The following is a 115,343-nucleotide window of genomic DNA, read 5'->3' as shown; positions in this document are numbered from 1 at the left end:
GATCATTTTTTATCGACGATTCAATAGTTGACATAATATTATTATGGTCATTAATAAGTATATTGATTTTATTACCCAGGGGAGGCAGTACATATTTTTCACCGGGTAAAACCTGGCGGAACCTGTTAACATCGGAAGATATCCTTTTTAAGCAATCTATAATGTTACCGTCAGAATCCACAAGGATTATATTACTATGTTTACCCATTATTTCAATGTATAGCCTTATTTCCACAGGTTGCATGAATTCATTGCTGTTTTCTACTGTTATTTCCAGGAAGCGCTCAAGGCTGAACTGCGATATTTTCTTTATTCGGCCGCCTGTGAGATATTTTCTTAAAAGCATGCAAAACATCGGGGGGGCCGCAGGATTTTCAACAGTGTTTTTTGTAAGGTGTATTCTGCAATTTAACGGATCTATCGAAATTATTATCTTTGATTCATCCTTTTGCCCGCGCAAACAGAACAGGACCTCATGCTTCGAGGGTTGGTATATTTTTGTTATTCTGCTGCCGGATGCCACACGCTTCAGGTCGGAAACGGCAGCGTACATGGCTATTCCATCAAAGGGCATTTCAAATCCTCCCGCTAAATTATAATTTAAGTTGGAATTTGCGACTTGCAAATCCTTCTATATGTTAGTATATCATAAAACAGCTGTGAGTTAGAAGCAACTACAAAAAGATAAATCAGTTGTTTAAAACTCAATTAGGTGGTATAATAATTTTAACGATTTTGGAAGAAAATGCGAGGGTGGTTTTGAAATATGAAGTTTACCTGAACGGATTGTCTGGAATAAAGCTTTTTAGTTAAAATATCAAATCTTTTATTTATCTTAACGGCAAGCTTCGAAGTTATTAAATAAGGTAGATTTGATGAAACTTTGTGCGGCGGGCGTCTCCCGCAAGCGGGCAAGTTTTCTGCCACAGTCGTTATAAAGGAAAGGGTTTTATCATGATAAGAAGCATGACCGGTTACGGTCGCAGTGAGAAAACAGGAAAATTTTCCTGGGTTGTTGAGATAAGGTCTGTAAACCACAGGTTTTTAGAAATTTTTGTAAAGTTGCCGAGAACATGGCTTCTGCTGGAAGAGAAAATTAAAAGTTTTGTTAAAGGGAAAATATCAAGAGGCAGAGTTGATATATTCATAAATTTATCCTGTGAGAACCTTCCCATAGATATAAAAATTGACAAATCCGCCGTCAAGAACTATTATAATAAATTGATGGAAATAAAACAGGAAACGGGATTCGAAGGACCTGTTACGCTTTCGCTTCTTTCGATGATGCCGGATCTTTTTACAATTAAAGAGGAAATGCCGCAAGAACAGGAGTTATGGGAAATGCTGGAACCGGCTCTGGATTCGGCAGTAAAAGATTTAATCAGCATGAGAGAGAGAGAAGGAGAAAACCTGTGGAATGATATCGTAAAACGGCTCGATACAATAAACGACAGGGTGGATTTCATCGGTGAAAGGGCCGATGTGGTGGTGGAAGAATACCGAAGAAGATTATTTCAGAATGTGGAACGGATTTTAAAAGATATGACACTGGAGTGCGATAAGATTGAAGCCGAGGTGGTGCTTTTCGCAGAGAGGTCCAATATAACCGAGGAACTCATAAGATTAAAAAGTCATATTTCCCAGATGAGGCAACTTGGACAGGCGGAAGAATCAATAGGTAAAAAAGCGGATTTTATTGTCCAGGAGATGTACCGTGAAGTCAACACGGTAGCTTCCAAGTCGTCAGACTATGAAATATCCAGGGAAGTAATCGAGATAAAGAGCGAATTGGAAAAAATAAGAGAACAGATACAGAATATAGAGTAAATATCAGGAGGGAATCGCGTGGAAATAAAGCTTGTAAATATAGGATTTGGGAACATTGTTTCGGCAAACCGCATAATCGCCATCGTAAGCCCGGAATCGGCCCCCATAAAACGCATAATACAGGAAGCCAGAGACAGGGGGATGCTTATCGACGCCACGTATGGCAGAAGGACCCGTGCCGTAATCATTACCGACAGCGATCATGTCATCCTGTCGGCAGTGCAGCCTGAAACTGTAGCGCACAGGCTTGATGAGGCAGATCGCGGGGAAATTGAAAGGGACGATGACGGTGAAGAGGAACTAATAGAGGAATAGGAAGGGTATCTCATGAAACATCAGGGTATGCTCATAGTCATCTCCGGGCCATCCGGTGCGGGGAAAGGAACATTGTGCGGTTTATTGCTCAAGAGGGATAAAAACCTTGCGCTGTCGGTATCTGTTACGACAAGGCTCCCCCGGGAGGGGGAAAAAGAGGGAGAAAATTACTTTTTCACCAGTGTTGAAGACTTTCAAAAAAAGATAAAAAATAATGAGTTTCTTGAATGGGCCAGAGTTTACAACAATTATTACGGCACACCCCGAGAGTTTGTAGAAAAACACCTGGAAGACGGCAGAGATGTAATTCTTGAAATAGATATTCAGGGTGCAGCCCAGGTTAAGAAAAATTACCCCAGCGCTGTCTTTATTTTTATTCTTCCTCCGGACCTTGAAGAATTAAAAAATCGTATAATAAAAAGGGGCAGCGAAACTATAGATTCCTTTAATCTTCGTATCAGTTATGCCAGGGAAGAGTTAAAGGCGATTTTTATGTATGATTATGTCGTACTCAACGATAACCTGGAAAATGCGCTCTCAAAAATACAATCCATAGTTTCCGCTGAAAGGTGTAGGGTGTCAAGAAACAAAAGCTTGATTGAGTTTGTCAATGGGAGGGATAAATTTATATGATGTATCCGTCTATAGATTCACTCAGCAGCAAATATGACAGCAGATATACAATTGCCGTAGCGGCGGCAAAAAGAGCCCGCCAACTTGTGGAAGGGGCTCAAAAACTTGTGGACGTAAAAACTACTAAACCTGTTTCTATAGCTTTATTTGAACTGGATGCGGAAAAGATAAAAATTGAAAGACCCAGAGCCGGTATCAAGTAATGAGGTGTTTTCATGTTAAAGGATAAATTTGTGGTTTTAGGGGTCACGGGAAGCATAGCCGCCTATAAATCTGCAGAACTGGTCAGATTGTTGAAGAAGCGGGGAGCACGGGTACAGGTAATAATGACAAAATCTGCGTGTGAATTTGTTAAACCATTGACATTTCAGGTCCTCTCACAAAATCCTGTGATTACCGACATGTTCCGTGAACCTTACCGCTGGGAAGTGGAACACGTGGCGCTGGCCGACAGTGCTGATATGGTTCTGGTGGCGCCTGCCACCGCCAATATTATTGCTAAAATCGCCACAGGACTTGCAGACGATATGCTGACCGCCATAATCCTGGCAACCAGGGCGAAAGTAGCGGTGGTGCCTGCCATGAATGTCCACATGTATGAAAATCCCATCACTCAAAAGAACATTAAGTATTTGAAGGAATCGGGCATTGAAATTGTGGAGCCCGCCGAAGGGCCTCTTGCATGCGGATACGTAGGACGGGGAAGATTTCCGGAACCGGCTGACATTGTAAATATTGTAGACGGATTGATGGGAAAGACACCGGATTTAAAAGGCAGGACTTTCCTTATCACAGCAGGCCCTACGAGGGAACCGCTGGATCCCGTCAGATACATATCGAACCATTCATCCGGTAAAATGGGATATGCTCTGGCACGTAGGGCCACAATTAGAGGAGCCAGGGTCATACTTGTTTCAGGACCGACTAATATAGCCCCTCCTGCCGGCCTTTATAAGTTCGTACCTGTTGAAACTGCCATCCAAATGGAAAAAGCCGTCCTGGAAAATTTCAGTCAGGCTGATGTTGTGATAAAAGCAGCAGCGGTAGCCGATTACAGGCCGAAAAAGTTTAATCCGGGAAAAATTAAGAAGAAAGACGATGAGATGATTGTTGAGCTGGTAAAAAATCCTGATATACTCCAGGAATTAGGGGAAAAAAAACAAAACCAGGTACTGGTGGGGTTTGCCGCCGAGACAGACGAACCGGAAAAAAACGCCTTGGATAAACTAAAAAGAAAAAACCTGGACTTTATTGTGTTGAATGATGTTACTCAAGAGGGAGCAGGTTTTGGTTCGGATACAAATATAGTTAAGATTATATATAAAGATGGGAGGAGGGAGGCTTTGCCCCGGATGTTAAAGGAGGATGTGGCTGATGCCATCCTTGACAGGGTTCTGCCGTTTTTGACTGAAAACGGCTGAGAGAATCCTGTTTTTGAAAGGGGGAGAAGTTTTGAAAGTTTTTGCCCGGGTGGCAGTCGATGTCAGACATCCAGATGCTAGGAAAGAATACAGTTATTTGATACCCCAGGGTTTAACGGTAAATACCGGGGATATGGTGAAGGTTCCTTTCAACAACTCCAAAGTAAGCGGTATAGTTACCGGGCTGTCCGATGGCGGTGAAATGCCCGGAAACGTAAAAATGAAATCAATTTTAAATAAGGAGTCTATTACTCTGTCTCCTGACTTTATAGTTTTTTGCAGAAAGCTGGCCGAATATTACGGTTCAGCATTAATAGATTTTTTAAAATTGATGCTTCCGCCTGAGGCAAACCAAAAACAGGAAACCCTGTACACTGCGGCGGTTGACTGTCAAAGCTTGCCTGAAAGGGCTGTGAATCAAAAAAAAGTTCTTGACCTGATAATGAATACAGGGGGAGTTTCGGCGCGGGAAATATCCCAAAAAACAGGGTTGTCAGCCTCTTCGGTACAATCCGCCCTGGCGTCGCTTTTAAAAAAAAATTTAATAAATAAAAGTTACAGAATCGTGGAACGAAAACCAGAAATAATCGAGGCTCACACGTGTATAACCCCGGTGCATCTAACTGAGCAACAGAAGACGGCCTTAAGAAAAATTTTTATAAATTTGGAAAATCAAAGGAAATCAATACTTTTATATGGCGTGACCGGCAGCGGTAAAACGGAGATATATATAAAAACCATTGAAAAGGTTATTGACAGCGGAAAAAAAGCCATCATGCTGGTCCCTGAAATTTCTCTTACACCTCAGATGCTCAGCATCTTTCAGAAAAGATTTCCGGGAAGGGTTGCCGTAATTCACAGCAGATTATCTGTCGGCGAAAGATTTGACGAATGGCACAAAATATACAACGATCAGGTGGACATAGTCATAGGAGCCCGCTCCGCCATATTTGCCCCTTTAAAAAACCTTGGTCTTATAATAGTGGATGAAGAACATGAACCGTCATATAAACAGGCCGAACATCCTTATTATGACGCCAGGACAGCAGCCGTCTTGAGGGCCCGTATTCAGAATGCGGCCCTTATTTTTGGCAGCGCCACCCCTTCGGTCGAATCCTACTACAAGGCATTTACCGGTGAATATTTGCTTGTGAAAATGACGAAGAGGGCATCCGGCCTGCCTCTTCCCGAACTGGAAGTGGTGGATATGAGGAAGGAACTGAGAGACGGAAACCGCCATATTTTTAGCCGCAAGCTTACGGAAAGTATGGAGCAAACTTTAGCCGCAGGCCGGCAAACCATACTTTTTTTAAACCGCCGAGGTCACTCTACTTTTGTAATATGCCGCGATTGTGGGTTTGCATTAAAATGCCCCCACTGTGACATATCGCTCACATACCATTTTGATGACAAAAGCGTGAAATGCCATTATTGCGGATATGGCGTAAAAGCTCCGGATATATGTCCTGCCTGTGGAAGCGGCAATATACGGTATTTCGGCGCAGGAACGGAAAAGGTGGAACAGGAGGTGTACAGGCTTTTTCCCGGTGTGAAAGCCTTGCGCATAGACGCCGATACTATTTCAAAGAAAGGGTCTTTGGAACGTATATTGTCAAACTTTGGCAAGGGAAATGCCCAGATTTTAATAGGGACTCAAACCGTAGCAAGAGGTTTGGATTTTCCCAAAGTGTCTCTTGTGGGCGTGATTACTGCCGATACGGCTCTCAACATGCCGGACTTCAGGGCATCGGAAAGAACTTTTCAGCTCATAACTCAAGTGGCGGGCAGAGCAGGAAGGGCTGATTTTCCGGGGAAGGTTATCGTTCAAACATACTGTCCTGAATCTTTTGCCATAAAAGCCGCATGTGAAAAGAGTATAACCAGTTTTTATCGTGAAGAATTGAACCACAGATATAAATCCAATTATCCGCCTTTCTGTCATCTGCTGAATATAATATTGACTGGTTCAAAAAAGGATATGTTGGAAAAATATGCAATAGAAGTTAAAAAAATGCTGCCGGAAGCCGGTGTGCACGGTGTGGAAATTTATGGCCCCTCACCGGCGCCAAGAACCAGGATAAAAGACAATTACCGATATCATATGCTTTTAAAAAGTAATAAAGTGGAAACATTAATTAGAGTGGAAAATTTATTAAAATCTATGAAAAAACAAAGGGAGATCAAAATTGCATGGGATATGGACCCACAGGATTTACTATAGAAGGGGAGAAAGATTTAATGGCAATACGAAACATCCGTAAATATGGAGATGAGATTTTAAGAAAGAAAGCCAAGGATGTGACGATTTTCAATGACAACCTGAAAACGCTTCTCGACGATATGGCTGAAACCATGAAAGATGCCAGAGGGCTTGGGCTGGCGGCACCTCAGATCGGCATACTGCGAAAAGTGGCGGTTATCGATGTGGGTGAAGGGCTGATAGAACTTATTAATCCCGAGATAGTTTTCGAAGAGGGCGAGGTTATAGAAGTTGAAGGCTGTTTGAGCATACCGGGAATTAATGGCGAAGTCGCACGGCCTCAAAAAGTTAGGGTGAAAGCTATGGATAGAAACGGGAAGGTATTCGAAATTGAAGGTGAAGATTTGCTGGCAAGGGCTTTGTGCCATGAGATAGACCACCTTAACGGCATACTGTTTGTGGATAAGGTAATAAAATTTGTGAAATCTGATAGCGAGGGATGATAATGAATGTGATTTTTATGGGTACGCCGGAATTTTCAATACCCTCGCTTAAAGTCCTTCTTGACAAGGTCAATATACCGGCGGTCGTCACGCAGCCTGACAGACCTGTAGGGAGAAAGAGAGTTGTAACTTTCCCGCCGGTTAAAAAGTTTGCTCTAGAAAACGGACTTCGGGTATATCAGCCGGAAAAAGTGAGAGACGAGCAGTTTATAAACACTCTCCTGTCATACAAACCGGACTTGATAGTGGTGGCGGCTTTTGGTCAGATACTTCCGAGAAAAATTCTTGAGATTCCATCTATAGGCTGTATAAATGTGCATGCCTCATTGTTGCCAAAATACCGGGGTGCAGCTCCGATACAGTGGGCCATTATAAATGGTGAGCAGGTGACCGGTATTACCACCATGTGGATGAATGAGGGGCTCGACACCGGAGATATTTTTCTTCAAGAGCAGCTGGAGATTAAAAAGGAATGGACTTCGGAAGACCTGTCAAAAGAATTGTCGCTTCTCGGCGGCAAAGTCTTGCAAAAATCCATAGATATGATTAAATCGGGGACCATTATACATGTACCTCAAGATCATACAAAAGCTACCTATGCCCCTATGCTCAAAAAGGATCACGGCAAAATAGACTGGAATAAAAAGGCCATGGATATATGCAATCTCATCAGAGGACTCTATCCATGGCCTGGAGCATTTACATTAAAAAACGGCCAGGAAATCAAGATATGGAAAGCCGAGGCGTTTTCAAAAGAGGGAAAGGTTCATCCGGGCAGGTTTTATGGTATGGTTCGGGGCAAGGGAATACTAATAGGTTGCTCGGATGGTTGCGTGCTTGTAAAAGAGCTGCAGGAATCTGGAAAAAAAAGAATGAGTGCCATGGAATACATGGCAGGACACGCTATGAGCGAGGGAGATAGGTTTGCAGATGTCTAAACCGGAAGAAGGAAATGTAAAAGTTAAAAAACGGATTTTTATAGGGCTGCTTACTGCGAGTATAGCCCTTATTGTTTTAATGCTTGTGGCCGGCATATTTATATATTTTAATAAATTTGGGCATTGGTACAGGTATATTTTGCTGTCGATAGTCGCAATTTTAGGCGTATTTATTTTTATTGTAAGCCTTGGACTTGCAGTCGTGGTCATGACCCTCTGGCATGTAAAGACTTTCTTCGGGCTTCAGAATTTAATGAATACGTCAATAAACATATTGTTTCCAGTGGCGCTGTCTCTTGGTAAAATGCTTCATATACCCAAAGATATAATAAAAAGCTCATATATTGAGGTCAACAACAAACTGATACAGAGCAGGGTTATCGATACTGAACCTTCCGAGATATTGATTCTGGCACCTCACTGCCTTCAAAAATGGGATTGTCCTTACAAGGTGACAGCGGATGTATCAAACTGCCGTCACTGCGGACGTTGCGATATTGACAGGCTGTGGAAGCTCAGTAGACAAAAAGGTGTAAATCTTGCGGTGGTTACGGGCGGAACTCTTGCCCGCAAAATGGTGGTTCAATATAAACCTAAGGCCATTGTAGCTATCGCGTGCGAAAGGGATTTGACCGAGGGAATACTTGATACAAACCCTCTGCCCGTTATCGGTGTTTTAAATAAAAGACCTGAGGGTCCATGCAAAAACACCTGCGTTGATATTAACATGGTTTCCGAAGCCGTGGATTTTTTCTTAAACAAAAAAGCTTGCCGGAGAGAGGAAAGGAGTCTTGACTGATTTGAAGAATGCCAGAGAAGTGGCCCTTAAAATACTTATAGAAACTGAACGAGGTTCTTATAGCAATATTGCCTTAAATAAATATCTGACGTCGGATATTTCTGTTAAAGATAGAGCTTTCATCACTGAACTGGTATACGGCGTGCTAAAATACAGATTGTTGCTGGATTATATAATATCTCAATTTTCAAAAAAGGATTTTTCAAAGATGTCTGAAGTTGTGCTGAATGCTTTGAGGATCGGTATTTACCAGATGATATTAATGGATAAGGTTCCGATTTTTGCAGCAGTCAACGAGTCAGTGGACATTGTGAAGAAACTGGAAAATCCCGGAGCGGTTCGGTTTGTAAATGCTGTCCTTAGAAATATAGACAGAAGAAAGGAAAACATAGTTTATCCGGATCCGGCATGTCAACCTCTGGATTACCTTTCTGTATATTATTCTTTCCCCCGGTGGATGGTGGAAAGATGGATGAAATTGTTCGGCTTCGATTTCACAAAAGATTTGTGCGATGCTTTTAACCGAAAGTCCCGGCTATGTATTCGGATGAATACATTAAAGACAAATAAAGAAGAACTGGAATCAATACTCGAAAACGAGGGGGTTGGAGTAAAGTCCGGTTTATGGCTTGAAGAAGCCTTTTATATTGAGGGTTTTCCTCAACTCAAGCAATTGAAAAGTTTTAGAGATGGGCTTTTTCAACCTCAGGACGAAAGTTCTATGATAGCCTCCAGAGCTCTTGGAGCAACCAGAGGAGACAGAGTTTTGGATGTGGCGGCCGCGCCGGGGGGTAAAACTACGCATATCGCCCAGATTATGGAAAATATAGGTAAAATAACTGCATGGGATATTCATCCGCATCGTGTCAAGCTTATTGAAGAAACTTGCAGCCGCCTTGGGGTTAACATTGTTGATGCAGAGGTATGGGATTCCAGGATACCTGACGGAGAAAAACTCGGGAAGTTTGACAAAGTACTGGTGGATGCTCCGTGCTCCGGTCTTGGCGTAATACGCCGGAAGCCTGATATAAAATGGTCAAAAAAACCGGAAGATATTACGTCATTGAACTTTGAGCAGCAGAAAATATTGCAGGTTTGCTCACAATATGTCAAAAAAGGCGGGATTCTGGTTTACAGCACGTGCAGTATTGAACCTGAGGAGAACCAGCGGGTTGTGGAAAAGTTTCTTGAAAACAATAGCGATTTTGTATATGATGATATAAGGCCGTATATTCCCGGCAAACTTACCGGGGATTTAAAGGCCCCTTACGGCTGGATACAGCTTTATCCCCATATCCATAATGTGGACGGTTTCTTTGTCGCCAGATTAAAGAGGGTGGGCAAGTAAATGGAGAAGAAAAATCTCAAAGGAATGACGGTGCAGGAATTGGAAGAATTTATGGTCGAACTGGGGGAACCGGGATACAGGGCAAAACAGATATTTAAATGGATTTACAAGGGAGCGACTCAATTTGAATCCATGACAGATTTGCCAAAAGAACTCATTCACAAGCTGAATGATAAATCACGCATTGGACAGATAAAAATACACAAAAAGTTTGAGTCTTCTTTAGATAATACCGTCAAATATGTTTTTTTGCTGGAAGATGGAAACATGGTGGAAGGTGTAAAAATGGAATATACATTCGGCTTGAGCGCGTGCGTTTCAAGCCAGGTGGGGTGCCGGATGGGCTGCGCCTTTTGCGCTTCCACCATAGGAGGAATGGTCAGAAACCTCACCGGTGGAGAAATGGCCGATGAAGTTCTGACAATTCAAAAAGACACGGGGAAAAAAGTGTCCAGAGTAGTAGTAATGGGAAGCGGAGAACCTCTTTTGAATTATGATGAATTAATGAGATTTTTATATTTGCTGAATTCCCCTCAGGCATTTAATATCAGTTTCAGAAGAATCACAATATCCACATGCGGCATAGTGCCGGAGATAATCCGTCTTGCCGATGAGGGAATTCCTGTGACGCTGGCGGTTTCCCTCCATGCTCCGGATGACAACCTCAGGAACATGATCATGCCCGTAAATAGAAATTACCCGATTTTACAATTGTTAGATGCGTGCAAATATTATATAATAAAGACAAAACGACGTGTTACTTTTGAGTATGCCCTGATATCGGGAGTAAATGACACCATAGAATGTGCCCAAAAGCTTTCCAGGCTTTTAAAAGGAATGTTATGCCATGTAAACCTAATACCGCTGAATCCCATAAAAGAAAAAGGATTCCAAAAAAGCGAGCCCAGGCGGGTCGCAGCATTTGAAAAAATACTTGCCGACTATGGGATTTCAACAACGGTAAGAAGGAAGATGGGTGCCGATATTGAAGCCGCCTGTGGTCAGCTTAGAAGAAGTATAATGTTAGACGAGGTGAAACAATGATATTTGCTGCAAGAACAAGTGTTGGAAGGGTAAGATCCAACAATGAGGACGCTTTCTATGTCCCTCCAGCAAGCGGAGGTTGCTGTGAACTTTTTATGGTGGCCGATGGCATGGGGGGTCACCGCGGGGGGGAAGTAGCAAGCCGGATGGCGGTAAAAGAGGTGTCTGATTATATTAATGCCCATTTTTCAAAGGACTTGAATGAAGATACGATAAGGAGCCTGATCAATGATTCAATAATAGAGGCAAATAAAAAAATATTGATGTCCGCAATGGAACACGAAGAATGGACGGGTATGGGCACTACGCTTACATTGGTTCTCTTTTTTCGTAAAAAAATATTCATTGGTCATGTGGGTGACAGCAGGGCATATTTAATCAGGGACAACAACATAATCCAATTGACAAGAGACCATTCGCTGGTGTGGCAACTCATGGAAGAGGGAAGACTTACCATGGATGAAACCAGGACTCATCCGATGAAAAATATTATCACAAGAGCCCTGGGAACTGAAAGGGTGCTGAAACCGGACTTTTTAGAATACGACCTTGAAAAGGATGATATAATCATCATTTGCAGTGACGGACTTACGAATATGCTCGAAGACTATGAGATAAAGAACATCGTTTGCGGCCGGGAGCTTGAAACCGCAGCCGATATGTTGATACAAACGGCAAATCTGCATGGTGGGATCGACAATATCACTGTAGAATTAATCAAAGCAGATTAGCATTGGAGTGGTGAAAATGATTGAAAAAATGCTGGGAAATAGATATGCAATCCTGGAAGGAATAGGCGGAGGCGGTATGGCGGTGGTGTTTAAAGCCCGCGATACCCTTCTCAACCGCATAGTGGCGATAAAGGTATTGCGCCCAGAGTTTTCGGGGGATGGCGAATTCGTCAGAAGATTCAGGAGAGAAGCGCAGGCGGCAGCCAGTCTTTCTCATCCAAATATCATAAGCATTTATGATGTTGGACAACAAGATGGGCTTTACTATATTGTAATGGAATATATCGAAGGCAAGACTTTGAAAGAGCTAATAAAATTAAAATCTGCAATGCCGCCAATGGAAGTAATTGAAATAGGAAAGCAGATATGCGATGCTCTGGAATGTGCCCATAAAAACAAAATAGTGCACCGGGATATTAAATCACATAATATAATCATCACACCCGAAGGAAGAGTTAAAGTGGCTGATTTCGGAATTGCCAGAGCCGCTGCGGATACTACAATCACAAATACGGGCAGCGTGTTTGGCTCCGTTCATTATTTTTCTCCTGAACAGGCCAGAAGTGAAATGGTCGATGAGCGATCGGATATATATTCTCTCGGTGTGGTACTTTATGAAGCACTTGCCGGAAGATTGCCTTTTGATGGACAGACTCCCGTGGCGATAGCGCTAAAACAAATACAGGACGATCCTCCGCCCATATCGGATATAGTATCGAATTTTCCCGAAGAACTGGATGCTATAATAAGTAAATGTATGGCCAAATCACCGGATGAAAGATTTCAGAGCGCTGCAGAATTAAAAAAGGAGTTGATTGAAGCTTCGCGAAAGTCCAGTGTAATTAACTTCAAGCCGTTAAACCTGGAACATACGCTTATCCTGGACAACACTCAAAAAAGACAATTTGCAAAAACCTCGGCTAAAAAGAATTCCATTTCCCGAAAAACAAAGAAACCGACCATATTTAGAAGTATAGCAATAATCTTAATGTTACTGGCCTTGTTTGGCGCATTTTCGTATCTTGGCGCTGCATGGGCCCGAAAATATTTTGATGTGCCTGAAGTTACAGTTCCGAATGTCATAGGTTCAACCGAAGAAGAAGCTGCGGCAAAACTTGCCGAAAAAAATCTTAAATATACCGCTGAAAGGGTTTTTGATAAAGCTCCCGTAGGTCAAGTAATTGATCAGGATCCGAAAGGCGATGAGATCATAAAAGTAAATCATCCACCGATAACTCTAGTTATCAGCAAAGGCCCGAAAACTGCCAAAGTACCTAACATTGTTAATTTAAGTGAACAGGATGGCATTGCCGTGCTAAACAATAATAATTTTTCTGTTGGCGATATATCCCGAGAGTATTCCGATACAGTTCCGGAAGGTGTTATAATCGAGCAAAATCCCAGAGCGGACATAATGCTTCCCGAACATACTGCCATCAATTTCACAGTAAGCAAGGGGCCTGAAATAAAGCAATCGAACGCACCAGTCCTGGTTGGCAGAACCCTGGATGATGCTGTAAAATTGCTGCAAGAACAAAACTTGAAGGTTGGAGAAATTACCAAAAAGCCCAGCGATTCGGTGCCTGAAAATACAGTGATGGAACAGAATCCCAGCCCGGGAAGTGCCATTGGCGCAGAAGGGACCGTAGACCTTGTTGTCAGCAGTGGGCCGCTTAAGATAAAAAAAATTACTTTGAATGTACTTTTGCCTTCAACGCCATCAGAGTTTACCATCAAAGTCATCGTATCGGATGATCTGGGTGAAAACAGACTCGTATACAATAAAAAACACACTCCTCAGGATAGCCCCTTAACTATTCCAATCGAAGGAGCGGGGGTTATGAATGTGGAAGTATGGCTTGATAACACGCCATATTACAAATACTCATATTAATTATACAAGATAATCTTAAAATATTGAGATAGGAAGAGGTTGTTATGGTTAAAATTGCCCCCTCTATATTGTCGGCGGATTTTGCCAATTTGTATGAAGAGATTAAGAAAGTAGAGCGTGCCGGTGCCGACCTTTTGCATATTGATGTTATGGACGGTCATTTTGTTCCGAATCTGACTATCGGACCTCCTGTAATATCGTGCCTGAAAGGTAGAACTTCCTTACCTTTTGATGTACATTTAATGATTGAAGACCCGGAAAAATACATTGATGATTATATTAAAGCCGGGGCTAAAATACTGACGGTTCATATGGAAGCCAGTATCCATATTCACAGGCTGCTCGGATATATCAAAAGCAGGGGCGTTATTCCGGGTGTCGCATTGAACCCCGGCACCCCGCTGACCAACCTGGAATATGTCCTGGATCAAGCCGGCATGGTGCTTATTATGAGTGTAAATCCAGGATTTGGAGGCCAATCTTTTATCCCCTGTATGAAAGAAAAAATCAAGGCTCTTAAGACTATGATAGACTCCAGGGGTCTGGAAATTCCGATAGAAGTAGATGGAGGCATAAATGAAAAAAACGCCGGAGAAATTATAAAAGCCGGAGCAGAGATACTGGTAGCGGGATCGGCTATATATAATGCGCCTGATCCATCAAAAGCAATAAAACAAATGAAAGAAATAAACCCCTTGTAAAAGGGGTTTTTTGGTGTGCCCGGCATGGGTAATAGCTCGGCAGTGAAAGTCTGCTATGGGGCTGGCAGCGGCGACCATTAGCCAAACAGCAAGGGTGTCTATCGTGAGATAGAATCTGAAGGAAGCTGTAAGCAAAGCCACGGCCTGAGGAACACGAACCGCATATAAGGCTATACAGTTCGGATGAGTTTGCCAAACAAAACGAAATCCAACACTGCCAAGGGGCTGTGTAGTAAATGCGGCAGGTATACGGGGCGAAGGCTATTGCTCTTACCCGGGGAGGTCTGGCGGAAACGTTAGGGAAACTAACAACCCGGGCCGAGAGACCCGGCTGAACCGTCAGAAGTCAGCAGAGGCCATAATAGTCGGCATAGACGTCATGCCGACGAAGGGCCGAACACGAAGCGAGGGATAAAACTTGGCAAGTTCGAGAAACATACAACGACAGCAGAAAACCCCGCAAGGGGCCTACCCTGGGAAAGAAGCGGTGAAGCCGCAAGGGTCCCAGGGAGGGCCGAGTATGTATCCGGCACAACCCGAGAAGATATCCCCGAAGGACCATGATATCCACCTGATGGAGAAGGTAGTATCAAGAGAGAATATGACAAAAGCACTGCGACGGGTAGAAGAAAACAAAGGAGCGCCAGGCGTAGACAGTATGCCGGTAGAATCCCTCCGGACATACCTACGAGAAAACTGGCCTCACATAAAAGAACAACTGCTTACGGGGACCTACAAGCCTCAACCAGTGCGCAGGGTCGAAATCCCGAAACCCAGTGGAGGAGTGAGACTGTTAGGAATCCCCACCGTCACAGACCGCCTAATCCAGCAGGCTCTGTTGCAAGTACTAACACCCATCTTTGACCCGGAATTCTCAGAATCAAGCTACGGATTCAGGCCCAACCGAAGAGCCCACGACGCAGTAAGGAAAGCACGCCAATACGTAAACCAAGGATATAACTGGGTAGTGGACATGGACCTTGAGAAATTCTTCGACAGAGTAAACCATGACATACTCATGGCCAGAGTAGCTCGCAAGATAAAAGACAAACGCATATTAAAGCTCATACGCAGCTATCTTGCGGCAGGAGTAATGATAAACGGAGTAATCATGATTACCGATGAAGGAACACCTCAAGGCGGGCCCCTAAGTCCACTTCTTGCAAACATAATCCTTGACGACCTAGACAAAGAACTAGAGAAAAGAGGACACAAATTCGTAAGATACGCAGACGATTGCAACATCTACGTCAAAAGCAAAAGAGCCGGGCAACGGGTAATGGAAAGCATAACAGCTTTCCTGAAGAATAAACTAAAACTCAGAGTAAACGAACAAAAGAGCGCAGTGGACAGACCATGGAAGAGGAAATTCCTTGGCTTCAGCATGTATATCGCCAAAGATGGAACAACCAAAATAAGAATCGCACCACAGAGCATAGACAAAGTCAAGAATAAAATCCGAGAAATAACCTCAAGAAGCAACGGACACGGAATAACACAGAGAATAGAAAGACTAAACACATACCTTGGCGGATGGCTGGGGTACTTCGCGCTATCAGAAACACCCAGCAAACTTGAAGAACTCGACGGATGGATAAGAAGAAGACTACGCATGTGCCTGTGGAAACAATGGAAGAAGGTTAAGACAAGATACCGGGAACTGAGGAATCTGAAACTTCCGGAATGGGCGGTCCATAAACTTGCCAACGCCCGAAAGGGATACTGGCGTATGTCGGGGGTATTAAACACAGCCCTCAACAACGCCTATTGGCAGGGTCAAGGACTCATGAGCTTAGCAAAGAGATATCATGAAATTCGCAAAGCTTGGTGAACCGCCGTATACTGAACGGTACGTACGGTGGTGTGAGAGGTCGGGGGCTAATCGCCCTCTCCTACTCGATTGTCAGAAAAACGTCTTTATGAATATAATAATATACAAGAACTTTTTGTAGCCGGGGGTGGTGAAGTGTGGAGAAGATTGGATTTTAAAAAAGTGCTGGGAATTGTTGCAGTAATCTCGGGAGCAGCGATACTTATTTTGAGCATACCTTCATGGATATGGATGATGGCTCTGGGCGGTTTTCTATTATGGTTCGGATGGACTCTGTTTACAACCAATCGGTAAAGGGGGAAGCCATATGCGCATTTATGTTTTGAGATTACCGAAAGGTATTGGCCGGATAGTTAAAAAAATACTGGGATTATTCGGGCAAAAAACCGAATAGAAAAATGAAAGCGTGCCGGGAGCACGCTGATTTTATTGGGCTCTCTGGACTTTTCCGGAGCGGAGGCATCTTGTACAGATGCTTATCCTTTTAATGGTACCATTAAAATTTACTTTTACACGGCGGACATTTGGAGCCCATACTCTTTTGGACTTTATATGGGAATGGCTGAGTTGGATGCCTTTCCTGGGAATTTTGCCGCAGATTTCGCACTTTGCCACGTTTGCACCTCCTTTACATACAAAGCTATTTTACCACATAAATAAAGGCTCTGCAATAAATGAAAAACATGTTATTAAAAAAAACTTAAAAATGTATTATAATAAATTTAAAAGTAAAAGTTTTTCTATATAGAGGTTGATATGAAGGGAGGTTCAGCATTTGAAAAACATAATAAAAAACAGCCTGGGGGAAATAGAAATATCCAAAGATGTTATAGCACTTCTAGCGGGCAATGCAGCCATGGATTGCTACGGTCTTGTCGGTATGGTTTCTCGTAAAATGAGCGATGGCATAACTGAGCTTTTGGGGCGGGAAAACCTGGGCAAGGGAGTCGAAGTCCAGATAACAGATGACATGATCGTAATCGATTTATATATAATAGTTCAATATGGTACAAAAATAAATGAAGTGGCCAGCAATGTCATTGAAAAAGTGCACTTTAATCTTAAAAACATACTGGGTTTTGATATTGACAGAGTGAATGTGGTAGTCCATGGAGTAAGGGTAAAGTAAAAACTGGGAGGTTTCGGTTTTGAATAATAACAGAATTGAGGGTCATCTATTAAAGAAAGCAATTATTCATGGGGCTTATATTTTAAGAGAGAATAAAAAAGTTGTTGATGCGCTTAACGTTTTTCCTGTTCCTGATGGGGATACCGGCACAAATATGTCCCTTACTATGGATCAGGCTGTGTCAGAGCTGGAAAAACTGCAGTCTGATGATTTGAAAAAGGTTGTGGAGGCCGTGGCCTGGGGTTCCTTAATGGGGGCTCGGGGCAACTCCGGAGTCATACTTTCCCAGCTGTTCAGAGGTATTTCCCAAAGTATTTCTTCTTTAAATAAAAAAAGCATATCACCCCTGGAATTTGCACAGGCTTTTAAATGCGGGGTGGATTCTGCATACAGGGCGGTTATGCGTCCGGTAGAAGGGACAATACTGACTGTGGCCAGGGAAATGGCCGATAAAATGCTGGCAGATTCCAGGAGAATGGATGATTTGGAAAAAGTTTTAGCCAGTGCATTGAACCATGGCGAAAAAATACTGGACAAGACTCCGGAAATGTTAAGAGTATTAAAAGAGGCAAAAGTGGTGGATGCGGGTGGAAAAGGACTTATTTTTTTTATGCGGGGATTCATGGAAGCAATTAAAAACCCTGATTCTGCAACTGTTGTTCTGGAACAAAAGACAGACAGTATATATGATTTTAAGTTAAAAGATACTGAAGAAACAATCAAATTTTCTTACTGTACCGAGCTGTTTGTAAGAGGCAGAAACATCGATTTCGATTCATTAAAGCAGGAACTTTCCGAACTCGGCGACTCGATAATTGTTACCGGTATGGACGATGTTGCAAAGATACATATTCATTCCAATCATCCGGGGAAAGTACTGGAAACGGCATTAAAGTGGGGAGAATTGTCCAATATTAAAATAGACAACATGAAAATCCAGCACCGGGAATTGATAAATGGTCAGGATGTCGATGCGGTAAATGATAAAGGGGAAGCGGACAACGTTGGAAAAATCGAAGGGAAAACAGGCGTTGTTGCGGTTTCCCAGGGTGAGGGCTTAAAAGACATATTCCTGAGCCTTGGCGCCGACGATGTGATTGAAGGCGGTCAGACCATGAACCCCAGCACTGAAAACATTCTGTCAGCCATTGAAAAAGAACCCTTTGAAAATATCATTATTCTTCCAAACAATAAAAATATCATAATGACGGCCGAACAGGTAAAACTTATCAGCAGAAAAAATATACATGTGCTTCCCACAAAGTCGGTGCCCCAGGGCATAGCCGCACTGCTGGCATTTAATCCCATGCTTTCCATTGAAGACAATTTGGCGGGTATGAGTAAAAATATTAAAAATGTAGTAACCGGTGAAGTAACCTATGCCGTAAGGGACTCCCAGTGGAACGGAACAGTTATAAGACAGGGTGATGTGATAGGCATTAAAGACGGCAAGATTTTTGTTGTTGATAAGGATAAGGAAAAAGTGTTGATAGCTCTCATAGATGAAATGATCAGGGGCAGGGAGAGCGGAATAATTACTATTTATTATGGTCGGGATATCGATTCCACTTCCATGCAAAACATATATAATAAACTTTCGGCAAAGTACACCGATTTTGACATTGAATATTATTACGGGGGTCAGAGTCTGTACTATTATATAGTCTCCGCTGAGTAAATAGAAGAGGTGGTCCTTTTTGAATTTATTATCCGAAATAAAAACAATAAAGGGAGTAGGTCCTGCAAGGGCTGCAATGTTGGAAAAATTGGGAATAAAAACTATCGAGGATGCTTTGTTTTTTTTCCCCAGAGACTATCTTGACCTGACTCCTTTAAATTTTTCTCAAGGAAGCGAGGAAAAAGCGGGCACTTTTCCCTGCATAGTTACGGATTCAGCCGTAGAGAAAAAGGCAAAGTCTGGAATCCGCATTACTCTGGTTCCGGTATTTGACGGAAAAAATAAGGGTCATGCGGTTTTTTTCAATCAGCCGTACATAAAAAATAGTTTTCGGCGGGGCGACAGGATTATATTAACAGGTAAAGTCAGGAAAAATTATGGTGAATATGAGATAATAAATCCGGAATGGCGAAGATTTGATGAGCTTCCCATTGAATTTGACAGAATCTGTCCCGTGTATTCTCTGACAAAAGGGCTTTCCCAAAAAGTTTTAAGAAAGATTATGAAAAAAATTTTAAGAGAGTGCTCCGAAATACCTGAAATTTTACCCGACGAAATTATTGAAAGGTTTGAGCTTATCTCCAGAAAAGAAGCTTTAAAGAATATTCACTTTCCACGAAGTTTTAAAATGCTGGAAAAATCCCGTGACAGGTTCATTTTTGAAGAAATTCTTTTGTTTCAACTGGCAATGGTACAAACCCGACGAGAATTAGCCGGCGATAGGAGGATAAATATATATGTGGATCTTGATATAAACCCAATTCTTTCCACTCTTCCTTTTACGCTTACGACCGGTCAGCGGAAAGTCATAGAGGAGATAATAAGTGATTTGAAAAGCGGGCAAAACATGAACAGGCTCATTCAGGGCGATGTGGGTTCCGGCAAGACAGTAGTCGCCTGTATAGCACTGTACCTGGCAGTAAAGAACGGCCTGCAGGGGGCATTTATGGTTCCCACGGAAATCCTGGCTGAACAGCATTTTATGACATTGAAAAAGTTATTGAGCCCGCATGGAATAAAAGTGGACATATTGAAGGGTGGAATGACCGGGGATGAACGGACGGGCATTCTGAAAGATTTAAAAACCGGCAGAACCGGGGTGGTTGTGGGAACCCATGCTATAATAGAGCGTGATGTAGAATTTTTCAGACTTGGAATGGTAATAACCGACGAACAGCACAGATTTGGCGTAAAACAAAGGCGAGAACTGGTCAAAAAGGGGCATCACCCCGATATTCTCGTGATGAGTGCCACACCTATTCCCAGGACTCTGGCTCTTGTATTGTACAGCGATCTTGATATTTCTATCATAGATACAATTCCTTCCGGCCGTCAAAAAGTTGATACATATGTGGTTGGAAATGATATGAGAAAAAGAGTTTATGATTTTATGATTCGGGAAATAGAGAAAAATCATCAAGCGTATGTGGTATGTCCTGCCGTGGAAGAGAACGAACTGAACGTTTCAAATGTCGAAGATCTGTGTATAAAACTTAAAAAGGAGTACCCGACTCTAAAAATTCAAATATTGCATGGGAAAATGAAAAATGAAGAAAAAGATAGAATAATAAAGGATTTTCTTTCAAAAAAAATTCAGGTCCTGATATCTACCACTGTAGTTGAAGTGGGTGTAGATGTGCCAGATGCCACATTGATGATAATAGAAAATGCCGAAAGGTTTGGCATGGCTCAGCTGCATCAGTTGAGAGGTCGGGTAGGCCGCAGCAATTTAAAATCTTACTGCATTTTGATATCCGATTCAAAGGAAGAAACCGCCAGGGCCCGATTAAATTATCTGATGAAATGTCATGACGGTTTTGAAATATCCCGGAAAGACCTTGAATTAAGAGGGCCGGGAGAATTTTTTGGGGTAAAACAGCATGGTTTTTTTGAATTAAAACTTGCAAATCATATTATGGATTTCAAACTGCTGGAAAGTATAAAAATGCTTGCTGTGGATATCGTAGAAAAAGAGAAACTGTCGTCGCCGGAATATAAACAACTGGCTGAATTATTAAAAGAGAAAATATTTAAAAAAATTTAAATGCACTGATTGGCTTGAAAGGTATATTGTTCTAGTATATAGACTTTTACTCGGGTTATATTATAAGTACGATAGTAAAGGAGGTGACAAAGATGGCATTAGGACAAAAGAGAAATAAACTGGTCATTCCCGAAGCCAACAAGGCCATGGAGCAATTTAAATCGGAAATTGCAAGAGAAGTTGGAATCACAACTCCTGCCGACGGCTACTGGGGCAACTATTCCTCAAGGGATTGTGGCGCTGTCGGAGGCCACATGGTGAGAAGAATGATTGAGGACTATGAAAGGCGTTTGAGTGGTGGAGGCACAACTCAATAAAATAGAAACAAAAAGAACAGACTCGATTTTTTTTGAGTCTGTTCTTTTTGTTTCTATTTAAAAATAATCATCACCACCCGCTTAGCGGGTGGTTTGCACTAGCCCTATAAGGGCATTTACTGGCTGAGCCTTAAGGCTCGTTGAATGGTCTGCCAACCGCGTATTTTTTCAGGCTGCCCCTAAAGGGGCATTTTTATTTTTTGCCTTTGTTTACCGGCTCACCCGTAAACGGGTCAATGTATTCTTTTAAACTTATTTGGTCATTTGCTATATCTTCCTGTAACTGGTTCTTGATATATTCTTCTATTGCCTTTTTATTGCGACCCACTGTATCTACATAGTATCCTCTGCACCAAAATTGTCGATTCCCATACTTATATTTCAAATTTGCATGTCTATCAAATATCATCAGTGAACTTTTTCCCTTCAAATATCCCATAAACTGTGCTACACTTATTTTAGGTGGAATACTTACCAACATGTGTATGTGATCTTTACAGGCATTTGCTTCTATTATTTCCACACCCTTGTATTCACATAGTTTCCTTAGTATTTTTCCTATATCAGTCTTTATTTTTCCATATATTACTTGTCTTCGATACTTCGGTGCGAATACTATGTGATATTTACAATTCCATTTGGTATGTGATAAACTTTCATTATCCATTTTGGATAACCTCCTTTGTTTTGATGCGGTTGACAGACCTGCATCTATTCTAACAAAGGAGGTTTTTTATTTCTACTTATAGCTATAAGCTTTTTGGAACCACCTGCATAGCAGGTGGTTTTCGTTATACAAAAATAAATGCCGGCAGCAATACTGCCGGCATTGGGAGAGGAGAAACCGGAGGAAGAGCTTATGGGGAAAGTTTATTACGTTAATATTATTTACAAAAATAAAGATATTATACAATGGTGACCAAAAATTTTTTATTCGTTTTAAAGAAGTGTATTATATGTTAAAATATATAAAGAAATGGTAATAGGTGGCGTATTTGATGAGAATCACAGGAGGAATACATCGCGGCAGAAAAATTAAATCACCCCGGGGGACAACAACCAGACCCACGCCGGAAATGGTCAGGGAAGCTCTTTTTAATATTTTGAACCGTAAGGTTGTGGGAAGCAGATTTCTTGATGCCTATGCGGGAACAGGCGCAGTTGGCATTGAAGCTTTGAGCAGGGGGGCCGATTTTGCGGTTTTTATAGAAAAAGACTATACCGCCTGCAAAGTGATAAATGAAAATATTACAAATCTGAATTTGATGGATAAGGCCCTGGTTTTATGTTCTGGTGTTATAGAAAGTATGAAAAAACTGGAGAAAAAAGTTGAATCTTTTGATATAATTTTTTTGGATCCGCCCTATTATAAGAACGAAATAGCTTTATGTCTCGATTTTTTACAGCATTCCAGCATTTTAAAACCTGATTCAACTGTTATTATTCAACATGCATGGGACATCTCATTCGAATATAACGGCTTTAAGAAAATAAAGCAAAAAAAATACGGCAAGACAATTATGTCTTTTCTAATGAAGGAGGAAAAATTGTGAGTGTAGCCATATATCCAGGGAGTTTTGATCCGATTACTTACGGTCATTTAGATATTATAGAAAGGAGTGCAAAATTCTTCGACGTTTTAATTGTGGCCGTTTTATCGAATCCGCAAAAACAGCCTCTATTTACTGCAGAAGAAAGGATAATAATGATCAGGGATTCCGTAAAACATATTCCCAACGTAGAAGTGGAAAGTTTCCAGGGTCTTCTTGTAGATTTCGCCAGAATAAAAAAGGCGAGGATAATAATAAAAGGTCTCAGAGCGGTTTCGGATTTTGAATATGAACTTCAAATGGCCCTTATGAATAAAAAACTCGATGATTATATTGAAACATTTTTCATGATGACCAGTGCAAAATACTCGTATCTTTCTTCCAGTGTAGTAAAAGAGGTGGCGAGATTCGGAGGGTGTGTCCGGGATCTTGTGCCGACCGCAGTGGAAACTCAACTAAAGAAAAAATTTTTACCAAAATAAATAATACTGGGGGTTATTCAATGGAGTATTTCAAAATAATTGAACAAATCCGGGAAATCATAAATTCGGCGTCCAAAATTCCTTTTTCCGGCAAGGTTGTAGTTGACCAGACGCAAATGTTGGATCTAATCGATGAAATTTTAAGAGTATTGCCAGATGATTTAAAAAAAGCTCGGCGGATAATTGAAGAACGTCAGCAGATTTTGGTAGAGGCACAGAAAGAAGGTGAAATGATAATAAAAGAAGCTAAAAACCACATTGAAAAAATGGTGAATCAGGAAGAAATAACAAAATTGGCCAGAGAAAAATCCGAACAGATTCTTTCAAATGCGAAACAGACTGCTAGGGAGATCCGGACAGGAGCCAATGAATATGCCGATGAAGTTCTGGGCCAGCTGGAACAACACCTGGAAAATGTGCTGGAAACCGTAAGAAAAGGAAGGGAAGAATTGAGACAAAAGAGATGATCATTTTTTAATTACTTTAAAACCCACGATGTCGAAACCTTTCAATAGATGAATAAAAACCGATATAAATAAAATCAGGATAAAAAGCAATACGAAAAATTGTGATGAAATCTTAAATATGAAGATCCAGTTTTGCGAAGCGGGCTGGTATGCGGCGGTAAAAACAGGCAAAACAAGTGAACTCGATTCGATTGGTAATACCATTAAAATATAAGTTACTATTCCAGCAAGAACAGCGTGTAATATTCTGGCTATTATATAAGGAGCGATTCGAATGTCCGTATCGCTTACCATGCTTATAACCTGAAAATGAACTGAAAGGCCGCTCCATGCAATTATACTGCCGGCTATAATCACTCTATGCAATAAAGGAGCGCTGGCGCTACTTGCCAGTTTGGCGCCGAGAGTAATTTCAAAGATACCGCTTAAAACGGCGGGGGAAAGATTTGCATTTAATCCCAAGAAGTTTAGAATTATGTTTATTACAGGGCATAACAGATTTATGAATCCCGCCACTGTCACTATTCTGATTATAACGGAAAAAAGTATGATGAATCCAAGAATTAGAAGCATGGAATTAATGGAGTCTTTTATACAATCTCCCAATAATCGGCCAAAAGGCCTGTTGTCTTCTTTTCGAGCTCTTAAAAGTTCCCGGGTGGCTTTTAACAAAATACTCTCCCGCATATTTTTCGATGCAACGGAAGGGGTTATTTCGGCTTTTGGAGCATAAAAACGCATGATGATGCCAAGCAAAACCGCTGAAATATAATGGGACAGAGCAATTATGGAGCCCAGCCTTACATCCTTGAACATCCCTACGGCCACCGCCCCTACCATGAACAGAGGGTCGGCCGTGTTTGTAAAAGACATGAGACGTTCCGCTTCCCGCTCATTGCATAGCTTTCGTTTTACAAGTTTACCTGTGAGCATGGCCCCCACTGGATATCCGCTGGCAAGGCCCATAGCCATAACAAAAGACCCGACTCCCGGGACATTAAAGAGCGGCCTCATAAAGGGCTCGAGGAGAACACCCATAAAATGAACCACGCCGAGGCCCATTAAAAGTTGAGAACCTATGAAAAATGGCAGTAAAGCCGGGAGAACCACGTTGAACCAGACGTCGAGTCCCTGGACCGCAGCATCGAAGGCGTCATCGGGATATCTGACAATGGATATGGTTATGATTACTGCGAGTGCTGGAAGAAATAATTGATATAATTTGGAAAAATTTTTTCTGGATATTTTTGAGCTCATATTTAGGCCTCCCAAGTGTAATTTTCTTTTATTTTTATATATAATATATATTGCTGAGGGGGACTTAATATTCTTATGAGGTGAGCATACTGATGGAAAGGCCAATCATAGGTCTGGCGCTTGGCTCCGGCGCAGCAAAAGGTTATGCCCATATCGGGGTATTGCAGGTGCTTGAGCGAGAAAAAATTCCGATTGATCTTATTGTGGGTTCAAGCATAGGGAGTTTGATAGGAGCTCTATATGCGGCAGGAATAAGTCCAATCATGCTGGAACGTCTGGCTTATCAGATCCGCAGGAGAAATTGGATAGATATTTCAGTTCCCAAAAAGGGTCTTATTGCCGGGAACAAAATTGAAGCAATCCTAAAACTGTTAACAAAAAACTTAAATTTTGACCAACTCAGGATTCCGCTTGGAGTAGTAGCTACTGATCTTTGCACAAGACAGGTCATATTGATAAAAGATGGCAATGTGGCGTCTGCGGTCAGAGCCAGTATAGCGATACCGGGTATATTCTGCCCAGTAGAGGTAAATGGAAAGGTGCTGGTAGATGGAGGGGTGCTGGAAAGAGTTCCCGCTAGCATGGCCAGGGCAATGGGAGCCGATTTTGTAATAGGTGTTGAATTGGGTTTTAGCGACTATTTGCCGGCCAAAAAACATTTATGATGTAATTATACAAACCTTTGATGTGATGGGAAGAGAAATACAGAATTTGAAACAATATGATTGCGATGTTTTGATATGTCCCAATCTTTCGGATGTGGATAGCCTTGCTTTTAATAAAGTGAGAAAATGTATTATTGAGGGTCGTAAGGCTGCTGAGGAAGCTCTGCCACAGATTTTGAATAATATAGGAAGGAAGGTCGGCACCTTTGAGAAGTAATTTTTTTAAGCGGTATTTACGCATAATTATTATAACAGTAATAGTACTTCTGGCAGCAAACTACTATTTGAGCAATAATTACAGCATAATAGCCCCGGGTATAACAGTGGATCTAAAGAATATTGTGACAGTAGAAAATGGTTCTAAAGATGAAAAGGGTTCTTTTTTTTTGACGACGGTATCCAGCAGGTCGTTGAATATACCTCTTTTACTTATAGCAGCCGTTGACCCATATATAAATATTGAAAAAAAAGAACAGATGATACCCCAGGGCTGGGATATGAAACAGTATATGGATTACATGAAAAGGTGGATGGACGAAAGTCAGAAGATAGCGGAAGTTGTGGCACTAAAAAAAGCGGGCTACAATCCCATTATCCGGGGAGACGGGGCTCAGGTGGTGGAAATAATGCCGGAAAGCCCTGCCAGAAATCAAATTTTTCCGGGAGATATAATAAAAAAAATTGATGGGGAAAAGATAAGTCTGGCGGATGAAATGGTAAAAAAGGTAACAGCGCACAAAGTGGGAGAAAAAGTAAATCTCGAGATTGAAAGAAAAGGCAAGCTTTTGGAGATATCGGTACCAACAATAGAGAGCGTCAGTGAAAAAGGCAAAGCTGTTATTGGGGTATATATAACCACTTTGAACTGGAAGCCGATTTTACCAATCAATATTCAAATCAATACGGGAGATATCGGCGGTCCTTCGGCCGGAAGCATGTTTGCTCTTGAGATATTAAATCAGCTTTTGCCTGAAGACCTTACAAAAGGTCACAGGATAGCCGGCACAGGCACCATCAGCCTTGACGGGGAAATAGGAGAGATAGGCGGAGTTCAGCAAAAAGTCGTAGCCGCTCACCGTGACGGAGCCGAGATATTTTTTGCTCCAGAAAAGAATGCGGCGGATGCTGAAAAAGCTGCCAAAAATCTGGGAATAAAAGTGGTATCCGTAAAGAAGCTGGATGATATTTTAAGTTATCTTTCGAAGTTAAATTAAAAGTATTTTCCTGTAAAAATCGGCCCCACCTTTTCTGAAGGTTTGATTTTTAAAAGCCAGGGCATATATGTCCGAGGCGAGTAAATCGATTTCAAACATTTGCAATGCACTGCAATCCAGGTCTTTATAGTCCGAAGCCCTGGTTATAATCGGAAGTGAAGACCTGGCTTTTATTTGCCTGAGAATCTTCGAACCCTTTGAATTAAATCCGAGTATCCTGAAATATAAAGGAGTTCTGGTGGAAACAATATCCTTTCTTATACCAAGCAAAATATGAATGAGCACCCTTTTGATCTTAGTTTGAGTATATCGCCGTGTTTTTGTTTGCTGTACAAGCTGTTCAATGTTTTCACTGTTTTTTGCAGCTTTTTTGAGTCTGTTTTCCAGACCTTCATTTATGTCAAAAAAAGCTGTCAAATCCTGTGCCGCCATACGGCGCAGGAGATATAGCAGGATGGTATCAAAATCCTCGGGGAACACGGGACCGCGGCCTGATTCGATTTCTTTCCGCATGATTTTCAAGCAAAAATCAGGTACGTTTTTTGCCAGAATGTTCCACAATTCCGGTTGATTGTCCTTGAGTGCTTTTCTGATGGCAGTTGCGCTGGAGTAATTTTCTTCCAGATTTTGATCGTTGTAACCTCCGCCTTTCCTTATGACGGGAAAGAAGGAAAACTCCGCGTTTATCTTCGCAGCGGCCTTTATATACTCCAGAGCAAGTATGGAGTTGGGCATTTTCAACATTTTTGATACAATCCTCACATCAGAACATCGGTCGTTTACACTAAAAAATTCTTCAATTGCCTTTTGTCTGGCTATTGGAAAGGACAAGCCGTGTTTGAGATACTTTTTTATCAATTTCTTTAAAAATGCAGGTTCCTGTGCCAAAAGTTTACCCAGTGAAAAAAACTCTTTTTCATTGAATTGTTCCACGCCGAAACTTAGAATATTTATCATACCTGTATTACAAAGGAGCCTGACGGCGCTTTCCGCAAAAATTTCAGCCGTGGATGCCGCAAAACATACGGGAAGTTCTACAACTAGGTCTGCACCGGCATGCAAAGCCATTTCAGCCCTTGCCCATTTATCAAAAATAGCGGGTTCGCCCCTCTGGACAAAATTACCGCTCATTACGCATATTATGCCGTCAGGGTTTAATTGTGACTTTATTTGACTAATATGGTACAGATGCCCATTGTGAAAGGGGTTATACTCAGCGATAATTCCAACTATTTTCATATATTGCCTCCAAACTTGAATTAAATCTATTATATAACAAAAAAAATTTTTTATTAAGAAGGAAATTTAAATTTTATATCGAAATGTTCTCTTTGTGCTATACGCAATTGTTTTTTGGAGGTGTTCTGTATCGAATAAATATATTTGTCGGGCAGAAACTAACATAAGAACTTTAAGAAAACAAGTTTTTTAAGAGAGGAGTTTAAAAATGGATTTAATAGAAAAAATCAGAAAACGTGCTAGAGGCACCAACAAGACTATTGTTCTTGCAGAAGGCATTGAAGAGCGAACACTCAAAGCTGCAGAGGTTATCAAAAAGGAGAATATAGCAAAGACCATACTGCTGGGAGATGAAAAGAAAATAAAGGAATTATCAGAAGGGAAATATGACATTTCTGGCATTGAGATAATAGATCCCCGGACATCTCCAAAAACTGAAGAATATGCAGCGCTTTTATATGAATTGAGAAAACAAAAAGGCATGACCCTTGAAAAAGCAGCCGATTTAGCCAAAGATCCCATATGGTATGGCACTTTGATGGTAAAAAGCGGGGATGTGGATGGTATGGTGGCAGGCGCTATTACAGCCACGGCAGATCTTTTCAGGCCGGCTTTTCAGATTATAAAGACTGCTCCCGGGATAGGAGTTGTATCCAGCGCGTTTATGATGATAGTACCGGACTGCGAATATGGCTCAAACGGAATATTTTTATTTGCCGACTGCGCCATTAATCCCAACCCTGATGCGAAGCAACTCGCTGAAATTGCCATATCTTCGGCAAAGACATGGAAGGCTTTGATGGACGATGAGCCACGCATTGCCATGCTGTCTTTTTCAACAAGAGGCAGTGCCCAGCATGAAATGGTGGATAAAGTGGTTGAGGCCACCAGAATCGTAAAGGAACAGGCGCCGGATCTAATGGTTGACGGCGAACTGCAGGCTGATGCGGCACTGGTTCCAAGAGTGGCTAAGACAAAAGCTCCTGACAGCAAATTGGCAGGTCATGCGAACATTTTGATATTCCCTGAACTGGAGGCCGGCAACATCGGATATAAACTGGTGCAGCGCCTGGCTAAAGCTGAAGCGGTCGGTCCCATCAGCCAGGGATTGGCAATGCCTATAAATGATCTGTCTCGCGGATGCAGCGCCGAGGACATAGTGAATGTGGTCGCAATAACAGCTTTGCAGGCCTGCAATTGAAAATGATGCGGGATGAGGAAGCGGAAATTTAAAAATTTTTTAGGGAGGTTTTCACTTGAAAGTTCTGGTTATAAATTGCGGCAGTTCATCATTGAAATATCAGCTTTTCAATATGGAAAATCAATCTGTGCTGGCAAAAGGTATTGTGGAAAGAATTGGCCTTGAAGGCGGCATGCTCAAGCATCAACCCGCTGACAAACAAAAGGTTGAAATATCTGAAAACATACCCAATCATAAAGTCGCGGTAAAAATGATGCTGGATGCCCTGCTGGACAGAAGCTACGGAGTTATTAATACTGTCTCTGAAATTACTGCAGTAGGGCACAGAGTGGTACACGGCGCGGAGAGATTTTCCGGTTCTGTAAAGATAAACGATGAAGTCATCAATGTTCTAAAAGAATGTATAGCCATCGCACCGCTTCACAATCCGCCAAACATTATAGGAATAGAGGCGGTAAGGGAACTTCTTCCGGATGTCCCAATGGTTGGCGTGTTCGATACGGCTTTTCATCAGACCATGCCGGAATATGCATATATTTATGGCGTCCCATATGATTTGTATAAGAAATATTCCATTAGAAGATACGGTTTCCATGGCACTTCTCACAGATATGTATCCATGAGAGCTGCAAAATTTCTGAACAAACCTATAGAAAATTTAAAGATTGTCACTTTGCACCTCGGCAATGGTTCAAGTATAACTGCAGTCAAAAACGGCAAATCGGTGGACAATAGCATGGGCTTTACACCTCTTGAGGGCATAGTAATGGGTACTCGCTGCGGAAGCATCGATCCTGCAATTGTGCCTTTTATCATAGAAAAGGAAGGAATAGCACCTGAAAAAATAAATGATTATTTGAACAAGAAGTGCGGAGTGCTGGGGATTTCCGGCGTCAGCAGCGATTTTAGAGATATAGAGGAGGCTGCGGCTTCAGGGAATAAAAGAGCGAAATTGGCTTTGGACATATTCGCATATCAGGCCAAAAAATATATAGGTTCTTACGCTGCGGCAATGAACGGATTGGATGTTATAGTGTTTACTGGGGGTATTGGCGAAAATTCCATCAATATGCGAAAGATGATATGTGAAAATATGGACTATTTTGGCATACGTATTGATGATATAAGAAACAATATTAGAGGAAAAGAGGCAGATATCTCTGCCGATGACAGCAAAACCCGCGTCCTGGTTATACCGACCAACGAAGAATTGATGATAGCTCTGGATACAGTTTCCCTTATTTAATACAGATGCATTCTGCAGCAGTCGTTATAAATTTTCTTGACATAAAGAATGCGCGTATATATAATAGTTGTTGATGCTTTTGAGGTGAGTTCAGGTGAGGTTGTCTTTAGCAAGGGTAAAACAATCAGAAGGAAATGTGATAGACTTTAATTTTGAAGAAAATATAAATCATATTAAAATAAAGCGGGAAAATGTACATTTTGTCGAACCCGTGAGAGTCGAAGGCAGAGTAGAAAATTTAGGAAGTCGGATTTTGGAAGTCCGGGGTTTGATAAGAACAGCTGTGGAATATCCTTGCTTTAGATGCCTTACAAAGACAAGGGTGAATTTAAACTTAAGTTTTAGTATTAAGTTCAGCGATATTCCTATCGAATCCCATGAAGATGAAACTATAGCGTTTTCGGGGGATGAGATAGAACTTACGCCATATATATTAGATGAGATATTGCTGAATTGGCCCGGTCAAATACTTTGCAGACCTGACTGCAAGGGAATTTGTCCGCACTGTGGCGCTAATTTGAACAAAACAAGTTGTAGTTGTAGGGAAGAGAATACGGATCCCCGGCTGGCAGTTTTAAAAAATTTGTTGAAAAGGGATTAGATTGAGGAGGTGCAATAATGGCAAATCCTAAGCACAGGACATCAAAGTCAAGAAGGGATATGAGAAGAAGCCATTGGAAATTGACCGTTCCGGCTTTTGCGGAGTGTCCCCAGTGCCATCAACCAAAGCTACCCCATCGGGTATGCCCGAACTGCGGTTATTATAAAAATCGCGAGGTACTGAAAGTTGAAGCTAAATAAGGTCGAAACCCCCGCTTGAAAGAAGCGGGGGTTGATTTTTCTTATATTTCTTTTAAGAAAAACTTATAAACCAATATTGATTTTGAATAAAAAATATTATATACTTTTAGTAGCTGCTCTTAAAAGCAAGTAATGTTTATTGAGGTGATTATATTGATCAAAAAAGGGTTGTCAAAAAAAGAAAGACAGGAGCGTTTAAAGCAAATCCTCGATGATGACCCTTTTTTAAACGATGAAGAACTGGCTGAAAAGCTTCAGGTCAGCATACAGACTATAAGGCTCGACAGAATGGAACTCAAACTTCCGGAACTGAGAGAAAGGATAAGGAGCGTAGCCAGGCAGAACTATTCCAAGGTCCGTTCCATTGATGTGAAAGAATTGATAGGTGAGCTGGTTGATTTGGAGTTGGATAAAAGAGGGATATCCATTCTGGAGACAACCCAGGATATGACCTTTGGGAAAACCAGGGTCGTGCGCGGAGACATCATCTTTGCTCAGGCGAATTCTCTGGCCATAGCGGTAATTGACGCAAATGTAGCGTTGACGGGTGTTGCCAATATAAAATATAAGCTGCCGGTATATGCGGGGCAGAAGCTTGTAGCCAAAGCCGAAGTGACCAGAGTCAGGGGGAACAAAAAATTTGTTTTTGTGAGGATTTCTGTGAAGCAAAAAGAAGTTTTCAGAGGAAAGTTTATACTGGTATCACTTGATGATGAGGTGAAAGAATGAAAATCATAGTTGATGCCATGGGCGGGGACAATGCCCCCCGGGAAACGGTGCTTGGAGCAGTTAAGGCTTCGAAGGAAACGGATTTGCAGATTATTGTGGTTGGGAAACATCAGGAAATTGAGCCTATCCTAAAAGAAGCAAAATGCGGTGACATTGAAGTTGTGGATGCTCAGGAAGTTATTTTAAATGATGAATCACCCGTAACCGCAATTCGAAAGAAAAAAGACTCATCTATAGTAAAGGGACTTGGTCTATTAAAAGACATGCGGGCAGATGCCATGGTATCTGCGGGCAGCACCGGGGCGTTGATGGCTGGTGGACTTTTTATCCTTGGGCGTTTCGACGGCGTCGACCGTCCTGCCATTTCCACTCTGATACCAACAAAAAAGAAGCCGGCGCTGCTTCTCGACATAGGCGCCAACAGTGAGGTAAAGCCGAAGAACCTGGTGCAGTTTGCGTTGATGGGTAGTATTTATGCCGAAGAAGTTTTGCAAAGGAAAAAGCCCCGGATAGGCTTATTAAATATCGGCGCGGAAGAGGAAAAAGGCAATCTGGTTATCAAAACGGCATATTCAATCCTGAAAGGCATAAATGAATTAAATTTCACAGGTAATGTTGAAGCGCGGGATTTTTTCGATGGGGATGTAGATGTGGTCGTATGCGACGGTTTTACAGGAAATATTTTTATAAAGACTGTGGAAGGCTTTGGAATGTATATTTTTGACAGATTAAAACAAGAGGTCAAGAAGAAGATTACATATTCGCTGGGAGCATTATTGCTCATGCCCGCTATGAAAGCTGTGAAATCCAGCCTGGACTACTCAGAATACGGAGGCGCGATGTTTTTAGGGCTCAACGGAGTTCTCATAAAGTGTCATGGCTCTTCGAATAGATTCGCAATTTATAATGGAATAAAAGCGGCAAAAACATTTGTACAGGTGGACGTCAATAACAAAATGAAAAAAAGTCTAGAAATAAACGATGGAGGAGAGATATAGTTTGAAGAAGGCAGGAATTATTGGTATCGGCTCCTATGTTCCGGATAGGGTTGTTACAAATTTTGACCTTGAAAAAATGGTGGATACGACGGACGAGTGGATCAAAACCAGGACCGGTATTTCTTTCAGGAGAATCGGACCGGAAAATGCCTGCACGTCGGATATGGGTGCCGAAGCGGCAAGAAAGGCTCTGGAAAATGCAAGACTTTCTCCGGAAGACATTGACCTGATTATAGTGGCCTCAGCCTCTCCAGACATGATTTTTCCTTCTACCGCCTGCATCATACAGAGCAAAATAGGTGCGTTCAATGCCGCCGCTTTTGACATTCAGGCGGGATGCACCGGATTTGTATATGCTTTGACCTGCGCGGTCCAGTTTATCGTTTCAGGGCTGTACAAAAAAATACTTGTAGTAGGCGCGGAAATGCTTTCCCGAATAACCGATTGGGAAGACAGAAATACATGTGTGCTATTTGGAGATGGAGCTGGAGCTGCAGTTATAAGCGAGGTTGAAGAAGGCGGCATCCTCTCGAGCCATCTGGGAGCGGACGGTACCGGTGCCGACTTATTAATATTGCCGGCCGGGGGCTCAAAGGAGCCCGCCAGCATTGATACGGTAACGAAGCGCAGGCATTTTATTCAAATGAACGGCAATGAGGTTTTCAAATTTGCCGTAAAAATTCTGGAAGAAGCAGCCAGAATAGCAGCAGAAAAAGCGAACCTCAGCATGAATGACGTAGATTATATTGTTCCGCATCAAGCCAACATTCGAATCATCGACGCCGCCGTCAAAAGGCTTAAGTTCCCCAGAGAGCAGGTAGTGATGAATCTTGACAAGTATGGAAACATGTCTTCCGCTTCCATACCCGTTGCCCTGGACGAGGCTTACAGAGATAAAAAAATAAAAAAGGGCGATAAAATTTTACTTGTGGGGTTTGGAGCCGGGCTTACCTGGGGAGCCAATCTCCTGGAATGGAGTCTTGATTAGGAGGGATATTGTGGAACGAATAAGTATCGTCACTGACAGTACTGCGGATCTTCCACGCGAACTGCTGGCGAAATATGATATCACCACAGTGCCATTAAAAATTTATTTTGGAGATGAAGAATTCCGTGAAGGAGTTGACCTTTTTCCAGATGAGTTTTATGAAAAACTCCGTTCGTCTCCCCATCATCCCAGGACTTCGCAGCCATCGCCGGCTGAATTTGCGGCGTGTTACGAAATTTTATCTCAAAAATCGGATCGCATAATTTCGATACACCTTTCGAGCAAACTGAGCGGCACATACCAATCTGCAGTTATGGCAAGGGATATGGTAAAAGTGCCGGTGGATGTAATAGATTCAAAAGGCGCATCCATGATGATCGGTTTTGCGGTTCTGGAAGCTGCAAGAGCCGCAAAAGAAGGCATGGATCGGGAGAGCATACTGAGTAAAATTTATGATGTGATAAAAAAATTAAAAGTATACTTTGTTGTGGACACTCTTGACTGGCTTCAAAGAGGAGGACGTATCGGCAGAGCTTCGGCTTTTCTGGGCGACCTTCTGAATATAAAGCCCATGCTTACAATAAGCGATGGTCTGGTGACACCGGTGGAGAAAATTCGAGGCAAGACCAGAGTACTGGATAGACTTTTGGAAAAAGTGTCAGTAGACGCAAACAGAGCTCCTTTTACAGGAACCATATTGCACGCTGGTTGTAGGGACAAGGCTGAAAAATACAAAGAAATATTTGAAAAACACTTTGATTTCAAGGAACTGACCATTTCAGCTATCGGAGCGGTCATTGGCACATATACCGGTCCGGGAACAACAGGAATTATTTATTATTAGGAGGATTCATATGTTTCATACTGAAATCTGTGACCTTCTCGGGATAAAATATCCCGTAATTCAGGGAGGAATGGCATGGGTCGCCACAGCCGAGCTTGCCGCAGCAGTATCAAACGGTGGGGGCCTCGGCATAATAGGTGCCGGGAACGCCCCAGCCGATATGGTAAGGGACCAGATAAGGAAAGCAAAATCCCTGACAGATAAACCTTTTGGAGTAAATGTTTACTTTATGTCGCCATTTGTAGATGATGTGATGAATATCGTAATTGAAGAAAAGGTTCCCGTTGTGACAACAGGCGCAGGCAATCCCGGAAAGTATATACCTCGCCTGAAAGAAGCCGGAATAAAAGTGATACCGGTAATAGCTTCCGTAGCGCTGGCTCAAAGACTCGAAAAAACAGGGGTGGACGCGCTGATAGCTGAGGGAATGGAGTGCGGCGGTCATATTGGGGAGATTACCACCATGTCTCTGGTTCCTCAGGTGGTGGATGCGGTGCGTATTCCCGTGATAGCTGCAGGAGGCATTGCCGACGGCCGCGGTTTTATTGCTGCACTTTCCCTTGGAGCCAAAGGAGTTCAAATGGGAACCAGGTTTGTATGTGCCAAAGAATGTACAGTGCATGAAAATTACAAAAATGCGATAATAAAAGCCAGAGACAGAAGCACGGTGGTAACGGGAAAACCTACGGGGCATCCTGTCAGGGTATTGAAGAACAAGTTGTCTCATCAGTTTGAAATCCTTGAAAGTCAGGGAGCGGATATTAAGGAGCTCGAAGCACTTGGAACGGGGAGGTTGAGAGCCGCAGTGGTAGAGGGTGATGTGGAGAACGGTTCCGTTATGGCGGGTCAAATTGCGGGTATGATAAACGATATTAAACCTGCGGCTGAAATAATAGAGGATTTGATAAACGAAGCAAAATTAGTTTTGGACAGAATTTCTCTTAATTGGAGGTAATGTCGTTGCCTAAGATAGCTTTTTTGTTTTCAGGGCAGGGTTCCCAGTATGTTGGTATGGGCAAAGACCTGTACGATAATTTTACAGTGGCGAGAAGAGTGTTCGAGCAGGCGGATGATTCATTGAATTTCAGCATTTCCAATGTTTGTTTTGAGGGTCCTGAAGATAAACTTAAGGAAACAATAAATACCCAACCAGCCATATTGACTCATAGTATAGCATGTTTTTCGATATTAAAAAAAGAAGGTATTTTTCCTGATGTGGTAGCAGGACTGAGCCTTGGAGAGTATTCCGCCCTGGTGGCGGCAGAATCCATAGATTTTAACCAGGCGGTTCCGCTGGTACAAAAGAGAGGAAAATATATGCAGGAGGCCGTACCGCTCGGCCGTGGCACAATGGCAGCCATACTGGGGCTTGATAAGGAGACCGTTATCCAGATATGTAAGCAGGCTTCTGAAGAAGGCAAAGTCGAGGCTGCAAACTTTAACTGTCCTGGCCAGATAGTGATAGCCGGCGAAGTTAAAGCAGTAGACAAAGCGGTGGAAATTGCGAAAATTCGGGGGGCCAAAAAGGCGATGATTCTTGCTGTGAGCGCCCCATTCCACTGCAGCCTGCTGAAACCCGCCGGGGAGAAACTGGCGAGAGAACTGGATAATATTGAAATAAAAGATACAAAGATTCCTGTAGTTTCCAATGTTAATGCCGATTTTACTCAAAGAGCTTCGGATATTAAAAAGCTTTTGATAAAACAGGTAAGTTCGCCAGTGCTGTGGGAAGACAGCATCAGAAAAATGATAGAAAGTGGAGTTGACACGTTTGTGGAACTTGGCCCCGGTAAAGCGCTGACGAGCTTTGTTAAAAAAGTGGATAAAAATCTGGTAACATTGAATGTGGAAGACACCGAATCTCTTAAAAATACGTTGAAATATTTTGGGAGGTAGGATTTGATGGAACTTGCCGGCAAAGTATGTGTTGTAACAGGGGGATCCCGGGGGATAGGACGCAGCATTTGCATCGAAATGGCCAGAGCCGGAGCTGCCGTAGTAGTGAACTACTATTCCAATGAAAATGCTGCGATGGATGTTGTATCGGAAATAGAGGGACTTGGTCAAACATCTCTAGCTTACAGAGCCGACATTGCCGACTTTGAACAGGTAAAACAGATGATGGACGAAATTCACAAAAAATTTGGGCGCATAGATATACTTGTCAACAATGCCGGCATTACTAGGGATATGCTTTTGCTTAAAATGAGCGAAAAAGACTGGGGCGATGTTATTACAACAAATTTGACGGGAATTTACAATACCACAAAAAATGCTGTAAGATATATGATCAAACAAAGGCAGGGAAGAATAATCAATATATCCTCTATTGTCGGCATATATGGGAATGTCGGCCAGGCAAATTATGCCGCTGCGAAAGCGGGAATTATAGGTTTTACTAAGGCTCTGGCGAAAGAACTGGGAAGCAGGGGTATTACCGTAAATGCAATTGCGCCAGGATTTATCAAGACTGATATGACTTCTTCTATAATCGAGAAAAGTGTTATGATAGAGGATAAAATTCCACTCAAGAGGCTGGGAACCCCTGAAGATGTGGCATATATGGCGGTGTTCCTGGCATCTGCCAGAGCGGAGTATATTACCGGTCAAATAATAGGTATTGACGGAGGATTTACTTTATAATATCTTTAAAGTGGAATAAAATATATAAAAGTAATCATAATATGCTACTGAGGAAGGGGGGTGAAGAAAGTGGAAGTGCTGGATAAAATAAAGAAAATAATAGCCGAACAGCTGGGCATTGATGAGGATGATGTGGTACCGGAAGCTTCTTTCATCGATGATCTTGGAGCCGATTCTCTTGACATTGTTGAATTGATAATGGCTTTTGAAGAGGAATTTGATCTGGAGATCCCCGATGAAGATGCTGAAAAGATAAAAACGGTTCAAAATGTAATAGATTACATAAAAAATCACACCGCATAGCCTCAAAAAGTCCCGTATATTGCTACGGGACTTTACTTTAGAAAGCCCAGGAGCATTGCTCCTTCAATCATAGATATCATATTTGCCAGGAGGAAGCTTATGGAGAAGAAACGTGTAGTCGTTACAGGAATAGGGGTTATTTCCCCGGTAGGTACAGGAAAGGAGAAATTCTGGAATTCCCTTATTCAAGGAAAGTCCGGTATTGATTTAATAACAAGGTTTGCATGTGATGATTTCCCCACAAAAATTGCCGGAGAAGTAAAGGATTTTAACCCTGAAGATTTCATTGAGAAAAAAGAACTAAAGAGGATGGACCGATTTACACAGTTTGTCATCGCCGCAACCGGCATGGCTCTGAAAGATTCAAAACTGGATCTTTTATCTATTAACAGGGACAGGGCTGGAGTTGTAATGGGCTCGGGAATAGGGGGAAGCGAGACATGGGAAGAGCAGCATTCCACCTTATTAGAAAAGGGACCAAAAAGAGTAAGCCCTTTTTTTATCCCAATGATGATTGCAAATATGGCCTCGGGTCAGGTATCAATGAATTTTAATCTCAAAGGTCCCAACTTTACTGTAGTCACGGCCTGCGCTTCCAGTACCAACGCCATAGGCGAAGCCTTCCGAATTCTTCAGAGAAATGATGCGGATATCATGGTTGCCGGGGGTACTGAAGCGCCCATTACACCGCTTTCTCTGGCCGGATTTTCGTCTATGAAAGCCCTTTCTACCCGTAACGACGAACCTTTCAGGGCAAGCCGCCCCTTTGACAGAGACCGCGATGGTTTTGTAATGGCGGAAGGCGCCGGGGTATTGATACTGGAGACATTAGAGCATGCTTTGCAAAGGAACGCCCGAATTTACGCCGAAGTCATTGGATACGGTTCCACTGCCGACGCATATCATCTGACTCAGCCTGCACCAGAAGGAGAAGGGGCCGCAAGAGCCATGAAAGCAGCTATTGCGGATGCGGGGATAAAACCCGAACAGGTTGATTATATAAATGCTCATGGGACTTCCACACCTCTAAACGATAAGTTCGAAACACTGGCGATCAAAAACACATTCGGTGAACATGCCTATAATCTTGCTATAAGCTCTACAAAATCCATGACTGGGCATCTCCTTGGAGCAGCCGGGGCAGTGGAACTTATAGCAACGGTATTGACCACCGTATATGATCAAATTCCACCTACAATAAATTATGATTGCGCTGATCCCGAATGCGATTTGAATTATGTGCCGAACAAATCCCTTGTAAAAGCTGTAAATATCGCCCTATCAAACTCCATGGGTTTTGGCGGCCACAATGCCTGTGTGGTAGTGAAAAAATATTAAAGAGGAATAGATAAAATGTATCTGGATTCAAAAAGGCTAAAAGAGTTAAATGAGTTACAGGAAAGAATAGGGATTTTTTTTAACGATGTTCAAATTTTAAACAATGCTTTTATACATCCTTCTTATACTAATGAGCAAAATTTTGCGATTCTTGAAAACAACCAGAGACTCGAATTTCTCGGAGATGCAGTACTGGAACTGGTGATCAGTCATTATCTTTATGAGAAATATCCTGGGATGAGCGAAGGTCAAATGACAAAAGTCAGAGCATTTACGGTATGCGAACAAAGTCTTGCCCAGGCCGCAAGAAATATGTCGTTAATGGACTTCATAGTGCTTGGAAAGGGCGAGGAAAATACGGGTGGTCGTGAGAAACCATCCATTCTGGCGGATACTTTTGAATCGCTTGTCGGCGCCATTTATCTTGATAAAAATTTGGATACTGCCAGGAATTTTATAATATGTAACCTTAAAGACGCCATCCTGAAAGCAGTGGAAGGAGAAGAAGCCCGGGATTATAAGACAATGCTCCAGGAAACACTGCAAAAAACTTCCCCTGACAGGGTTTGCTATGAGGTAATAAAAGAAGAAGGCCCCGATCACGCAAAAGTTTTTCATGTAGAAGTTCTATGGAAAGGTGAAGTTCTGGGCAGAGGCTCCGGAAAAAGTAAAAAGGAAGCGGAACAACTGGCTGCAAAACAAGCTCTGGACAACTTGAAAATATAATATTTAAAAAAGAAGGAATTTTGTTTCCCTCATAGAATATATAATTCAAGAACTAATTTATACTTTAAGGGGGATTTGTTGAATGGAAGTACTAAAGGTATCAGCTCAATCAAAACCCAAATCTGTGGCAGGCGCTCTGGCAGCCGTCTTAAGGGAAAAAGGCGTAGCCGAACTCCAGGCGGTAGGCGCCGGAGCCGTAAATCAAGCGGTTAAAGCGATTGCAATAACAAGAGGTTTCGTAGCTCCCAATGGTATCGATCTGGTTACTGTTCCCGCTTTTGCAGAAATTGACATCGACGGAGAAGAAAGGACAGCAATAAAATTTATTGTGGAACCCCGCTAATATTTATTTGGACTTTATACCTGCCCTCATTTATGAGAAGGCAGGTATTTTTATAACGACTGCGTCATTCATCCCGACTCCTTGTGGGAGACGCCCGCCGCACAAAGTTTCAAAAAATCGACCGATTTGATACCTCGGGCCTTATGCCCGAGGATTTAGAAAAAAAGATTTTTTATTTTGAACGATGTGTGGTAGAATTTATTAGGTGGAGGGATGTCTTTGTACCTTAAAAGAGTTGAACTGCACGGGTTCAAATCCTTCGCAGATAGGATCGAGATTGAATTTGGGCCCGGGATAAATGCCATCGTAGGACCAAATGGAAGCGGAAAAAGCAATATCACAGACGCCATCAGATGGGTACTCGGGGAACAAAGCGTTAGGAATCTGAGAGGATCCAAGCTGGAAGATGTAATTTTTGCCGGCAGCAACACAAAAAAGCCTATGGGAATGGCAGAGGTTTCAATAATACTGGATAATTCTGACAAACTATTGCCTCTGGAATATTCTGAGATTTGTTTTACCCGGCGGGTGTTTCGTTCTGGAGATAGTGAATTTTACCTAAACAAAATCCCTTGCAGGTTGAAGGATATCCAGGAAGTTTTAATGGACACCGGGATAGGAAAGGACGGTTATTCCATAATAGGTCAGGGCCAGGTAGATGAGATACTCACCGGCCATCCCGATGATAGGCGGGCTATTTTTGAAGAAACTGCTGGTATAATGAAACATAAGGCCAGAAAGAAGGAAGCTGAAAAGCGCCTGGAAGAAACTTTAAACAACATGGTGAGAATAGAGGACATTTTGACTGAAATTCAAAACCAGCTTGAGCCCTTGAAGTTACAAAAAGAAAAAGCTTTGATGTACAAGAAGTTATCGGAAGACTTAAAACAACTTGATATCAACCTGCTGCTTGCTGAAATATCAAGGATTGAAAAAAAAATATCACATCTTAGAAATTCCTTTGAAGAAAATCAGGTTTGTTTACAAAAAATTATCGATGAAAAAAAATTGCTGCAGGAAAAGATAGCGCAAGATGGAGCAAGTCTCGAGAATTATGAGAGAGATTATGTAAAATTCCAGGAGAAAGCCTATGATGCCGTTTCAAAGAAGAGAAATATGGAGAAGGATTTGCATTGGATGAAGGAAGAGGAAAAAAGGCTTTGTGTCGAACAGCAAGAATTAAGCGGAAATATGGACAATTTGCAGCGGAAGATCTCTGAAGCAAAAAATACGTTAGACCAGAAAGCAAAGCTTCTGGAACAGAAAATAAAAGAAATAAACGGTTTGGAACTTAAAATATCGGAAGATGAAAAAGAACTTGTCAGAGAGGATGAATTGATCAAGCAGAAAGAGAATCTAATTGAAAACCTGAAGGGCGACGTTATAGACCTGTTAAATTTTGCATCGGAAAAGAGGAACAGGATAACCGGCCTTTTATCCATGAAGACCAACCTGGAAAACCGCTTAAAACAGATAGAAAATGAGAGGCGCATACTGAGAGATTCAAACAAAACTACTGCGGAAGAAATATTGAAAATTAAAGACAGCATACAAAACCTGACTTTGCAGTGCGATCAGAGTCAAAAGCAAATTCAGGATACACAGGAACATATGCGGAAATTAAGTTCCATACTGGAAGAAAAAAAAGCATTTAGTATAAAAAAAGGCGAGGAATTGTCGGCTCTTGTTTCAAGGCATAAAGCTTTAAAAGAGGTTAGCGAAAACTTCGAAGGTTATCAATTTGGCGTGAGAAACCTCCTGTCATCTTTAAAAAATAAGAAGCTAAACCTGGAGGGACTCTATGGTGCGCTGGCTGATATTATTTCAGTGGAAAAAGCCTATGAGGTTGCTATAGAAACCGCCCTAGGAGGCGCTCTTCAAAACATTGTTTGCGATACGGATGAACATGCGAAACTGGCTATAGAATATTTGAAAAGATATGATCTCGGCAGGGCGACTTTTTTACCTCTCAATACTGTCAAACCCAGATTACTTGAAGATAAGGAAGCCATCTTTTTATCGATGAGAGGCTGTATAGGAACGGCCAATCATCTGGTAACCTGTGAAAAAAAGTTCCTGCCGGTGATTGCCAATCTTCTGGGAAGAGTAATAGTAGTAGATAAGATTGATAATGCTTTAACTATCGCCAGAAAATGCGGTTTTAGCCTGAAAATCGTAACTCTCGATGGAGAACTGCTAAATCCCGGCGGTTCTATCACGGGAGGGAGCCAAAAAAAATCAAATTATATCCTGTCAAGAAAAAGAGAACTTCAAGAATTTGAATACAGAATAGAAAAAGCGAAAAAAGACCTTTTCATCATCAGACAGGAATGTTCCAATATTGAGGAAAATTTCCAGGAATGTTTAAAACGGATGGATTTTTTCAAAGACAATCTTTTTAATCTTAAATCTGAACTCGCCGCACTTGAAAGAGAACTAAAGGAAAAGCAAGTGGTTTTCGAAGAAAGGGAGCGCAAAGAGAAACAGCTTGAATCGGAAATTGAAGATATAAAAATTCAAACTTCAGAGATTGATACACAGGTAATTTCTTTGCAGCAGGATATGGGGAGCATTGATTTAAAAAACAATTCCAGCCAGAACAGGGTAAAAGATTTACAGCAACAATTATTCCAGGAAAAGTTAAAAAGAGAAATGCTGATAGAAAGGATTACGCAGTTAAAGGTTAAGCTTGCTTCCCAAAAGCAGGAAGAAATAAATTTGGAACAAACCATTCAAAATATAGAGGAAAACATTCAAACATGGTCGGGAGAATTAAAAGTTTTGCAGGATAAATTCATGCAAAATGAACATTCCCTCAATAAAGCAAAACAAGAGATTTTAAGTATTGCTGAGCAGATGACGAACTTTACAAAATTTGAAGAGGATATATTGTCAAAAGTAGGTGAATTGAAACAACAAAGAGAGTTTATTAAAAAAGTAATGGAAGAAAACCAGGCAAAATTTAACCGTCTTGAAGAAGAACAAAAAAAACTCGAGAGGAAACTCCAGGACTTGAGAGTGGACGAAACAGCTTTGAATATGGAATTAGACCAGCTTGGCGAAAAATTAATGGAGAGGTATTCGCTAACCGCTGAACAGGCTCTAAATTTTAAAAAGGAGACGGGAAATATTGCGGAGATGAAAGAAAAAATTATCGACATAAAACAGGCCATTGATTCGCTAGGTAATGTGAACCTGCAGGCAATAGAAGATTATGACAACTTAAAATCCCGATATGATTTTTTGAATGCTCAGAGGGATGATCTGCAAAAAGCAAAGGATAAACTGGATAGCTTAATCAAAGAAATAACAAAAGCCATGGAAGATATGTTTCTTCATACATTCGAAAGGGTGAGAGAAGAATTTAAAAAAGTTTTTACAGAGCTTTTTGGAGGTGGAAAGGCTGATCTTGTAATTCAAGATGAAAAAAGCGTGCTGGAGACAGGGATTGAAATTATAGCCCAGCCGCCTGGAAAAAAACTTCAGAGCATTTCTTTGCTTTCCGGAGGGGAAAAGTCACTCACGGCCATAGCTCTAATTTTTGCCATATTAAACATAAAGGCGACACCTTTTTGCATACTTGATGAGATAGAGTCGGCACTGGACGACGCTAATATCGACAGGTTCGCAGCATATTTAAAAAAAGTTGCAGCTCATACCCAGTTTATCATTATTACACACCGCAAAAATACTATGACTGTAGCCGATGCTCTTTATGGCGTTGCCATGGAAGAAACCGCCGTTTCCAAGGTGCTGGCCGTAAAACTGGAATAATATAAATAATATAGAGAATATAGAGAGGTGACCGATTTGGGGTTTTTTGAAAAATTAAAGCAAGGTTTGAGCAAGACAAGAAACAATTTTACAGATAGAATCGACAACCTGTTAAAATTTTCCAGAAAGGTTGATGAGGATACCCTTGAAGAACTGGAAGAACTTTTGATTTCGGCAGATGTCGGTGTTAATGCTACAGAGAATTTAATGGAAAATTTGAGGAGGCGTATAAAATCTGAAAGGATTAAGAACGCCGACGACCTTAAGGCCGCTCTTAAAGAGGAGATAAAAGGGATTTTCCCACGAAAAAGCTTAAGCTTGAAACCTCCATGCATCCTGCTTGTCGTAGGTGTAAACGGGGTTGGAAAGACCACCTCCATTGGAAAACTTGCAAATAGTTTCAAAAGCAGAGGTTATAAAGTTGTACTGGCCGCAGGGGATACGTTCAGGGCGGCCGCGGCTGAACAACTGGATATCTGGGGTCAGAGATCGGGCGTAGATGTGATAAGGCATCAGGAAGGTTCCGATCCTGCATCGGTACTTTTTGACGCCATTCAATCTGGAAAATCCCGCCATGCGGATATAATAATCTGTGATACAGCTGGGCGGCTTCATACAAAGAAGAATCTTATGGAGGAATTGAAAAAACTTTATAGAGTATGTCAAAAAGAGTATCCTGATGCCCAGCTTTTGAGTCTTATGGTGCTTGATGCCACTACTGGACAAAATGCACTGGCTCAGGCGAAAATATTCAAAGAAGCGGTGGATATTTCCGGCATAATACTGACAAAACTGGATGGAACCGCAAAGGGCGGTATTGCAATAGCTATCGCAAAGGAATTGAACATTCCAGTATGGTTTGTGGGAGTGGGGGAAGGAATGGACGATTTGCAGGAATTTAACCCTGATGAATTTGTGGATGCCATACTGTAGTGGAGGCCGGATGTCAGAAGTCAGAGATAAGATATATTGAGTATTGATTTCGGATCTCATGAAAAAGCCGAGTTGCAAAACTATATTTGGTACAAAAAGAGAAAACATAGTTGACTTAAAAAACTAGGTGCAGTATAATATCACCTGTAAAGGTATCCACCTTTACAGGTGATATTATGGATGAACGCACGAAAATAAACTTATTATACGATTTTTATGGTGATTTTCTGACCAAAAAACAGAAAGAAATATTCGAATTACATTTTTTAAATGACCTGTCTCTGGGAGAAATAGCCGAAAATTACGGAGTGACACGTCAAGGAATCCATGATATTCTCAAGCGAGCACAGGATGTTTTGACGGGATATGAAAAAAAGCTGGGCATGGTTCAAAGGTATGCAAATCTCGAAAAAAAGGTCGAAATAATATTAAGATCACTTAAAGAGCTGGAACCGGGTCTTTCTGAAGAATATAAAAGTAAAGTACGGCAGATTCACGACAATGTAGCCTTATTATTAAAGGAAGGCGGCGAACAGGATGGCTTTTGAAGCACTTACGCAGAAATTGAACGATATTTTCAAAAAGCTGAAAGGCAAGGGAAAACTGACTGAATCCGATGTTAAACTGGCAATGAGAGAGGTAAAGCTCGCACTGCTGGAAGCTGATGTCAATTTTAAGGTTGTAAAAGATTTAATTCAGAAAATCAGCGAGCGCGCCGTAGGGCAAGAGGTTATGGAAAGCCTTACTCCGGGGCAGCAGGTCATTAAAATAGTGCATGACGAACTGATAAGGTTGATGGGTTCGAAAGAAGCAAAATTAAATTTTTCCCCGGATGGTATCACAATCATTATGCTTGTTGGGCTTCAGGGCTCAGGCAAAACTACTACTGCCGGAAAATTGGGCAAACTGCTTTCAAAGAACGGAAAAAGGCCTCTTCTTACCGCTGCCGATATCTACCGCCCTGCAGCAATAAAACAGCTGCAGGTAGTAGGTGAAAAGCTGGATCTGCCCGTTTTTACAATGGGTCAGCAAAACCCGGTCGACATCGCCAGAGCCTCCATGGATTATGCCCAAAAGCACAATAACAATGTCATAATAATCGATACGGCGGGACGATTGCATATAGATGAAGAGCTTATGGATGAACTTTCAAGAATAAAACAGGCTACAAACCCGACAGAGATACTGCTGGTGGTAGACAGTATGACAGGTCAGGATGCCGTGAATGTGGCGGAAGAGTTCAATAAGCGCCTGTCTCTTACCGGCCTCATTCTGACAAAGCTGGACGGAGATACCAGAGGAGGTGCGGCGCTGTCCGTAAAAGCGGTGACGGGATGCCCGATAAAGTTCGTAGGCATGGGAGAAAAGCTGGAAGACCTGGAAATTTTTTATCCTGAGAGAATGGCTTCAAGAATACTGGGGATGGGAGATGTGCTCACCCTTATCGAAAAAGCCACAAGGTCCTTCGATTTGAAAAAGGCTCAGGAGCTGGAACAGAAACTGAAGTCTCAATCTTTTGATCTTAACGATTTTCTAGAACAGCTGTCCCAGGTCAAAAAAATGGGTTCTCTGAGCGATATTCTGAGCATGATTCCTGGATTTTCTCCACAGAAACTTCAAGGTTTGGAACTTGACGAAAAGGAACTTGTGCATGTGGAAGCTATAATTAACTCAATGACACTCGAGGAAAGAAAAAATCCTTCCATTATAAACGGCAGCAGACGCAAACGTATTGCTGCCGGCAGCGGCACATCCATACAGGATGTAAACCGTCTTCTAAAACAATATGAACAGACTCGAAAGATGATTAAACAGATGACTGATATTGAAAAAGGCCGTAAAAAAGGCAAGTTTAAGCTGCCATTTTTAGGGTTTTAGAAGGAGGTGAAAAGGTGGCGGTTAAAATAAGATTAAGGCGAATGGGGGCTAAAAAAAAGCCCTTTTACAGAGTAGTAGTGGCCGACAGCAGGATGCCCAGAGATGGAAGATTTATCGAGGAGATAGGATATTATAATCCGCTTACGGACCCTGCTGAGATAAAAATCAATCAGGAAAAGGCGACCGATTGGTTGAAAAAGGGCGCAATTCCAACGGATACCGTAAGGTATTTGTTCAAGACAATCGGTATTTTGGAAAACCCCAAACCTAAACAATCTGCCGATACTGATGCCGTTGAAGCCTAAAACATTAATATGCTCGGGTTTCTTCGGTCATTATAATGGGCAGGGAAGGAACGAAGGAGGAAATTATTGTGGTAGAATTAGTAGAATACATTGCAAAAGCACTGGTGGATCATCCTGAAAATGTAACAGTCAATCAAGTAGAAGGTGAACAGTCCATTATTCTTGAGCTCAAAGTGGATCCCGAAGACATGGGTAAGGTTATAGGCAAACAGGGCAGGATTGCAAAAGCAATCCGCACTGTGGTAAAAGCAGCCGCTGCTAAAGACGGTAAAAGAGTGGTAGTGGAAATTATATAATTTTTTGAGTGTAAGACTTAAGTTAGTACACTAAGCGGCGGTACTGCGCTGATTTTGTTTACCCAAAATGCCGCCGCTCCTCTTGATTATGCGCCAGTGAACAGCAAAATTTTAGTAATAAATGGTTTATTCTTTCGAGGATGTGAATATTTCTTTGGACAAGTATATAACTGTGGGAAGGATTTTATCCCCCTGGGGTGTTAAAGGTCAGGTAAAGGTTGAAGCATTGACGGATGACGTCAAGAGATTTGACAAACTTGCTAGGGTATTCATAGATGTCGGAGATGTGCCTGTCTGCAGCGATGTAGAATCTGTATTATATTTAAAAGATGTTTTTGTAGTATTAAAGCTAAAGAACATTGATACGCCGGAACAGGCTGAAAAATTCAGGGGGGGTTATTTAAAAGTCCTCCGGAAAGATGCAGTCAAATTGCCCGAAGGAAGGTTTTTTATCTGCGATATAATTGGGCTTTGCGTATTAACTGAAAGTGGCGAACCTCTCGGCAGAATAGTCGATGTTATTCAGACAGGGGCAAACGATGTCTACGTTGTAAAGGGGGAAAACGGAAGGGAAATATTCATTCCCGCCGTCAGACATGTGGTAAAAAAAATAGATTTAGAAAATAATAAAATGGTAGTGCAGCTTATGGAGGGAATGGCATAGTGCTTCAAATCCATATCCTCACCCTTTTTCCAGAGTTTTTCACTGGGCCGCTGGATGTAAGCATACTGAAGAGAGCACAGGAAAAAGATCTTATAAGAATAAAGCTTGTAAATATAAGGGACTTTTCACATGACCGTCATAAAAAAGTGGACGATTATCCCTATGGCGGGGGATGTGGTATGGTGATGAAGCCCGAACCTATATTTGAAGCAGTTGAATATGCCATTTCAGACTTTAAAAGCGCCAAAAGGCGAATTATTTTAATGTCTCCTCAAGGAAAGCTTTTCGATAATCAGTTGGCCCGAAACCTTTCCATGGAAGAACACCTAATAATTATATGCGGCCATTACGAGGGTGTTGATGAAAGAGTAAAAACAATAATAACCGATGAAATATCCATAGGCGATTATATTCTTACGGGAGGAGAGGTGCCGGCCCTTGCCGTGGTGGATGCTACAGCTAGGTTTGTACCCGGCGTCCTTGGCAGCCATGAATCATCCCAAAACGAATCTTTTTGCGAAGGGCTCCTGGAATACCCTCAATATACCCGACCTGAAGTTTACAGGGACCTGAAAGTGCCTGAAGTTTTACTTTCCGGCAATCACAAGGAAATAGAACGATTCAGGCGCAGGGAGGCTTTGAAGATAACCCGTGAAAGAAGGCCCGATTTATTTTTTAAGCTTGAACTGAGCGACAATGATAAAAAACTGCTGGAATAGTTCGTAGTTATGGAGAGGAATTAGGAATTTAATTGCTAAGAAAAAACCGTTATGTTATAATATGTTCTGTCACTAAACGCAAGGGAGGGATAAGGTGTGGACTTAATAACCGCTGTTGAACAGGAACAAATAAGAAAAGATATCCCTGACTTCAGACCGGGAGATACGGTGAAAGTATATACGAAAGTTGTGGAAGGCGGCAGGGAACGTATTCAGATCTTTGAAGGCACGGTCATAGCCAGAAGAGGCGGCGGCTTGAGAGAAACTTTTACAGTGAGAAAAGTTTCTTATGGTGTGGGCGTGGAAAGAATATTTCCGTTAAATTCACCCCGCATCGATAAAATAGAAATTGTTAAGAAAGGGCGCGTACGCCGTGCCAAACTTTATTACATGAGGAATTTAAGAGGCAAAGCGGCCAGGATAAAAGAAAGGGACTGATTTACAGTCCCCTTATTATTTTAAGGTGGTGGAATATGGATATACAATGGTATCCCGGCCATATGGCAAAAGCCAGGAGGATTATAAAAGAGAATATAAGGCTTGTGGATGTGGTTATAGAGTTGGTTGATGCCAGAGCTCCCATTGCAAGTCATCTCCCGGACCTCGATGAACTTTCAGGCAATGCGCAAAAAATCATAGTTTTGAATAAGGCCGACCTGGCCGACGAAAAAATTACGGAGATGTGGCTCAATAAATTCAGGCAGATGAAATTGAAAGCAATAGATATAAATTCTACAGACCGGTGCAGTGTTAAAAAATTGATAAATTTGATTAAAAGATTATCCGTATTTAAACCGGCCGGAAGACCTACCAGGTGTATGATAATAGGCATTCCCAACGTGGGGAAATCGTCTATTATCAATCAGATGGCCGGCCGTAAGGGGGCCAGGATCGGGGATATACCCGGAGTCACCAAGAGCAAAATGTGGCTGAAAGTGGAGAAGGAGCTGGAACTGCTGGACACCCCCGGGATATTATGGCCCAAATTTGAAGATAAAGCCACTGGAATAAAACTTGCATTACTTGGTTCCATAAAAGAAGAATTGATTGATATTGAGGGGATAGCATATATTCTTCTGGGATTTCTGTCAAGAGAGTATCCTCACAGCTTGAGGGAAAGGTACAAAATGATAAATACCGAAGAACCCCATGAAATGTTGAAATATATAGCGCAGAAAAGGGGGTTTCTTATGGCGAAAGGAGTGCCCGATTTAGAGAGAAGTGCAAAAACCCTTTTATTAGAGTACCGTCAGGGTAAACTCGGAAGAATTTCCCTGGAGAAGCCCGATGAACAAGGAGGATTTTGGCAAAAAATATCGAATCAAACTATATTCGGTATCTGAAATGGAAGGTGGGTTCCTCTTTGAAGGATTTGGCCAAAGAATTAAAGAGACTTTCGGCATTGTATGATATGGAACGAAGTCTCCGGGAAAAAGGTTACACTCTGATTGCGGGAGTCGATGAAGCGGGCAGAGGGCCTTTGGCCGGGCCGGTGGTGGCTGCGGCCGCCATTCTCCGGTTAGATACTAATATTATTGATTTAAAGGATTCAAAACTTTTGAGTGAGAGAAAAAGAGAGGCGGTCTATGAACAAGTGATAAAAACCGCCGTATCTTATGCTTTTGATGTGGTGGACAAAGATTACATAGATGAACACAATATCCTGAATGCAACACTGTATACCATGAAAAAAGCCGTAGAAAAGCTCTCCGTAAAACCTGACTTTATACTGGTGGATGCGGTTAAAATACCCGGTGTGGTTATTCCGCAACAAGCGGTAATTCATGGAGATAATCTGTGCGCTTGCATCGCGGCCGCTTCTATAATAGCCAAGGTTGAGCGTGACAGGATAATGAAAAACTATGATAAAATATATCCGCAATACGGATTTTCACGGAATAAAGGCTATGGGACTAAAGAGCATATCGATTCTATAAAAAAATTTGGTTATTGTCCTATACACAGGAAAAGTTTTTCAATTAAAGGACTGGAGATTTAAAGTGGATAACAAAAAAATCGGGGTCGCGGGTGAAAAATTGGCGGCGGATTTTTTAAAACGAAACAATTATGATGTGCTTGCCGTAAACTACAGGTGTCGGTATGGCGAGATAGATATTATAGCCAAACAGGGTGAAACACTTATTTTTGTTGAAGTTAAAACCAGGAGCTCCTTAAAATTCGGCATGGGCTTAGAAGCGGTTAATTACATTAAACAGAAGAAAATAAAAAAAGTTGCGATGAGTTTCATTAACGAAAAGAAAGTATATTTTTCCGAAATAAGATTCGATGTAATAGATATATTTATAAAAAAACCACGCCTTTTTGAGATCACGCATGTTAAAAACGCCTTTTAGAGGGGGATAATAATGCTGGCACAAGCTTTAAGCTGCGCCATTTATGGCCTTGAAAGTTTTCTGGTGTATGTGGAAATTGATATATCTGGCGGCCTACCTGCATTTGACAATGTGGGTCAAATTTCCATAAAGAAATGTTAACAAAAAAAAGGACCTTTTGCATCGAGAGGGATGAAAGCGTGGATTGTTTAAGAGAAATGACGCTCAAAACAGCTGATCTGATTAAAAGATCCGGCAAAACCCTTGCACTTACCGGTGCCGGCATCAGCACCGAAAGCGGGATTCCGGACTATAGAAGCAAAGGCTCGGGGCTATGGGAAAAATATGACCCAATGTCAAAGGCCAGCCTTTCGGCTTTAATTTCCGACCCTGTAGAATTTTATAATTTTAACCTGCCCCGCTGGATTAAATACGCAAACGCCGAGCCGAATACTGCTCACCGGGTTCTTGCAAAAATGGAAGAAAAGAACTTTATCCGTGGAGTTATAACCCAAAATATCGACGGGCTTCACATTAAAGCGGGTTCCAGAAACGTATGGGAAGTTCACGGCCACCTTCGCACGTGTCGCTGTATGGGTTGCAATCATAAATATGATTTTTCCGAAGCTGTTCGACAGTTTGAAGACGGGATAGTTCCCCCGAAATGCAAAACATGCGGCGGTATACTCAGGCCTGATGTAGTGCTTTTCGAAGATCCGATGAGCAGCGACTATTACAGGGCACGGGAGGCTTTAGAGGGTTGCGAACTATTAATTGTGGTAGGAAGCAGTCTGCAAGTATACCCAGTAGCAGACATGCCTTATCTTGCAAGACAAATGGTAATCATCAACAAAGAACCGACCCCGTTTGATAGCCGAGCTACCGTAACAGCTCACTGCAAAGCAGGCGAATTTTTTGAAGAGCTGGCGTCAATTTTGAAGTTATAAGAAACAAAGAGGGCCTTTTCAGGGAAGTAATAAAAATGATGATAAAAAAATATCTATTTGAAGTGGAAACCTATTTAAAAAAAGGGAAAACCGCAAAAGAAAGGCTATCGTCATTGATTAAATTTTTTAAGGAAATGCTAAAAAACAATCCGGGGCTATTCCGTTTATTATATGATTTTACCGGCCTTGCCCTCTGGTCTCCTTCTTTTAGTACCCTGCTGCGAAACTTATTTAAAGATTTATCAAACATGATAGAAGAACTGATTTTAAAGAATAGCCATTTAATGGAAAATTTGCAAGGGTACTCTCCGGCCCTCTTAGCTAGGATGATTCTGGGAGCAATGTTTGGGATAGCTATACAGGTTATGCTTGATGAGGACAAGAAAAATTTGCCTGACGCCTTAAATGCAATACAAATAGTGTAGATTAAATTTTGACAAAAGGGAGAGATTTAAATGCTAAGCTTATTAGAAAAATCGATCTATCTTGGCTTCGATATTTTTACGTATTCCAGAGAAAAAATAGAAAAGGAAAAGCTTATGTGAATAGTAATATAAATTTAGGAGAAATATGATGAAAAAAGCTATTATAATTACAGACACATCCTGCGACCTTCCAGGAGAGATAATTGATCAATACCCTATAAAGGTTTTGACAATGCCCGTTTCGGTAAAAGACAAACCTGAAATGAACATTTCCGGTCTTACTGTAAAAGAGTTTTACGATATGATGAGAAATAATCAGATCATACCCACTACTTCTCAAGTTTCTGTAGCAACTTTTATAAAGACCTTCGAAGAGTGCTTAAAAGAAAATTATGCGCCGGTGGTCATAGGACTGTCCTCGAAACTCACAAGCAGTTATCAATCAGCATTAATGGCAAAAGATACTCTGAAAAGTGATGATATAGTGGTACTGGATTCAAAGTGTGCGAGTCTGGGACAAGGCCTTGTGGTGATGAAAGCGGCTAAAATGGCCCGGGACGGTAAAAACCCAAAAGAAATTGTCGAGGAAATTGTGCCCTATGCCGAACACATGGAGCACATATTTACCGTGGATTCCCTGGATCACCTGAAGCGCGGAGGAAGGATTTCTGCTGCTCAGGCTTTTGTGGGAAGCCTGCTCAACATAAAGCCAATTTTGCATTTTGTGGATGGAGCCATCCAACCCCTGGAAAAGGTGAGGGGCCGTAAAAATGTGATAAAGCGAATGGTGGAGATAATGGCACAAAGGGGCAAAAATATTGAAAACCAGATAATTGGCATAAGCCATGGTGATAACGAAGAAATGGCTCTTGAACTGGCGGATACAATAAAAACGAAGTACGGTGTAAAAGATATAATTATTTCGTGGATAGGGCCGGTAATAGGAAGTCATGCCGGTCCCGGCACCCTGGCGCTGTTTTTCCAAAATGCCTGATGTCGTTGCAGGATGTGATGGATTGACATGAACGCGGTGAACGCATACCTAAAATTGGTGAGAAAAAACCTTGACAAATCTACCATAGCTTATAAATTTATAAAATACGGCCTTAATGTGGCGGAAAAATACGTCAGCTTTTTCCCGGACAGGAGATTGCCCGAATCTCTCCGGTCTTTAAGCAAATTGTGCTTTAAATATATAAGGGCACCCATAGATAACCCGCAAAACGCCGTCTGGGTCAATGTCTTTGCACCGACAGAGTTCCTGCATGCCATGGACATATATCCGCTCTTTATCGAAGCCTATTCATCATATATGTCGGGATTCTGTGTAGAAGATTGTCTCATAGATAAAGCCGAATCCGCTGGCATATCTAATACACTTTGCAGCTATCACAAGGCTTTCATAGGTTCCGGTGAATTGGGAATACTCCCAAAACCCAAAATGGCTGTAACCACTTCCATGGTCTGTGACGCAAACATTAACACCTTCAGATATCTGGCCGCCAAATTCGATATCCCTATTTACATAATTGATATTCCGTATGAATATAACCGGAATACCGTTGAATACGTAAAAGGACAATTACTTGAAATGATAGGATTGATTGAAGGCGTCTTTAACAAAAAACTGGACCTTGACAGATTGAGGGAGATAATTTCGCTGGAAAACCGGACTAGAAAATTAATAAAAGAGTATATTAATAACTTGAAATATAAAAGTTTTAACGCTACTATGGCTACGGAAATGTACATGCTCTTTACCTCCCATGTTTTCATGGGACTTAAAGAGACGTTCGATTTTTATGAGCGCCTTGTGGATGATATAAAAAAAGCGCCCGACAGGAGCGGTAAAGGCATATTTTTTGTCCATCTGCTCCCGATGTTTGAAAAGAGTTTTAAGAAATATTTAAATTTCAGCAGTGAGTTTCAAATTTTAGGTAGTGATTTGAATTATGATTTCCTCGACGAAATGTATTGTCCGGATCCCTTTGAAGCCATAGCCGAAAAGATGATTTTAAACATATACAACGGCGGTTTCGAAAGGAGAGTAAAGGCCGTTTCCAATTTGGTTGATGAGATAAAGCCCGACGGTATAATACAGTTTTGTCATTGGGGGTGTAAACAATCCATCGGCGGCGTCGGCATTTACAGGAATTATTTCAGGGAAAGAGGCATTCCCTTTCTGGCTGTAGACGGTGACGCAATAGATAAGAGAAATAATCAGGAGGGCCAGATAAGGACAAGGCTTGAGGCCTTTCTGGAAATGCTGAAGAGAAGGTGACAACATGATAGGTTATGTCTGCAAATACACACCTGTGGAGATAATCAAAGCCTTTGATGAGGAAGTGTCAAGGATTGATCCGGAAATTAAGACTTATGAAAAAGCCGAAGGTTTGACTCACCCCAATATGTGCAGCTTTATGAAGGGGACCCTGGAGGATATACTGCAAAAAAATATTGACGAGGTGGTCCTGGTAAACTGCTGTGACAGTATAAGAAGACTTGCCGAAATATTAAAGAATAAGGTTAAATTTTTGCATGTGATCGACCTGCCGAGAAAGATAAATGAGAGCGCATGCAATTTGTTTTATGCGGAATTACTTGAGTTTATCAGAGCTTATGAAGAATATAAGGGTAAGAAATTTGATCAAGATAGGTTTAAAAATATATTAAAAGAACACAAGGCAAAAATTTATGACTCGAATGAATGTATCGCGGTTTTGGGTGCGAGGTTCAGAGATGAAGTAATAAAAAACATAGGGAAAAGGTGCAATATCAATGTAATAAATTTGACGTGCACGGGGGAGCACAGGCTGTCAAATATAATGCAAGGGAATGATTTAATTTTCAACTATGCGTCTGCAATTATGAATTCTTATCCTTGCATGAGGATGACCGCAGATAGGCTGGCTTTTTTAAAAAATTACAATCTAAAGGGCATTATTTATAACACCGTGAAGTTTTGCGATTTTTACTCTTTTGAATATGCTTCCCTGAAAAATTTTTTGAATGTGCCCATATTAAAGATTGAAACGGATTACCTGGATTTTGACGGCGGTCAAATCCTGAACAGGGTGGATGCCTTTCTGGAATCCGTTGGAGTCAGAAAAATCGAAGTGCAGGTAAAAAACAGAGGATACTTCATGGGCATCGACAGCGGGTCCACGTCGACAAATGCCGTAATACTGGATCAGGATAAAAACATTATCTCCTATTCCATCATTCCCACTGGGGCAAAGGCCCTGGACAGCGCCTGGGAGGCATATCGGATTGCTCTTGAGAAAGCCAATTTAAGAAGAGAAGATATCTCCTGCGTTGTTTCCACAGGGTATGGAAGAATAAGTATTCCCTTTTCAGACAAATCCGTCACGGAGATAACCTGTCATGGAAAAGGGGCATTTTACCTTGACAGCGGCGTGAGGACGATAATAGACATTGGCGGCCAGGACAGCAAGGTGATAAGGCTGGATGATTGCGGAAACGTGGTTGATTTTGTCATGAATGACAAATGTTCGGCGGGAACCGGAAGGTTTTTGGATGTCATGGCAAGAGTTCTTCAGGTTTCCATTGAAGACATGGCAGAGGTTGTAAGGGATTTTAAAGAGGATATCACAATAACTAGCATGTGCACCGTCTTTGCCGAATCCGAAGTCATCTCCCTGATTGCACAAAATAAAGATAAAAGGGATATTATCAGGGGATTGAACAGGTCGGTGGCATCGAAGGTCGCCTCGCTTTTGGGCAGGGTGGGAAAGCGCGCAAAATACATGATGACAGGTGGAGTCGCCAAAAACAATGGAGTGGTGTATGAAATAGAAAACAAAATCCAGGAAAAGATAATAGTTCCATTTGAACCGCAGATTGTCGGTGCTTTAGGTGCGGCATTGATTGCCGCCGGCGAAAACGACTAGTTTAATCTATCAGCTCATCCAGGTTTATTTTTTCGTCCGATTTTACGCCCTGAACTATCATACGGCTCAGTGGGGTTTCAATTTCCTGCTGGATGAGCCTCTTCAGCGGTCTTGCCCCATAAGAAGGATCATATCCCTTTTCAGAAAGATAATTGAGGGTTTTTTCGGACCAAGTAAGTTCCAAGCCGGCAAAATCCTTTACCCTCTGGGCGAATTTCTCCAGAAGCATTTGGGAGATTTGTTTCATATGAGATTTTTCCAGTGGATGAAATACTATTACCTCATCCACCCGGTTTAAAAACTCGGGTTTGAATTGACGCCTCAGGAGATTAAGTACCCGCTCTTTAACTATAGAAAAATCTTTGCCGCCTCCCGCCTGAAATTCCAGGATTTCATGGCTTCCAAGATTGGAGGTCATGATGATGACGGTATTCTTAAAGTCCACGGTTCGCCCCTTGCCGTCGGTGAGCCTGCCGTCGTCGAGAATCTGCAGCAAAACGTTGAATACATCGCTGTGAGCTTTTTCTATTTCATCCAGAAGGATGACCGAATAGGGATGGCTCCTGACCGCCTCAGTCAGCTGGCCGCCCTCCTCGTAACCCACGTATCCCGGAGGCGCTCCTATGAGCCTTGAAACCGAATGCTTTTCCATATACTCGGACATATCAATCCTTATGATGTTGCGCTCATCGTCGAACAGGGCTTCTGCAAGAGATTTGGCCAGTTCTGTTTTGCCCACTCCCGTGGGCCCAAGAAAGATAAAGCTACCCACCGGCCTGCCGGGGTCTTTTATGCCGGCCCGCGCCCGGAGCACTGCGTCAGCCACGGCTTTAACAGCATCTTCCTGGCCCACCACCCGCCTGTGGAGGATATCCTCCAGGTGCAGCAGCTTTTGTTTTTCTCCTTCCATGATGCGGTTCAGGGGAACACCTGTCCACTGGCTTACCACCCGGGCTATTTCTTCTTCATCCACCTCTTCTTTTAAGAGAGCCTCTTTTGCATGTTCCTTCATCATGGCATTTTCTTCCTCGCTCAACTTTCTTTCCAGTTCGTTCAACCTGCCGAATTTCAGTTCCGCCACTTTGTTCAAATCATATTCCCGTTCGGCTCTTTCAATCTGGATTTTAACTTCATCAATCTGCTTTTTAAGGTCGTGAATTTTCGTTATCCTGTCTTTTTCCTGTTTCCAGCGTTCTTTCATGCTGTTGGCTTTGACGTTTAACTGGGCGAGCTGATTTTTAATTTTTTCAAGCCGTTCCATAGACTGTGGGTCATTTTCCTTCTTTAAGGCCGCTTCTTCTATCTGGAACTGGGTAATTTTTCGCAGGATTTCATCCAGTTCCGCAGGCATGCTGTCTATTTCCGTCCGAAGGCGCGCTGCCGCTTCATCCATCAGGTCTATAGCCTTGTCAGGCAGGAATCTATCAGGAATATATCTGTCAGAAAGCACCGCAGCGGCGATGATGGCACTGTCTTTGATTCTGACTCCGTGATATACCTCGTATTTTTCTTTAAGGCCCCTCAATATGGAAATGGTGTCTTCCACCGAAGGCGGCTCTACCAGCACCGGCTGGAAACGGCGCTCCAGAGCCTTGTCTTTTTCGATGTATTTTCGATATTCCTCTATGGTGGTGGCCCCGATGGCGCGGAGCTCACCCCGGGCCAGCATGGGCTTCAAGAGATTGCCGGCGTCCAGCGCACCCTCGGCAGCGCCGGCTCCCACTACGGTGTGAAGCTCGTCGATGAACAATATGATCCGGCCGTCGGAGTTCTGGACTTCTTTCAACACAGCTTTCAGCCTTTCCTCGAATTCTCCCCTAAATTTGGCGCCGGCGATGAGGGCCCCCATGTCCAGCGCTATTATTTTCTTATCCTTCAAACCCTCGGGCACATCTTTGGATACTATGCGCCGGGCCAGACCCTCCACGATAGCCGTCTTCCCCACTCCAGCCTCGCCGATGATAACAGGATTGTTCTTGGTGCGCCTGGAAAGAATTTCAATGACTCTTCTTATTTCTTCATCCCGGCCGATGACCGGGTCCAGCTTTCCCTCCCGGGCAAGCCGGGTGAGGTCTCTGCCGTATCGGTTGAGGGCGTCGTAAGTGGCCTCGGGGTTTTCGCTGGTGACCTGCTGGCTGCCCCGGATCTTTTTCAAAGCGTCGAGAATCCTGTTTCGGTCCAGCCCAAAATTTTTGAAAACATCTTTTATGTCTCCGTCTCCCTCTTCCAGAAGAGATAAGAGAAGGTGCTCCACACTTACGTATTCGTCCTTCATCTGAGCTGCTTCTTTTTCCGCACGGACCAACACCCGTAAAAGGCCGGAGCTCATGGCCATAGGTCCATCGTATCCGAGGACGGAAGGAATGCGCCTTACAATATCTTCTGCCGAGGTTTTGAACATCTCATAATTTACACCGGCCAGAGTCAGAAGCCCGGGGATGAAGCCGTCTTCCTGGCTGAGCAGGGAAAGAAGAAGATGGCGGGGCGTCACCTCCTGGTGATGGCGCTCTACAGCAAGCTTCTGAGCCTCCGCCAGGGCTTCGGCGGATTTTTGCGTTAATTTATTTATATTCAACTTTAACACCTCTTTTATAAAGTATTTTCACAACATATTAAAACTAAAATACAAATGTGTTTTCATTACTGGTTGTGCTTTGTTAAACAGGCTGCAGTTTTATATAGCAAAGCTTATTTTAAAAACGCTTAATATTATGATATTACAAAGGTCAGGAAAGGTCAATATATAGCCATAAAGTAAATGCCATGAATGCTCTGTAGAATTGTGAAAAATTTTTTAAGAGATGACCACACGAGAAGTGGGAAAAATTGGCGGCAACATGGTAAGGAAAATGATAGACCTTGCAGAAGAAGAAATGAACAAAAAAGAAGGCAAGATCAATAATGATAGAGAAACAAGGGAAAAATGATAAAAATTATGGCATTGCGATAAAGAGGCTAAAAGCCTCTTTATTGTTTACTGTGCGCCGCGTGCCTAGCAAAACTGTAATTTGCTTGAGTCAAATGATGATTTTTTTGCCATGGATATGAAAAAGCAGGATTTTGAATAAAAGTGCCGAATCAAGATATACTAGGAGTTTTTTTGGAAAATATTACTGAGACAGAAAGACAAGAATCTTAAAGCTATACGACGCCGAGCGGGATGAAAAGCAAGGATCATGAGCTGGTGCAGGAGTTAATGAAGCTGGCAGAGATCCATTGGGGGAGGGAAAATATAAATTCATTAACCTGTGATTTAACGTGATAGACGTCTTAATAAATCAAGGAAAGACACATGAGCTCATTCATATAAAAAACGCCTTTTGGAGGGGGTCGAAAGAGTAGTGCTATCGCAAGTTAAAAGCTGTACCATATATGGTTTGGAAAGTTTTTTAGTGGATGTGGAGGTAGATATTTCCAGCGGATTACCGGCCTTTGACATTGTAGGCCTTCCTGATACGGCAGTGAAAGAGTCAAGGGAAAGGGTCAGGGCAGCGATAAAAAACCAGAACTTCGATTTTCCGATAAAGAGAATCACTCTTAATCTGGCTCCAGCTGATATAAAAAAAGAAGGGCCTCATTTTGATTTGCCCATTGCTCTTGGAATATTATCCGCTACAGAACAGCTGCCTGCAGAATCCCTGAAGCAATATGCAGTGGTGGGGGAACTCTCCCTGGATGGCAGGGTGAAACCCGTCAGCGGTATCCTACCGATGGCTATAGAAGTCAAAGAAAAGAATTTGAAGGGAATAATGGTTCCTCTGGAAAATGTCGAGGAAGCCGCTGTTATTCAGGGAATCGAAGTAATTGGAGTAAATTCACTGAAGGAAGCAGCTGATTTTTTCAAGGGGGAGTTAAAGATAAAGCCGGCAGGAGTATGGGGGAAAAAAGATTCACCACCCAAATATGAAGGTGATTTTTCTGAAGTAAGAGGCCAGGAAAATTTGAAGCGCTGCCTTGAAATTGCCGCCGCCGGCCACCATAATTTAATAATGGTCGGCCCACCGGGTTCTGGAAAAACTATGGTAGCCAGGCGTATTCCTACAATTCTGCCTTCTATGACCTTTGAGGAATCTTTGGAGCTTACAAAGATTTACAGCATAGCAGGTTTCATGGCAGGTCACTCGGGGCTGATCAAAAAAAGGCCTTTCCGGGCACCGCATCACACTATTTCAGCAGTAGGGATGGTAGGCGGTGGACGCATTCCAAAGCCCGGAGAAGTTACTCTTGCTCATTATGGAGTTCTTTTTCTGGATGAGCTTCCGGAATTTCCAAAAGAAATACTGGAGCTTTTGCGACAGCCTCTGGAGGATGAAAAAATAACCATTTCCAGAATCAATGCCACAATTACATATCCGGCCAAATTTATGCTGGTAGCGGCTTTAAATCCCTGTCCGTGCGGTTTTTACGGAGATCCTTTCCATGAATGCTCCTGTTCCCCGCGGCAGATTCATAACTACCTTTCCAGGATTTCAGGTCCTCTTCTTGATAGAATAGATATACAAACAGAAGTGGCTCCGGTAAAATTTTCGGATTTTGAAAGTTCCGATGTAACCGATTCCGCCACCATCAAAAAGAGAGTGGAGAATGCCAGATGCATTCAATTGGAAAGATATAAAGGGCTAAATATTTATTATAACTCCCAGCTTACCCCAAGTCTAATAAACAAATTCTGCAAATTGGGGAGGGCTGAAAAGCTGTTATTAAGAGATGCTTTTGAACGGCTGAAGTTGAGCGCCCGGGCTTACAACAGGATATTAAAAGTATCAAGGACTATAGCGGATCTAGAAGAATCTCAGGATATAAAAGAAAGCCATCTGGCTGAAGCATTGAGGTATAGAAATCTGGACAAATACTATCAGAATTTAAAGATATAGTGAAGTTGCTTTCATGCTGTAGATAGCCCGGCAATACATTTTGTTTTACACTGGCTAGAATCATTATTTAATTTAATCAAATAAAGAAGTAAGGAGAGATAAAAATGAGCAAAAAGGGCTTAATTTTGCTGTATACTGGAGACGGCAAGGGAAAGACCACTGCTTCTTTGGGCCTCGCACTTAGGGCTATAGGTCATGGGGAAAAGGTATTTATGATACAGTTTATGAAGGGCAGTGAAAAATACGGAGAAGTCCAGGCAGTAAGAAAATATTTGCCTGGTTTTGAACTTGTACAGAAAGGTATGGATAAATTTGTTAAAAAAGGTGATCCCAGCTCTGAAGATTTACAGTTGGCCCGGGAAGGTATCGACCTGGCCCGTAAGGTTATATCCGAAGGCAAACATGATTTGGTAATCCTGGATGAAATAAATGTGGCTGTAGATTTTGGCCTTATTTCTGAAGAGACTGTTTTAAATCTAATCTCCTTGAAGCCCAGCCATGTAACAATCGTATTGACGGGCAGGTATGCTTCTGAGACAATAATGGAAAAAGCCGACATGATAAGTGAAGTAAAGGAAATAAAACACCATTACAAAAAAGGAATTGCCGCTCAACCGGGGATTGAGTATTAATGCATAAAACTCAGATGCCAGATGTCAGATATCAGATTAAAAAGGAATTTGCGATTCGCAAATTCCTTTTTAATCGATATTTAATTTTATCTGACCAGTAAACATATTTTTTTAACTGAATATTATGGTATCAAAGGAGGGATGTAAAATGATTATATATATCGTTCAGCAAGGAGACACTGTTGCAATAATATCGGGGAGATTCAATGTTTCTGTTCAAAGGATTATTGAAAATAATTGGATTAGAAATGATTTGGTGATTTTTCCCGGCCAGATTTTATTTATACCCAGAGACGGGTATGACTGCGGTGCATCATATCCATACTCCATGTTGCAGCCCGTCACAAAACGTGAAGTCCTATACGCCGTCCAACGGGGGGACACATTAGCGGCTATAGCTCGAAGGTTTGATACTACTGTTGACGCTATCGTTGAAGCTAACTATCTTGAAGGGCCAGGGGCAACAATATATCCCGGCCAAATACTAAGAATACCTATAATAGAGTTTCAATAAATTGATTTAAACCCTGAGATTATGGAGTTTAATAGCTCCTTAATTTCAGGGTTAATTCTTTTAACAAATATTTATTATTAAGATAATTGCTATTTAAGTTAAATAATACTATAATAATCGGTGTTAGCGCTCCATAAAAATTTGTTGCTAATTGCTAATATAGCATGGAGGAAGAATATGAAAGATGCCGAATTTTTAATAGCGCTTAATATGGTTCCCATGTTGGGATCAAAGAGAATAATCGAAATCGCCTCAGCTTTTAATGATTTTAAAGCTTTTTTAAAAGCGACCGCGGAGGATTTGATGCAAATTCCAGGGATAAGCAGCAAGTTGTGCGAACATATATTAAAATACAGGGAAAGAGTCGATCCTTCTGGAGAAATTGCCAGAGCAAAAAAGGTTGGAGCCCGGATTGTAACTATTTTGGACAATGATTATCCGGAGCTTTTATCTCAGATATATGATCCGCCCCCTGTATTGTATGTACTTGGGGATCCGGCTACACTGAAATATGACGCTGTTGCTGTAGTCGGGACCCGAAAAGCATCCACATATGGAAAAAATGTAGCAGAGATTTTTGCCCGAGAACTGGCTTCAATGGAGATTAACGTAGTAAGCGGTTTGGCTAGGGGTATAGATTCTTGTGCTCATAAAGGCGCCGCCGACGCTGGAGGGCCAACAACTGCGGTATTGGGGTGCGGCATCGATATTATGTATCCTCCTGAAAATATAAATTTAATGAAAAAGATAATACATTGCGGATGTGTGGTTACAAGTTTTCCAATGGGCACGAGACCGCTGTCAAGTAATTTTCCAGCCAGAAATCGAATCATAAGCGGTCTTTCCTTGGGCACTCTGGTGGTGGAGGCAGCGGAAAAAAGCGGATCTCTCATTACGGCGGATTTCGCTCTGGAACAGGGCAGGGAAGTATTTGCGGTGCCGGGAAGCATCATGAGCCCTTACAGTCGCGGGACTCACAAACTGATTAAACAGGGGGCAAAACTGGTGGAAGATGTCAACGATATATTAAATGAACTGCGCCTTGAGAATACTATTATTAATAAAAAGGCCCTGCCGGAAAAGACTTCCTGCTTAAGTCTCAAGGATGATGAGAAAATTATATTGAATCTTATAGATTTTCATCCGGTTCATATAGAACAACTGCTGGCACAGTCGGGAAAAACATCGGGAGAGATTAACTCTATTATTACAAGGCTGGAGTTAAAAGGTTTGATTTCAACACTACCCGGTGGATATATAATGAAAATTTGACTTTTTTATATGATATTAATAAAATAATTATGCGACTTTGATTAAAGGTGATTTCAGATGGCTAAATCATTAATTATTGTAGAATCGCCGGCAAAAGCAAAAACCATAAGTAAATTCCTTGGAAAAAATTATAAGATACAGGCTTCTATGGGCCATGTTCGTGATTTGCCCAAAAGCCAGCTGGGAATAGATATTGAGAAGGGATTTACGCCAAAATATATAACTATTAGGGGCAAGGGTTCCCTCCTGGAGAGTCTAAAAAAAGAAGCTTCAAAGGTTGAAAACGTTTTGCTGGCCACTGACCCCGACCGGGAAGGAGAAGCCATATCCTGGCATCTGGCAAATCTTCTAGGATTACCTGAAGATAAACCCTGCAGGGTGGAGTTTCATGAGATTACCAAAAATGCCGTCTCCGAATCCGTTAAACATCCCAGAAAAATAGACATTAATTTAGTCGAAGCTCAGCAAGCCCGAAGAATCCTGGATCGTCTCGTGGGATATAAAATCAGCCCCATTCTATGGCGCAAGGTAAAATGGGGATTAAGCGCCGGCAGGGTCCAGTCGGTGGCAGTAAGGATCATATGTGATAGGGAAAAGGAAATAAGGGAGTTCGTGCCAAAAGAATACTGGACCATCGACGCCAATCTTACAGATGAGAAAACCGGCTCTAAAATAACGGCACGGCTGTATTTGAAAAATAATGGCAAAATCGAGATCAATAACAAAAAGGAATGCGATTTGATTTTATCTGAGCTGGAAAAGGAAAAATTTATAGTAATTGAAGTTAAAAAAAGTGAAAGAAAAAGAAATCCGTCGCCGCCCTTTACAACCAGCAGCATGCAGCAGGAAGCGGCCAGGAAACTGAAATTTACCGCCAAAAAAACCATGATGGTAGCTCAGCAGTTATATGAAGGCCTTGATATTAAAGGAGAAGGAACTGTCGGCCTTGTAACATATATAAGGACCGATTCCACCAGAATAGCTGTACAGGCGGAAAATGAAGCCAGAGAATATATAAAAGATAACTTTGGCAAAGAATATATATCTGAAAGTCCACCTATTCAAAAAAACAAGAAAAATATTCAGGATGCTCATGAAGCTATAAGGCCCACATCTGTTTCGAGGACGCCGGAAAGCATCAAGGATTCTCTCTCAAGGGATCAATACAAGTTATATAAGCTGATCTGGGAGAGGTTTTTGGCAAGTCAGATGTCTGCAGCCGTTTATGACACTGTAACCGTGGATATAAAGGCGGGACAGTATATTTTAAGAGCTACAGGTTCGGTTTTAAAATTCCAGGGTTACATGGCTGTATATATTGAGGGTACCGATGAAGAAACGGAAAAACAAGAAAATACCTTGCCAGTCCTTGAAGAAGGTCAGGTGCTAAAGCTTCAAAGGCTTAGACCTGAACAACATTTTACGCAGCCCCCTCCAAGATATACGGAAGCCATGCTGGTGAAGACTCTGGAGGAAAAGGGCATCGGAAGACCCAGCACATATGCCCCCATAATTGATATAATCCAGAAACGCGGTTATGTTGAAAAAGAAAATGGCAGATTTAAACCTACCGAACTGGGAGAGATAGTTGTAAATATTATGCAGGAATTTTTCAAGGATATCGTGGATGTGGATTTTACGGCTGAAATGGAAGATCAACTGGATAGGATCGAATCCGGTGAAGAAAAATGGCAAAAGGTCATAGAGTCTTTTTATATTCCATTTGAAAATGAACTGAAATCCGCCGAAAAGGCAATCGAAAAAGTGAAAATTGAAGACGAGGTAACCGACGAAAAATGTGAATTGTGCGGCAGGAATATGGTTATAAAAAATGGCAGGTATGGCAAATTTTTAGCCTGTCCGGGATTTCCTGAATGTAAAAATACAAAACCTCTGGTAGAAGAAATTGGGACCAAATGCCCCCACTGCGGAGGCAATGTGGTCGTAAGGAGGACCAAAAAAGGCAGGATATTTTACGGTTGCGCCAATTATCCCACATGCAAATTCGTTTCGTGGGATAAACCCAGTGGCAGTCAGTGCCCGGAATGCGGGAGTTATATGGTAATCAAAAAGACAAAAGATGGAGAGATTGAAGTTTGTTCGAACAAAGAATGTGATTTTAAATCTGAAAAATAAGAAGTGAGAGGTCAAATGCAAAGCGTCAAAGTAATCGGAGGCGGCCTCGCAGGATGCGAAGCTGCCTGGCAAATAGCCAATAACGGAATAAATGTAGAGCTGTATGAAATGAGGCCATATAAAAATACTCCGGCACATCATACGGATAAGCTGGCAGAACTTGTTTGCAGCAATTCTTTGAGATCTGACGAGATTACTAGCGCAGCCGGACTGTTGAAACGGGAGATGCGCCAGTTGAATTCCCTTGTCATTAAAGTGGCGGATGAAACTAGAATTCCGGCGGGAGGCGCTTTGGCCGTTGACAGGTTGCAGTTTTCATCAACTATTACGCGAATTATCGAAGAACATCCTAATATAACCGTCTACAGACAGGAGATGAAGCATGTTCCAAAACCCCCTGCAGTGATAGCCACGGGGCCTCTGACTTCAGATGAGTTTTCCGAAGCGCTGGGTAATTTATTGGGGAACAGTTACCTATACTTTTACGATGCTGCAAGTCCCATAATTATGGGAGATTCCATTAACTGGGAAAAAGCGTTCTGGGGGTCAAGATACGGCAAGGGCGATGAAGATTATGTGAATCTGCCCCTTACCCCGGAAGAGTACCATAGGTTTTACAATGAACTTATAAATGCTGAAATTCACAATATGAAAGAGTTTGAAAAACCGGTTTTTTTTGAAGGTTGTATGCCAGTGGAGATTATGGCGAAAAGAGGCCCCAAGACTTTGCTGTTTGGCCCTTTGAAACCTGTGGGGATAATAGACCCGAGAACGGGCAAACAGCCTTTTGCTGTTGTCCAATTGAGAAGAGAAAACAAGGAAGCAACAATGTTCAATATTGTCGGGTTTCAGACCAGTTTGAAATGGGGCGAGCAAAAAAGAGTATTTGGCCTGATCCCGGGGCTGGAAAATGCTGAATTTGTCCGTTACGGTTTCATACATCGCAATACATTTATCTCCAGTCCCCGGTTTTTAAGACCGACCCTGGAATATAAAAATGAGAAAGATTTATTTTTTGCCGGTCAAATTACCGGAGTTGAAGGTTATATAGAATCTGCGGCTTCCGGCATTGTTGCAGGGATAAATATTTCCAGAGCTTTAAAAGGTAAGAGCCCCCTGGTTTTCCCTTCTGAAACCGTTATTGGTGCTCTGTGCCAATATATTACATCGGCTAATCCGGAAAACTTTCAGCCAATGAAATCAAATTTCGGCATATTATCTCCATTCAACCGAAAAACGAGATCCAGAAAAGAGAGAAATATGTGTTTGGCGGAAAGGTCATTTTCGGCTATGAACAAAATTCTAGCTGAGATTTGTAACGGATGATGAGACCATTTCTCAAAAAAATTTAACAATGAATTTAAAAATAATTTAGAATTGAACCTTGCATAAAACAAAATATTATGATAGTATATTAAATGTTATCGAAAGGTTGATAAAATTGGATGAATCTTTGATAGACGGTTTTTTAAGCTACTTAAAAGGTGTAAAAAACGAATCTGTCAATACCCTGAAATCCTATGCGGAAGACCTGAATCAGTTTCTCGAATATTTAAAACAAAAGAAAATATCTGAACCGATATTTAAAAACGTTAACTATTCCTTAATGAGAGGTTTTTTGGTTCATCTTAATGAAAGGCAGCTTTCAAAACGAACTATTGCTAGAAAAGTTTCAGCCATAAGAACTTTTTATAAGTATCTTGTAATAGAAGGGGTAGTCGAAGAAAATGTGGCGTTATCGCTAAAAGGTATGAAACTGCCCAAAAAACTCCCAGTTTTTTTATACCCCAATGAGATTGAAGCTTTACTTTCCGCTCCATCGGACGATGTACTGGGCATCAGGGATAAGGCTGTTATGGAGCTTTTATACGCTACCGGTATGAGGGTGGGGGAACTGGCATCGCTAAAACTGAAAGATCTTAATATGGGTACCAATTTTATTATAGTTTTTGGAAAGGGCTCTCGGGAGAGAGTTGTGTTTTTTGGCTCGAAAGCTGCACAGAGTTTAGAAGAATATCTAAAAAAAAGCCGACCATTTCTTGCAAAAGATACTTCCTGTGATTTCGTATTTCTGAATAAAAACGGAAAAGGTATTACCGATAGAAGCATCAGGAGAATTGTAGAAAAATATGTAAATATTGCATCGTTAAACAAGAAAATTAGCCCCCACGCATTAAGACATAGCTTTGCGACACATATGCTGAACAATGGAGCCGATCTTAAAACAGTTCAGGAATTATTGGGGCATACCAGCCTTTCAACAACCCAAATTTACACGCATGTAACAAAGGACAGGCTGAAGGAAGTTTATATGCGAGCATTTCCCCACAATGAAGGGAGGGATACCAATGTTTAATGCCACTACCATCGTTGCCGTTGTCAAAAATAATAGTGCAGCCATTGCCGGCGATGGACAGGTGACTTTTGGCGAACATACCATAATGAAACACCATGCCAGGAAAATAAGAAAAATTTATAACGGCAAAGTTCTTGCGGGTTTTGCCGGCTCGGTGGCTGATGCCATAACTTTGTTTGAAAAATTTGAAGGCAAACTGGAAGAGTCCCATGGCAATCTGGTTAAAGCCGCGGTTGACCTGGCAAAAGAGTGGCGTACTGACAGGATGTTGAGAAAACTTGAAGCGTTGTTGATTGTGGCCGATAAAGAACATATACTCGTTATTTCGGGAAATGGAGAGGTCATTGAACCGGATGACAACATTGCAGCCATCGGATCCGGCGGGCCTTACGCGCTGGCGGCGGCCCGTGCCCTGAGTAAATTTTCGAATCTTTCCGCGGAAAAAATTGTAGAAGAATCTCTGAAAATAGCTGCGGAAATTTGCATATACACCAACAATTACATATCCGTGGAAACGCTATAAAAAAGCTTTCATTTAAATCACAATTAAACAGCGGTAGCTTTTTTGAAATGCGTTACGGAAAGCCCTATATTCCTATATTAAGGTATATTTTTGCTTTCCTATGCATTATAAGGAGGTGAAATAGATGGAAGATTTAACTCCTAAAAGAATAGTGGAAGAACTTGACAAATACATAGTCGGACAGGAAGAAGCAAAAAAATCTGTCGCCATTGCTCTCAGAAACCGGCAGAGAAGACAAAAGCTTTCTGAGGAAATGCAGGAAGAAGTGATGCCGAAAAATATCCTGATGATAGGTCCGACGGGCGTGGGAAAGACAGAAATAGCTAGAAGGCTTGCCCGCCTGGTAAATGCCCCTTTTGTAAAGGTGGAGGCCACCAAATTCACCGAAGTGGGCTATGTGGGTAGGGATGTAGATTCTATGGTAAGGGACTTGTTGGAAACATCCATACGCATGGTTAAACAAGAAAAAATGGAGAAAGTAAAAGATAGGGCAAAAGTTCTGGCCGAACAAAGGATAGTGGAAATACTGTGCCCGGCTCCCGCAAAGTCTGGTGTAAAAAATCCTTTTGAAGCTATATTTACTGGTTTTGCTAAAAACGATTACGGAGAAGATAATAATGAATACGAAGAAAAAGCCAGAAACCTGGAAGAGAGAAGAAAACAAATACTTAACGATTTAAGGGAAGGCAAGCTGGAAAAACAAATTATTGAAATAGAGGTAGAGGATAACGCGCCACCCATGCTGGAGGTATTTTCCGGTTCCGGCATGGAGGAAATGGGAATAAACATGCAGGATTTATTTGGAGGATTATTCCCAAAGCGCCGGAAAAAAAGAAAAGTGACAATTGAGAATGCCCGTAGGATTTTACTCCAGGAAGAAGCCCAGAAGTTGATAGACATGGACGAAGTGATAAACGAATCCATAAAGAAGGCTGAGGAAACCGGCATTATTTTCATTGACGAAATAGACAAAATAGCCGGTAAAGAATCCTACGGCCCCGACGTATCAAGAGAAGGCGTTCAAAGGGATATTCTTCCGATCGTGGAGGGTTCCACTGTTGTCACAAAATATGGGCCTGTTAAAACCGATCATATTCTTTTCATTGCCGCAGGAGCTTTTCATGTTTCCAAGCCTTCGGATTTGATTCCCGAGCTTCAGGGAAGATTTCCCATACGGGTGGAATTAAAAAGCCTGTCAGAAGAAGATTTAAAGAAGATTTTAATAGAACCCAAAAATTCATTAATTAAACAATATACCGCATTAATCGAAACAGAAGGTATAAAAATCCATTTTTCAGAAGATGCTATAGATGAAATAGTAAAAGTGGCAACTTATGTAAACCAGCAATCGGAAAATATCGGAGCCCGTAGGCTGCATACAATAATGGAAAAATTGCTGGAAGACATATCCTTCAATGCACCGGAATTGAAATTAACAAAAAGTGAAATAACAATTGACCGGGAATTTGTTAACAACAAATTAAAAGATATCGTAAAAGATAAAGATCTGAGTATGTATATATTATAATATTATAAATAATAAAAATTAAGGAGGAACTATAATGAGTGAAAGTCTATTAGAAAAAACAAGGAGGATCAACAAATTATTGCAGAGATCAGCAGGATATCCTGTGGATTTTAACGAGGTATGCAAAACACTGGGCGAAGTACTTTCCGCCAACGCCTATGTGGCCAGCAGAAAAGGCAAGGTGTTGGGATATTATTTGATGGAAAGTTACGACTGCGATGCTGTTCAGGATGAAGTCCTGGAAGAAAAGATGTTTCCGAAACATTATAACGACAAACTGTTGGAGATTCACGAAACAAAATCTAATGTATCTCAGGATACTCTTGAATGCGTATTTAATAATGTCACAAAATGCCCCCATCCCGATAAATTGACAACCATTGTGCCTATAAACGGAGGCGGCGAAAGGCTTGGAACATTGGTACTTGCCAGATTTGGAGATAAATTCACGGATGAAGATCTGGTGCTTGCAGAATATAGTGCCACAGTTGTAGGAATGGAGATATTAAGATCAAAAAGCGATGAGATTGAGGAAGAGGCCCGCAAGAAAGCTGTAGTTCAATTGGCCATAGGAACTTTGTCTTTCTCGGAATTGGAAGCGGTCGAACATATTTTTGAAGAGCTGGATGGCAATGAAGGTTTACTGGTGGCCAGCAAAATTGCGGATAGGGTGGGTATAACCAGATCGGTAATTGTCAATGCCTTGAGAAAATTTGAAAGCGCCGGTGTAATCGAGTCCAGATCTTTAGGCATGAAAGGAACTTACATTAAAATATTGAATGACAAACTTCTAGAGGAATTGAAAAAAGTTAGAGCATAATTAGAGTTAAAAAAATGCGTGAAAAAATCACGCATTTTTTTATATAAAGGAGGAATTTAGCATTTTTTGTCTAATTATATATTGTAAAAAATAACAAAAAATCCCTAAAAAGGCAAACTTCACCGAAAGGGTAGGGCGCAAAGCCATGGGGCTAAGGTGTGTTAAGCACTATGCTGGCCGGGTTGCTGAAAGGATAGATTGAACTATCTTTTCGAGATAGTTTTTTTAATATTGTCGAATGCCTGTGTAAAAATTATTGTAAAATGAATGCAATAAAAAAAGGATAATTTATTTTTTTGGCGAATTTAGTTAAATCAGAAGGAATAGGTAGATATAAGTCGAAAAATAAGAAGAGGTGATGAATTTTGACAGGACTCTTTGACTATATTTCATTGATGGAAAAGCAACTGGATGCAAAATGGCTTAGAAACACTGTTCTTTCAAATAACATTGCCAATGCTGACACTCCCGGCTACAAAAGATCTGACGTTTCTTTTGAAGAAGCGCTAAAAAAGACTTTAGAGCAGGAAAATAGATTACCTCTGGCTACTACTCATAAAAATCATATCGGTAACATAAAAACGTTTGAAGATATTAAGCCGACTGTATATATTCAAAATGACACTGTTTTTAGAAATGATCAAAACAATGTTGACATTGACAAAGAAATGGTGGAACTGGCTAAAAATACACTTTCCTATAATATTACTGCAGATCAAGTTCAGAGGGTTTTCCAACTGCTTGATACTGCTATAAACGGAGGGAGAAGTTAAAAAATGGGTTTGTTTGATTCCATGGATATAAGTGCATCAGGTCTGACTGCCCAGAGACTCAGAATGGATGTCATTTCAAATAATATAGCGAATGTTAATACGACCCGAACCGAGAATGGGGGACCATACAGAAGGGAAAGAGTTATTTTTAAAGAAAGGGAGCAAGACTTCGAATTCGGAGATATACTTTCAAATTTCATAAAAAACAGTCCAGGGCAGGGGGTAAGAGTAGCCGCAATAGAAAAAGACCCCGCACCATTCAAACTGGTATATGATCCCACTCATCCGGATGCGGACGCCCAGGGGTATGTACAAATGCCCAATGTCAATATTGTAACGGAAATGGTTGATATGATTTCCGCCACAAGAAGCTATGAAGCCAATATAACTGCGATAAATTCCGCTAAAAACATGATAACTAAGGCCCTTGAGATATGAAAATTATGATTAAATAATGCCGGAAAGGAGATGAGTACTTGAACATTTCCAGTATCAATGAGGTGACACCCAAGTTTTACGGGGGTATCAAAGATCAGGGGCAAAAATCTTTTCAGGATATATTGAAAGCCGCCTTTGATTCGGCAAATAGGATGCAAAACGAATATAATGAATTATTAAAAAAACAGCTAACGGATGAAAACATAGACATACATGATGTTATAATCGCCGGAGAAAAAGCGAAGCTTTCACTGGAGCTCACTTTGCAGATTAGGAACAAAGCCGTTGAAGCTTACCAGGAAATCATGAGGATGCAAGTATAAAGCATGAAGGTGGAAACAGATGGCTTTTTTTAAAAAGATCTGGCAGCAGGTGAGCGACTTCTGGTTTAGCAGAAATAGGGCACAGAAAATAAAATTATTAGTAAGCTCCTTTCTTATAATTTGCACGTTGGGTGTATTGACTTTTCTCTTGAACCGTCCAAGTTATACAACTTTGTACACAAATCTTGACGCAAAAGACGCGGGAGATATTGTAAGTAAACTTGAGGATTCCAAGATAGCGTACAAGCTTGAAGATGGTGGGAAAACTATATTGGTGGACCCCAAACAGGTGTATAAAATTAGACTTATGCTTGCTCAGGAAGGGCTTCCAAAAGGAGGAGTCATAGATTTTAGCGATGTCTTTAATAAGACCAAACTGGGTACCACAGACTGGGAAAGACAATTACAATACAATCAGGCACTCCAAGGTGAATTAACAAAGACCATTGAAGAAATGGCGGAAGTTCAATCCGCAAGAATACATATAGTACAACCGGAAAAAACTCTTTTTATCGAAACAGATTCAAAATCCGAACCATCGGCGGCAGTTTTTTTAAAGTTAAAACCAGGGGCACAGATTACCGAGGAAGAGGTAAAAGGAATAATCAATTTGATATCACATTCAGTAGAAGGAATGAAACCCGAAAATGTAACCGTTATAGATGACTATGGCCGTCTTTTGTCCGACATTGCCCTAAATCAAGATGATAATTCTAAGGAAATAATAAATTCCCAGCTGAACATTCAGAATAATTTTCAGAGACAATTGCAGGCCAGTGTTCAATCACTATTGGAGCAGGTTTTCGGGCCCGGAAATGTAGTGGTAAGGGTGAGCGCCAAGCTCAATTTTGATAAAAAAGTCGTCGAGAATAAGCTGTTTTCTCCTGTCAATAAAGATACCGGCGAGGGAATTATAAGAAGCGTTCAGGATTTGCGTGAACATTTCACAGGTGTGGGCAGTGCCTCCGGCGGAGTTCCGGGGGTCGATACAAATATTCCAGGTTATCAACAGGGCAACACAGGTAATTCAGAATATCAGAAATCGGAAGTTACGAGAAACTACGAGATAAACGAATCTCATGAGAATTTGACGGTGGCACCTGGGGCAGTTGATAAATTAACGGTTTCGGTAGTGGTAAACAGGACTTTGAATGATGATGAAAAAGAATCCATATCACGTCTTGTAGGTAATGCGATAGGTTATGATCCTGAGCGAGATCAGATTTTTATTGAAGGTATGACATTTAACAATGACCTTGTGACAGCGATGAATGATGAGATGAAAAGACTCGAGCAGCAAAAGATAAACCGTAGGAATATGGTTCTGGTCGGCACCGCATTGTTCGTGATTATATTATTTGCTGTGTTCAGTTTGATTGCTGTCCGCAGAAGAAGAAAAATTGAAGAAGAAAAAATTGCCAGAGAACTGGCAGAAGCTCAGGAAGTTGCGGCACAGCAGGCAGCTTCTCAAACTGCTGAAAAAACAAGTAGTGATGCCTATGCAAATATAGAAAGACTTGCCCGTCGCAAACCTGAAGATGTGGCCAGGGTTTTAAAGACCTGGCTGAATGAGGATTAGAGGTGAAAAAATGCCACTGGCAAAACTCACTGGGAAACAAAAAGCGGCTATTTTAATGGTTTCTCTAGAACCGGAGATAGCTGCAAACATATATAGGTTCTTAAAAGAAGAAGAGATCGAACAATTGACTCTGGAAATTGCTAATTTAAAAAAAGTTTCCAATGTGGACAAGAACGCCATTATTGAGGAATTTTATCAAATGCTGATGGCTCAAAATTACATAACAGAAGGTGGGATAGATTATGCCAGAAATATTCTGGAGAAGGCTTTAGGTACCCAGAAAGCTCTGGAAATTATCAATCGACTAACATCTTCATTACAGGTTAGACCTTTTGATTTCATAAGAAAAGCTGATCCGGTCCAATTGATGAACTTTCTCCAGAACGAAAATTCTCAGACCATTGCCCTGATCATGACATATTTGAACCCGGAGCAATCGGCTTCCCTTCTATCTTCACTTCCTCCTGAAAAGCAGGTGGATATAGCAAGGCGTATAGCAACTATGGATCGAACGTCTCCGGATATTATTCTCGAGGTTGAAAAAGTACTGGAACGTCAACTAGCTTCCCTGGTGACGGAGGATTATACCAACGTCGGCGGAATCCAGGCGGTAGTAAATATTTTGAACAATGTCGACAGAGGCACTGAAAAGAATATAATTGAAGCCCTTGAGATGGACAATCCGGATCTTGCGGAAGAAATAAGGCGCAGAATGTTCGTGTTTGAAGATATTCTCACCATGGACAACAGGTCTATACAGCGCACTCTTAGAGAAGTGGATAATCAGGACCTTACCATGGCGTTAAAAGGTGCCAGTGAGGAGGTTAAGAAGAAAATCTTCAGCAACATGTCCAAGCGCCAGGCCGAAATGGTCAACGAAGACATGCAGTATATGGGGCCAGTGCGCTTGAGGGATGTGGAAGAAGCCCAGCAAAAGATCGTCAATATAATTAGAAAACTTGAAGATGCTGGCGAGATAATAATTTCTCGCGGCGGAGGTGACGAAATAATTGTCTAGGGTTTTGAAATATGTGGATGTCAATACTCATTCACCATATATGCTAAAAAATTTTCAGCCCGATTTAAAAAACAGGGTAGACGAGAATAAAATGGAAATAGTAAAAGTGGCCCGTAATAGATTTTATGAAGATGGGGCAAAGTCGATAATGGATGATGCGGTGGCAAGAGCCAGAGAAATTTTATGCAGGGCAAGGGCTGATGCAGAAAAAATAATAAATGACGCCAATAACCAAAAGCAGGAAATTGAGAAACAAGCTTTTGAAAAGGGGTATGCAGAAGGGTTTGAAAAAGGAAAACAGGAAGCGCTGCAACAAAACCTAAAACTATGGGAAGAACGCTTAGCACAGTTTAATATATTAAGAAAACAGCTATTGGAACAAAACAATATTTATCTTGATTATCTGGAAAAGGAAGCTTTAAAAATCGCATTATATACCGCAGAAAAAATATTGGCTCAGGAAATCGAGGTAGATTCCGTATACTATCTTAACTTGATAAAAAAAGCTTTGGAAAAAGCGGGTGAGGAAAAAAGTATCTTTATAAGGATTGCGGAGCGGGATTATGAAAAAATCAAAGATATTGGCGAACTGCACAATATACAGAATGGCGTAAGCAAAATCAATTTTGTTAAAGACCCGCTGCTTTCATCGGGAGAATGCATTATTTATAGCGATTATTTTGAGATAGACGCCGGAATTCATACCCAGGTGGAAAATATCCGGTCAAAGCTGAAAGAAATAGGTGTTATAGATAATGCGTGAAAGCCTGTTTCGATATGTTTATAAAGCTATAGATGAAGCAGAAACTGTAAAACCAAAAGGTAAAATTGCAAAAATCGTGGGTCTTACCATCGAAGCTCTTGGTCCGCCGGCCGAAATAGGCGAAATTTGTACGATAACATCTTCGAAATCAGATAAAAAAATTATTGCAGAGGTTGTGGGATTTAATGAAAAGAAAGTTATCTTAATGCCTTTAGGCGAAATGGAAGATGTGGGCCCCGAATGGGAAGTGGAAGCAAGTGGGGAAAAACTCACTGTGCCCGTAGGAAACGGACTTCTCGGCAGGATTTTGAACGGGTTGGGGAATCCTATCGACGGCAAAGGACCACTTGTTTATGAAAGTCGATATCCAGTGTTTAATTCCCCTCCAAATCCTGTAGAAAGATTGCTTATAACACGGCCTTTACCTCTTGGAATAAAATCAATCGACACTCTTCTCACGTGCGGGTGTGGCCAGAGAATTGGTATATTTTCAGGCAGCGGCGTAGGAAAAAGCACTTTATTGGGTATGATTGCTCGAAATACGCGGGCGGATATCAATGTTATAGGACTTATAGGAGAAAGAGGCCGTGAGTTGAACGGTTTTATCAACAAAGATCTTGGCGAAGAGGGATTGAAAAGATCTGTTATTGTCGTAGCAACATCAGATCAACCGCCTCTGGTTAGGACAAGAGCGGCTTTTACAACTACCGCCATAGCGGAATATTTCAGGGACCAGGGCGCAAATGTTATGCTGATGATGGATTCCCTCACCAGGTTTGCCATGGCTCAACGGGAAGTGGGTCTTGCAGCGGGGGAACCTCCGGTGACAAGAGGATATACGCCTTCCGTATTCGCCATATTACCGAAGCTCCTGGAAAGAGCCGGCACTTCAAAAAAAGGGTCAATTACAGGAATTTATACAGTTCTGGTTGACGGAGACGATCTAAATGAACCCATCTCCGATGCGGTGAGAGGAATTCTTGACGGTCACATAGTGCTGTCAAGGACTCTCGCCAACAGAAACCATTATCCGGCTGTAGATATCCTGGCCAGCATAAGCAGATTGATGAATGATGTCATATCTAAAGAACATAAAATGCTGGCAGGCAGGGTTAAAAATATACTTTCGGTTTACCGGGAAGCAGAAGATTTGATCAACATCGGAGCTTATGTTAAAGGAAACAACCCTAGGATAGACGAGGCATTGAAGTACATAGACCAAATTCAGGATTTTTTAAAACAAGAAGTGGATGAAAAAGTAGATTATCAGGAGGCTCTCAAAAAGTTGGAAGAAATATTTAAAGAGGAAGGAAAGCAATGAAAAAATTCAAATTTAAATTGGAAACTCCTCTTAAAGTAAAAAAGATTAACGAGGACCTCTGCAAACAAAAACTGGCAGAAGCAATTCTGGCAAAGTCAAAGGAAGAAAACCGCCTCAATAATTTGCTAATGACCGAAGTGAAAATAAAGGCCGAACTTAAAGATAAGCTGTCGGATTCAATTAAAGTGGAAGACCTTTGTTTGTTTAATACATATATCGACGATTTAAATTCCGGTATACAATTTCAAAAAATTGCCGTAGACAATGCAATCTTGGCGTATGACCGGAGCCGGTTGACTTTCATAGAAACAAGGAAAGAACGACAGGTCTTTGAAAAAATAAAGGAAAAAAGATTTGTAGCTTATTTAAAAGAAATAAATTCGGAAGAGCAGAAAATCAGCGACGAATCAGCGGTTATCAGTCTTATCTTTCGAGAGGGGGGAACTCCATGAGTTTCCTCAATAATAAAAACGTGTTAATTGCATTTATTGTATTTTTTATCTTGGTAGTTGTCGCTGCCGGATTGATTTTGTTTTTCAAAAATGCAGATTTAAACAATATCAATCCTGTTATGAAAAAAGTCCTTTCTGTATTACCCGGTTTTGACAGCAGATTAGAACAGGCGGAACAGATAAATGAAGTACAAAAGCAGCAAAAACTTATTGAAGAAGAGAAAAGTAAGCTCAAGGCCGAATGGGACAGCTTATCAAAAAAAGACCAGGAACTGGCGGCAAAGGAACAGCAATTGAATCAGCGCGAACAGGAGTTAAAAACAAGAGAGTCTGAAATTGCGGCTACAAAGGAAAAGCTTGAAACAAACTTGAAGAATATTAAAGACATAGCTCAGTATTATGAGTTAATGGATCCGGGGAATGCTGCCAAAATTTTAGCAGCTATGGATGATGAGCTTATCATTCAGATATTCCAGAATATGAAAAAGGAATCGGTTTCACAGATTCTATCTTCCATGGATTCAAAAAAAGCAGCATCCATTACCAAAAAGATGAGTGGGATATAAAATATTGACCACACAAATAAAAAATCAATGAAAGGAGGTGAGAACATGAATATGGCTGTTTCAACCTGTGCTGTAAGTAAGGACGCAAACATTTTTTCATTCGGGAGAAATGACGTTAAAAGTGCTGTTGAAGGTTTTGAAAAAATTTTGCAGGGATTCGGGAAGAAATCCAAAAAAGACTTATTCGCTTTGGATCAGGATATAAATTCGGTTTTACTGCAGTACCTGGCTTCAATAAATTTGATTCAATGCCCGGATGAAAAAGGTAACGAACCTGTAGACGGAGAATACGGTAATTTAAACAGTTTAACACAGATTGATGCGCAACTGTCCGACGTTGTAGAAATAAGCAGATTGTGGAAAGCCCTTGTATCGAGCTTTTCTTCGGAAGGCAAATTTGATGAAATAATAGCGGCAAAATTTTATGAAGCTTTGAAGTTATCCATGCCGGAAATGTCAGAGGTTGATTTTGATTTATTTCTGGAGCAGTTAAAAAATCAATTGAATCAAATATCTGAAAACCTAAATATTGCGGAAGATGATGTCACGGAAAATGAGTATTTGGGTTTGATACAAGCGGGCGAATCAAAAGAAAACGTGAAGCAAAAAGATTATGAACAGATTTCCCCCGTAAAGAACGGGAACATTTCTGTAAATGGCGAAGAAGACTATAAAAGAGATGTGGTAATAACAAAAGGCCGGGAGACATGGAGCAATCTAGACTCAGCCAAAGAATCAGAAATCGCAAAATCGGTCAATTATGATACCGGAACAATAAATACAGAAAAAACAAGCAACAATGCTTTAGAAAATGATATTGCTATATTAGATGGCATTTTAGGCGAGGTGTCTGCAGGTTCTAAAGCCAATATCAACGACAGAGTTCAAACGCTCCATGAAGTAAGAACGCTTACAGCAGAAACTTTCGAAGAGATAGTGGATAAAATTCAGTTGGCCGTAAAAGACAAAACTAGTGAACTAAGCCTCAAATTAAAGCCTGAGTATCTCGGAAACGTTATGATTAAGATTATTTCTGAAGGAGATAAAATAAGAGCTGATCTTTTCGTGGAAAATGCCTATGTACATGAAGCCGTGCAGTATCACGCGCAGGAACTTAAAAACCAGATACAGCAGCATGGCTATAATCTGACTGAGTTGAATGTTTACCAAACATCCGATTGGCTCACGGGCAATTTCAACGGAAGCAGTTTTCAGCAAAATACTCACCTTTATCATTTCAAAAAAACAAGATATAATTTTCATAATCAGGAAAAACAGATTGAAGAAGTAGTGGCAAAAAGCAAATATGATGATTGGCGAAACACCGGAAGCATCAATTATGTGGTGTAAAGGAGGAATATCATGACATCGGTAAACAGTTATTACTATACAACAGGGTCTTCTGACTCAAGCACATCAAGCAGCACGGGGAGCAACAGTCTTGGAAAGGATGAATTCTTAAAACTGCTTGTGACGGAACTTAAATATCAAAACCCCTTAGACCCCCTGGACAGTACCGAATATATCGCACAGCTTGCTCAATTCAGCTCTCTGGAACAGATGCAAAACCTGAACACGCAGATGGCCAGTCTTTCAGCGGTGAGCGTTATCGGGAAAACTGCTACAGCATTAGATGATGAAGGAAATCAGATTTCCGGGCAGATTAAGGGCGTTACATTCGGCAGCGGCGAGATAAGCTTAATAATCGGAGATAGTGAAACTAAAGTTCCAATGGAAAATGTTATTGAGATAAAATAAGGTGGGGAAGCTCAACCATGGCAGAATTAATAAATATTCCGCCTAATATTAGCGGAATAAAACCCGAAGCAAAAGAAACAAATAAAAATCATAGCTTCAATAAAACGGAAGATTTCCAGAATATATTACAACAAAAAATTGTTCAACGAGGCCTTAAAATATCCAATCATGCCCAGATGCGAATGAACATGAGAAACATTTGTTTGGATGCCCAGCAGATGGCCAAACTGTCCGATGCGGTCGACAGGGCGGAACAAAAGGGCGTGAGGGAATCTCTGATATTAATGAGCGATCTGGCGTTTGTGGTAAGTGTAAAAAACAGAACGGTGATAACTGCCGTAGATGGACCCAGTATAAAGGAAAACGTATTTACAAACATAGATGGTGCAGTAATAGTATGAGCCGGACCGCAAAGGAGGCTCAAGGCTCCGGAACGACTGAAGGAGCCTGCACCTGAAATAAAAGGAGGAAATTGTTATGATGCGGTCAATGTTTTCAGCTGTGACAGGTCTTAAAAATTTTCAGACAAAAATGGATGTTATCGGCAATAACATAGCCAATGTCAACACCGTTGGGTTTAAAAAGAGCAGGGTTACTTTTCAGGATACACTCAGCCAGACCATGCGTGGGGCGGCATCACCCCAGGGCAACCGTGGCGGCACTAACCCCATGCAGGTGGGGCTTGGTATGACTATAGCCACCATCGATACTATACATTCACCTTCCAGCTTCGAATCCACAGGTTATACTACCGACCTCGCTATAGATGGTGACGGTTTCTTTATCGTAAGCGATGGCCTGAATAGGTACTATACACGGGCAGGAAACTTCACCTTTGATGAATTGGGTAATTTTGTAAATTCGTCCAACGGTTTAAAAGTAGTGGGGTGGCAGGATTCGGAAACATATACCGTACCCTCGGATAAATCACCACAAAATTTGAGCACGATTACAATAAAAAAAGGTATGATGATGGAGGCAAAAGCCACTAGTGCTGTGAGCTTTGCGAAGAATCTCAATTCGGAGACTGCCAGCGGCGAAAGTTATGTACTGCCTTTCAAAATATATGATTCATTGGGACAGGCACATAATCTGAAAATTACATTTACTAAAAGTGCAACCGACAACCAATGGGACTATAGTATTACTTCAGATGATACAACGTTGAATGTTAGTGGTGGTTCAGGGACTTTACAATTTACCACGGACGGCGCACTTAACATGACTACACCGCCAGGAACAGTGACTATAACCGTACCCGGAGCTAATACAATCACGTTTACTCCCAACTTTGATGAAGTAACCCAGTATGCCAGCGATACCACTGTTGACCTGGATTCACAGGACGGATACACAGCAGGAAGCTTGCTGAGCATTTCAATAGATACCAATGGTGTTATTTCAGGGGTGTTCGATAACGGGCAGAGCCGGGAACTGGCTCAGATAGCTCTGGCTAACTTTACAAATCCCGGCGGTCTTATAAAGGCGGGAAACAATCTGTATCAATACTCCAACAACTCCGGCGAGCCACAGATAGGTACAGCTGGCACTAGCGGCAGGGGCACTGTTTCTCCTGGCAATTTGGAGATGTCCAATGTAGACCTTTCAGAAGAATTTACGCAGATGATCATCACTCAGAGGGGTTTTCAGGCAAATTCCAGGATAATCACCACATCGGATGAGATGTTGCAGGAACTGGTAAACCTGAAGAGATAATGTATAAGCGGCTTTAAATGAAAAAACCGGGTCCGGCAAGAAACCGGACCCGGCAAAAAGAGGTGTCGGTGCATGATTGAGCTTACAAAGCTTAATGGCAGAAGTTTTGTGCTAAACGCTGATCTTATTCAGGCTATAGAAATTACTCCAGACACCGTGATTACCCTTACTAATGAAACCAAATATGTGGTGAAAGAATCAAAAGAAGAAATCGTTAAAAAAGTGATGGATTATAAAAGAAAAATATTCGGAAATAAGGATTTGTAGAAAATGATAGTTATTCGATTAATATGTTGAAGGGAAGTGTGGCTGATGGACCTTGCTACAATTATAGGTATTATCAGCGGCATAGCGATTTTTTTGTGGGCTATCAGTATGGGAGGAACGTTGAGCGCTTTTATAAACATCCCGTCGGCTCTTATTGTCTTCGGCGGTGTTCTGGCTGCTACTCTCGTAAATTACCCTATTGGCAAATTGATAGATGTATTGAAAATATTAAAGATTGTATTCAAAGAAAAACGGCTTGAACCGGGAGACATAATAAAAAATATCGTCAGCCTGGCGGAAACGGCAAGGAGGGAAGGTCTTCTTGCGCTGGAGGACGCCGCTTACCAACTGAAGGATGAATTTTTAAAAAAGGGTATACTGCTGATTGTTGACGGGACCGATCCGGAACTGGTGAGAAACATTCTTGAGACAGAACTGGCTTTTCTAGAGGAAAGGCACAAAGAAGGCCAGAGCATATTTGAGACAATGGGCGCATTATCTCCGGCTTTCGGTCTCATAGGGACCATTATAGGGTTAATAAACATGTTAAAACAGTTGGACAATCCCGACGCCGTTGGGCCTGGCATGGCTGTCGCCCTGATAACAACTTTTTATGGGGCAACTTTTGCAAATTTATTATTTATACCTATTGCCGGGAAACTCAAGGTTAGAAGTAGGGAAGAAATACTTATGAAAGAAGTTATGATAGAAGGCATGCTGTCCATTCAAGCCGGGGAAAACCCGAGGATAATCGAAGAAAAATTGAACGCTTTTCTATCCCCGAAGAAAAGAAATAGCATAAGAGGGGCAAAAACTTCGGAAAGTGGTGAGGACCTTGCCTGGCAGCAGACGACGAGGTGAGAGCGAGAGTCAGCCCCCTGGCTCCCCACTCTGGATGACAACATATGGGGATTTGATGACGCAGATTTTGATTTTTTTTGCACTTCTCTTTGCCTTATCAAGCGTTGACACAAAAAAATTTGACATGTACATGTCTTCTCTGCAGGGTTCACTGGGGATCATCCAAGGAGGGCAAACACTGGAAAAAGGTGAATTTATTGAATCGGGAGAAGTGGGGCAATTTCTGGTATCGGCCGAAGAACAGAGAAAATTTGAAAGGCTTGAACAAAATGTTAAAGATATAGTAAAACAGAATGGTTTAAATGGAATTCAAGTTGAACTGGATGAGAGAGGTCTGGTAATAAGGTTTGTGGAAGGGGTTCTTTTTGATTCGGGTAAAGCGGACATTAAAGAGCAGGCAAGGGTCGTTCTTGATAAAATCGTTCCGGTTTTAAAACAGAGCCGGAGGCAGATAAGAGTAGAAGGCCACACCGACAACGTTCCGATACATACGCGGGAATTCCCTTCAAACTGGGAACTATCTACTGCCAGAGCGGTTAACGTGGTAAGGTATTTTATAGATAAACATAATTTTTCGCCATATACGATATCTGCAGCAGGTTATGGCGAGTACAGACCTGTGGCACCCAATGATACGGATAAGCATCGGGCTTTAAACAGGCGGGTTGATATAGTCATATTAAAATCAGTTTCCGAAAATGAGGAACCTAAGTGAGGGGGAAAAGCAATGGCTACAGTTCAAACCGGTCAAAGCAACAAATCGAGCTTCAAAAATATAATACTAGTCGTGATAATTCTTTTCATGTTGATGTTAATGACATCTGTCGTAGCATATTTTGTGGCGAGAAACTTTGCTGGAAGCACCATAAATAGTCATGAGACCGAAAAACAGGCCACACCGTATTCTGCGGGCGATTTTTTAACAAATCTTTCCGATAAAGGTTATATTAAAGTATCACTGGTATATCTTTTAGATAGTAAGGAATTGGAAAAAGAACTGCAATCCAAAGATTTTGAAATAAGGGACAGGATTTTTACAATATTAAGATCAAAGAATTTTGATTCAGTAAAGGACAGTCGCGGCATGGAGGAGCTCAGAAAACAAATTAAAACATCTATCAATTCTTTATTAACCAGCGGCAAAATCACCGATGTATATTTTACAAGCATTATTGTAAATTGAAGAGGAGGGAAAAATTTGTCTGAAATTCTTTCCCAAAGCGAAATAGATGCTCTCCTCTCAGCCATTTCCAAAGGAGAAATAAAAGCCGAAGAAGTAAAAAGCAAAAGTGCCGAAAAAAAAATTAAACAGTATGATTTTAAGAGGCCAAACAAGTTTTCGAAAGAACAGCTTCATACTTTGAGCATTATCCATGAAAACTTTGCAAGGTTGTTGACGACATATCTTTCCGCACAGCTTCGGACACTAGTTCAGGTAAATGTATATTATGTAGAGCAGATGACATATAACGAGTTTATTTCTTCCCTGCCAAATCCATCGTTAATTTCTGTAGTAAATTTCTCGCCTCTAAAAGGCGCAATTATAATAGAAATAAATCCGTCTGTTGCTTTTGCCATTATAGACAGGTTGTTAGGAGGAGCAGGTGAATATAAGGAAAAATTAAGAGAGCCTACCGAAATAGAGAATGGCATTATTGAAAAAATTTTTATTAAAATGACTTCAATTTTACGTGAAGCCTGGAAAGACATTACGGAAATAAACGCTGCATTGGAAAAAATGGAAACAAATTCTCAATTTATACAACTGGTTGCTCCAAATGAAGCAGTGGCCCTCATTACATTCAGTGTAAAGGTTGGGAAAAGTGAGGGCATGATAAATATTTGCATACCTCATATAGTAATTGAGCCTATAATATCGAAACTTTCTACCCGGATCTGGCTTTCCAATACAAAAAAAGAAGTTTCAGAAAAAGCCGTGCATTTTTTAAGTAATAAAATAAGCGGAATGAAAGTTGAAATGAAAGCGGTTCTTGGGAAAGTGAACATAACAATAGGCGATTTTTTAAACTTGAAGTTGGGAGATGTCATAGCTCTGGATAAAAATATCAGAAGCGAAGTAGAAATCTTCATTCAGGATAGTTTGAAATTCAAGGGTATCGTAGGCATTTTTCACAACAAAATGGCTGTAAAAATAACAAGTTTAGCTGCAGAGGAGGAAGAACCAAATGGATGAGAATATATTGTCTGATGAAGAGATAAGGGAACTTATAAAGGGCAAGGAAATGGAAAGCAATATACTTACAAGAGAAGAGAAAGATGCCCTTGGAGAAATAGGAAATATATCGATAGGCACTTCTGCGACCACTTTATATTCTCTGCTCAGAAACAAAGTAACCATAACCACTCCCAATGTGAGTGTAACAAAAATAAACGAATTAAAAAAAATATATCCTGTACCTTTTATCGCTATAGAAGTATCCTATACAAAAGGCCTGAATGGAAGCAACATTATGATAATACGAGAAAGCGACGCTAAAATAATTGCGGATTTGATGATGGGAGGGGATGGGAAGAATATCGATGCAGAACTGGATGATCTTAGATTGAGCGCCGTAGGAGAAGCTATGAATCAGATGATGGGTTCCGCTTCTACGTCATTGTCTACCATGTTGAAAAAAGATATTAACATTTCTCCGCCAAAGCTCAGCAGAATTAATTTTGCCACCGATTCTCTGGAAAGTTTTTTTGATGAAAATGAGTCCATTGTTGTCATATCGTTTAAGATGCAGGTAGGCGATTTGTTGGACAGCAATATCTTTCAGCTAATGCCTATATCTTTTGCCAAAACCCTTGTAAAATATCTTTTTAATCTATCCATGAACGGCGGAGCGATTTCGGAAGAAGCGCCGGGTATTGAAAATGGCCCATCTTCCGAACATATGCAAAATGACACAACAATCTCCCGTCAGAAAGAAGAAAAAAATGTGGCGGAAAGGAGGAATGAAGTGACGGTAAGAACGGTTCAATTTGAAAAGTTTCAAGAAGAACCATCGCCACCTTCAAATTATAGTCTTGATTTAATTATGGATGTTCCACTGGAAGTCACGGTGGAATTGGGAAGAACGGTAAAAACCATAAAGGAGATATTGAGTTTCAGCCATGGTTCTATTGTAGAATTGGATAAAATGGCCGGCGAACCAGTGGACATTTTGGTCAATGGCAAATTTGTAGCCAAAGGTGAAGTTGTGGTAATAGATGAGAATTTTGGAGTAAGAATAACAGAAATCATAAATTCTATAGAAAAAGTAAATAGTTTACAGTAATCAGGAGGATGATCTTAATGGGAGGAATTTTAATAGTAGATGATGCGGCTTTTATGAGGATGATGATCAAAGATATTTTAACAAAAAACGGTTTTCAAATTTGTGGTGAAGCTGAAAATGGAGCAATTGCGGTTAATATTTATTCAGAACTGAAACCCGATCTTACGGTCATGGATATCACCATGCCGGAAATGGACGGCATAGAAGCAGTAAAAAGAATAAGAGCCAAAGATCCTTCCGCTAAAATTATTATGTGTTCAGCCATGGGGCAGCAGGCAATGGTTATCGATGCGATTCAGGCGGGCGCCCGGGATTTTATAGTAAAACCATTTCAGCCCGAAAGAGTAGTGGAAGCCGTGAGGAAAGCCCTGAGCTAGAAGGGAATGCGTATGAAAAAAATATCTATTTTAAAACGGCGGGGATTTTTAATCATATGTGTATTAATTGTAGCAATTTTAAATAGCGCATATGCCGCTTCTCCGAATGTTGACAATTTAAAAACATACAATTTTGATACCCAAAAACAGCAGCAAAATTATACCCCTGCAAAAAGCGCGATGACTTTTTTTGTGTATTTTCTGTTGTTTGTTATTATATCTTTACTGGCGTTTTTAACTACAAGATGGATAGCAAGATTTCAAATTAACACCCGGCCAAAAAGCAAATATATGGAAGTTATCGATATGCTGCCCCTAGGAAGTAATAAGGGCATATATATAATAAAAACCCCACAGGGTCTGATGTTAATGGGAGTATCGGAAAAAAATTTTTTCATGATATCAAGACTGAATGATGAAGAGGCCGTATTAATTAATGAGGTGGAAAAAGTAAATTCAGATACATTTAATAAAACTTTTACCAATCATCTGGAATATTTTTTAAGGAATTTAATTAGAGAGCCGGGGAAAAGAGATAATGGTGATGATTCATGAATAAAAGCGGCAAAATGTTATTTAAAATATTATTTACGGCTGTCATTTTTTTTAGCCTGAACAATATGGCGAATGCAGCTCCGGAAATTCCCGTTCCGTCATTGCAGTTTATTCAACCGTCGAAAAGTCCGACGGATACGGCGGTAACTTTGCAAATAATATTGCTTCTTACTGTACTGTCATTGGCTCCCTCAATATTGATAATGTTGACCTCGTTTACCAGGATAATAATCGTTCTTTCTTTTGTTAGAAATGGTCTGGGGGTCCAGCAAGTGCCGCCGAACCAAGTATTGATAGGCCTGGCTCTTTTTATGACCGTATTTGTTATGGCTCCGGTATGGAACGATATAAATGTCGAAGCTTTGCAACCATATATGAACCAGCAAATCAGCACCGAAGAGGCCCTGAATAAAGCCCAGGTCCCTTTGCGGGATTTTATGTTCAGACAAACTCGAGAGAAAGACCTGGCGTTATTCGTTCATTATGCGAAACTTAAGAATGAAATAAAAACTCTAGACGATGTTCCTACATATGTTTTAATCCCCGCTTTTATAATCAGTGAGCTTAAAACGGCTTTTCAGATGGGATTTGTAATATTCATACCTTTTCTGGTAATCGATATGATTGTTTCAAGCACATTGATGTCCATGGGAATGTTGATGCTTCCACCCGTTATGATCTCCCTGCCTTTTAAAATACTGTTGTTTGTTATGGTTGATGGGTGGAATATTGTCGTAAATTCTCTTCTGGCAGGATTCCATTAAACAGAAAAAGGTGATGTAATATGACTCAAGAAACTATTATACATTTGGGTCAGGAAGCAATGACAGTCGTTTTGCTGGTATCCGCTCCGATGCTGGGATTTGGTATGCTGGTAGGCATTGTAATCAGCATATTTCAGGCCACCACACAAATACAGGAACAGACTTTGACCTTTGTACCCAAAATAGTGGCAGTGATTATTGCTATTCTGCTTTTCGGACCATGGATGCTGACTATTATTACTCAATTTACGCAAAGTCTATTTAATCAATTGCCAAATTTTATTTATTGATTTACATGGTAAGAAATTATGATTAGCTTAAATTACGGGACAATTATTAAATTTTTGTTGATACTGTTCAGGTGCTCAGGTTTTATAATGTTGACTCCAGTATTTGGAAGGAGAGAAATTCCCAATCATGCCAGAATCGGTCTGGCCTGCTTTCTCTCGTTGATTGTTTATCCTTTGATCCCGGATGTTAATGCAAACATCGATGTGTTAGCCCTGGCTACGTTAATTGTTAAGGAAACTTTTGTGGGCCTTTCTATGGGCTATATTGCTCTCATGATGTTTTCTTCGCTTTATGTAGCAGGTCAGATAATAGATATGCAGATGGGATTTGGCATAGTAAATGTAATAGATCCGCAAAGCAATACTCAGGTTCCGTTAATAGGAAATTTTTACTATATATTGACACTGTTGATTTTTTTAACTGTGAATGGACACCATGTGTTGATTTCGGCTCTGATAAAAAGTTTTGATATAGTGCCGATTTCCGGTGCAATTTTTGAGAAAAGATTCCTGGAAATTATTACATCAAGCTTCAGAGAGATGTTTGTCATCGGCTTCAAAGTAAGTTTACCTGTTATTTCAATTATCTTTATAACTGATTTTGCAATGGGTATTATTGCAAGAACCGTTCCTCAGATGAATGTTTTTATCGTGGGTCTCCCAATAAAAATTATTGCGGGCATTTTGGGGATGATTATTGTTTTTCCTATGTACCTGGTAGCACTGGATGTAATATTCAATGGCACGTATGACAATATTTTGACTTTATTACAGGGAATGTTGAAAACACCATGAACTTGCAATTGTTTGCTCAGGAAAAGACAGAGAGAGCAACACCCCGAAAAAGACAAAAAGCGCGGGAACGCGGCCAGGTATTTTCCAGCAGGGAACTGATTTCATCAGCAGTGCTGCTGACGGGTTTCGCGATTTTGAATCTTTTGGGGTCAAATATAATAGATAATCTGACAGCTTATTTAACATCAACTTGGCAGGAACTCTTAAATAAAGAGGATTTATATACAATTCCTGGAATTCAAAAAACCTTTGTGGAAGCTGCAATTTTCATTTCAAAAATAATGGCTCCCCTGTTATTTGGTATAATGTTTATGGGTGTTTTAACAACCTTTCTTCAAACTGGTGCTGTATTGAGCTTGGAACCGATTATTCCAAAGATTGAGCGCATCAATCCGTTTGAAGGGATAAAGAGGATCTTTTCACGTAGAAGCCTGATGGAGCTTCTTAAATCTACTGCAAAAATCATTATCATAGGATATTTGATTTACGGCGGTATTTATAAAATCAAAGATATAATTCCATTGATGCTGGATATGGACATTTATTCGTCTTTTGAAATGCTCACAAACATATCTTTTAATATTGGCATAAAAGCGGGTATCGCATTATTTGTACTTTCAATATTTGACTATGTTTATCAGTGGTACGAATATGAAACCGGCCTCATGATGTCAAAGGAAGATATCAAAGAAGAGTTTAAGGAAGTGGAAGGAAACCCTCAGACAAAGTCGCGGATAAAACAAATACAGCGTCGAATGGCCCGCAGCAGAATGATGAACGATGTAAAAAAGGCGGATGTGGTCATCACAAACCCTACTCACCTGGCTATCGCACTGGCCTATGATGCGAGCGTAAATCCCGCACCTATAGTGCTGGCTAAAGGTAGCGACAGGATTGCAGAAAAAATAAAACAGATTGCCGAACAGGAAGATATACCTATTGTCGAAAACAAGCCGCTGGCACAAGTTCTATATAAATCGGTAGAAATCGGGGATGTAATACCGGAAAATCTTTATCATGCGGTAGCAGAAGTACTGGCCTTTGTCTACAGTCTGAAGGAAAGGAGGAATTAAGAATTGAAATATGGAGATATTATTCTCGCATTAATGGCGGTAATGGTGGTTGTAATGATGATAATACCCCTTCCATCATCCATATTGGATCTTTTGCTGTCGTTTAATATTACTTTTTCTCTGGTTATCCTTTTGATTTCTATGAATATGGAAAAACCGCTGGACTTTTCCATTTTTCCTTCAATGCTTTTACTCACCACTTTATTGAGATTGTCCCTCAACATTTCCTCAACACGGTTGATATTATTGAATGGGTATGCCGGAAAGGTAATCGAATCATTCGGGAACTTTGTTGTAAAAGGAAATGTTCTGGTAGGATTTATTATATTTCTAATAATCATAATCATGCAGTTTATAGTAATCACGCGAGGAGCTGAAAGAGTAGCGGAAGTTGCGGCAAGGTTTACCCTGGATGCTATGCCTGGCAAGCAGATGAGTATTGATGCGGATCTAAACTCAGGATTGATAAATGAAAGCGAGGCTCGCCGAAGGAGAGCCGAAATACAGAGAGAAGCGGATTTTTACGGAGCCATGGATGGTGCCAGCAAATTTGTAAAAGGCGATGCCATTGCTGGAATAATTATAACGATAATAAATATAGTAGGAGGTTTGATAACCGGAGTGTTGTTCCAGCACTGGGACATTATGACTTCTATCAACCGATATACGCTTCTCACAGTGGGCGACGGCCTTGTGAGCCAGATTCCCGCCCTGCTTGTTTCCACCGCTACCGGTATAGTGGTGACCAAAGCCGCGAGCTCTGGAAATCTCGGCGAAGATTTGATAAAACAATTGGTATCATATCCCAAACTATTGCTGCTGGCGGCGGGTGTACTCACATTTTTTGCAATAATACCCGGCCTTCCCCATATCCCATTTTTAATTCTGTCGGGAATTCTTGGGTACCTGGGTATTTCGATTCAAAGGTTCTCGGAACGTGAAAAAATAAAAAAAGAAGGTCTGCAAAAAGAAAAAGAACTTGAAGAAATGAGAAAACCGGAGAATATTTTTTCGCTTCTCCAGGTAGACCCAATAGAAGTCGAATTCGGCTACAATATAATTCCACTTGCCGATGTGAATCAGGGCGGTGATCTGCTTGACCGGGTGGTTATGATACGGAGGCAGTGCGCATTGGATTTGGGGATGGTTGTTCCCATGGTCAGGCTTAGGGATAATATACAGTTAAAACCGAATGAATATGTAATCAAGATAAAGGGCGTAGAAGCCGCACGCGGCGAGATAAGAACCGACCATTTAATGGTTATGAACCCTGCCGGCGGGACACCGGAAATAGACGGAATCCCTGCGAAAGAACCTGCTTTTGGCCTTCCTGCCAAGTGGATAACCATTGAAAATAAAGAAAAGGCTGAGATGAAGGGCTATACAGTAGTGGATGCTTCCTCGGTTCTGGCAACCCATCTTACGGAAGTGATTAAATCATTTGCCCATGAGCTTCTCGGAAGGCAGGAAGTTAAAAACATTATAGACAATTTGAAAGAACAATATCCATCACTTATTGAAGAACTGATTCCAAAAGTAATTACTCTGGGAGAGATACAAAAAGTTCTTTCAAACCTGTTAAAAGAAAATATCCCCATTAGAGATATGGTCACAATACTGGAAGCACTTGGAGATTATGCAGGTTTGACAAAGGATACGGATATGCTGACGGAATATGTAAGGCAGAGAATGAAAAGAGCTATTACCCGCCGGTTTACCAACGGTCAAAAAGTTCATGTCATAACTCTTGACGGTCAGCTTGAAAATCAAATAATGAGTGCCGTTCGCCAGAATGAACAGGGGACATATATTGTTTTGGAACCGTCTTATATACAAAAAATCAGGAATTCGATCTTAAAAATGATAAACGACCTTGGATTGAAAGGCATCTCGCCGATCGTACTGACAAGTCCGAGGGTAAGGATGTACTTTCGCAAAATAGTCGAAGATTATGCTTCATACCTTCCGGTTCTTTCCTATAATGAGCTGGAACCTGGTGTGGAAGTTCAATCAGTGGGAACGGTGATTGTTTGATGAAGATAAAAACTTATATAGCAGATAACATGCAGGAAGCCCTTTATAAAATAAAAAGCGATATGGGAAAAGATGCTGTTATATTACAAACAAAACACATAAAAAAGGGAGGATTTTTTGGTCTTTTCTCAAAACCCCAGGTAGAAGTAGTGGCTGCCAATGACTTTGCAGTTGCTCAAACTCCGGTAAAGAAACCTTCATATACCGCAATGAATGACGGCGTCACATCAATAACGATAAAACCCACAGGTTATACTGAAATTCTGGATATAAAGAATGAACTGGTCGAAGTTAAAGACATGATTAAAAACCTGTATTCAAACAATGTAAAAAAGAGTTCATTTTCAGAAACAGGCTTTTTACCGGTGTTTGACAGATTTTACGATAAAATGACGGCCATGGAAATTGATAAAGAGTTAATAAAAAAAATATTTTACAGGGTATCGAAAATTCTTAAACCGGAAGAGATGCAGGACAATAGTGCGGTTTTTAACGCAATTAAAAATGAAATAATATCCCAGATTGGAAAAATACAGCCAATCCAGCTTGAGAAGGGGCAGAATGCGATTGTGGCTTTTATAGGCCCTACAGGCGTTGGGAAAACTACTACTATAGCCAAGTTGGCAGCAAAATTTGCCTTATATTATGGAAGAAGAGTGGCATTAATTGCAACCGATAATTTCAGGGTGGGTGCCATAGAACAATTGAGGACATATGGAGAATTGCTAGAAATCCCGGTGGAAGTAGTTCACGGGAATGACGGCATAGGTAAAGCACTGGACAGAGTGAAAGGATATGACCTGGTTTTAATAGATACAATGGGTTCAAGCCCAAATAATAAAATGCAGATTAAAAAGATAAAGAGTTTGCTGGATGCGGTAAACCCCACAGATATTTATATGGTGATAAGCGCTACGACTAAAAATAATGATTTAAGCGACATTCTGAACAATTATAAAGAATTAAATTATAAAAAATTGATTGTAACAAAACTTGACGAAACCAGAACTTACGGTACTATTTTAAACGCCGTTAAAATGACAGACGTGAATTTATCGTATTTCACAGTAGGACAAAATGTTCCGGATGACATAGAGGTCGCTTCCGCTGAAAAACTGGCAGGCATGATTCTGGGGGAGAGCGTACATGTATGAACAGGTCTCGAATCTAAAAAAACTTATAGATGAAAAATACAGCAGCGAAGTTCCTACCGGAAATATAAAAGTATTTTGCGTTACCAGCGGTAAAGGGGGAGTTGGTAAGACAAACCTTTCTGTAAATATCTCTCTGGCATTACAGAAAATGGGGCAGAAAGTCCTGCTAGTGGACGCCGATCTTGGCCTTGCCAATGTGGATGTAATCGCGGGCCTTTATCCAAAATTCAATATATCCCATATTCTAAGTTGCGATATGTCGGTAAATGATATCATGCTTGAAGGTCCCATGGGGATTAAAATTTTGCCGGGAGCTTCAGGTCTCTATGAAATGGCCAATTTATCCACAGCGGAATTGAATATTTTAATAAAAGCTTTTAGTGCAGTTACCCCGGATTTTGATATAGTCATTATAGACACCGGCGCAGGCATCTCAAAAAATGTTTTAAGTTTTATTCAGTCGTCGGATGAAATAATTATAGTTACAACTCCAGAACCAAGCGCAATTACAGATGCTTATGCGGTAATAAAATTAATTCACAGGTATTCTCAAAAGATACATGTAATTGTCAATAGAGTTGATAATTTTAAAGACGGAGAGTTTACTGTACAAAAAATATCAAATGCTTCACGCAAATTTTTACACACAGAAATTAATTATCTGGGATATGTGCTGGAAGACAAAAATGTTTTTAAATCAAATATGGAACAAATTCCTTTTTATACAAGATTTCCTGACAGCATGGCGTCAAAATGTGTAACGAACATCGGGCGAAATCTTCTTTACGGAGAGCAACGGCCTTTTCAACACAACTTTACCTTTGATGGTTGGGTTAAAAAATTCATATCATTTGTAAGAAATCAAACAGGGGGCTGAAAGATGGACTTTTCGGTATTTCGAGTAGGAATGAAGTTAAACATGGAAGTGGAAAGAGGTAAAGAAAACTTCTATTTCACTTCCAAAATAGAAGATATAGAATCAGGCGCTCTGGTTTTAGATATACCGATGAAGGATAATCGACTATTTCACGTCAGCCTTAATGAATCTGTCAAAATACACTTTAACAAAGGAGATTCTTTCTACTATTTCATAGGTGAGATAATAGCTAAAAAGTATATTCCCATTCCCGTTTTGTATATAAAACCTGTGAGTCCATTTATTAAAAATCAAAGAAGGGATTTTTTTAGAATAAAAATTACTATGAAGACTAAAGTAAACCTTATAGAATCCAATGAATCTTTCAATGGCTTTATAAGGGACTTGAGTGGAGGCGGCGCTCTGATTACCACTGATCGGGAGCTCAAAAATGGGACTGTGCTTAATTTGCAGATATCCTTGATGTCAAATAATTTTGATATTAAAAGCAGAGTGGTCAGATCATGGTACGAAAAACACCCCAGACAATCCGGAGTGCATTATGCGGCGGTTCAATTTGTGGAAATCGACAAGGCTGTGCAAGATGAAATAATTAAGTTTATTCTTACTGAACAGAGGAAAATGATTAAAAAAGGTTATAAATTGTAGTGTAATGAAGACTTAGAAAACTGTATAATAGGATTAAAATGAGGTGAGGAAATGAATAATCAATACCTTGACATTTTTCTAGAAGAATCTAAAGAGCACATTCAAAATCTCAACAGCAATTTGCTGGAACTTGAAAACAATCCTGGGCGGGAAATTATTGATGAAATTTTTCGTTCAGCCCACACTCTAAAGGGCATGTCGGGAACGATGGGATTTAACAGAATATCGGAAATAACACATGAGATGGAGAGTTTACTTGGCGATATAAAAAATGAAAAAATATCCGTATCTCCTGAAATAATTGACATCCTGCTGAAATCAGTCGATTTTCTAGAAGAGTTGATAGGAGATATTGCAGAAAACGGGGAAGAAAAGGATAGAGACATTAAGATTATTCTTGAAAAACTGAGATACAAACCTCATAATTTGACACCGTTTATAGAATCGCAAAAAGACAATAAAAAACTCGAAGCAAATAAAAAATTTAACGAATTCGAAGAACGATTGATAAAAGAGGCGGTAGGGAAAGGTTTACTTATATGGGAAATAATAGTAAGGCTGGATAAAAATTGCCTTTTGAAATCGGCGCGGGCTTTTCTTGTCTTTAAAACACTGGAAAGACTGGGAGACATTATTAAGACAATCCCTGTAGTCCAGGATATAGAAGATGAAAAATTTGATGATGAATTTGTTATATATTTGATATCGACTCACCAAAAACATGAATTAAAATCGGCTCTGGATTCCATATCCGAAATCAAAGACATTATAATCAACGAAGTGGAACAAAGTTTTTCCGAGAAAGCTCGGGATGATTTCGAAGAATCACGGGAAAATACGACTTACGCTGAGGAGGCCCAGGGCTTAAAACATACCAATCATGTGAGAAAGACAAGTAAAACTTTGCGGGTCGATATCGATCGTCTGGACAACTTAATGAATCTGGTAAGTGAGCTTATTATTATTAAAACCAGATTGGATGACATGGATGAAAAAACCGATGGACAAAAAAGAAGGGAGGCCGTGGAATATCTTGAGCGTATAACATCGAGTCTTCATGACGCTGTTATGAAAGTTCGGATGGTTCCCATTGAGAATGTTTTTAATCGATTCCCGCGTGTGGTCCGGGATTTGGCCCGGGAATTGTCGAAGAACATTGACTTGATTATAGAAGGAGCCGAAACTGAACTCGACAGGACCGTGATAGACGAGATTGGTGATCCGTTGATTCATTTGATTCGCAATTCGGCGGATCACGGAATAGAAACACCTGAAGAAAGATTAAGTAAAGGTAAACCCGCAAATGGAACCATAAAGCTTAAAGCTTATCATGACGGCAACAATGTGGTAATAGAGGTATCCGACGATGGGAGGGGGATAGATCTAAAAAAGGTAACAAGAACCGCAATCGATAGAGGATTAATTGACAGGGAGCAGGCCAAAAACCTCAAGGAATCTGAAATAATATCCTTTTTATTTGAGCCGGGATTCTCCACAAAGGATAATGTTACGGATATTTCCGGTAGGGGAGTAGGTCTTGACGTTGTAAAAACCAAAATAGAGTCTTTAAGTGGAGGAATAGAGGTCAGCTCGTTACCTGATCATGGGACGACCTTTTCAATCAGATTGCCGTTGACACTGGCCATTATTCAAGCTCTTATGGTGCAGCTGGGTGAAGAGAAATATGCCATTCCTCTTAGTGCGATCAAGGAAACCGTAATAGTATCTTCAAAGGATATAAAGAAAGTTCAGAAAAACGAGGTCACTCTTTTGAGAGGAAATGTCATTCCTATATTGAGACTTAGGGAGATTCTTGATGTTCAAAGCAATAACAATTCTGAAGAAGATCTGACAGTAGTAATAGTAAAAAAAGGGGAAAGAGATATTGGCCTGGTTGTGGACGGCATGATAGGCCAACAGGAGATAGTCATAAAATCCCTGGGAAATTTCCTGAAAAACATTAAGTTCATTGCTGGAGCCACCATACTAGGTGATGGAAAAGTGGCTTTAATACTGGATGTTAATACTATGTTTTAGGAGGGTCATATAATGGCAGAAAAAATACGTCAATTTGTAGAATTTAAACTGGGTGAAGAAGAATACGGGGTGGATATTCTTCAGGTAAAAACTATTGAGAGAATGATGCCGGTTACAAGAGTCCCCAAAGCCCCTTCTTTTGTAGAAGGTGTTATCAACTTAAGGGGTGAAATAGTACCCGTAATCGATCTGAAAAAAAGGTTTAACCTCCCACCGGGACAGATTACCGATAATACAAGAATTATAATAGTAGCTCTCGAAGATATAACCGTAGGAATGATAGTAGATTCCGCCACGGAAGTAATTCAACTTCCCCAGGAAGCTATAGAACCGGCTCCTACTATCGCTGGCAGCATAGATAGCAATTTTTTGGATGGAGTAGGGAAGTTAGATGGAAAACTGTTGATTTTATTAAATCTTTCCAAAGTGTTGAAACCGCAGGAAGTAAATCAGTTATCACAGATTTGAAGGTGAAAAATATGTTTTCAGACATGGAATTGGATGCGCTACGAGAAATAGGCAATATCGGGGCAGGCAATGCTGCTACGGCCCTTTCATTGCTTTTGTCAAATAGGATTAATATGGAAGTGCCGAGAGTCGCAATAATTCCATTTGATGATGTTTCAAATATTGTAGGCGGGCCAGAAAACCTGGTGACAGGTATATTTATGAGGATTACCGGCGATATCAGCGGAAACATACTTATAATAATTCCCAAAAAAAATGCATTCAACCTTATTCATTATCTATTGAAACAAAAACCGGAGGGAAATAGCCTTTCAGCTATGGAAGAGTCGGCGCTTACCGAAGTTGGGAATATTATAGCCAGTTCATTCATTGCTGCATTATCGGATTTTACTAAGCTTTCCATGAAGATAACGACCCCTGGTTTTGCCTATGATATGGCGGGAGCTATATTGAGTTTCCCGCTTAGTTTATACGGCTATATGGGTGATACGGCATTTTTTATTGAAACTGAATTTACGGAAGGTATCGATGATATAAATTTTCATTTTTTCTTGATACCGGATGATGAATCTTTAAAGGTACTTCTAAAAGCTATTGGAGTGAGTTCGTTTGATTGAAACGGTCAGGGTGGGAATGGCAGAATATAAAGTAGCAAAATCTCCGGGGGTGTTGCTCTCTTTAGGCCTGGGTTCTTGTGTAGGTGTTGCTCTTTATGATTCAACAAAAAAAATAGGCGGCCTGGCACACATCATGCTGCCTGACAGCAATCTGAGCAGCAGAAGGGATTTTAATCCCGGGAAATTTGCCGATACGGCTATAGATATGCTAATAGATAATATGGAAAAAATCGGAGCAGACCCAAAAAGATTAACAGCTAAAATTGCAGGCGGAGCTCAAATGTTCCAGATTAAATCCGATAATAGTATAATGCAAATTGGAAAACGGAATGTTGAAGCCGTAAGGTTAAAGCTTGCAATACTTAACGTTAAGATAATATCGGAAGACGTGGAAGGGAATTATGGAAGAACAATCGAGTTTAATTGTGAAACTGGTGAACTCACAATTAAAACTATAGGGCATGGGATCAAAATAATATGATACCGGGGTGGGAACATGGAAGCTATCAAGTCTGACAGATTATGGCTGGATTATAATGATACTCTGGACAGTAATCTCAAAGAAAAAATTATTGAAAAGTATATTCCGCTGATAAAACATATAGTAAACAGAATGGCCATAAGCCTGCCTTCATACATTGATAGTGACGATTTGATTAGCTACGGTATCTTTGGTTTATTGCAGGCTATTGAGAGATATGATGCCTCTAAAGGAGTAAAATTTGAAACGTATGCTTATTCCCGCATAAAAGGGTCTATAATAGACGAATTGAGAAAACTGGACTGGGTTCCGCAAAGTATCAGGAAAAAAGCAAAACTCATACAACGGACATATGCTGAACTGGAGCAAAGCCTGGGAAGGACGGTAACGGATGAAGATATTTGTAAACATCTAAATATTTCCAAAGAGGATCTTCAAATTATTTATAATGAAATTGCTTTTACTTCTATAATTTCTCTTGATGATTTAATTTTTGCGGAAGATTTTACAAAAGAATCCGCAAGACCGGATATAATGGTCGAAAAACAGGAGATAAAAAAGATGCTGGGGGAGGCTATAAACCGCTTACCTTACCAGGAAAAACTGGTAGTAACTTTGTATTATTACGAAGGTTTAACGTTGAAGGAAATCGCCAAGGTCCTTGATCTTTCTCAGGGAAGAATTTCTCAGCTTCATACAAAAGCAATTCTGAGATTGAGGGGTAGTTTGAGCAGGAAAAGGGCCATTCTTTAATAAAGAAAGCTGGTGAAATTCATTGGAAGAATACAGTAAAAAAAATACGGAAAACACAACGGATTGGACTATTGAAAAAAAGGTTATCTCCATGGGTAAGGCGGATGGAATAAAAGACATAGAAAAAAAACAAATTGAACAGAATGCAGGAGAGGAAATCAAGGAAGATGCCAGGTGTGAAGTAGAAATATCAAAGGACCAGATGTATGCGACAATATGTGTAATACCGCCAAAAGGCGGTAGAATGGTAGTATATGACGATGTTTTAGCCGAGCTTACAAAGGCTGGGATAATTGAAGGCATTAATTACAATAAAATAAAAGAAGTGCTGGAAAATGGAATTTTTTATTCAAAAGTTAAAATTGCGGAGGGTCAGGCTCCCGTCAACGGACAAAACGCTCAAATAAAATATTACTTTGATACAAAAAAGGAATTGAAGCCGGTAATTACTGAAGATGGAAAAGTAGATTTTCATAACTTAAACCTTGTAACCAATGTAAAAACCGGAGAACTCCTTGCAGAGATAATACCGCCCACGCCGGGTTATCCGGGAAAAACCGTAACAGGGAAAACTTTACCTGCAAGGGATGGTAAAGACATCCATTTTAAACCGGGAAAAAACATAGACATTTCCGAAGATGGGAGAAAAATATACTCAAAAATTGACGGCCAGCCTGTATTGTCTGAAGGGAAAATAAGTGTGCTTCAGATCTTGGAAATTAAAGGCGATGTAGGACCGGCAACCGGAAATATAAATTTTTTGGGAAGTATAATTGTAAGAGGCAATGTAAAGAGCGGCTTTAAAATAAAAGTTGAGGGTGATGCCGAAATAGAAGGGACTGTTGAAGCTGCGGAAATAGAAGCTGCCGGTAATATCGTTATAAAAAGGGGGATTCAGGGAGGAGGGAAAGGGTATCTTCGAGCGGGGACAGACGTGACGGCCCGGTATATTGAAAATTCCACGATTGAGGCGGGTCGGGATATTGTTGTTTATGAAGCGGCTATGCACAGCAACCTTTCAGCTGGTAAAAAAATAAAGGTTAACGGCAAAAAAGGGTTGCTGGTTGGCGGAAGTTGTAGGGCGGGCGAAGAACTTATTGCAAAGACAATAGGTTCATCGATGGCCACATACACTGAAATCGAAGTAGGAACCAATCCCGAATTAAAAAAGAAACTCTTGGAACTTAACCAGAAATTGCAAATTGTTGAGAATGACTTGAAGAAAGCCCAGCAGGCAATTTGCCTTTTTGAAAGATTAAAAGACAAGAATGCTTTGCCCCCTGATAAATCCCTAATGTATGAAAAATTGAAAAATACGTGCGAAATATTACTTGAACAAAAAATGTATATGACCAATGATAAGCAAAAATTGGAAACCTTGATAGCTGACCTGGGAAGAGCAAAGGTGTCAGCTTCCAACGCGGTCATGCCGGGAGTAAATATTGTGATAGGAAATGCCAGTTTCAAAGTAAAAGATAAAATTGATCATGCCACATTCTATAACCATGACGGCAAGATAAAATTCGGCGTATATGAAGGATAGGTGATACCTTTATGTCGATGAGGCCCGTTGACTTACAGGTTATTGTACCTAGAACTACAGAGGCGACAAAAATTCAACAGATTTTAAAAGAGGGAAATGAAACACAACAGAGTACGCTGACCGTTCAATTTCAGGAGCAATTAAGATTTAAAAAAGAAAGAGTATATGAACGAACAAAGCCCGAAGAAATAAGAGAAGGAAGCGACAGGAACAATCGCAAAAAAGAAGGCAAAACAAAACAACAAAATTATAAAAAAAAGGATAACTCAAAAAAATCATCTCATATTGATATAAGAATATAACTGGTTTCAGTTCAGTATGAACTGAATTTTTTTATATAATTTATGGTTAATGTCTTGACAATTATTTTTAAATCAGGTATATTATTAGTAGAATACCAACTAAAACGATAGGAATTAAGGTGATAACCGATGAAACTGTCAACAAAAGGAAGGTATGGCTTAAAAGCCATGTTTGATCTGGCTCAAAATTATGGTAACGGGCCTATTCCTTTAAAGAGCGTGGCGGAAAGACAGGATATATCTGAGCATTATCTGGAACAACTCATTTCAAGTTTGAGAAAAGCCGGTCTAGTCCAGAGCGTCCGTGGTGCTCAAGGGGGCTATACTCTTACAAAAAAACCCAGCGAAATAACCGTAAAAGATGTGTTGAGAGTTCTCGAAGGTCCACTGGGGCTTGTGGATTGCGTGCTGGAGCAGGATGCGGTGAAATGCTCTCGAGCCGACGACTGTATAACCCGTATTGTATGGGAAAAAATAAGGGACAGCATGATAAAAACAATGGATTCAATTACACTCCAGGATATGTGCGAAGAAGCGGAAAAACTCAAAAATAGATCCGGAAATTACATGTATTATATATAATATTCGAAAAAAGGAGTTGGGTTTATGGAAAGAATATATATGGATCATGCAGGCACCACCCCGATGAGAAAAGAAGTCCTTGAAGCCATGATGCCTTATATGACTGAAAGGTTTGGAAATGCATCTACCATATATTCTTACGGAAGAGAAGCCAAAATGGCTCTGGAAGACAGCAGAGAAAAAGTTGCAGCACTGATAGGAGCAGATCCTAGAGAAGTGTTTTTCACTGCGGGAGGTACCGAGTCGGACAACTGGGCTTTGAGAGGTATCGTTGAAGCCAATAAGGACAGGGGAAATCATATCATAACATCATCTATCGAACATCATGCCGTTTTACACACCTGCCAAGACCTGGAAAAGCAGGGTTACAAAGTAACTTATTTGCCTGTTGATAAATTCGGATTTGTGGCTCCTGAACACGTAAAAAATGCCATTACTGACGATACGATTCTTGTTTCAATAATGCACGCAAATAACGAGATAGGCACAATTGAACCCATAGCCGATATTGGCAAAATTATAAAACAAGAAAGAAGCAATATATATTTTCATACCGACGCAGTTCAAACCGTGGGCAAAATACCGGTAAATGTGAATGAATTGTTCGTAGACCTTATGAGCATTTCATCTCATAAGATTTACGGTCCAAAAGGCGTCGGAGCTTTATATATCAGAAAGGGCACAAAAATAAAACCTTTTATAACCGGAGGCGCCCAGGAAAGTCAGCGAAGGGCAGGTACGGAAAATATACCCGGCATAGTCGGATTTGGCAAAGCTTGTGAGCTTATAGGAACAGAGCTCGAGCAACAACATGAAAAGCTTTCCAGATTAAGAGACAAATTAATTGACGGAATCATGAATAGTATTCCTTTTGTGCGCCTTAATGGCCATCCTAACGTACGCTTGCCCCATAATGTAAATGTTTGCTTTGAATTTATCGAAGGTGAATCTCTTCTTTTAAATCTTGACATGAAGGGCATATGTGCCTCCAGTGGTTCTGCATGCACATCCGGTTCCCTGGAGCCTTCCCATGTATTACTTGCCATAGGCCTCCCACATGAAATAGCGCACGGTTCGCTCAGGCTGACACTGGGTAGGGATAACACCGAAAAGGATGTGGACTATGTTTTGAAAATATTGCCCGGTATAGTGAGCAAGCTGCGTGAAATGTCACCGCTTTTTGCTGAGAGAAAGGAGCTGTCCAAAAATGTATAATGAGAAGGTTATGGATCATTTTTCCAATCCTCGCAACGTAGGCGAGATACTCGATGCGGATGGAATTGGCCAGGTAGGTAATCCGGTTTGTGGAGATATAATGAAAATATTTATTAAAGTAAAAGATAATATAATAGAAGATATCAAATTTAAAACTTTTGGCTGCGGTGCGGCCATTGCCACAAGCAGTATGGTTACGGAAATGGTCAAGGGCAAATCGCTGGATGAAGCCATTAAGATAAGCAATAAAGCCGTAGCTGAAGCTCTTGGGGGGCTCCCCCCGGTTAAAATGCACTGTTCCAACCTGGCTGCCGACGCATTGCATGCCGCAATCGAAGATTTTCAAAAAAAGCAAAACAAACAGGGGTAAAAATGAATAAGAACAGAGTTGTAGTAGCGATGAGCGGTGGAGTAGATAGTTCCGTTTGCGCTTATCTATTGAAAGAGCGGGGATATGAGGTAATTGGCATGACAATGCAGATATGGCAGGATGTTCCCGAGGAAAAGAGATTGAAAGAGGGCGGCTGCTGTTCAATCGGAGCAGTTTATGATGCACGCAGGGTGGCTGATAAAATCGGCATACCGTACTATGTGATAAACCTCAAAGATATTTTTAATGAAAAAGTGATAAAAAATTTTATTGAAGAATACCTGAAAGGACGGACACCGAATCCCTGTATAGCGTGCAACCGACATTTAAAATTCGATGTTTTGTTGAAAAAAGCACTGGAAATCGACGCCTTTTATCTTGCCACAGGTCATTACGGCAAGATTGAATATGATGATTCGACGGGAAGATATATATTAAAAAAATCTGTAGATGATACAAAAGACCAGTCATATGCGCTTTACAACTTAACCCAGTTTCAACTGGAACACATAATTTTACCTCTGGGTTATTACACAAAACATCAAATACGAAAAATAGCCGAAGAAGCTGGCCTTTCTGTGGCAAAAAAACCTGACAGCCAGGAAATATGTTTTGTTGATACAAATTATAAGGACTTTTTAAAACAAAAGGTGCCTGAAAAAATTATACCCGGGCCATTTGTTGACAAAAAGGGAAATATACTAGGCATGCACGATGGAATACCTTTTTATACCATAGGTCAAAGACGGGGCCTTGGCATTTCGGTCGGTAAACCGCTTTATGTCGTAGATATAGACGCAGAACGCAATACCGTGATCCTTGGCGAAGAACAGGACCTTTTTTCAAGGGAATTTATTGCTCACCGAGTCAACTGGATAGCAATAGATGAACTCAATTCAGTAAGACAGGTAGGGGCTAAAATAAGGTATAATTTTGATGAAAAACCTGCAAAAATAAAGCCATACGGAAAAGACCGGGTTAAAGTAATTTTTAACGAACCCCAGAAAGCCGTTACCCCTGGGCAGGCGGTAGTGTTTTATGATGACGACACGGTAATCGGCGGGGGAATAATTGAAAAGAGAACTGATTTACACTGATGTGCGCCGAAGGCGTATTTTTTTTTACTTTTTGGTTAATATATAATATAAAGTTTATTTAGAGGTGAAACATGTTGATCGTTTGCCCTTTATGCGGGGGAAATTCCATAGGAAAAGTGGGAAACAACCAATTTTATTGTTGGGACTGTTTTGTGGAATTTTCAATGCAAAAGAACAAAGTTACTGTATATGAAGTAGGGGATGATGGAAGTTTATTGCCCTATAACCACGAACATAACCAACTAACTGCCGGAGGTAGTAGATGATGTCCAGAGATTTTTTAAGAGGTGAAAGATATATTTAAAAACTTTTTTAACCGGACTTTGTTTTACCGGCTTTTTTTATTTATTCTATTAATAATCGTTTTAATTCTGATTTTCATTCAAAGGAAAAAGATTGAGATTATTTTCCTGCCCTTTGCCATAGGCCTTTTTATTACATATATACTGGATCCTGTGGTAGTATTTCTAATAAATAAAGGTTTAAAAAGATCTGTTGCCGTAGCCCTCATATATTTTATTTTGATAGGATCAATAATTATCGCTCTTTTATATATTATACCTGTAATTTTGATAGAATTAAACAAACTCATCGATACCATTCCTTTTTATACCCGTGAAACTCAGGTTTTCATAAAAGATATTAGAACAAAGTACAAAACTAGTTTACCGGTTAGTGTCCAGGAAGTTATAGATAGAAATATAGCTCAGATAGAAAAAATACTGCTTTCCATATTACAGAATATGGCAAATATTATTATGGGATGGTTTACAAGTTTGTTTAGCATAATTCTTGGTCCTGTGGTTGGTTTCTATTTGCTCAAAGACCTGGATAAAATCAAAATGAATATAGTTTTTTATTTGCCGCCTTATCATAAAAAAAATATAATATGTTTTCTTGAGAAAATAGATACTACTCTTGGGAGATATATAAGAAGTCAGCTAATTGTAAGTTTAATTATAGGGGTATTGACAACATTGGCTTTATACATTTTAAAAATTGACTTTGCGCTTTTAATAGGACTTCTGGCGGGAGTTACAAATATAATTCCGTATTTTGGACCTTTTATAGGCGCATTACCAGCCGTATTGATAGCACTGCTCAGATATCCCAACAAAATTGTATGGCTCATAGTAGCTATAATTATAATACATGAACTTGAAAGCGGTATTATATCTCCACATGTTGTTGGAGAAAATGTTGGGCTACATCCGCTGACAGTCATTTTTTCGTTACTGGCGGGCGGGGCTTTTTTCGGTCTATGGGGAATGATTCTTGCAGTTCCTTTGGCGGCATTAATAAAAATTATTCTGGAATCAAGATTAAAAAAACTTGATTCTTATATGGGAACCAAGCGTAAATAAGTTGTAAATAAAGTTAAAGTAAATATTCGAAGAATATTGCATAAGCTTACTTTTTATGGTATACTAACAAACGGTAAATTCACACGTCGCTGGATTTCAAAGAGGGTGCCGAAAGGTCTTTTTGAAAGATGAAACGGCGGAGGTTAAAAACCAGGGAGGTGAGAAATATGTCCATAGTTTCAATGAAACAGCTCTTAGAGGCAGGCGTTCACTTCGGGCATCAAACAAGAAGATGGAATCCCAAGATGAAAGAATATATTTTCACAGAAAGAAATGGGATTTACATCATCGACCTGCAAAAGACTGTCAAGAAAATTGAGGAAGCCTACGAATTCGTTAAAAATGTTGCTTCGGAAGGTGGTTACATCCTTTTTGTCGGTACTAAGAAACAGGCTCAGGAATCTATTCAGGAAGAAGCAGTCAGGTGCGGTATGTTTTATGTGAATCAAAGATGGCTTGGAGGTATGCTTACAAATTTTAAGACCATTCGCAAGCGTATAGACAGACTGCACGAACTTGAAAAAATGGAGGAAGAAGGACTTTTCGAGGTGCTTCCCAAAAAAGAAGTACAGAATCTAAAACATGAAAAGGATCGCCTTGAAAAGTACCTGGGCGGTATCAAGAATATGACTGAACTTCCTAACGCGCTCTTCATTGTGGATCCCAGGAAAGAAAGAAATGCCATTCTGGAAGCCAGGAAACTTCAGATTCCAATAGTTGCCATTGTGGATACCAACTGCGATCCCGACGAAGTAGATTACGTGATACCCGGCAATGACGATGCTATACGAGCTGTTAAATTACTGACAGAAAAAATGGCCGATGCCGTTCTGGAAGGAAAGCAGGGCGAGCAGCTGGTGGCAGAAGAGTAATATTCTAAGGTAAGGGGGGCTTTATACCCTTACCTTTAATAATGTTGAGAAAAATGGGAGGTTAATACCATGATTACTCCAGAACAGGTAAAAGAACTTCGGGAAAGAACCGGTGCCGGTATTATGGATTGTAAAAAAGCGCTTACCGAATCCAACGGAGATATGGAAAAAGCGATAATTATTCTCAGAGAAAAAGGGCTTGCTAAAGCTGCAAAAAAAACCAGCCGTATTGCCGCAGAAGGGATTATAGATTCTTACATACATGGCAACGGCAGAATCGGAGTGCTTGTTGAAGTAAACTGCGAAACAGACTTTGTTGCGAGAAATGATGAATTCAAAAGCCTAGTAAAAGACATTGCAATGCAAATTGCCGCAGCCAACCCAAAATATATATCCAGGAATGATGTTCCTGAGGATGTTATTAAGAAGGAAAGGGAGATACTGAAAGCTCAAGCGCTTAATGAAGGAAAACCGGAACATATAGCAGAGAAGATCGTGGATGGGAGAATAGAAAAATTTTACGAGGAAAATTGTTTAATGGACCAACCTTTTATAAGAGACCCCGACAAAAAAATTTCGCAACTTATTATGGAAAAAATAGCGATAATTGGAGAAAATATTACCGTGAGCCGGTTTACCCGGTATGAAAGAGGAGAAGTTCAAGCCGAGGGTCAAGCGGAAAAATAATGTATATATTTAGAGACACTTGAAGTGTCTCTTTTTTAAAAGAGGATTTTTGCGTAAAATATAGAATATCTTTTAGCAAAGAGAGGGTTATAGATGGAAAAACCTATTTATAAAAGGATAGTCTTAAAGATAAGCGGCGAAGCATTAGCAGGAGAAAGAGGATTTGGTATCAACCAGGATACATTAAATTCCATAGCTGACCAGATTAAAGAAATCCATGGTTTGGGAGTGGAAATCGCCATAGTGGTGGGTGGTGGAAATATATGGAGAGGTAGAAACTCTGATCAAATGGACCGTGCTACAGCCGATTATATGGGTATGCTCGCAACAGTCATTAATGCTCTGGCGCTCCAGGATGCTCTGGAAAACAGAAATGTTCAAACCAGGGTTCAAACAGCGATAGAAATGAAAGAAATAGCAGAACCATATATAAGACGCAGAGCCATAAGACACCTGGAAAAGGGCAGGGTTGTAATTTTTGCAGCAGGCACCGGAAACCCATTCTTCTCCACCGATACCACAGCGGCTTTGAGAGCGGCAGAGATTGAAGCGGAAGTTATTTTGCTTGCAAAAAAGGTTGACGGAGTATATGATTCTGACCCCGTAAAAAATCCAAAAGCCCACAAGTTTCAAAGCCTTGAATATATTGATGTTTTGAACAAAGGACTGGGCGTAATGGATTCAACAGCCACTTCCCTTTGCATGGATAACAAGATACCGATAATAGTTTTTGGAATTAATGAACCTGGAAATATTAAAAAAGTAATTTTTGGTGAAAATATAGGTACTTTTGTTAAAGGGGGTTGAACATTATGGATAAAAAAATTTTTAGTGAAGTAGAAGAAAAAATGAAAAAAGCCCTGGGAAATTTAAAAGCCGACTTTGCCGCCATCAGGGCGGGAAGAGCCTCCGCCGCTCTTTTGGATAAAGTATTTGTAGATTATTACGGTACGCCTACCCCAGTCAACCAGTTGGCTTCTGTCAGTGTCCCTGAACCAAAAATGATACTCATTCAACCATGGGATATAAAAATGATAGGAGCTATTGAAAAAGCTATACTCAAATCGGACCTTCGACTGACACCTAACAATGACGGCAAAGTAATAAGGTTAATACTGCCAGAATTGACATCGGAAAGGCGTCAGGAACTTGTAAAAATGTCCAGAAAGAAAGCCGAGGATGCAAAAGTCATAATTCGTAATATCAGGCGCGAATATAACGAAGCTTTGAAAAAGATGGAGAAAAATCATGAAATATCCGAAGATGAACATAAACGCTCGCAGGAAGAAATTCAGAAGCTAACTGATAAATATACGGAAGAAATTGAAAAGATGCTGGAACATAAAGAAAAAGATATAATGGAGGTATAATCCTATTAACTTGCAAATAAATATTTTAGGAATTCCATTAAAAAGAGCTGTATTTGAGTTGAAAGCACACGGAATAGCAATTGAAGAAATTAAATATACAAAGCCGGTTAAAAATAATAAAAATTATTTAAGAGAAGTGGTTGTCAGAATAGACAGAGTTAACGAAAAGAGAGTAAAACTCATTGTCGCCTTATTCCCAGTATTAAAGACGCAGGCGAAAAATTTATAACTTTGAGGCGGGCTACAATAATGTATCCTGGTTTATTACTCATATTGTAAAAACCCCCTTTTTACGGGGGTTTTATGAAATTTCGGGAGGAAGCGATGGCAATAGGATTGAATATTGATATGCTGGATAAATACAAGATACCGAAACATATCGCCATTATAATGGACGGCAATGGACGGTGGGCAAAAAAAAGAGGCCTCCCGAGAATTGCCGGGCATTGGGCTGGAGCCGAATCGCTCCGAGATATAGTTAAGTTTTGTGCTGAAATAGGTATACAAGTTCTAAGCGTTTTTGCATTTTCTACTGAAAACTGGAAGAGACCTTTTGATGAAGTAAATTCGATTTTAAACCTGATTCTGTACTATTTAAAGAAAGAAGTAAACAACTTGCATAAAAATAATATTATAATAAATATAACCGGTGAATGGCAACAACTGCCCGATAATATTGCCGATGAGATAAACAGGGGCATCGAACTTACAAAGAATAATACAGGCATGATTTTGAACATTGCTTTAAATTACGGCTCCCGTAAGGAAATAGTTAAAGCATGCAGAGATTTGTGCAATGACGTAAAAAATGGTAAAATTGGCATAGAAGAAATTGACGAACAGCTTTTTGAAAAATATTTATTTACAAGGAATTTACCCGACCCCGATCTTTTAATCAGACCCAGCGGGGAATTAAGGATCAGCAACTTTTTACTGTGGCAGATAGCTTATACGGAATTATGGTTTACGGATAAATACTGGCCTGACTTTAAAAAGGAAGATTTACTCAATGCCGTATTGGATTACCAGAATAGGGAGCGAAGATTTGGAGGTTTAAAAAAATAAAGCAGGTGACATTATGCTTCAGAGAATCTTAAGTGCGGTGGTCGGCATAATATTATTGGGTTATATAATAAATATCGGGGGCTGGTTGTTTTTTTTAACAATATCTTTTTTAAATATATATGCCATATATGAACTTCAAAATGCCTTTAAAAAAATTAACATACACATTGCTTTCGTCTATTTATCCGTTTTTACTGTAATGCTTCTTTTTTCTGCAAAATATATATCAATACTAAATTTTATGATTATTCCTCTGTCGCTCTTTTTATTATTAATATTTATATTTTTTTACAGTATAATTAATAGTAAACAAAATCACATCACGGACATAGTTTTTAGTATGTTTTCCTACGTATATACCTCTACGCTTTTTATGTATTTTATTTTAATGAGAAATTTGTTTAATGGAATATATTTTATCTGGTGGGTATTTATAACTACTTGGGCCTGTGATACGGGAGCTTTTTTTACAGGTATATTTTTCGGTAAAAACAAGTTGGCCCCAAATATTAGCCCTCATAAGACTATCGAAGGTAGTGTGGGAGGAATTTTATTCAGTATAGCCGCCAGTATTATTTACACCAGGTTGATATTACCTGAAATAGTGTTTTTTGATTCATTGGCGGTAGGATTTTTAATCGGTGTTTTTTCCCAGATAGGGGACCTTTCTGCTTCTTTAATAAAGCGCTATTGTAATATTAAAGATTTTTCGAAAATAATTCCGGGACATGGAGGAATTCTCGATAGGTTTGACAGTACGCTTTTTTCTTTTCCAGCAGCATATTACTACATAATTCTATTTATTCAAAAGGGTGGTCTCCTGTGATATTAAAAAACAGTAACAAACCTTTATTATTATATATAGTGTTAGTTGTGATAGTAACGATTTTTATTGCAATAGCTTTGAAATTTCTATTGCCGATCATCATCGGTATATTTATAGCTTTTTTAATTGAGCCTGTGGTAAGCTTGATCGAAAAAAAGTCGAAAATTGATAGAGGATTAATAGTGGGGATTGTTTTGACTGCCATATTTTGCTTTTTCGGTTACATTTTTACATTAATAATTTCACGCTTGACATTTGAGTTAAGCAAAATGATTCATACCCTTCCAAACTACTACTATTATTATAATATAGTATTTAATAAAATCTCTATGTATTTTGTATATTTTTCCACAAAAATTCCTGAAGAAATTATAAAATATGTAGAAAATAATTTAAGTCAAATATTATCTACAATGACAGGCTTATTATCAAATATTTACAGCTTTTTAATGGATAAAATCACCATGGTTCCCAATCTTTTTGCAAACATATTTATTTTTATGATATTTATCTTTCTGTTTAGTTACTTTTTTTCTAAGGAAAAAAACGAGGTGTTGAGATTTTTAATGAATATATTGCCTGTTACTTTGCAGGATAAAATAAAAAAGGTTCAAATCGAACTTTTCCTTTCCTTTATCAATATGTTAAAAGCTCAGATAATCCTGGTAATGATATCTACGACAATTACTATCCTGGGATTTTACATCCTTAAGGTAGACTATGCGCTTACATTGGGTTTAATATGCGGTCTGCTTGACATATTGCCACTTTTTGGTCCAAGTCTGATTTTTTTACCATGGATTATATTTTCAGCAATTATGGGGAATATAAGTTTTGCTGCGGGTTTATTGATACTTTATGTAATCATGATAGGAAGCAGGCAGATTTTCCAGGCCAAGATTATAGGCCAGAACCTGGGGATAGATCCGTTATTGACCCTGGTTTCTCTATATCTTGGAATTGAAATTTTTGGTTTTATGGGATTGTTTATCGGTCCTCTAGTAGTGGTAATCATGAGAGCATTGATGCACTCGGGGATTATTCCTCCTTTATACAGTAATAAATAACATTATATTTGGTAGGTGAAACACTTGTACACATTTATAGCGTCGTTGATAGTCTTTGGGATGCTGATTTTTTTTCATGAGTTGGGTCATTTTATCGTAGCGAAACTGTCTGACATAAAAGTAAGGGAATTCAGTTTGGGATTTGGTCCGCAAGTAATCAAAATCAAACCCGGTGAAACAGAATATTCGATCAGGGCGCTTCCTCTTGGAGGTTTTGTAAAAATGGAGGGAGAAGATGCCAAAACCGCCGATCCCAGAGCTTTTAACAATAAACCCGTAACAAACCGTCTCGGAGTTATCTTTGCAGGTCCTGCGATGAATTTTGTGCTGGCAATATTGCTGATTGCCGTAATTTGCTTTTTTGCCGGAGTTGCCACAACAAAAATTTCAGTCGTACCCGGAGAACCTGCCGACAAGGCCGGACTTAAAAATGGAGATGTGGTATATTCCATAGATGGCCAAAAAATAAAGACATGGGATGAAGTGGTGAATCTTATAAGTCAAAAACCCGGTCAAAATATCAGCATTATTGTGTTAAGAGATAGCAAACCCATAGGTTTTAATTTTAAAACGGAAATAGAACAAAAGACACGGCGCGGAATTATCGGCATAAAATCGTATGTTGTCAAATATTCTGCGGTAGAAAGCATCAGAACAGGAGTTCAAAGGACTTTTTGGATATCCAAAATGATACTGGAGGGGCTTTTTCAAATTATCAGGGGGAAAGCCAGGCCTGATGTGGTAGGCCCCATAGGTATAGTGCACATGGTGGGAGAAGCCGCAAGGGTGGGCATATTCAATTTGATATACCTTTCGGCCATTATAAGTATAAACCTCGGTTTGTTCAATCTATTTCCCATACCCGCGCTTGATGGGAGCCGTATATTTTTTCTTGTTGTTGAACTATTAAGGGGAAAGCCTATAGAACCTGAAAAAGAAGGATTGATTCATTTTATTGGGTTTACTTTGTTGATGATTCTTATGATAATAATCGCTTATAAAGACATTATGCGATTTATTATACTTTAAAAAGGAGAAGAGCTATGCAACACTATGTCGATTTTCCATCAAGGAGAAAAACAAAAAAGGTAATGCTCCGGGATGTCGGTGTGGGAGGAGATGCTCCTGTCACTGTCCAATCCATGACAAATACCAAGACTTATGATGTAAATTCTACAGTAAATCAGATACTTCGTCTGGAAGAAGCGGGATGTGAAATCATAAGGGTTGCAGTGCCAGATTTGGAAAGTGCACTGGCTATTTCAGATATAAAGCGGCAAATCCATATTCCTTTAGTAGCGGATGTTCATTTTGATTACAGGCTGGCTGTTGAGGCTGTAAAACAGGGGGCCGACGGTCTTAGAATAAACCCAGGAAATATTGGCCCAAAAGACCGAATTAAAAGGGTTGTGGATGCGGCCAAGGAAAGGAATATACCCATACGGATAGGGGTAAATTCCGGTTCTCTCGAAAAGGATTTACTTTTAAAGTATAAAAGACCCGTACCTGAAGCTCTGGTTGAGAGTGCCTTGCGACATGTGGAAATTCTCGAAAGCATGAATTTTTTCGACATAGTGATTTCATTAAAATCATCCGATGTAATAACTACAGTAAATTCCTACAGGTTGTTGGCCAAAAAGGTAGATTATCCTTTTCATCTGGGGATAACTGAAGCCGGTACCATATTTTCTGGGACTGTCAAATCATCCATAGGTTTAGGCATTTTACTATATGATGGAATAGGAGATACATTAAGAGTTTCCCTTACCGGGGATCCTGTAGACGAAGTTAAAGTTGGCTTTGAAATTCTTAAAAACTTGAAGTTAAGAAGTAATGGGATTGACCTTATCTCGTGCCCCACTTGCGGACGTTGTGAAATTGATTTAATTAAAATCGCCCGCGACATTGAAGACAGATTGAAAAATATAAAAAAACCTTTAAAAATTGCCGTCATGGGTTGTGCCGTAAACGGCCCGGGAGAAGCGAGGGAAGCCGATATCGGCATAGCTGGGGGCAGGAAAAAGGTCGTAATATTTAAAAAGGGCGAAATAATAAAATCCGTACCTGAAGAAAAGGCAGTGAAAGAATTGATGGAGGAAATACATAAGCTTGTCGAAGAAAGTTCAATTTGACAAAGCCGTATTATTCTGGTAAAATATGCGTAAATTTTAATATAATGAATGGATATTGATGGAGAATAGTAAAAAGCTGTTTTGATTGTAAAGAGAGCAGTTCTCATAGGCTGAAAAGGCTGCCGTCAAAGGCTTTTGAACCCGCCTCCGGAATCTGCAACAATGCCGGTTGTACCGTTATCCGCCAAGAGTATTTCACCAAGTAGGGTGGTACCGCGAAACCTTCGCCCCTTCAATGCGAGGGTTTTTTAATACTTTATTTTGAAAGGAGCAATGTCATGGAAAATGAGTTTGTAAAAGAAATAACTTCAAAATCTAAAGATTTCTCCCAGTGGTACGTAGATGTCATATTGAAGGGGGAACTTGCAGACTATTCTCCGGTAAGGGGATGTATGGTAATTAGACCTTACGGTTATGCCGTATGGGAGAATATGCAAAAACTTCTCGACGCGCGCTTTAAAGCAACAGGCCATAAAAATGCTTATTTTCCCTTGTTTATCCCCGAATCGTTGCTTAAAAAAGAAGCGGAACATGTGGAAGGCTTTGCGCCCGAGGTTGCATGGGTCACCCATGGAGGTCAGGAAGAACTGGCAGAGCGCATTGCCGTAAGGCCCACATCAGAAACCATAATATGCAGCATGTATTCAAAGTGGATTAAATCCTGGAGAGATTTACCTGTCCTTATTAACCAATGGTGTAATGTGGTGCGCTGGGAAAAAAGCACCAGACCATTTTTAAGGACTGCAGAGTTTCTGTGGCAGGAAGGGCATACTGCTCACAGAACCGAAGAAGATGCCGAAGAGGAAACCCTTAGAATGCTGGAAGTTTACAGGGATTTTGTGGAAACGGATTTGTCCCTTCCGGTCATAAAAGGCAAAAAGTCCGAAAATGAAAAATTTGCCGGAGCTTTGAGGACATATACAATAGAAGCTATGATGAGCGACGGTAAAGCCTTACAGGCAGGGACATCACATAATTTGGGTCAGCACTTTTCGAAAGTGTTTAACATAACTTTCCTCGATAAAGATGGGCAGCTTAAAAATGTCTGGCAGACATCCTGGGGGGTCTCCACCCGCTTGATCGGTGCCATAATAATGACTCACGGGGATGACAGGGGGTTAAAATTGCCGCCTAAGATTGCACCTGTACAGGTCATTATTGTACCGATTTCAGCTCAAAAAAAAGAAATGGTGCAAAACAAAGCGATTGAAATTTTCGCTCGATTGAAACAGGATTTCAGAGTGGAAATGGATGACAGGGACGAATATACGCCCGGATGGAAATTTAATGAATGGGAAATGAAGGGAGTTCCCGTGCGCCTCGAGGTGGGGCCAAAAGATGTGGAAAAGCATCAGGTTATTCTCGTTAGAAGGGATACAGGAGAGAAAATAAGCGTTGATGAATCGGAAATAAATACCAAAATAAAATTACTGCTCGACGAAATTCAGAGCAACATGTTCAGACAAGCAAAAGAATTCAGAGATAATAATATTAGTGAAGTGGAACATTTTGAAGAGTTTAAAAAGATAATTGAGGAGAAAAAAGGATTTATTAAAACTCATTGGTGTGAAAATGAAGAATG

128 protein-coding genes, 1 pseudogene and 1 riboswitch (2 of these 130 cut by a window edge) are annotated in these 115,343 nt (G+C 40.6%); of the genes and pseudogenes, 123 read left to right on the top strand and 6 right to left on the bottom strand.

Annotated elements, in window-relative coordinates:
• Positions 1 to 574, bottom strand: the beginning of a protein-coding gene (locus tag AC6I1H_RS00930; RefSeq protein ID WP_497739192.1) for an Rqc2 family fibronectin-binding protein. Its footprint begins 1,193 nt before the window's first position; only the first 574 of its 1,767 coding nucleotides appear in the window; the start codon lies at positions 572 to 574; its stop codon lies beyond the left edge, outside the window.
• Between the two features lie 380 nt (positions 575 to 954).
• Here AC6I1H_RS00930 and AC6I1H_RS00925 point away from each other — a divergent pair, with 380 nt between their 5' ends.
• The 16 genes from AC6I1H_RS00925 to AC6I1H_RS00850 all read left to right on the top strand — a co-directional run bounded on the left by AC6I1H_RS00925 (position 955) and on the right by AC6I1H_RS00850 (position 16,479).
• Complete coding sequence (locus AC6I1H_RS00925) at positions 955 to 1,827, top strand: YicC/YloC family endoribonuclease (protein WP_497739191.1); 873 nt, start codon at positions 955 to 957, stop codon at positions 1,825 to 1,827.
• An 18-nt stretch (positions 1,828 to 1,845) separates the two neighbouring features.
• On the top strand, positions 1,846 to 2,142 hold the full coding sequence (gene remA / locus AC6I1H_RS00920) for an extracellular matrix/biofilm regulator RemA (protein WP_497739190.1): 297 nt from the start codon (positions 1,846 to 1,848) through the stop codon (positions 2,140 to 2,142).
• A 12-nt stretch (positions 2,143 to 2,154) separates the two neighbouring features.
• Positions 2,155 to 2,775 carry a guanylate kinase gene (gene gmk, locus AC6I1H_RS00915; RefSeq protein WP_497739189.1) on the top strand — a complete coding sequence of 207 codons (621 nt, stop codon included), beginning with the start codon at positions 2,155 to 2,157 and terminating at the stop codon, positions 2,773 to 2,775.
• On the top strand, positions 2,772 to 2,978 hold the full coding sequence (rpoZ, locus tag AC6I1H_RS00910) for a DNA-directed RNA polymerase subunit omega (protein WP_497739188.1): 207 nt from the start codon (positions 2,772 to 2,774) through the stop codon (positions 2,976 to 2,978). Before gmk ends, rpoZ begins: the two co-directional genes overlap by 4 nt.
• Before the next feature lie 12 nt (positions 2,979 to 2,990).
• Positions 2,991 to 4,196: a bifunctional phosphopantothenoylcysteine decarboxylase/phosphopantothenate--cysteine ligase CoaBC gene (gene coaBC, locus AC6I1H_RS00905; RefSeq protein ID WP_497739187.1), complete on the top strand. Its 1,206-nt coding sequence runs from the start codon at positions 2,991 to 2,993 to the stop codon at positions 4,194 to 4,196.
• A 31-nt stretch (positions 4,197 to 4,227) separates the two neighbouring features.
• Positions 4,228 to 6,417 carry a replication restart helicase PriA gene (gene priA, locus AC6I1H_RS00900; RefSeq protein ID WP_497739186.1) on the top strand — a complete coding sequence of 730 codons (2,190 nt, stop codon included), beginning with the start codon at positions 4,228 to 4,230 and terminating at the stop codon, positions 6,415 to 6,417.
• A gap of 17 nt (positions 6,418 to 6,434) precedes the next feature.
• Complete coding sequence (gene def / locus AC6I1H_RS00895; RefSeq protein WP_497740878.1) at positions 6,435 to 6,899, top strand: peptide deformylase; 465 nt, start codon at positions 6,435 to 6,437, stop codon at positions 6,897 to 6,899.
• Positions 6,900 to 6,901: 2 nt separating this feature from the next.
• Positions 6,902 to 7,837, top strand: coding sequence for a methionyl-tRNA formyltransferase (fmt, locus tag AC6I1H_RS00890; protein WP_497739185.1), 936 nt, complete (start codon positions 6,902 to 6,904; stop codon positions 7,835 to 7,837).
• A complete protein-coding gene (locus AC6I1H_RS00885) occupies positions 7,830 to 8,636 on the top strand; it encodes a DUF116 domain-containing protein (RefSeq protein ID WP_497739184.1) in 807 nt (268 codons plus the stop codon). Before fmt ends, AC6I1H_RS00885 begins: the two co-directional genes overlap by 8 nt.
• Positions 8,629 to 9,984: a 16S rRNA (cytosine(967)-C(5))-methyltransferase RsmB gene (gene rsmB / locus AC6I1H_RS00880; protein WP_497739183.1), complete on the top strand. Its 1,356-nt coding sequence runs from the start codon at positions 8,629 to 8,631 to the stop codon at positions 9,982 to 9,984. The genes AC6I1H_RS00885 and rsmB overlap by 8 nt, the downstream gene beginning before the upstream one ends.
• Complete coding sequence (gene rlmN / locus AC6I1H_RS00875; RefSeq protein ID WP_497739182.1) at positions 9,985 to 11,028, top strand: dual-specificity RNA methyltransferase RlmN; 1,044 nt, start codon at positions 9,985 to 9,987, stop codon at positions 11,026 to 11,028.
• Entirely contained in the window at positions 11,025 to 11,759 is a 735-nt protein-coding gene (locus AC6I1H_RS00870) for a Stp1/IreP family PP2C-type Ser/Thr phosphatase (protein ID WP_497739181.1), read from the top strand. The genes rlmN and AC6I1H_RS00870 overlap by 4 nt, the downstream gene beginning before the upstream one ends.
• Positions 11,760 to 11,775: 16 nt before the next feature.
• Positions 11,776 to 13,653: a Stk1 family PASTA domain-containing Ser/Thr kinase gene (pknB, locus tag AC6I1H_RS00865; RefSeq protein ID WP_497739180.1), complete on the top strand. Its 1,878-nt coding sequence runs from the start codon at positions 11,776 to 11,778 to the stop codon at positions 13,651 to 13,653.
• A 44-nt stretch (positions 13,654 to 13,697) separates the two neighbouring features.
• Positions 13,698 to 14,354: a ribulose-phosphate 3-epimerase gene (gene rpe, locus AC6I1H_RS00860; protein ID WP_497739179.1), complete on the top strand. Its 657-nt coding sequence runs from the start codon at positions 13,698 to 13,700 to the stop codon at positions 14,352 to 14,354.
• Positions 14,355 to 14,928: 574 nt separating this feature from the next.
• A complete protein-coding gene (gene ltrA, locus AC6I1H_RS00855; protein WP_497740708.1) occupies positions 14,929 to 16,185 on the top strand; it encodes a group II intron reverse transcriptase/maturase in 1,257 nt (418 codons plus the stop codon).
• 135 nt (positions 16,186 to 16,320) lie between these two features.
• Positions 16,321 to 16,479, top strand: coding sequence for a hypothetical protein (locus AC6I1H_RS00850; RefSeq protein WP_497739178.1), 159 nt, complete (start codon positions 16,321 to 16,323; stop codon positions 16,477 to 16,479).
• Between the two features lie 132 nt (positions 16,480 to 16,611).
• Here the strand turns inward: AC6I1H_RS00850 and rpmB are convergent, their stop codons facing one another.
• Positions 16,612 to 16,800 carry a 50S ribosomal protein L28 gene (rpmB, locus tag AC6I1H_RS00845; protein ID WP_497739177.1) on the bottom strand — a complete coding sequence of 63 codons (189 nt, stop codon included), beginning with the start codon at positions 16,798 to 16,800 and terminating at the stop codon, positions 16,612 to 16,614.
• A gap of 160 nt (positions 16,801 to 16,960) precedes the next feature.
• Here rpmB and AC6I1H_RS00840 point away from each other — a divergent pair, with 160 nt between their 5' ends.
• The 4 genes from AC6I1H_RS00840 (at position 16,961) to AC6I1H_RS00825 (ending at position 21,353) form a co-directional block, all read left to right on the top strand.
• Entirely contained in the window at positions 16,961 to 17,314 is a 354-nt protein-coding gene (locus tag AC6I1H_RS00840; protein ID WP_497739176.1) for an Asp23/Gls24 family envelope stress response protein, read from the top strand.
• 19 nt (positions 17,315 to 17,333) lie between these two features.
• On the top strand, positions 17,334 to 18,992 hold the full coding sequence (locus AC6I1H_RS00835; protein ID WP_497739175.1) for a DAK2 domain-containing protein: 1,659 nt from the start codon (positions 17,334 to 17,336) through the stop codon (positions 18,990 to 18,992).
• A 19-nt stretch (positions 18,993 to 19,011) separates the two neighbouring features.
• Positions 19,012 to 21,036: an ATP-dependent DNA helicase RecG gene (gene recG / locus AC6I1H_RS00830; RefSeq protein ID WP_497739174.1), complete on the top strand. Its 2,025-nt coding sequence runs from the start codon at positions 19,012 to 19,014 to the stop codon at positions 21,034 to 21,036.
• A 92-nt stretch (positions 21,037 to 21,128) separates the two neighbouring features.
• Positions 21,129 to 21,353 (top strand): alpha/beta-type small acid-soluble spore protein, encoded by a 225-nt coding sequence (locus AC6I1H_RS00825; RefSeq protein ID WP_497739173.1) that lies wholly within the window; start codon positions 21,129 to 21,131, stop codon positions 21,351 to 21,353.
• Between the two features lie 193 nt (positions 21,354 to 21,546).
• Here AC6I1H_RS00825 and tnpA read toward each other — a convergent pair whose 3' ends face one another.
• Positions 21,547 to 22,020, bottom strand: a complete 474-nt coding sequence (gene tnpA, locus AC6I1H_RS00820; protein ID WP_497739172.1) for an IS200/IS605 family transposase — start codon at positions 22,018 to 22,020, stop codon at positions 21,547 to 21,549.
• A gap of 331 nt (positions 22,021 to 22,351) precedes the next feature.
• On the opposite strand from tnpA, the gene rsmD reads away from it, so the two are divergent.
• From rsmD to AC6I1H_RS00805, 3 genes are read left to right on the top strand one after another with little or no spacing between them, the layout of a single operon-like run.
• A complete protein-coding gene (gene rsmD, locus AC6I1H_RS00815; protein ID WP_497739171.1) occupies positions 22,352 to 22,906 on the top strand; it encodes a 16S rRNA (guanine(966)-N(2))-methyltransferase RsmD in 555 nt (184 codons plus the stop codon).
• Entirely contained in the window at positions 22,903 to 23,385 is a 483-nt protein-coding gene (gene coaD / locus AC6I1H_RS00810; protein WP_497739170.1) for a pantetheine-phosphate adenylyltransferase, read from the top strand. Before rsmD ends, coaD begins: the two co-directional genes overlap by 4 nt.
• 20 nt (positions 23,386 to 23,405) lie before the next feature.
• Positions 23,406 to 23,852, top strand: coding sequence for an ATP synthase subunit B family protein (locus AC6I1H_RS00805; protein ID WP_497739169.1), 447 nt, complete (start codon positions 23,406 to 23,408; stop codon positions 23,850 to 23,852).
• On the opposite strand, the gene ylbJ is transcribed toward AC6I1H_RS00805, so the two are convergent.
• Positions 23,853 to 25,109, bottom strand: coding sequence for a sporulation integral membrane protein YlbJ (gene ylbJ, locus AC6I1H_RS00800; protein ID WP_497739168.1), 1,257 nt, complete (start codon positions 25,107 to 25,109; stop codon positions 23,853 to 23,855).
• Positions 25,110 to 25,201: 92 nt separating this feature from the next.
• Here ylbJ and AC6I1H_RS00795 point away from each other — a divergent pair, with 92 nt between their 5' ends.
• Genes AC6I1H_RS00795 through AC6I1H_RS00785 form a run of 3 tightly spaced genes read left to right on the top strand, consistent with a single transcriptional unit; the run spans position 25,202 to position 26,988 of the window.
• Complete coding sequence (locus AC6I1H_RS00795; RefSeq protein WP_497739167.1) at positions 25,202 to 25,774, top strand: patatin-like phospholipase family protein; 573 nt, start codon at positions 25,202 to 25,204, stop codon at positions 25,772 to 25,774.
• 46 nt (positions 25,775 to 25,820) lie between these two features.
• Entirely contained in the window at positions 25,821 to 25,991 is a 171-nt protein-coding gene (locus AC6I1H_RS00790; protein WP_497739166.1) for a hypothetical protein, read from the top strand.
• A complete protein-coding gene (locus AC6I1H_RS00785; protein WP_497739165.1) occupies positions 25,981 to 26,988 on the top strand; it encodes a YlbL family protein in 1,008 nt (335 codons plus the stop codon). The genes AC6I1H_RS00790 and AC6I1H_RS00785 overlap by 11 nt, the downstream gene beginning before the upstream one ends.
• Here the strand turns inward: AC6I1H_RS00785 and AC6I1H_RS00780 are convergent.
• Complete coding sequence (locus AC6I1H_RS00780; RefSeq protein ID WP_497739164.1) at positions 26,980 to 28,227, bottom strand: nucleotidyltransferase; 1,248 nt, start codon at positions 28,225 to 28,227, stop codon at positions 26,980 to 26,982. The genes AC6I1H_RS00785 and AC6I1H_RS00780 overlap by 9 nt on opposite strands.
• 208 nt (positions 28,228 to 28,435) lie before the next feature.
• Between AC6I1H_RS00780 and pta the strand changes: the two genes are divergently transcribed.
• From pta to AC6I1H_RS00615, 33 genes are all read left to right on the top strand, one after another.
• Positions 28,436 to 29,428 carry a phosphate acetyltransferase gene (pta, locus tag AC6I1H_RS00775; protein WP_497739163.1) on the top strand — a complete coding sequence of 331 codons (993 nt, stop codon included), beginning with the start codon at positions 28,436 to 28,438 and terminating at the stop codon, positions 29,426 to 29,428.
• A gap of 55 nt (positions 29,429 to 29,483) precedes the next feature.
• Positions 29,484 to 30,674, top strand: coding sequence for an acetate/propionate family kinase (locus AC6I1H_RS00770; protein WP_497739162.1), 1,191 nt, complete (start codon positions 29,484 to 29,486; stop codon positions 30,672 to 30,674).
• Positions 30,675 to 30,768: 94 nt separating this feature from the next.
• Positions 30,769 to 31,275 (top strand): YceD family protein, encoded by a 507-nt coding sequence (locus AC6I1H_RS00765; protein WP_497739161.1) that lies wholly within the window; start codon positions 30,769 to 30,771, stop codon positions 31,273 to 31,275.
• A gap of 17 nt (positions 31,276 to 31,292) precedes the next feature.
• Positions 31,293 to 31,475 (top strand): 50S ribosomal protein L32, encoded by a 183-nt coding sequence (gene rpmF, locus AC6I1H_RS00760; protein WP_497739160.1) that lies wholly within the window; start codon positions 31,293 to 31,295, stop codon positions 31,473 to 31,475.
• A gap of 153 nt (positions 31,476 to 31,628) precedes the next feature.
• Complete coding sequence (gene fapR, locus AC6I1H_RS00755; protein ID WP_497739159.1) at positions 31,629 to 32,204, top strand: transcription factor FapR; 576 nt, start codon at positions 31,629 to 31,631, stop codon at positions 32,202 to 32,204.
• Positions 32,201 to 33,202 carry a phosphate acyltransferase PlsX gene (gene plsX / locus AC6I1H_RS00750; RefSeq protein ID WP_497739158.1) on the top strand — a complete coding sequence of 334 codons (1,002 nt, stop codon included), beginning with the start codon at positions 32,201 to 32,203 and terminating at the stop codon, positions 33,200 to 33,202. Before fapR ends, plsX begins: the two co-directional genes overlap by 4 nt.
• Before the next feature lies 1 nt (position 33,203).
• The gene (locus AC6I1H_RS00745; protein ID WP_497739157.1) at positions 33,204 to 34,190 is read left to right on the top strand and encodes a beta-ketoacyl-ACP synthase III; all 987 of its coding nucleotides are present in this window, start codon (positions 33,204 to 33,206) and stop codon (positions 34,188 to 34,190) included.
• Between the two features lie 10 nt (positions 34,191 to 34,200).
• Positions 34,201 to 35,034, top strand: a complete 834-nt coding sequence (locus AC6I1H_RS00740) for a DegV family protein (protein ID WP_497739156.1) — start codon at positions 34,201 to 34,203, stop codon at positions 35,032 to 35,034.
• 10 nt (positions 35,035 to 35,044) lie between these two features.
• Positions 35,045 to 35,989 (top strand): enoyl-[acyl-carrier-protein] reductase FabK, encoded by a 945-nt coding sequence (gene fabK / locus AC6I1H_RS00735; protein ID WP_497739155.1) that lies wholly within the window; start codon positions 35,045 to 35,047, stop codon positions 35,987 to 35,989.
• Between the two features lie 5 nt (positions 35,990 to 35,994).
• On the top strand, positions 35,995 to 36,930 hold the full coding sequence (gene fabD, locus AC6I1H_RS00730; RefSeq protein WP_497739154.1) for an ACP S-malonyltransferase: 936 nt from the start codon (positions 35,995 to 35,997) through the stop codon (positions 36,928 to 36,930).
• Between the two features lie 6 nt (positions 36,931 to 36,936).
• Positions 36,937 to 37,677 (top strand): 3-oxoacyl-[acyl-carrier-protein] reductase, encoded by a 741-nt coding sequence (fabG, locus tag AC6I1H_RS00725; RefSeq protein ID WP_497739153.1) that lies wholly within the window; start codon positions 36,937 to 36,939, stop codon positions 37,675 to 37,677.
• Positions 37,678 to 37,752: 75 nt separating this feature from the next.
• Complete coding sequence (gene acpP / locus AC6I1H_RS00720) at positions 37,753 to 37,980, top strand: acyl carrier protein (RefSeq protein WP_497740876.1); 228 nt, start codon at positions 37,753 to 37,755, stop codon at positions 37,978 to 37,980.
• Positions 37,981 to 38,079: 99 nt separating this feature from the next.
• Positions 38,080 to 39,318: a beta-ketoacyl-ACP synthase II gene (gene fabF, locus AC6I1H_RS00715; protein ID WP_497739152.1), complete on the top strand. Its 1,239-nt coding sequence runs from the start codon at positions 38,080 to 38,082 to the stop codon at positions 39,316 to 39,318.
• Between the two features lie 15 nt (positions 39,319 to 39,333).
• The gene (rnc, locus tag AC6I1H_RS00710) at positions 39,334 to 40,044 is read left to right on the top strand and encodes a ribonuclease III (protein ID WP_497739151.1); all 711 of its coding nucleotides are present in this window, start codon (positions 39,334 to 39,336) and stop codon (positions 40,042 to 40,044) included.
• Positions 40,045 to 40,126: 82 nt separating this feature from the next.
• The gene (locus tag AC6I1H_RS00705) at positions 40,127 to 40,387 is read left to right on the top strand and encodes a stage V sporulation protein S (RefSeq protein ID WP_120766797.1); all 261 of its coding nucleotides are present in this window, start codon (positions 40,127 to 40,129) and stop codon (positions 40,385 to 40,387) included.
• A 219-nt stretch (positions 40,388 to 40,606) separates the two neighbouring features.
• Entirely contained in the window at positions 40,607 to 44,161 is a 3,555-nt protein-coding gene (smc, locus tag AC6I1H_RS00700; RefSeq protein WP_497739150.1) for a chromosome segregation protein SMC, read from the top strand.
• 36 nt (positions 44,162 to 44,197) lie between these two features.
• Positions 44,198 to 45,094, top strand: a complete 897-nt coding sequence (ftsY, locus tag AC6I1H_RS00695; protein ID WP_497739149.1) for a signal recognition particle-docking protein FtsY — start codon at positions 44,198 to 44,200, stop codon at positions 45,092 to 45,094.
• 176 nt (positions 45,095 to 45,270) lie between these two features.
• Complete coding sequence (ylxM, locus tag AC6I1H_RS00690) at positions 45,271 to 45,642, top strand: YlxM family DNA-binding protein (RefSeq protein WP_497739148.1); 372 nt, start codon at positions 45,271 to 45,273, stop codon at positions 45,640 to 45,642.
• Positions 45,632 to 46,972, top strand: a complete 1,341-nt coding sequence (gene ffh, locus AC6I1H_RS00685; RefSeq protein ID WP_497739147.1) for a signal recognition particle protein — start codon at positions 45,632 to 45,634, stop codon at positions 46,970 to 46,972. The genes ylxM and ffh overlap by 11 nt, the downstream gene beginning before the upstream one ends.
• A 14-nt stretch (positions 46,973 to 46,986) precedes the next feature.
• Positions 46,987 to 47,277: a 30S ribosomal protein S16 gene (gene rpsP, locus AC6I1H_RS00680; protein ID WP_497739146.1), complete on the top strand. Its 291-nt coding sequence runs from the start codon at positions 46,987 to 46,989 to the stop codon at positions 47,275 to 47,277.
• A gap of 68 nt (positions 47,278 to 47,345) precedes the next feature.
• A complete protein-coding gene (locus AC6I1H_RS00675; RefSeq protein ID WP_497739145.1) occupies positions 47,346 to 47,573 on the top strand; it encodes a KH domain-containing protein in 228 nt (75 codons plus the stop codon).
• Between the two features lie 154 nt (positions 47,574 to 47,727).
• Positions 47,728 to 48,237, top strand: a complete 510-nt coding sequence (gene rimM / locus AC6I1H_RS00670) for a ribosome maturation factor RimM (RefSeq protein ID WP_497739144.1) — start codon at positions 47,728 to 47,730, stop codon at positions 48,235 to 48,237.
• On the top strand, positions 48,237 to 48,956 hold the full coding sequence (gene trmD, locus AC6I1H_RS00665; protein WP_497739143.1) for a tRNA (guanosine(37)-N1)-methyltransferase TrmD: 720 nt from the start codon (positions 48,237 to 48,239) through the stop codon (positions 48,954 to 48,956). The genes rimM and trmD overlap by 1 nt, the downstream gene beginning before the upstream one ends.
• A 96-nt stretch (positions 48,957 to 49,052) precedes the next feature.
• Positions 49,053 to 49,394 carry a 50S ribosomal protein L19 gene (rplS, locus tag AC6I1H_RS00660; protein ID WP_497739142.1) on the top strand — a complete coding sequence of 114 codons (342 nt, stop codon included), beginning with the start codon at positions 49,053 to 49,055 and terminating at the stop codon, positions 49,392 to 49,394.
• 35 nt (positions 49,395 to 49,429) lie between these two features.
• A complete protein-coding gene (ylqF, locus tag AC6I1H_RS00655; RefSeq protein ID WP_497739141.1) occupies positions 49,430 to 50,299 on the top strand; it encodes a ribosome biogenesis GTPase YlqF in 870 nt (289 codons plus the stop codon).
• 20 nt (positions 50,300 to 50,319) lie between these two features.
• Entirely contained in the window at positions 50,320 to 50,955 is a 636-nt protein-coding gene (gene rnhB / locus AC6I1H_RS00650; RefSeq protein WP_497739140.1) for a ribonuclease HII, read from the top strand.
• Between the two features lies 1 nt (position 50,956).
• On the top strand, positions 50,957 to 51,310 hold the full coding sequence (locus tag AC6I1H_RS00645) for a YraN family protein (RefSeq protein WP_497739139.1): 354 nt from the start codon (positions 50,957 to 50,959) through the stop codon (positions 51,308 to 51,310).
• Positions 51,311 to 51,322: 12 nt separating this feature from the next.
• On the top strand, positions 51,323 to 51,451 hold the full coding sequence (locus tag AC6I1H_RS00640) for a hypothetical protein (RefSeq protein WP_497739138.1): 129 nt from the start codon (positions 51,323 to 51,325) through the stop codon (positions 51,449 to 51,451).
• A gap of 38 nt (positions 51,452 to 51,489) precedes the next feature.
• Positions 51,490 to 52,236 (top strand): SIR2 family NAD-dependent protein deacylase, encoded by a 747-nt coding sequence (locus AC6I1H_RS00635; protein WP_497739137.1) that lies wholly within the window; start codon positions 51,490 to 51,492, stop codon positions 52,234 to 52,236.
• A gap of 35 nt (positions 52,237 to 52,271) precedes the next feature.
• Positions 52,272 to 52,661, top strand: coding sequence for a hypothetical protein (locus AC6I1H_RS00630; protein WP_497739136.1), 390 nt, complete (start codon positions 52,272 to 52,274; stop codon positions 52,659 to 52,661).
• A gap of 148 nt (positions 52,662 to 52,809) precedes the next feature.
• A complete protein-coding gene (locus tag AC6I1H_RS00625; protein ID WP_497739135.1) occupies positions 52,810 to 53,655 on the top strand; it encodes a DegV family protein in 846 nt (281 codons plus the stop codon).
• A 27-nt stretch (positions 53,656 to 53,682) separates the two neighbouring features.
• Positions 53,683 to 54,942, top strand: coding sequence for a 2-hydroxyacyl-CoA dehydratase subunit D (locus AC6I1H_RS00620; protein ID WP_497739134.1), 1,260 nt, complete (start codon positions 53,683 to 53,685; stop codon positions 54,940 to 54,942).
• Positions 54,943 to 54,946: 4 nt separating this feature from the next.
• Positions 54,947 to 56,572, top strand: coding sequence for an acyl-CoA dehydratase activase (locus tag AC6I1H_RS00615; RefSeq protein ID WP_497739133.1), 1,626 nt, complete (start codon positions 54,947 to 54,949; stop codon positions 56,570 to 56,572).
• Position 56,573: 1 nt separating this feature from the next.
• Here the strand turns inward: AC6I1H_RS00615 and clpB are convergent, their stop codons facing one another.
• Positions 56,574 to 59,147, bottom strand: coding sequence for an ATP-dependent chaperone ClpB (clpB, locus tag AC6I1H_RS00610; protein ID WP_497739132.1), 2,574 nt, complete (start codon positions 59,145 to 59,147; stop codon positions 56,574 to 56,576).
• A 226-nt stretch (positions 59,148 to 59,373) separates the two neighbouring features.
• Between clpB and AC6I1H_RS00605 the strand changes: the two are divergent.
• From AC6I1H_RS00605 to proS, 64 genes and pseudogenes are all read left to right on the top strand, one after another.
• Positions 59,374 to 59,499, top strand: a pseudogene (locus AC6I1H_RS00605) (small, acid-soluble spore protein, alpha/beta type); the annotation flags it as partial.
• 414 nt (positions 59,500 to 59,913) lie between these two features.
• A complete protein-coding gene (locus tag AC6I1H_RS00600; protein WP_497739131.1) occupies positions 59,914 to 61,446 on the top strand; it encodes a YifB family Mg chelatase-like AAA ATPase in 1,533 nt (510 codons plus the stop codon).
• Between the two features lie 104 nt (positions 61,447 to 61,550).
• Positions 61,551 to 62,078 carry a cob(I)yrinic acid a,c-diamide adenosyltransferase gene (gene cobO, locus AC6I1H_RS00595; protein ID WP_497739130.1) on the top strand — a complete coding sequence of 176 codons (528 nt, stop codon included), beginning with the start codon at positions 61,551 to 61,553 and terminating at the stop codon, positions 62,076 to 62,078.
• A gap of 148 nt (positions 62,079 to 62,226) precedes the next feature.
• Entirely contained in the window at positions 62,227 to 62,592 is a 366-nt protein-coding gene (locus tag AC6I1H_RS00590; protein ID WP_497739129.1) for a LysM peptidoglycan-binding domain-containing protein, read from the top strand.
• A gap of 177 nt (positions 62,593 to 62,769) precedes the next feature.
• A complete protein-coding gene (gene dprA / locus AC6I1H_RS00585) occupies positions 62,770 to 63,864 on the top strand; it encodes a DNA-processing protein DprA (RefSeq protein ID WP_497739128.1) in 1,095 nt (364 codons plus the stop codon).
• A gap of 57 nt (positions 63,865 to 63,921) precedes the next feature.
• Complete coding sequence (topA, locus tag AC6I1H_RS00580) at positions 63,922 to 66,000, top strand: type I DNA topoisomerase (RefSeq protein ID WP_497739127.1); 2,079 nt, start codon at positions 63,922 to 63,924, stop codon at positions 65,998 to 66,000.
• A gap of 15 nt (positions 66,001 to 66,015) precedes the next feature.
• Positions 66,016 to 67,326: an FADH(2)-oxidizing methylenetetrahydrofolate--tRNA-(uracil(54)-C(5))-methyltransferase TrmFO gene (gene trmFO, locus AC6I1H_RS00575; RefSeq protein ID WP_497739126.1), complete on the top strand. Its 1,311-nt coding sequence runs from the start codon at positions 66,016 to 66,018 to the stop codon at positions 67,324 to 67,326.
• Between the two features lie 115 nt (positions 67,327 to 67,441).
• Positions 67,442 to 68,356 carry a tyrosine recombinase XerC gene (gene xerC, locus AC6I1H_RS00570; RefSeq protein WP_497739124.1) on the top strand — a complete coding sequence of 305 codons (915 nt, stop codon included), beginning with the start codon at positions 67,442 to 67,444 and terminating at the stop codon, positions 68,354 to 68,356.
• Positions 68,349 to 68,879, top strand: coding sequence for an ATP-dependent protease subunit HslV (hslV, locus tag AC6I1H_RS00565; RefSeq protein ID WP_497739123.1), 531 nt, complete (start codon positions 68,349 to 68,351; stop codon positions 68,877 to 68,879). The genes xerC and hslV overlap by 8 nt, the downstream gene beginning before the upstream one ends.
• A gap of 124 nt (positions 68,880 to 69,003) precedes the next feature.
• The gene (gene hslU, locus AC6I1H_RS00560) at positions 69,004 to 70,407 is read left to right on the top strand and encodes an ATP-dependent protease ATPase subunit HslU (protein ID WP_497739122.1); all 1,404 of its coding nucleotides are present in this window, start codon (positions 69,004 to 69,006) and stop codon (positions 70,405 to 70,407) included.
• 34 nt (positions 70,408 to 70,441) lie between these two features.
• Positions 70,442 to 71,227 carry a GTP-sensing pleiotropic transcriptional regulator CodY gene (gene codY, locus AC6I1H_RS00555; RefSeq protein ID WP_497739121.1) on the top strand — a complete coding sequence of 262 codons (786 nt, stop codon included), beginning with the start codon at positions 70,442 to 70,444 and terminating at the stop codon, positions 71,225 to 71,227.
• A gap of 101 nt (positions 71,228 to 71,328) precedes the next feature.
• A riboswitch (cyclic di-GMP riboswitch) is annotated at positions 71,329 to 71,417 on the top strand.
• Positions 71,418 to 71,592: 175 nt separating this feature from the next.
• On the top strand, positions 71,593 to 72,000 hold the full coding sequence (gene flgB, locus AC6I1H_RS00550) for a flagellar basal body rod protein FlgB (RefSeq protein WP_497739120.1): 408 nt from the start codon (positions 71,593 to 71,595) through the stop codon (positions 71,998 to 72,000).
• 3 nt (positions 72,001 to 72,003) lie between these two features.
• A complete protein-coding gene (gene flgC / locus AC6I1H_RS00545) occupies positions 72,004 to 72,438 on the top strand; it encodes a flagellar basal body rod protein FlgC (protein WP_497739119.1) in 435 nt (144 codons plus the stop codon).
• Between the two features lie 38 nt (positions 72,439 to 72,476).
• Complete coding sequence (gene fliE, locus AC6I1H_RS00540) at positions 72,477 to 72,761, top strand: flagellar hook-basal body complex protein FliE (protein WP_497739118.1); 285 nt, start codon at positions 72,477 to 72,479, stop codon at positions 72,759 to 72,761.
• Between the two features lie 19 nt (positions 72,762 to 72,780).
• Positions 72,781 to 74,340, top strand: a complete 1,560-nt coding sequence (fliF, locus tag AC6I1H_RS00535) for a flagellar basal-body MS-ring/collar protein FliF (protein WP_497739117.1) — start codon at positions 72,781 to 72,783, stop codon at positions 74,338 to 74,340.
• A 10-nt stretch (positions 74,341 to 74,350) separates the two neighbouring features.
• Positions 74,351 to 75,358: a flagellar motor switch protein FliG gene (gene fliG / locus AC6I1H_RS00530; protein WP_497739115.1), complete on the top strand. Its 1,008-nt coding sequence runs from the start codon at positions 74,351 to 74,353 to the stop codon at positions 75,356 to 75,358.
• Entirely contained in the window at positions 75,351 to 76,121 is a 771-nt protein-coding gene (locus AC6I1H_RS00525) for a FliH/SctL family protein (protein WP_497739114.1), read from the top strand. Before fliG ends, AC6I1H_RS00525 begins: the two co-directional genes overlap by 8 nt.
• Complete coding sequence (gene fliI / locus AC6I1H_RS00520; RefSeq protein ID WP_497739112.1) at positions 76,114 to 77,442, top strand: flagellar protein export ATPase FliI; 1,329 nt, start codon at positions 76,114 to 76,116, stop codon at positions 77,440 to 77,442. The genes AC6I1H_RS00525 and fliI overlap by 8 nt, the downstream gene beginning before the upstream one ends.
• Complete coding sequence (gene fliJ, locus AC6I1H_RS00515) at positions 77,439 to 77,894, top strand: flagellar export protein FliJ (protein WP_497739111.1); 456 nt, start codon at positions 77,439 to 77,441, stop codon at positions 77,892 to 77,894. Before fliI ends, fliJ begins: the two co-directional genes overlap by 4 nt.
• On the top strand, positions 77,891 to 78,460 hold the full coding sequence (locus AC6I1H_RS00510; RefSeq protein WP_497739110.1) for a magnesium transporter MgtE N-terminal domain-containing protein: 570 nt from the start codon (positions 77,891 to 77,893) through the stop codon (positions 78,458 to 78,460). Before fliJ ends, AC6I1H_RS00510 begins: the two co-directional genes overlap by 4 nt.
• A 45-nt stretch (positions 78,461 to 78,505) precedes the next feature.
• Positions 78,506 to 79,810: a flagellar hook-length control protein FliK gene (locus AC6I1H_RS00505; protein ID WP_497739108.1), complete on the top strand. Its 1,305-nt coding sequence runs from the start codon at positions 78,506 to 78,508 to the stop codon at positions 79,808 to 79,810.
• A gap of 12 nt (positions 79,811 to 79,822) precedes the next feature.
• Entirely contained in the window at positions 79,823 to 80,218 is a 396-nt protein-coding gene (locus AC6I1H_RS00500) for a flagellar hook capping FlgD N-terminal domain-containing protein (RefSeq protein ID WP_497739107.1), read from the top strand.
• A 17-nt stretch (positions 80,219 to 80,235) separates the two neighbouring features.
• Positions 80,236 to 80,619 carry a TIGR02530 family flagellar biosynthesis protein gene (locus AC6I1H_RS00495; RefSeq protein ID WP_497739106.1) on the top strand — a complete coding sequence of 128 codons (384 nt, stop codon included), beginning with the start codon at positions 80,236 to 80,238 and terminating at the stop codon, positions 80,617 to 80,619.
• A 76-nt stretch (positions 80,620 to 80,695) separates the two neighbouring features.
• A complete protein-coding gene (locus tag AC6I1H_RS00490) occupies positions 80,696 to 81,934 on the top strand; it encodes a flagellar hook protein FlgE (RefSeq protein WP_497739105.1) in 1,239 nt (412 codons plus the stop codon).
• 72 nt (positions 81,935 to 82,006) lie between these two features.
• Positions 82,007 to 82,201, top strand: coding sequence for a flagellar FlbD family protein (locus tag AC6I1H_RS00485; protein WP_497739104.1), 195 nt, complete (start codon positions 82,007 to 82,009; stop codon positions 82,199 to 82,201).
• A 45-nt stretch (positions 82,202 to 82,246) separates the two neighbouring features.
• Positions 82,247 to 83,062, top strand: a complete 816-nt coding sequence (locus AC6I1H_RS00480) for a flagellar motor protein (RefSeq protein ID WP_497739103.1) — start codon at positions 82,247 to 82,249, stop codon at positions 83,060 to 83,062.
• 34 nt (positions 83,063 to 83,096) lie between these two features.
• Positions 83,097 to 83,777, top strand: coding sequence for an OmpA family protein (locus tag AC6I1H_RS00475; RefSeq protein ID WP_497739102.1), 681 nt, complete (start codon positions 83,097 to 83,099; stop codon positions 83,775 to 83,777).
• A gap of 12 nt (positions 83,778 to 83,789) precedes the next feature.
• Positions 83,790 to 84,245: a flagellar basal body-associated FliL family protein gene (locus AC6I1H_RS00470; protein WP_497739101.1), complete on the top strand. Its 456-nt coding sequence runs from the start codon at positions 83,790 to 83,792 to the stop codon at positions 84,243 to 84,245.
• A gap of 15 nt (positions 84,246 to 84,260) precedes the next feature.
• Complete coding sequence (gene fliM, locus AC6I1H_RS00465) at positions 84,261 to 85,256, top strand: flagellar motor switch protein FliM (protein ID WP_497739100.1); 996 nt, start codon at positions 84,261 to 84,263, stop codon at positions 85,254 to 85,256.
• A complete protein-coding gene (gene fliY, locus AC6I1H_RS00460; protein ID WP_497739099.1) occupies positions 85,249 to 86,346 on the top strand; it encodes a flagellar motor switch phosphatase FliY in 1,098 nt (365 codons plus the stop codon). Before fliM ends, fliY begins: the two co-directional genes overlap by 8 nt.
• A 17-nt stretch (positions 86,347 to 86,363) precedes the next feature.
• A complete protein-coding gene (locus tag AC6I1H_RS00455) occupies positions 86,364 to 86,723 on the top strand; it encodes a response regulator (protein WP_497739098.1) in 360 nt (119 codons plus the stop codon).
• 12 nt (positions 86,724 to 86,735) lie between these two features.
• Entirely contained in the window at positions 86,736 to 87,278 is a 543-nt protein-coding gene (locus AC6I1H_RS00450; protein ID WP_497739097.1) for a flagellar biosynthetic protein FliO, read from the top strand.
• Complete coding sequence (gene fliP, locus AC6I1H_RS00445; protein WP_497739096.1) at positions 87,275 to 88,042, top strand: flagellar type III secretion system pore protein FliP; 768 nt, start codon at positions 87,275 to 87,277, stop codon at positions 88,040 to 88,042. Before AC6I1H_RS00450 ends, fliP begins: the two co-directional genes overlap by 4 nt.
• Before the next feature lie 20 nt (positions 88,043 to 88,062).
• A complete protein-coding gene (fliQ, locus tag AC6I1H_RS00440; protein ID WP_497739095.1) occupies positions 88,063 to 88,332 on the top strand; it encodes a flagellar biosynthesis protein FliQ in 270 nt (89 codons plus the stop codon).
• Positions 88,333 to 88,350: 18 nt separating this feature from the next.
• Complete coding sequence (fliR, locus tag AC6I1H_RS00435; protein ID WP_497739094.1) at positions 88,351 to 89,127, top strand: flagellar biosynthetic protein FliR; 777 nt, start codon at positions 88,351 to 88,353, stop codon at positions 89,125 to 89,127.
• A complete protein-coding gene (gene flhB, locus AC6I1H_RS00430) occupies positions 89,124 to 90,200 on the top strand; it encodes a flagellar biosynthesis protein FlhB (RefSeq protein WP_497739093.1) in 1,077 nt (358 codons plus the stop codon). The genes fliR and flhB overlap by 4 nt, the downstream gene beginning before the upstream one ends.
• A 33-nt stretch (positions 90,201 to 90,233) precedes the next feature.
• A complete protein-coding gene (flhA, locus tag AC6I1H_RS00425; protein ID WP_497740874.1) occupies positions 90,234 to 92,234 on the top strand; it encodes a flagellar biosynthesis protein FlhA in 2,001 nt (666 codons plus the stop codon).
• Entirely contained in the window at positions 92,234 to 93,388 is a 1,155-nt protein-coding gene (flhF, locus tag AC6I1H_RS00420; protein ID WP_497739092.1) for a flagellar biosynthesis GTPase FlhF, read from the top strand. The genes flhA and flhF overlap by 1 nt, the downstream gene beginning before the upstream one ends.
• Positions 93,381 to 94,265: a MinD/ParA family protein gene (locus AC6I1H_RS00415; RefSeq protein ID WP_497739091.1), complete on the top strand. Its 885-nt coding sequence runs from the start codon at positions 93,381 to 93,383 to the stop codon at positions 94,263 to 94,265. Before flhF ends, AC6I1H_RS00415 begins: the two co-directional genes overlap by 8 nt.
• Positions 94,266 to 94,268: 3 nt before the next feature.
• The gene (locus AC6I1H_RS00410; RefSeq protein ID WP_497739090.1) at positions 94,269 to 94,913 is read left to right on the top strand and encodes a flagellar brake protein; all 645 of its coding nucleotides are present in this window, start codon (positions 94,269 to 94,271) and stop codon (positions 94,911 to 94,913) included.
• 51 nt (positions 94,914 to 94,964) lie between these two features.
• On the top strand, positions 94,965 to 96,950 hold the full coding sequence (locus AC6I1H_RS00405; RefSeq protein ID WP_497739089.1) for a chemotaxis protein CheW: 1,986 nt from the start codon (positions 94,965 to 94,967) through the stop codon (positions 96,948 to 96,950).
• A gap of 12 nt (positions 96,951 to 96,962) precedes the next feature.
• A complete protein-coding gene (locus AC6I1H_RS00400) occupies positions 96,963 to 97,418 on the top strand; it encodes a chemotaxis protein CheW (protein ID WP_497739088.1) in 456 nt (151 codons plus the stop codon).
• Between the two features lie 11 nt (positions 97,419 to 97,429).
• Entirely contained in the window at positions 97,430 to 98,035 is a 606-nt protein-coding gene (locus AC6I1H_RS00395; protein WP_497739087.1) for a chemotaxis protein CheC, read from the top strand.
• 16 nt (positions 98,036 to 98,051) lie between these two features.
• Entirely contained in the window at positions 98,052 to 98,516 is a 465-nt protein-coding gene (locus AC6I1H_RS00390) for a chemotaxis protein CheD (protein WP_497740872.1), read from the top strand.
• 15 nt (positions 98,517 to 98,531) lie between these two features.
• Positions 98,532 to 99,269 (top strand): FliA/WhiG family RNA polymerase sigma factor, encoded by a 738-nt coding sequence (locus AC6I1H_RS00385; protein WP_497739086.1) that lies wholly within the window; start codon positions 98,532 to 98,534, stop codon positions 99,267 to 99,269.
• Between the two features lie 22 nt (positions 99,270 to 99,291).
• Complete coding sequence (locus AC6I1H_RS00380) at positions 99,292 to 100,812, top strand: flagellar assembly protein A (RefSeq protein ID WP_497739085.1); 1,521 nt, start codon at positions 99,292 to 99,294, stop codon at positions 100,810 to 100,812.
• Positions 100,813 to 100,823: 11 nt separating this feature from the next.
• Positions 100,824 to 101,114, top strand: a complete 291-nt coding sequence (locus AC6I1H_RS00375; protein ID WP_497739084.1) for a hypothetical protein — start codon at positions 100,824 to 100,826, stop codon at positions 101,112 to 101,114.
• Between the two features lie 129 nt (positions 101,115 to 101,243).
• Positions 101,244 to 101,696: an RrF2 family transcriptional regulator gene (locus AC6I1H_RS00370; protein WP_497739083.1), complete on the top strand. Its 453-nt coding sequence runs from the start codon at positions 101,244 to 101,246 to the stop codon at positions 101,694 to 101,696.
• 24 nt (positions 101,697 to 101,720) lie between these two features.
• On the top strand, positions 101,721 to 102,911 hold the full coding sequence (nifS, locus tag AC6I1H_RS00365; protein WP_497739082.1) for a cysteine desulfurase NifS: 1,191 nt from the start codon (positions 101,721 to 101,723) through the stop codon (positions 102,909 to 102,911).
• Entirely contained in the window at positions 102,904 to 103,281 is a 378-nt protein-coding gene (nifU, locus tag AC6I1H_RS00360) for a Fe-S cluster assembly scaffold protein NifU (protein WP_497739081.1), read from the top strand. The genes nifS and nifU overlap by 8 nt, the downstream gene beginning before the upstream one ends.
• Before the next feature lie 2 nt (positions 103,282 to 103,283).
• Positions 103,284 to 104,378, top strand: a complete 1,095-nt coding sequence (mnmA, locus tag AC6I1H_RS00355) for a tRNA 2-thiouridine(34) synthase MnmA (protein WP_497739080.1) — start codon at positions 103,284 to 103,286, stop codon at positions 104,376 to 104,378.
• 71 nt (positions 104,379 to 104,449) lie between these two features.
• Positions 104,450 to 104,644 carry a YrzR-like zinc ribbon domain gene (locus AC6I1H_RS00350; protein WP_497739079.1) on the top strand — a complete coding sequence of 65 codons (195 nt, stop codon included), beginning with the start codon at positions 104,450 to 104,452 and terminating at the stop codon, positions 104,642 to 104,644.
• 21 nt (positions 104,645 to 104,665) lie between these two features.
• Positions 104,666 to 105,742 (top strand): AI-2E family transporter, encoded by a 1,077-nt coding sequence (locus tag AC6I1H_RS00345; RefSeq protein ID WP_497739078.1) that lies wholly within the window; start codon positions 104,666 to 104,668, stop codon positions 105,740 to 105,742.
• A gap of 167 nt (positions 105,743 to 105,909) precedes the next feature.
• Entirely contained in the window at positions 105,910 to 106,614 is a 705-nt protein-coding gene (gene rpsB, locus AC6I1H_RS00340) for a 30S ribosomal protein S2 (RefSeq protein ID WP_497739077.1), read from the top strand.
• A gap of 69 nt (positions 106,615 to 106,683) precedes the next feature.
• Complete coding sequence (gene tsf, locus AC6I1H_RS00335; RefSeq protein WP_497739076.1) at positions 106,684 to 107,301, top strand: translation elongation factor Ts; 618 nt, start codon at positions 106,684 to 106,686, stop codon at positions 107,299 to 107,301.
• Positions 107,302 to 107,394: 93 nt separating this feature from the next.
• On the top strand, positions 107,395 to 108,108 hold the full coding sequence (gene pyrH / locus AC6I1H_RS00330; protein WP_497739075.1) for a UMP kinase: 714 nt from the start codon (positions 107,395 to 107,397) through the stop codon (positions 108,106 to 108,108).
• Positions 108,109 to 108,113: 5 nt separating this feature from the next.
• On the top strand, positions 108,114 to 108,671 hold the full coding sequence (gene frr / locus AC6I1H_RS00325) for a ribosome recycling factor (protein ID WP_497739074.1): 558 nt from the start codon (positions 108,114 to 108,116) through the stop codon (positions 108,669 to 108,671).
• Between the two features lie 10 nt (positions 108,672 to 108,681).
• Positions 108,682 to 108,900 (top strand): hypothetical protein, encoded by a 219-nt coding sequence (locus AC6I1H_RS00320; protein WP_497739073.1) that lies wholly within the window; start codon positions 108,682 to 108,684, stop codon positions 108,898 to 108,900.
• A gap of 95 nt (positions 108,901 to 108,995) precedes the next feature.
• Positions 108,996 to 109,736, top strand: coding sequence for an undecaprenyl pyrophosphate synthase (gene uppS, locus AC6I1H_RS00315; protein WP_497739072.1), 741 nt, complete (start codon positions 108,996 to 108,998; stop codon positions 109,734 to 109,736).
• A gap of 13 nt (positions 109,737 to 109,749) precedes the next feature.
• On the top strand, positions 109,750 to 110,562 hold the full coding sequence (locus tag AC6I1H_RS00310) for a phosphatidate cytidylyltransferase (RefSeq protein WP_497739071.1): 813 nt from the start codon (positions 109,750 to 109,752) through the stop codon (positions 110,560 to 110,562).
• Entirely contained in the window at positions 110,559 to 111,629 is a 1,071-nt protein-coding gene (ytvI, locus tag AC6I1H_RS00305) for a sporulation integral membrane protein YtvI (RefSeq protein WP_497739070.1), read from the top strand. The genes AC6I1H_RS00310 and ytvI overlap by 4 nt, the downstream gene beginning before the upstream one ends.
• A gap of 15 nt (positions 111,630 to 111,644) precedes the next feature.
• Positions 111,645 to 112,658 (top strand): RIP metalloprotease RseP, encoded by a 1,014-nt coding sequence (gene rseP / locus AC6I1H_RS00300; protein WP_497739069.1) that lies wholly within the window; start codon positions 111,645 to 111,647, stop codon positions 112,656 to 112,658.
• 14 nt (positions 112,659 to 112,672) lie between these two features.
• Entirely contained in the window at positions 112,673 to 113,761 is a 1,089-nt protein-coding gene (gene ispG, locus AC6I1H_RS00295; RefSeq protein ID WP_497739068.1) for a flavodoxin-dependent (E)-4-hydroxy-3-methylbut-2-enyl-diphosphate synthase, read from the top strand.
• 278 nt (positions 113,762 to 114,039) lie between these two features.
• Positions 114,040 to 115,343, top strand: partial view of a proline--tRNA ligase gene (gene proS, locus AC6I1H_RS00290; protein ID WP_497739067.1) — the 5' portion only. The gene runs 133 nt beyond the window's last position; only the first 1,304 of its 1,437 coding nucleotides appear in the window; its start codon is at positions 114,040 to 114,042; the stop codon falls past the right edge of the window.

Source organism: Biomaibacter sp. TOL (assembly GCF_059717795.1).
The sequence above is the reverse complement of the archived record's forward strand: the minus strand, read 5'-3'. Positions and strand labels throughout refer to the sequence as shown.

Coding starts and splice junctions, on each gene's coding strand:
- rsmD (WP_497739171.1), top strand. CDS start 22,352: ATGAGAATCACAGGAGGAATACATCGCGGCAGAAAAATTAAATCACCC.
- fliQ (WP_497739095.1), top strand. CDS start 88,063: ATGACTCAAGAAACTATTATACATTTGGGTCAGGAAGCAATGACAGTC.
- AC6I1H_RS00400 (WP_497739088.1), top strand. CDS start 96,963: ATGGCAGAAAAAATACGTCAATTTGTAGAATTTAAACTGGGTGAAGAA.
- AC6I1H_RS00415 (WP_497739091.1), top strand. CDS start 93,381: ATGTATGAACAGGTCTCGAATCTAAAAAAACTTATAGATGAAAAATAC.
- nifU (WP_497739081.1), top strand. CDS start 102,904: ATGTATAATGAGAAGGTTATGGATCATTTTTCCAATCCTCGCAACGTA.
- AC6I1H_RS00495 (WP_497739106.1), top strand. CDS start 80,236: ATGGCAGAATTAATAAATATTCCGCCTAATATTAGCGGAATAAAACCC.
- rpoZ (WP_497739188.1), top strand. CDS start 2,772: ATGATGTATCCGTCTATAGATTCACTCAGCAGCAAATATGACAGCAGA.
- def (WP_497740878.1), top strand. CDS start 6,435: ATGGCAATACGAAACATCCGTAAATATGGAGATGAGATTTTAAGAAAG.
- AC6I1H_RS00825 (WP_497739173.1), top strand. CDS start 21,129: ATGGCATTAGGACAAAAGAGAAATAAACTGGTCATTCCCGAAGCCAAC.
- tsf (WP_497739076.1), top strand. CDS start 106,684: ATGATTACTCCAGAACAGGTAAAAGAACTTCGGGAAAGAACCGGTGCC.
- AC6I1H_RS00375 (WP_497739084.1), top strand. CDS start 100,824: ATGTCGATGAGGCCCGTTGACTTACAGGTTATTGTACCTAGAACTACA.
- hslV (WP_497739123.1), top strand. CDS start 68,349: ATGTTTAATGCCACTACCATCGTTGCCGTTGTCAAAAATAATAGTGCA.
- AC6I1H_RS00640 (WP_497739138.1), top strand. CDS start 51,323: ATGCTGGCACAAGCTTTAAGCTGCGCCATTTATGGCCTTGAAAGTTTT.
- rlmN (WP_497739182.1), top strand. CDS start 9,985: ATGGAGAAGAAAAATCTCAAAGGAATGACGGTGCAGGAATTGGAAGAA.
- codY (WP_497739121.1), top strand. CDS start 70,442: ATGAGTGAAAGTCTATTAGAAAAAACAAGGAGGATCAACAAATTATTG.
- AC6I1H_RS00475 (WP_497739102.1), top strand. CDS start 83,097: ATGACAACATATGGGGATTTGATGACGCAGATTTTGATTTTTTTTGCA.
- rpmF (WP_497739160.1), top strand. CDS start 31,293: ATGGCAAATCCTAAGCACAGGACATCAAAGTCAAGAAGGGATATGAGA.
- AC6I1H_RS00395 (WP_497739087.1), top strand. CDS start 97,430: ATGTTTTCAGACATGGAATTGGATGCGCTACGAGAAATAGGCAATATC.
- pknB (WP_497739180.1), top strand. CDS start 11,776: ATGATTGAAAAAATGCTGGGAAATAGATATGCAATCCTGGAAGGAATA.
- AC6I1H_RS00885 (WP_497739184.1), top strand. CDS start 7,830: ATGTCTAAACCGGAAGAAGGAAATGTAAAAGTTAAAAAACGGATTTTT.
- AC6I1H_RS00370 (WP_497739083.1), top strand. CDS start 101,244: ATGAAACTGTCAACAAAAGGAAGGTATGGCTTAAAAGCCATGTTTGAT.
- AC6I1H_RS00505 (WP_497739108.1), top strand. CDS start 78,506: ATGAATATGGCTGTTTCAACCTGTGCTGTAAGTAAGGACGCAAACATT.
- AC6I1H_RS00780 (WP_497739164.1), bottom strand. CDS start 28,227: ATGAAAATAGTTGGAATTATCGCTGAGTATAACCCCTTTCACAATGGG.
- AC6I1H_RS00450 (WP_497739097.1), top strand. CDS start 86,736: ATGAAAAAAATATCTATTTTAAAACGGCGGGGATTTTTAATCATATGT.
- pta (WP_497739163.1), top strand. CDS start 28,436: ATGGATTTAATAGAAAAAATCAGAAAACGTGCTAGAGGCACCAACAAG.
- ylxM (WP_497739148.1), top strand. CDS start 45,271: ATGGATGAACGCACGAAAATAAACTTATTATACGATTTTTATGGTGAT.
- AC6I1H_RS00500 (WP_497739107.1), top strand. CDS start 79,823: ATGACATCGGTAAACAGTTATTACTATACAACAGGGTCTTCTGACTCA.
- AC6I1H_RS00485 (WP_497739104.1), top strand. CDS start 82,007: ATGATTGAGCTTACAAAGCTTAATGGCAGAAGTTTTGTGCTAAACGCT.
- trmFO (WP_497739126.1), top strand. CDS start 66,016: ATGCAAAGCGTCAAAGTAATCGGAGGCGGCCTCGCAGGATGCGAAGCT.
- fliR (WP_497739094.1), top strand. CDS start 88,351: ATGATTAGCTTAAATTACGGGACAATTATTAAATTTTTGTTGATACTG.
- AC6I1H_RS00470 (WP_497739101.1), top strand. CDS start 83,790: ATGGCTACAGTTCAAACCGGTCAAAGCAACAAATCGAGCTTCAAAAAT.
- ffh (WP_497739147.1), top strand. CDS start 45,632: ATGGCTTTTGAAGCACTTACGCAGAAATTGAACGATATTTTCAAAAAG.
- ltrA (WP_497740708.1), top strand. CDS start 14,929: ATGGAGAAGGTAGTATCAAGAGAGAATATGACAAAAGCACTGCGACGG.
- rnc (WP_497739151.1), top strand. CDS start 39,334: ATGTATCTGGATTCAAAAAGGCTAAAAGAGTTAAATGAGTTACAGGAA.
- dprA (WP_497739128.1), top strand. CDS start 62,770: ATGAAAGATGCCGAATTTTTAATAGCGCTTAATATGGTTCCCATGTTG.
- fliG (WP_497739115.1), top strand. CDS start 74,351: ATGCCACTGGCAAAACTCACTGGGAAACAAAAAGCGGCTATTTTAATG.
- fliY (WP_497739099.1), top strand. CDS start 85,249: ATGGATGAGAATATATTGTCTGATGAAGAGATAAGGGAACTTATAAAG.
- frr (WP_497739074.1), top strand. CDS start 108,114: ATGGATAAAAAAATTTTTAGTGAAGTAGAAGAAAAAATGAAAAAAGCC.
- coaBC (WP_497739187.1), top strand. CDS start 2,991: ATGTTAAAGGATAAATTTGTGGTTTTAGGGGTCACGGGAAGCATAGCC.
- AC6I1H_RS00410 (WP_497739090.1), top strand. CDS start 94,269: ATGGACTTTTCGGTATTTCGAGTAGGAATGAAGTTAAACATGGAAGTG.
- nifS (WP_497739082.1), top strand. CDS start 101,721: ATGGAAAGAATATATATGGATCATGCAGGCACCACCCCGATGAGAAAA.
- AC6I1H_RS00310 (WP_497739071.1), top strand. CDS start 109,750: ATGCTTCAGAGAATCTTAAGTGCGGTGGTCGGCATAATATTATTGGGT.
- AC6I1H_RS00390 (WP_497740872.1), top strand. CDS start 98,052: ATGGCAGAATATAAAGTAGCAAAATCTCCGGGGGTGTTGCTCTCTTTA.
- AC6I1H_RS00620 (WP_497739134.1), top strand. CDS start 53,683: ATGAACGCGGTGAACGCATACCTAAAATTGGTGAGAAAAAACCTTGAC.
- AC6I1H_RS00510 (WP_497739110.1), top strand. CDS start 77,891: ATGAGTTTCCTCAATAATAAAAACGTGTTAATTGCATTTATTGTATTT.
- AC6I1H_RS00795 (WP_497739167.1), top strand. CDS start 25,202: ATGGAAAGGCCAATCATAGGTCTGGCGCTTGGCTCCGGCGCAGCAAAA.
- topA (WP_497739127.1), top strand. CDS start 63,922: ATGGCTAAATCATTAATTATTGTAGAATCGCCGGCAAAAGCAAAAACC.
- flhA (WP_497740874.1), top strand. CDS start 90,234: ATGGCGGTAATGGTGGTTGTAATGATGATAATACCCCTTCCATCATCC.
- AC6I1H_RS00350 (WP_497739079.1), top strand. CDS start 104,450: ATGTTGATCGTTTGCCCTTTATGCGGGGGAAATTCCATAGGAAAAGTG.
- pyrH (WP_497739075.1), top strand. CDS start 107,395: ATGGAAAAACCTATTTATAAAAGGATAGTCTTAAAGATAAGCGGCGAA.
- fliI (WP_497739112.1), top strand. CDS start 76,114: ATGCGTGAAAGCCTGTTTCGATATGTTTATAAAGCTATAGATGAAGCA.
- AC6I1H_RS00405 (WP_497739089.1), top strand. CDS start 94,965: ATGAATAATCAATACCTTGACATTTTTCTAGAAGAATCTAAAGAGCAC.
- fliJ (WP_497739111.1), top strand. CDS start 77,439: ATGAAAAAATTCAAATTTAAATTGGAAACTCCTCTTAAAGTAAAAAAG.
- ylqF (WP_497739141.1), top strand. CDS start 49,430: ATGGATATACAATGGTATCCCGGCCATATGGCAAAAGCCAGGAGGATT.
- flhB (WP_497739093.1), top strand. CDS start 89,124: ATGAACTTGCAATTGTTTGCTCAGGAAAAGACAGAGAGAGCAACACCC.
- AC6I1H_RS00925 (WP_497739191.1), top strand. CDS start 955: ATGATAAGAAGCATGACCGGTTACGGTCGCAGTGAGAAAACAGGAAAA.
- AC6I1H_RS00590 (WP_497739129.1), top strand. CDS start 62,227: ATGATTATATATATCGTTCAGCAAGGAGACACTGTTGCAATAATATCG.
- AC6I1H_RS00615 (WP_497739133.1), top strand. CDS start 54,947: ATGATAGGTTATGTCTGCAAATACACACCTGTGGAGATAATCAAAGCC.
- AC6I1H_RS00625 (WP_497739135.1), top strand. CDS start 52,810: ATGAAAAAAGCTATTATAATTACAGACACATCCTGCGACCTTCCAGGA.
- flhF (WP_497739092.1), top strand. CDS start 92,234: ATGAAGATAAAAACTTATATAGCAGATAACATGCAGGAAGCCCTTTAT.
- AC6I1H_RS00705 (WP_120766797.1), top strand. CDS start 40,127: ATGGAAGTACTAAAGGTATCAGCTCAATCAAAACCCAAATCTGTGGCA.
- flgC (WP_497739119.1), top strand. CDS start 72,004: ATGGGTTTGTTTGATTCCATGGATATAAGTGCATCAGGTCTGACTGCC.
- AC6I1H_RS00490 (WP_497739105.1), top strand. CDS start 80,696: ATGATGCGGTCAATGTTTTCAGCTGTGACAGGTCTTAAAAATTTTCAG.
- AC6I1H_RS00455 (WP_497739098.1), top strand. CDS start 86,364: ATGGGAGGAATTTTAATAGTAGATGATGCGGCTTTTATGAGGATGATG.
- uppS (WP_497739072.1), top strand. CDS start 108,996: ATGGCAATAGGATTGAATATTGATATGCTGGATAAATACAAGATACCG.
- cobO (WP_497739130.1), top strand. CDS start 61,551: ATGAGCAAAAAGGGCTTAATTTTGCTGTATACTGGAGACGGCAAGGGA.
- fabK (WP_497739155.1), top strand. CDS start 35,045: ATGTTTCATACTGAAATCTGTGACCTTCTCGGGATAAAATATCCCGTA.
- ispG (WP_497739068.1), top strand. CDS start 112,673: ATGCAACACTATGTCGATTTTCCATCAAGGAGAAAAACAAAAAAGGTA.
- rpsB (WP_497739077.1), top strand. CDS start 105,910: ATGTCCATAGTTTCAATGAAACAGCTCTTAGAGGCAGGCGTTCACTTC.
- AC6I1H_RS00805 (WP_497739169.1), top strand. CDS start 23,406: ATGGAGTATTTCAAAATAATTGAACAAATCCGGGAAATCATAAATTCG.
- ylbJ (WP_497739168.1), bottom strand. CDS start 25,109: ATGAGCTCAAAAATATCCAGAAAAAATTTTTCCAAATTATATCAATTA.
- fliF (WP_497739117.1), top strand. CDS start 72,781: ATGGCTTTTTTTAAAAAGATCTGGCAGCAGGTGAGCGACTTCTGGTTT.
- AC6I1H_RS00480 (WP_497739103.1), top strand. CDS start 82,247: ATGGACCTTGCTACAATTATAGGTATTATCAGCGGCATAGCGATTTTT.
- fabF (WP_497739152.1), top strand. CDS start 38,080: ATGGAGAAGAAACGTGTAGTCGTTACAGGAATAGGGGTTATTTCCCCG.
- AC6I1H_RS00870 (WP_497739181.1), top strand. CDS start 11,025: ATGATATTTGCTGCAAGAACAAGTGTTGGAAGGGTAAGATCCAACAAT.
- rpe (WP_497739179.1), top strand. CDS start 13,698: ATGGTTAAAATTGCCCCCTCTATATTGTCGGCGGATTTTGCCAATTTG.
- tnpA (WP_497739172.1), bottom strand. CDS start 22,020: ATGGATAATGAAAGTTTATCACATACCAAATGGAATTGTAAATATCAC.
- plsX (WP_497739158.1), top strand. CDS start 32,201: ATGAAAATCATAGTTGATGCCATGGGCGGGGACAATGCCCCCCGGGAA.
- mnmA (WP_497739080.1), top strand. CDS start 103,284: ATGAATAAGAACAGAGTTGTAGTAGCGATGAGCGGTGGAGTAGATAGT.
- AC6I1H_RS00630 (WP_497739136.1), top strand. CDS start 52,272: ATGATGATAAAAAAATATCTATTTGAAGTGGAAACCTATTTAAAAAAA.
- fabG (WP_497739153.1), top strand. CDS start 36,937: ATGGAACTTGCCGGCAAAGTATGTGTTGTAACAGGGGGATCCCGGGGG.
- AC6I1H_RS00385 (WP_497739086.1), top strand. CDS start 98,532: ATGGAAGCTATCAAGTCTGACAGATTATGGCTGGATTATAATGATACT.
- fmt (WP_497739185.1), top strand. CDS start 6,902: ATGAATGTGATTTTTATGGGTACGCCGGAATTTTCAATACCCTCGCTT.
- fliP (WP_497739096.1), top strand. CDS start 87,275: ATGAATAAAAGCGGCAAAATGTTATTTAAAATATTATTTACGGCTGTC.
- hslU (WP_497739122.1), top strand. CDS start 69,004: ATGGAAGATTTAACTCCTAAAAGAATAGTGGAAGAACTTGACAAATAC.
- gmk (WP_497739189.1), top strand. CDS start 2,155: ATGAAACATCAGGGTATGCTCATAGTCATCTCCGGGCCATCCGGTGCG.